Source organism: Actinomadura madurae, assembly GCF_900115095.1.
GTDB classification, from domain to species: Bacteria; Actinomycetota; Actinomycetes; order Streptosporangiales; family Streptosporangiaceae; genus Spirillospora; species Spirillospora madurae.
The window spans coordinates 111,594-223,305 of the sequence record NZ_FOVH01000012.1 but is presented as its reverse complement, the minus strand read 5'-3'; the positions used below and the strand labels follow the sequence as shown (position 1 = coordinate 223,305).

General features: G+C 70.4%; 104 protein-coding genes and 1 pseudogene (1 of these 105 running past the window's edge). 56 read left to right on the top strand and 49 right to left on the bottom strand.

Annotated elements, in window-relative coordinates:
• From BM339_RS50180 to BM339_RS30525, 13 genes are all read right to left on the bottom strand, one after another.
• The coding region (locus BM339_RS50180) for a hypothetical protein (RefSeq protein ID WP_420883413.1) at positions 1-224 on the bottom strand (224 nt) is incomplete at its 3' end.
• 121 nt (positions 225-345) lie between these two features.
• Positions 346-1,296, bottom strand: coding sequence for an LLM class F420-dependent oxidoreductase (locus BM339_RS30580; RefSeq protein ID WP_218163803.1), 951 nt, complete (start codon positions 1,294-1,296; stop codon positions 346-348).
• 61 nt (positions 1,297-1,357) lie between these two features.
• Positions 1,358-1,987: a cysteine hydrolase family protein gene (locus tag BM339_RS30575; protein ID WP_075023091.1), complete on the bottom strand. Its 630-nt coding sequence runs from the start codon at positions 1,985-1,987 to the stop codon at positions 1,358-1,360.
• A gap of 39 nt (positions 1,988-2,026) precedes the next feature.
• Positions 2,027-2,785, bottom strand: coding sequence for an SDR family NAD(P)-dependent oxidoreductase (locus BM339_RS30570; protein WP_075023090.1), 759 nt, complete (start codon positions 2,783-2,785; stop codon positions 2,027-2,029).
• Positions 2,782-3,639 carry a TIGR03619 family F420-dependent LLM class oxidoreductase gene (locus BM339_RS30565; RefSeq protein ID WP_021591943.1) on the bottom strand — a complete coding sequence of 286 codons (858 nt, stop codon included), beginning with the start codon at positions 3,637-3,639 and terminating at the stop codon, positions 2,782-2,784. Before BM339_RS30565 ends, BM339_RS30570 begins: the two co-directional genes overlap by 4 nt.
• 39 nt (positions 3,640-3,678) lie before the next feature.
• On the bottom strand, positions 3,679-4,800 hold the full coding sequence (locus BM339_RS30560) for an LLM class flavin-dependent oxidoreductase (protein ID WP_075023089.1): 1,122 nt from the start codon (positions 4,798-4,800) through the stop codon (positions 3,679-3,681).
• Positions 4,801-5,050: 250 nt separating this feature from the next.
• Positions 5,051-5,887 (bottom strand): hypothetical protein, encoded by an 837-nt coding sequence (locus BM339_RS30555; protein WP_075023088.1) that lies wholly within the window; start codon positions 5,885-5,887, stop codon positions 5,051-5,053.
• A 49-nt stretch (positions 5,888-5,936) separates the two neighbouring features.
• Positions 5,937-6,692 carry an enoyl-CoA hydratase-related protein gene (locus tag BM339_RS30550; RefSeq protein ID WP_075023087.1) on the bottom strand — a complete coding sequence of 252 codons (756 nt, stop codon included), beginning with the start codon at positions 6,690-6,692 and terminating at the stop codon, positions 5,937-5,939.
• A 33-nt stretch (positions 6,693-6,725) separates the two neighbouring features.
• Positions 6,726-7,667, bottom strand: coding sequence for an NAD(P)H-dependent flavin oxidoreductase (locus tag BM339_RS30545; protein ID WP_075023086.1), 942 nt, complete (start codon positions 7,665-7,667; stop codon positions 6,726-6,728).
• Positions 7,668-7,689: 22 nt separating this feature from the next.
• A complete protein-coding gene (locus BM339_RS30540; RefSeq protein WP_075023085.1) occupies positions 7,690-9,183 on the bottom strand; it encodes a class I adenylate-forming enzyme family protein in 1,494 nt (497 codons plus the stop codon).
• A gap of 75 nt (positions 9,184-9,258) precedes the next feature.
• Entirely contained in the window at positions 9,259-9,696 is a 438-nt protein-coding gene (locus BM339_RS30535; protein WP_021591949.1) for a Zn-ribbon domain-containing OB-fold protein, read from the bottom strand.
• A gap of 5 nt (positions 9,697-9,701) precedes the next feature.
• Entirely contained in the window at positions 9,702-10,889 is a 1,188-nt protein-coding gene (locus BM339_RS30530; protein WP_075023084.1) for a thiolase C-terminal domain-containing protein, read from the bottom strand.
• 312 nt (positions 10,890-11,201) lie between these two features.
• Entirely contained in the window at positions 11,202-12,011 is an 810-nt protein-coding gene (locus BM339_RS30525) for a TetR/AcrR family transcriptional regulator (protein WP_075023083.1), read from the bottom strand.
• 336 nt (positions 12,012-12,347) lie between these two features.
• Here BM339_RS30525 and BM339_RS30520 point away from each other — a divergent pair, with 336 nt between their 5' ends.
• From BM339_RS30520 to BM339_RS30510, 3 genes are all read left to right on the top strand, one after another.
• Positions 12,348-13,250: an LLM class F420-dependent oxidoreductase gene (locus tag BM339_RS30520; protein WP_075023082.1), complete on the top strand. Its 903-nt coding sequence runs from the start codon at positions 12,348-12,350 to the stop codon at positions 13,248-13,250.
• 167 nt (positions 13,251-13,417) lie between these two features.
• Positions 13,418-14,008: a TetR/AcrR family transcriptional regulator gene (locus BM339_RS30515; protein WP_033329942.1), complete on the top strand. Its 591-nt coding sequence runs from the start codon at positions 13,418-13,420 to the stop codon at positions 14,006-14,008.
• A 177-nt stretch (positions 14,009-14,185) separates the two neighbouring features.
• A complete protein-coding gene (locus BM339_RS30510) occupies positions 14,186-14,944 on the top strand; it encodes a FadR/GntR family transcriptional regulator (RefSeq protein WP_021591954.1) in 759 nt (252 codons plus the stop codon).
• Positions 14,945-15,011: 67 nt separating this feature from the next.
• Here BM339_RS30510 and BM339_RS30505 read toward each other — a convergent pair whose 3' ends face one another.
• Positions 15,012-17,159 (bottom strand): acyl-CoA dehydrogenase family protein, encoded by a 2,148-nt coding sequence (locus BM339_RS30505; RefSeq protein ID WP_021591955.1) that lies wholly within the window; start codon positions 17,157-17,159, stop codon positions 15,012-15,014.
• 62 nt (positions 17,160-17,221) lie between these two features.
• A complete protein-coding gene (locus BM339_RS30500; RefSeq protein WP_021591956.1) occupies positions 17,222-18,394 on the bottom strand; it encodes a thiolase family protein in 1,173 nt (390 codons plus the stop codon).
• A 158-nt stretch (positions 18,395-18,552) separates the two neighbouring features.
• On the opposite strand from BM339_RS30500, the gene BM339_RS30495 reads away from it, so the two are divergent.
• On the top strand, positions 18,553-19,320 hold the full coding sequence (locus tag BM339_RS30495) for an SDR family NAD(P)-dependent oxidoreductase (RefSeq protein ID WP_075023081.1): 768 nt from the start codon (positions 18,553-18,555) through the stop codon (positions 19,318-19,320).
• Between the two features lie 158 nt (positions 19,321-19,478).
• On the opposite strand, the gene BM339_RS30490 is transcribed toward BM339_RS30495, so the two are convergent.
• Positions 19,479-20,708: an amidohydrolase family protein gene (locus BM339_RS30490; protein ID WP_075023080.1), complete on the bottom strand. Its 1,230-nt coding sequence runs from the start codon at positions 20,706-20,708 to the stop codon at positions 19,479-19,481.
• Positions 20,709-20,880: 172 nt separating this feature from the next.
• Between BM339_RS30490 and BM339_RS30485 the strand changes: the two genes are divergently transcribed.
• The 3 genes from BM339_RS30485 to BM339_RS30475 are packed head-to-tail and all read left to right on the top strand — an operon-like array spanning position 20,881 to position 23,997.
• Positions 20,881-21,966, top strand: coding sequence for an acyl-CoA dehydrogenase family protein (locus tag BM339_RS30485; protein ID WP_075023079.1), 1,086 nt, complete (start codon positions 20,881-20,883; stop codon positions 21,964-21,966).
• On the top strand, positions 21,966-23,126 hold the full coding sequence (locus tag BM339_RS30480; protein WP_021591960.1) for an acyl-CoA dehydrogenase family protein: 1,161 nt from the start codon (positions 21,966-21,968) through the stop codon (positions 23,124-23,126). Before BM339_RS30485 ends, BM339_RS30480 begins: the two co-directional genes overlap by 1 nt.
• Positions 23,127-23,145: 19 nt before the next feature.
• Positions 23,146-23,997 (top strand): acyl-CoA thioesterase, encoded by an 852-nt coding sequence (locus tag BM339_RS30475; protein ID WP_021591961.1) that lies wholly within the window; start codon positions 23,146-23,148, stop codon positions 23,995-23,997.
• A gap of 54 nt (positions 23,998-24,051) precedes the next feature.
• Here the strand turns inward: BM339_RS30475 and BM339_RS30470 are convergent, their stop codons facing one another.
• Both BM339_RS30470 and BM339_RS30465 read right to left on the bottom strand, forming a co-directional pair.
• Positions 24,052-24,945, bottom strand: coding sequence for an enoyl-CoA hydratase (locus tag BM339_RS30470; RefSeq protein ID WP_021591962.1), 894 nt, complete (start codon positions 24,943-24,945; stop codon positions 24,052-24,054).
• 307 nt (positions 24,946-25,252) lie between these two features.
• A complete protein-coding gene (locus BM339_RS30465; RefSeq protein WP_021591963.1) occupies positions 25,253-25,900 on the bottom strand; it encodes a TetR/AcrR family transcriptional regulator in 648 nt (215 codons plus the stop codon).
• Between the two features lie 112 nt (positions 25,901-26,012).
• Here BM339_RS30465 and BM339_RS30460 point away from each other — a divergent pair, with 112 nt between their 5' ends.
• The 6 genes from BM339_RS30460 to BM339_RS30435 all read left to right on the top strand — a co-directional run bounded on the left by BM339_RS30460 (position 26,013) and on the right by BM339_RS30435 (position 31,530).
• Positions 26,013-27,302, top strand: a complete 1,290-nt coding sequence (locus BM339_RS30460) for an acyl-CoA dehydrogenase family protein (RefSeq protein ID WP_075023078.1) — start codon at positions 26,013-26,015, stop codon at positions 27,300-27,302.
• Positions 27,299-28,336, top strand: coding sequence for a phosphotransferase family protein (locus BM339_RS51815; protein ID WP_075023077.1), 1,038 nt, complete (start codon positions 27,299-27,301; stop codon positions 28,334-28,336). The genes BM339_RS30460 and BM339_RS51815 overlap by 4 nt, the downstream gene beginning before the upstream one ends.
• A complete protein-coding gene (locus BM339_RS30450; RefSeq protein WP_021591966.1) occupies positions 28,333-29,103 on the top strand; it encodes an SDR family NAD(P)-dependent oxidoreductase in 771 nt (256 codons plus the stop codon). Before BM339_RS51815 ends, BM339_RS30450 begins: the two co-directional genes overlap by 4 nt.
• Positions 29,104-29,113: 10 nt before the next feature.
• Complete coding sequence (locus tag BM339_RS30445; RefSeq protein ID WP_075023076.1) at positions 29,114-30,097, top strand: NADPH:quinone oxidoreductase family protein; 984 nt, start codon at positions 29,114-29,116, stop codon at positions 30,095-30,097.
• Between the two features lie 96 nt (positions 30,098-30,193).
• Positions 30,194-30,724: a DoxX family protein gene (locus BM339_RS30440; RefSeq protein ID WP_075023075.1), complete on the top strand. Its 531-nt coding sequence runs from the start codon at positions 30,194-30,196 to the stop codon at positions 30,722-30,724.
• Between the two features lie 38 nt (positions 30,725-30,762).
• Positions 30,763-31,530, top strand: a complete 768-nt coding sequence (locus tag BM339_RS30435) for an enoyl-CoA hydratase/isomerase family protein (protein ID WP_021591969.1) — start codon at positions 30,763-30,765, stop codon at positions 31,528-31,530.
• Positions 31,531-31,545: 15 nt separating this feature from the next.
• Here the strand turns inward: BM339_RS30435 and BM339_RS30430 are convergent, their stop codons facing one another.
• Entirely contained in the window at positions 31,546-32,415 is an 870-nt protein-coding gene (locus BM339_RS30430) for an alpha/beta fold hydrolase (RefSeq protein WP_218163801.1), read from the bottom strand.
• Positions 32,416-32,606: 191 nt separating this feature from the next.
• Here BM339_RS30430 and BM339_RS30425 point away from each other — a divergent pair, with 191 nt between their 5' ends.
• The 4 genes from BM339_RS30425 (at position 32,607) to BM339_RS30410 (ending at position 36,786) form a co-directional block, all read left to right on the top strand.
• Positions 32,607-32,906 (top strand): hypothetical protein, encoded by a 300-nt coding sequence (locus tag BM339_RS30425; RefSeq protein WP_024934056.1) that lies wholly within the window; start codon positions 32,607-32,609, stop codon positions 32,904-32,906.
• A gap of 127 nt (positions 32,907-33,033) precedes the next feature.
• Complete coding sequence (locus BM339_RS30420) at positions 33,034-34,569, top strand: class I adenylate-forming enzyme family protein (RefSeq protein ID WP_177287820.1); 1,536 nt, start codon at positions 33,034-33,036, stop codon at positions 34,567-34,569.
• Positions 34,570-34,756: 187 nt separating this feature from the next.
• Positions 34,757-35,554 carry an enoyl-CoA hydratase/isomerase family protein gene (locus tag BM339_RS30415; protein WP_021591973.1) on the top strand — a complete coding sequence of 266 codons (798 nt, stop codon included), beginning with the start codon at positions 34,757-34,759 and terminating at the stop codon, positions 35,552-35,554.
• Between the two features lie 80 nt (positions 35,555-35,634).
• Positions 35,635-36,786 carry an alpha-hydroxy acid oxidase gene (locus tag BM339_RS30410; protein WP_075023074.1) on the top strand — a complete coding sequence of 384 codons (1,152 nt, stop codon included), beginning with the start codon at positions 35,635-35,637 and terminating at the stop codon, positions 36,784-36,786.
• An 87-nt stretch (positions 36,787-36,873) separates the two neighbouring features.
• Here the strand turns inward: BM339_RS30410 and BM339_RS30405 are convergent, their stop codons facing one another.
• The 7 genes from BM339_RS30405 to BM339_RS30375 are packed head-to-tail and all read right to left on the bottom strand — an operon-like array spanning position 36,874 to position 43,490.
• Entirely contained in the window at positions 36,874-37,533 is a 660-nt protein-coding gene (locus tag BM339_RS30405; RefSeq protein ID WP_476920302.1) for an NAD(P)H-binding protein, read from the bottom strand.
• A gap of 17 nt (positions 37,534-37,550) precedes the next feature.
• Positions 37,551-38,456, bottom strand: a complete 906-nt coding sequence (locus tag BM339_RS30400) for a 3-hydroxyacyl-CoA dehydrogenase family protein (protein WP_075023072.1) — start codon at positions 38,454-38,456, stop codon at positions 37,551-37,553.
• A gap of 14 nt (positions 38,457-38,470) precedes the next feature.
• Complete coding sequence (locus BM339_RS30395; RefSeq protein WP_177287818.1) at positions 38,471-39,505, bottom strand: acyl-CoA dehydrogenase family protein; 1,035 nt, start codon at positions 39,503-39,505, stop codon at positions 38,471-38,473.
• A gap of 1 nt (position 39,506) precedes the next feature.
• Entirely contained in the window at positions 39,507-40,628 is a 1,122-nt protein-coding gene (locus BM339_RS30390; RefSeq protein ID WP_033329954.1) for an acyl-CoA dehydrogenase family protein, read from the bottom strand.
• Positions 40,625-41,395: an enoyl-CoA hydratase-related protein gene (locus BM339_RS30385; RefSeq protein ID WP_075023071.1), complete on the bottom strand. Its 771-nt coding sequence runs from the start codon at positions 41,393-41,395 to the stop codon at positions 40,625-40,627. Before BM339_RS30385 ends, BM339_RS30390 begins: the two co-directional genes overlap by 4 nt.
• Entirely contained in the window at positions 41,392-42,360 is a 969-nt protein-coding gene (locus BM339_RS30380; protein ID WP_075023070.1) for an acyl-CoA dehydrogenase family protein, read from the bottom strand. Before BM339_RS30380 ends, BM339_RS30385 begins: the two co-directional genes overlap by 4 nt.
• Positions 42,357-43,490, bottom strand: a complete 1,134-nt coding sequence (locus BM339_RS30375) for an acyl-CoA dehydrogenase family protein (RefSeq protein ID WP_075023069.1) — start codon at positions 43,488-43,490, stop codon at positions 42,357-42,359. Before BM339_RS30375 ends, BM339_RS30380 begins: the two co-directional genes overlap by 4 nt.
• A 459-nt stretch (positions 43,491-43,949) precedes the next feature.
• Between BM339_RS30375 and BM339_RS30370 the strand changes: the two genes are divergently transcribed.
• Genes BM339_RS30370 through BM339_RS30345 form a run of 6 tightly spaced genes read left to right on the top strand, consistent with a single transcriptional unit; the run spans position 43,950 to position 49,701 of the window.
• On the top strand, positions 43,950-44,747 hold the full coding sequence (locus tag BM339_RS30370) for an enoyl-CoA hydratase/isomerase family protein (RefSeq protein WP_021593980.1): 798 nt from the start codon (positions 43,950-43,952) through the stop codon (positions 44,745-44,747).
• Positions 44,744-45,598 (top strand): enoyl-CoA hydratase-related protein, encoded by an 855-nt coding sequence (locus tag BM339_RS30365; RefSeq protein WP_075023068.1) that lies wholly within the window; start codon positions 44,744-44,746, stop codon positions 45,596-45,598. Before BM339_RS30370 ends, BM339_RS30365 begins: the two co-directional genes overlap by 4 nt.
• Positions 45,598-46,728 (top strand): thiolase family protein, encoded by a 1,131-nt coding sequence (locus BM339_RS30360; RefSeq protein ID WP_075023067.1) that lies wholly within the window; start codon positions 45,598-45,600, stop codon positions 46,726-46,728. The genes BM339_RS30365 and BM339_RS30360 overlap by 1 nt, the downstream gene beginning before the upstream one ends.
• On the top strand, positions 46,725-47,525 hold the full coding sequence (locus BM339_RS30355; protein WP_021593983.1) for a crotonase/enoyl-CoA hydratase family protein: 801 nt from the start codon (positions 46,725-46,727) through the stop codon (positions 47,523-47,525). The genes BM339_RS30360 and BM339_RS30355 overlap by 4 nt, the downstream gene beginning before the upstream one ends.
• Before the next feature lie 5 nt (positions 47,526-47,530).
• On the top strand, positions 47,531-48,673 hold the full coding sequence (locus BM339_RS30350; protein ID WP_021593984.1) for an acyl-CoA dehydrogenase family protein: 1,143 nt from the start codon (positions 47,531-47,533) through the stop codon (positions 48,671-48,673).
• Complete coding sequence (locus tag BM339_RS30345) at positions 48,670-49,701, top strand: acyl-CoA dehydrogenase family protein (protein ID WP_075023066.1); 1,032 nt, start codon at positions 48,670-48,672, stop codon at positions 49,699-49,701. Before BM339_RS30350 ends, BM339_RS30345 begins: the two co-directional genes overlap by 4 nt.
• Before the next feature lie 30 nt (positions 49,702-49,731).
• On the opposite strand, the gene BM339_RS30340 is transcribed toward BM339_RS30345, so the two are convergent.
• From BM339_RS30340 to BM339_RS30325, 4 genes are read right to left on the bottom strand one after another with little or no spacing between them, the layout of a single operon-like run.
• The gene (locus tag BM339_RS30340; protein ID WP_052357214.1) at positions 49,732-50,082 is read right to left on the bottom strand and encodes a MaoC/PaaZ C-terminal domain-containing protein; all 351 of its coding nucleotides are present in this window, start codon (positions 50,080-50,082) and stop codon (positions 49,732-49,734) included.
• 59 nt (positions 50,083-50,141) lie between these two features.
• The gene (locus BM339_RS30335; protein ID WP_083598134.1) at positions 50,142-50,579 is read right to left on the bottom strand and encodes an FAS1-like dehydratase domain-containing protein; all 438 of its coding nucleotides are present in this window, start codon (positions 50,577-50,579) and stop codon (positions 50,142-50,144) included.
• A complete protein-coding gene (locus BM339_RS30330; protein ID WP_083598133.1) occupies positions 50,570-51,595 on the bottom strand; it encodes a zinc-dependent alcohol dehydrogenase in 1,026 nt (341 codons plus the stop codon). Before BM339_RS30330 ends, BM339_RS30335 begins: the two co-directional genes overlap by 10 nt.
• Positions 51,595-52,068, bottom strand: coding sequence for a 2,4'-dihydroxyacetophenone dioxygenase family protein (locus tag BM339_RS30325; RefSeq protein WP_075023064.1), 474 nt, complete (start codon positions 52,066-52,068; stop codon positions 51,595-51,597). Before BM339_RS30325 ends, BM339_RS30330 begins: the two co-directional genes overlap by 1 nt.
• 282 nt (positions 52,069-52,350) lie before the next feature.
• Here BM339_RS30325 and BM339_RS30320 point away from each other — a divergent pair, with 282 nt between their 5' ends.
• The gene (locus BM339_RS30320) at positions 52,351-53,919 is read left to right on the top strand and encodes a class I adenylate-forming enzyme family protein (protein WP_075023063.1); all 1,569 of its coding nucleotides are present in this window, start codon (positions 52,351-52,353) and stop codon (positions 53,917-53,919) included.
• 24 nt (positions 53,920-53,943) lie between these two features.
• On the opposite strand, the gene BM339_RS30315 is transcribed toward BM339_RS30320, so the two are convergent.
• Positions 53,944-54,675 carry an SDR family NAD(P)-dependent oxidoreductase gene (locus tag BM339_RS30315; protein WP_218163800.1) on the bottom strand — a complete coding sequence of 244 codons (732 nt, stop codon included), beginning with the start codon at positions 54,673-54,675 and terminating at the stop codon, positions 53,944-53,946.
• Between the two features lie 341 nt (positions 54,676-55,016).
• Entirely contained in the window at positions 55,017-55,820 is an 804-nt protein-coding gene (locus tag BM339_RS30310) for an SDR family NAD(P)-dependent oxidoreductase (protein ID WP_021593992.1), read from the bottom strand.
• Positions 55,821-56,058: 238 nt separating this feature from the next.
• Here BM339_RS30310 and BM339_RS30305 point away from each other — a divergent pair, with 238 nt between their 5' ends.
• The 8 genes from BM339_RS30305 to BM339_RS30270 all read left to right on the top strand — a co-directional run bounded on the left by BM339_RS30305 (position 56,059) and on the right by BM339_RS30270 (position 63,839).
• Complete coding sequence (locus BM339_RS30305) at positions 56,059-56,859, top strand: FadR/GntR family transcriptional regulator (protein WP_083598131.1); 801 nt, start codon at positions 56,059-56,061, stop codon at positions 56,857-56,859.
• Between the two features lie 274 nt (positions 56,860-57,133).
• Positions 57,134-58,672, top strand: a complete 1,539-nt coding sequence (locus BM339_RS30300) for an AMP-binding protein (protein ID WP_075023061.1) — start codon at positions 57,134-57,136, stop codon at positions 58,670-58,672.
• 289 nt (positions 58,673-58,961) lie between these two features.
• Positions 58,962-59,840: a DUF2889 domain-containing protein gene (locus BM339_RS30295; protein WP_083598163.1), complete on the top strand. Its 879-nt coding sequence runs from the start codon at positions 58,962-58,964 to the stop codon at positions 59,838-59,840.
• A gap of 128 nt (positions 59,841-59,968) precedes the next feature.
• Positions 59,969-61,156, top strand: a complete 1,188-nt coding sequence (locus BM339_RS30290) for a thiolase C-terminal domain-containing protein (RefSeq protein WP_075023059.1) — start codon at positions 59,969-59,971, stop codon at positions 61,154-61,156.
• Positions 61,153-61,584 carry a Zn-ribbon domain-containing OB-fold protein gene (locus tag BM339_RS30285; protein WP_021593998.1) on the top strand — a complete coding sequence of 144 codons (432 nt, stop codon included), beginning with the start codon at positions 61,153-61,155 and terminating at the stop codon, positions 61,582-61,584. The genes BM339_RS30290 and BM339_RS30285 overlap by 4 nt, the downstream gene beginning before the upstream one ends.
• 14 nt (positions 61,585-61,598) lie before the next feature.
• Complete coding sequence (locus BM339_RS30280; RefSeq protein ID WP_021593999.1) at positions 61,599-62,507, top strand: acyl-CoA thioesterase; 909 nt, start codon at positions 61,599-61,601, stop codon at positions 62,505-62,507.
• 111 nt (positions 62,508-62,618) lie between these two features.
• A complete protein-coding gene (locus tag BM339_RS30275; protein WP_021594000.1) occupies positions 62,619-63,014 on the top strand; it encodes a nuclear transport factor 2 family protein in 396 nt (131 codons plus the stop codon).
• Positions 63,015-63,107: 93 nt separating this feature from the next.
• Positions 63,108-63,839 (top strand): FadR/GntR family transcriptional regulator, encoded by a 732-nt coding sequence (locus BM339_RS30270; protein ID WP_021594001.1) that lies wholly within the window; start codon positions 63,108-63,110, stop codon positions 63,837-63,839.
• A gap of 10 nt (positions 63,840-63,849) precedes the next feature.
• Here the strand turns inward: BM339_RS30270 and BM339_RS30265 are convergent, their stop codons facing one another.
• The 5 genes from BM339_RS30265 to BM339_RS30245 form a co-directional block, all read right to left on the bottom strand.
• Positions 63,850-64,869: an NADP-dependent oxidoreductase gene (locus tag BM339_RS30265; RefSeq protein ID WP_024934068.1), complete on the bottom strand. Its 1,020-nt coding sequence runs from the start codon at positions 64,867-64,869 to the stop codon at positions 63,850-63,852.
• 23 nt (positions 64,870-64,892) lie between these two features.
• A complete protein-coding gene (locus BM339_RS30260) occupies positions 64,893-66,509 on the bottom strand; it encodes a thiamine pyrophosphate-binding protein (protein ID WP_075023058.1) in 1,617 nt (538 codons plus the stop codon).
• 75 nt (positions 66,510-66,584) lie between these two features.
• Complete coding sequence (locus tag BM339_RS30255; RefSeq protein WP_075023057.1) at positions 66,585-68,807, bottom strand: arylsulfatase; 2,223 nt, start codon at positions 68,805-68,807, stop codon at positions 66,585-66,587.
• Positions 68,808-68,882: 75 nt separating this feature from the next.
• On the bottom strand, positions 68,883-70,343 hold the full coding sequence (locus BM339_RS30250) for an aldehyde dehydrogenase family protein (RefSeq protein WP_021594005.1): 1,461 nt from the start codon (positions 70,341-70,343) through the stop codon (positions 68,883-68,885).
• On the bottom strand, positions 70,340-71,734 hold the full coding sequence (locus BM339_RS30245; protein ID WP_075023056.1) for an NtaA/DmoA family FMN-dependent monooxygenase: 1,395 nt from the start codon (positions 71,732-71,734) through the stop codon (positions 70,340-70,342). The genes BM339_RS30250 and BM339_RS30245 overlap by 4 nt, the downstream gene beginning before the upstream one ends.
• Positions 71,735-72,094: 360 nt before the next feature.
• Here BM339_RS30245 and BM339_RS30240 point away from each other — a divergent pair, with 360 nt between their 5' ends.
• A complete protein-coding gene (locus BM339_RS30240; RefSeq protein ID WP_033329904.1) occupies positions 72,095-72,976 on the top strand; it encodes a formylglycine-generating enzyme family protein in 882 nt (293 codons plus the stop codon).
• A gap of 20 nt (positions 72,977-72,996) precedes the next feature.
• On the opposite strand, the gene BM339_RS30235 is transcribed toward BM339_RS30240, so the two are convergent.
• Complete coding sequence (locus BM339_RS30235) at positions 72,997-74,046, bottom strand: enoyl-CoA hydratase/isomerase family protein (RefSeq protein WP_075023055.1); 1,050 nt, start codon at positions 74,044-74,046, stop codon at positions 72,997-72,999.
• Between the two features lie 99 nt (positions 74,047-74,145).
• Between BM339_RS30235 and BM339_RS30230 the strand changes: the two genes are divergently transcribed.
• Together BM339_RS30230 and BM339_RS30225 are read left to right on the top strand one after the other, a co-directional pair.
• Positions 74,146-75,384 carry a CoA transferase gene (locus BM339_RS30230; protein WP_075023054.1) on the top strand — a complete coding sequence of 413 codons (1,239 nt, stop codon included), beginning with the start codon at positions 74,146-74,148 and terminating at the stop codon, positions 75,382-75,384.
• Positions 75,381-76,790, top strand: a complete 1,410-nt coding sequence (locus tag BM339_RS30225; RefSeq protein ID WP_083598127.1) for an amidohydrolase family protein — start codon at positions 75,381-75,383, stop codon at positions 76,788-76,790. The genes BM339_RS30230 and BM339_RS30225 overlap by 4 nt, the downstream gene beginning before the upstream one ends.
• 185 nt (positions 76,791-76,975) lie before the next feature.
• Here BM339_RS30225 and BM339_RS30220 read toward each other — a convergent pair whose 3' ends face one another.
• Complete coding sequence (locus BM339_RS30220) at positions 76,976-78,334, bottom strand: LVIVD repeat-containing protein (protein ID WP_021591896.1); 1,359 nt, start codon at positions 78,332-78,334, stop codon at positions 76,976-76,978.
• A gap of 240 nt (positions 78,335-78,574) precedes the next feature.
• Between BM339_RS30220 and BM339_RS30215 the strand changes: the two genes are divergently transcribed.
• On the top strand, positions 78,575-79,210 hold the full coding sequence (locus BM339_RS30215; protein WP_075023052.1) for a DUF305 domain-containing protein: 636 nt from the start codon (positions 78,575-78,577) through the stop codon (positions 79,208-79,210).
• Positions 79,211-79,356: 146 nt separating this feature from the next.
• On the opposite strand, the pseudogene BM339_RS30210 reads toward BM339_RS30215, so the two are convergent.
• Positions 79,357-79,689 (bottom strand): annotated as a pseudogene (locus BM339_RS30210) (zinc-binding dehydrogenase); the annotation flags it as partial.
• A gap of 221 nt (positions 79,690-79,910) precedes the next feature.
• On the opposite strand from BM339_RS30210, the gene BM339_RS30205 reads away from it, so the two are divergent.
• Both BM339_RS30205 and BM339_RS30200 read left to right on the top strand, forming a co-directional pair.
• Positions 79,911-81,281 (top strand): erythromycin esterase family protein, encoded by a 1,371-nt coding sequence (locus tag BM339_RS30205; protein ID WP_177287817.1) that lies wholly within the window; start codon positions 79,911-79,913, stop codon positions 81,279-81,281.
• A gap of 136 nt (positions 81,282-81,417) precedes the next feature.
• Entirely contained in the window at positions 81,418-82,986 is a 1,569-nt protein-coding gene (locus BM339_RS30200) for an OmpA family protein (protein ID WP_143118662.1), read from the top strand.
• 7 nt (positions 82,987-82,993) lie between these two features.
• On the opposite strand, the gene BM339_RS30195 is transcribed toward BM339_RS30200, so the two are convergent.
• The 3 genes from BM339_RS30195 to BM339_RS30185 all read right to left on the bottom strand — a co-directional run bounded on the left by BM339_RS30195 (position 82,994) and on the right by BM339_RS30185 (position 89,549).
• Positions 82,994-86,452 (bottom strand): nSTAND1 domain-containing NTPase, encoded by a 3,459-nt coding sequence (locus tag BM339_RS30195; protein WP_075023048.1) that lies wholly within the window; start codon positions 86,450-86,452, stop codon positions 82,994-82,996.
• Positions 86,453-86,634: 182 nt separating this feature from the next.
• On the bottom strand, positions 86,635-88,737 hold the full coding sequence (locus BM339_RS30190) for an MMPL family transporter (RefSeq protein WP_075023047.1): 2,103 nt from the start codon (positions 88,735-88,737) through the stop codon (positions 86,635-86,637).
• A gap of 158 nt (positions 88,738-88,895) precedes the next feature.
• Positions 88,896-89,549, bottom strand: a complete 654-nt coding sequence (locus tag BM339_RS30185; protein ID WP_075023046.1) for a PadR family transcriptional regulator — start codon at positions 89,547-89,549, stop codon at positions 88,896-88,898.
• 161 nt (positions 89,550-89,710) lie between these two features.
• Here BM339_RS30185 and BM339_RS30180 point away from each other — a divergent pair, with 161 nt between their 5' ends.
• From BM339_RS30180 to BM339_RS30105, 16 genes are all read left to right on the top strand, one after another.
• Entirely contained in the window at positions 89,711-90,298 is a 588-nt protein-coding gene (locus tag BM339_RS30180; RefSeq protein ID WP_021591882.1) for a flavin reductase family protein, read from the top strand.
• Entirely contained in the window at positions 90,291-90,725 is a 435-nt protein-coding gene (locus BM339_RS30175; RefSeq protein WP_177287816.1) for a cupin domain-containing protein, read from the top strand. The genes BM339_RS30180 and BM339_RS30175 overlap by 8 nt, the downstream gene beginning before the upstream one ends.
• Positions 90,722-92,716, top strand: coding sequence for an acetoacetate--CoA ligase (locus BM339_RS30170; protein ID WP_075023044.1), 1,995 nt, complete (start codon positions 90,722-90,724; stop codon positions 92,714-92,716). Before BM339_RS30175 ends, BM339_RS30170 begins: the two co-directional genes overlap by 4 nt.
• Positions 92,717-92,781: 65 nt before the next feature.
• The gene (locus BM339_RS30165; RefSeq protein WP_075023043.1) at positions 92,782-93,537 is read left to right on the top strand and encodes an alpha/beta fold hydrolase; all 756 of its coding nucleotides are present in this window, start codon (positions 92,782-92,784) and stop codon (positions 93,535-93,537) included.
• Complete coding sequence (locus tag BM339_RS30160; RefSeq protein WP_021591878.1) at positions 93,534-94,970, top strand: amidohydrolase family protein; 1,437 nt, start codon at positions 93,534-93,536, stop codon at positions 94,968-94,970. Before BM339_RS30165 ends, BM339_RS30160 begins: the two co-directional genes overlap by 4 nt.
• On the top strand, positions 94,895-96,379 hold the full coding sequence (locus BM339_RS30155) for an amidohydrolase family protein (protein WP_143118661.1): 1,485 nt from the start codon (positions 94,895-94,897) through the stop codon (positions 96,377-96,379). The genes BM339_RS30160 and BM339_RS30155 overlap by 76 nt, the downstream gene beginning before the upstream one ends.
• A gap of 159 nt (positions 96,380-96,538) precedes the next feature.
• Positions 96,539-97,642 (top strand): LLM class flavin-dependent oxidoreductase, encoded by a 1,104-nt coding sequence (locus BM339_RS30150; RefSeq protein WP_021591876.1) that lies wholly within the window; start codon positions 96,539-96,541, stop codon positions 97,640-97,642.
• On the top strand, positions 97,639-98,478 hold the full coding sequence (locus tag BM339_RS30145) for a carboxymuconolactone decarboxylase family protein (protein ID WP_021591875.1): 840 nt from the start codon (positions 97,639-97,641) through the stop codon (positions 98,476-98,478). Before BM339_RS30150 ends, BM339_RS30145 begins: the two co-directional genes overlap by 4 nt.
• Positions 98,479-98,501: 23 nt before the next feature.
• Complete coding sequence (locus BM339_RS30140) at positions 98,502-99,734, top strand: PucR family transcriptional regulator (RefSeq protein WP_111830034.1); 1,233 nt, start codon at positions 98,502-98,504, stop codon at positions 99,732-99,734.
• Between the two features lie 250 nt (positions 99,735-99,984).
• Positions 99,985-100,785, top strand: a complete 801-nt coding sequence (locus tag BM339_RS30135) for an ABC transporter permease (RefSeq protein ID WP_083598120.1) — start codon at positions 99,985-99,987, stop codon at positions 100,783-100,785.
• 32 nt (positions 100,786-100,817) lie between these two features.
• On the top strand, positions 100,818-101,597 hold the full coding sequence (locus BM339_RS30130; protein ID WP_235206261.1) for an ABC transporter ATP-binding protein: 780 nt from the start codon (positions 100,818-100,820) through the stop codon (positions 101,595-101,597).
• A gap of 43 nt (positions 101,598-101,640) precedes the next feature.
• Positions 101,641-102,621 carry an ABC transporter substrate-binding protein gene (locus BM339_RS30125; RefSeq protein ID WP_021591871.1) on the top strand — a complete coding sequence of 327 codons (981 nt, stop codon included), beginning with the start codon at positions 101,641-101,643 and terminating at the stop codon, positions 102,619-102,621.
• On the top strand, positions 102,618-103,445 hold the full coding sequence (locus tag BM339_RS30120) for an ABC transporter permease (RefSeq protein WP_075023040.1): 828 nt from the start codon (positions 102,618-102,620) through the stop codon (positions 103,443-103,445). The genes BM339_RS30125 and BM339_RS30120 overlap by 4 nt, the downstream gene beginning before the upstream one ends.
• Before the next feature lie 63 nt (positions 103,446-103,508).
• Positions 103,509-104,159 carry a TetR/AcrR family transcriptional regulator gene (locus BM339_RS30115; protein WP_024934076.1) on the top strand — a complete coding sequence of 217 codons (651 nt, stop codon included), beginning with the start codon at positions 103,509-103,511 and terminating at the stop codon, positions 104,157-104,159.
• Between the two features lie 61 nt (positions 104,160-104,220).
• The gene (locus BM339_RS30110; protein WP_075023039.1) at positions 104,221-104,931 is read left to right on the top strand and encodes an ABC transporter ATP-binding protein; all 711 of its coding nucleotides are present in this window, start codon (positions 104,221-104,223) and stop codon (positions 104,929-104,931) included.
• Positions 104,931-106,910 carry an FtsX-like permease family protein gene (locus BM339_RS30105; protein ID WP_021591867.1) on the top strand — a complete coding sequence of 660 codons (1,980 nt, stop codon included), beginning with the start codon at positions 104,931-104,933 and terminating at the stop codon, positions 106,908-106,910. The genes BM339_RS30110 and BM339_RS30105 overlap by 1 nt, the downstream gene beginning before the upstream one ends.
• 12 nt (positions 106,911-106,922) lie before the next feature.
• Here the strand turns inward: BM339_RS30105 and BM339_RS50175 are convergent, their stop codons facing one another.
• The 3 genes from BM339_RS50175 to BM339_RS50165 form a co-directional block, all read right to left on the bottom strand.
• Entirely contained in the window at positions 106,923-107,162 is a 240-nt protein-coding gene (locus tag BM339_RS50175) for an EF-hand domain-containing protein (RefSeq protein WP_021591866.1), read from the bottom strand.
• Positions 107,163-107,230: 68 nt separating this feature from the next.
• Positions 107,231-108,679 carry a hypothetical protein gene (locus BM339_RS50170; RefSeq protein WP_075023038.1) on the bottom strand — a complete coding sequence of 483 codons (1,449 nt, stop codon included), beginning with the start codon at positions 108,677-108,679 and terminating at the stop codon, positions 107,231-107,233.
• 44 nt (positions 108,680-108,723) lie between these two features.
• Positions 108,724-108,918, bottom strand: coding sequence for a hypothetical protein (locus BM339_RS50165; RefSeq protein WP_177287814.1), 195 nt, complete (start codon positions 108,916-108,918; stop codon positions 108,724-108,726).
• Positions 108,919-109,064: 146 nt separating this feature from the next.
• Here BM339_RS50165 and BM339_RS30090 point away from each other — a divergent pair, with 146 nt between their 5' ends.
• Positions 109,065-109,916, top strand: a complete 852-nt coding sequence (locus BM339_RS30090; protein WP_177287813.1) for an alpha/beta fold hydrolase — start codon at positions 109,065-109,067, stop codon at positions 109,914-109,916.
• Between the two features lie 666 nt (positions 109,917-110,582).
• Positions 110,583-110,852 (top strand): MerR family transcriptional regulator, encoded by a 270-nt coding sequence (locus tag BM339_RS30085; protein ID WP_081842208.1) that lies wholly within the window; start codon positions 110,583-110,585, stop codon positions 110,850-110,852.
• A 14-nt stretch (positions 110,853-110,866) separates the two neighbouring features.
• On the opposite strand, the gene BM339_RS30080 is transcribed toward BM339_RS30085, so the two are convergent.
• The 3 genes from BM339_RS30080 to BM339_RS30070 form a co-directional block, all read right to left on the bottom strand.
• Positions 110,867-111,208, bottom strand: a complete 342-nt coding sequence (locus tag BM339_RS30080; protein ID WP_083598116.1) for an STAS domain-containing protein — start codon at positions 111,206-111,208, stop codon at positions 110,867-110,869.
• Positions 111,209-111,225: 17 nt separating this feature from the next.
• Positions 111,226-111,579, bottom strand: a complete 354-nt coding sequence (locus BM339_RS30075; protein ID WP_021591861.1) for a MerR family transcriptional regulator — start codon at positions 111,577-111,579, stop codon at positions 111,226-111,228.
• A 106-nt stretch (positions 111,580-111,685) separates the two neighbouring features.
• A protein-coding gene (locus BM339_RS30070; protein ID WP_021591860.1) for an Hsp20/alpha crystallin family protein crosses the window boundary here: on the bottom strand, positions 111,686-111,712 show its 3' end. Its footprint extends 411 nt past the window's final position; the window shows 27 of its 438 coding nt (coding positions 412-438); its start codon lies off the right edge, out of view; its stop codon occupies positions 111,686-111,688.

Below are 111,712 nucleotides of genomic sequence, written 5' to 3'. Positions count from 1 at the left end.
TAAGGACACAGGTCAGGATTCACCGGGTCATCATCGAACGAGGCCTTGTCCGAAATGAAGATCGCATCGAACTTCGCCTCCTCCGCCCGCCGCGCCGAGTACGCCGCCATCTCCAAACCCAGCAGGTCCTCGACCCCACTACCCACCCGCCGCCAGCTGTGCGTGAAACGACCGACCGGATTGAAGAACAACACCAAACTCAGCCGACCCTCGCGGTGGTCCATCGCCCTCCTTGCTCCCTGGACCGGACGGCACGCGCCCAGACCACGCTCCATAGGTCCATCAGAACCGGAGCGCAGCCTTTTGTCCAATGCATCTCGACGGCGTTCCTATGCGTCGAACGCATCAGCTTTTGCCTGCTCCCGCCTGGCCCGGGGGGAGGGCGAATTCCTCCCCGAACCGGCGGACGGTGTCCTCGGCGGCGCCGGGATCGTCGCCGCATATGACCATGACCACCCGGTCCACGCCACGGGCCTCCAGCGCGGCCACGTCGTCCTGGATACGCGCCGTGTCCCAGCCACGGCGGATATCCAGCATTCCCCAGCGCCCGCTGATCGACACCTCCACGCCGTCCGCGGGACGGCCTTCCTTCTGGGTCAGCTCGCGTAGCTTTTCGATACGTCGCGCGAGCTCGTCGATGCCGTCGATCGGTGCGGTTCGCATCGTCTCGGCAAGCCGGCCGGTGGCGAGCACGCCCATCCACCCGTCCGCGTACCGGGCGGCGCGTTCCAGGCCGAACCGGCTGTTGCCGTGGATCCACAGCGGGGGCCCGGGCCCCTGCGCCGGGCTGGGTTGCACCCGGTTCGCCTTGGCCTCGAAGCCCTTGCCCTGGTAGGTGACATCCCCGTCCGACCAAGCGGCGCGCACGACCTCGACCGCCTCGTCGAACGCTTCGTGCCGGGTGGTGAAATCGACGCCCAGCGCGCGGAACTCGCCGCGCAGGTACCCGGTACCCACGCCGACGATCAGCCGCCCGCCGCTGAGCGCGTCCAGGCTCGCGGTCTGGTGCGCGGTGAGCATCGGATTACGGTAGGGCAGCACGAGAACCCAGGTGAGCAGCCTGATCCTCGACGTGACCGCGGCACAGAACCCGAGCGCCGAGAACGGATCCACACTGCCCTCGCCACCGGAGCGCACCCACTTGCCGGACGGCGCCGGGTGATCGGTGAACCCGAGTGCCCCGTACCCGGACTCCTCGGCTGCGCGCGCGAACCTGGTCATCGCCGCCGGCGAGAGAACCGCGGGCGTCCATCGCGGATCAGCCACCGCATGTTGAACGTCGAACTTCACGTCCACGCCTCCCACTCCGCAGAAGAAAACACATCGGCGCCGCGGACGACGGGCTTCCCCAGCAGGCTCACCCGGCGGTCTTCGCCCAGGCGGAGGCCAGGTCGTCGACCGTCACCACCTTGGCGAGCATCGCGATGGTGTGCCGCAGCATTTGTTCGCCGTACTCGGCGGGTGTGCCGGCGACGGCGTCGCGCGGCACCACCACGCGGAATCCGCCGTGCATCGCTTCGCCGGCGGTCAGGGGCAGCGCCACGTTGAGCGACACCCCGGCCAGCACCAGGGTGCGGATCTGCCGTCCGCGCAGCACCGGCAGCAGTTCGGTCCCCCACGCCGGGTTGAACCCGTGGTGCCGTGCCAGCACGAGATCTTCGGGGTCGAACAGCTCCGGCAGGACCTGGGTGGCCCGATGTCCCGGCCCCCAGGCCGCGGAATGCGGCCGGGTCACCCGCGACAGCGGCGCCGTCCCGTGATCGGTGGCGCCCAGGGTCCCCTCGAACGTCGCGTGCACGACGAGCACGCCCGCCTCGCGGGCCACTTTCAGCAGCCTGCCGAGGCCCGCGACCAGGTCCTGCGCATCACCGGCCAGCGCAGGCAGTATCGAGTCCGGGCCGATCACCCCGTTCTGGCATTCGACGCAGACCACGGCTGTGGTCTGCGGCTCGACCAGCTCTGGCAACGGAACCTTGGTTGACGCCATTTCGTGCATCCCTTCTGAGACGTTCCTGATGTGTCGGGATCACTTGCCGCCGCTGACCGCCCAGACCTGGCCGGTGACGAACGAGGCGGCGTCGGACAGCAGGAAGCCGACGGTGGCGGCGATGTCCTCGGGCTCGCCTATCCTGCCGATCGGAATGCCGCGGAGCAGCTGCTGCACGGTGGCCTCGTCCACGGTGTCCATGCGCGGGGTGCGGATGAACCCCGGGGACACGGCGTTGACCCTGATCTTCTCCCTGGCGAAGGCCAGTGCGGCACTCGCGGTGAGCGAGTTCAGGGCGGCCTTCGACGCGCCGTAGGCGATCATTTCGGGCTCGGCATGGGCCCCGGCCTGGGAGGAGATGTTGACGATCGCTCCCCCACCCGCCGCGACCATGTCCTCGCGGACCAGCCACATCAGCTGGAAGACCGCGTCCACGTTGGTCGTGAAGATCGCCCGCCAGCTGCGCGGCGTGATGTCGGCCGGGCGCTGGCGCTTGGTGTAGGCCGCGTTGTTGACCAGCAGGGTGATCGGACCGAGCTCGGCCCGGATCCGCTCGACGGTGGCGACGTTGGCGGACTCGTCGCCGACGTCCGTCTGCACCAGCAGTGCCCGCCTGCCCATCTTCCGCACGAGCGCCGCGGTCTCCTCGGCGGCGGGGGTGTCGCTGCGGTAGCTGATGGCGACGTCCGCCCCACGCCGGCCGAGCTCGAGCGAGATGGCACGCCCGATCCCCTTGCCGCCGCCGGTGACCAGCGCCGTGCGCCCCGCGAACTCTTCGCCTGTTTCGTTCTCGCTCACCGTGCCTCCAGTCCCGCGTCGGCGGCGAACCGCTCGATCGCCTCCATCGCCTGCCTGCTGCGGGTCCATGGCGTCACCACGAGCCGGTCGACGCCGGCGGCGGCATACGACTCCACGAGCTCATGGTCGTAGCCCTTGCCCCACCCCATGATCGCGGTGACCTCGAACGGCAGGTCGGCACGACCGTGCTCGGCTCGCATCGCGTGCACGGCGGCGAGGATCCGCCGGATCTCGTCGGGGGACTCGAGGCTGCCGTACCAGCCGTCACCATCGCGGGCGGCACGGCGCAGTGCCGCCGGGGCCCGACCGCCGATCAGCAGCGGCGGCCGGGGCTTCTGGACCGGTTTGGGCTCGAAGCCGACTTCGGGCATCGAGTAGAACTCGCCCGCGAAGCTCAGGGTCTCCTCGCTGAACAGCCTGTCGAGGAGCATGATCATCTCATCGGTCCGCCTGCCGCGGTTGCCGAATTCCCGCCCGGTCGCGTCGAACTCCTCGCGCATCCAGCCCACGCCGATGCCCAGCGACAACCTGCCGCCGGAGAGCACGTCAACGGTGGTGATCGCGCGGGCCAGGGTGGCCGGGTCGTGCAGCGGCATGACCAGCACCCCGGTACCCAGCCGCACCCGGCTGGTGATCCCGGCGAGGAAGGTCAGCGTGGCCAGCGGATCCAGGAACCGGGAGTTCCAGGCGAACGGCGGCTTGCTCGTCCGGCCCGGATAGCTGTGCTGCAGCACGGTCGGCGTGACGACGTGCTCGCCGCTCCACAGCGACTCGAAGCCGAGCTCTTCGGCGCGGATCGCGACCTTGCTCAACTCTCCAGGATGGACAGGGACGGTGTTCAGGCCGAACTGCACGAGCGGCTCCTCCGTGACGTGGGCTCTGGCACGAGCGGCTCAGCCTGTGAACGACGCCCGGCCGGCGGCCGCGGCGACGGCGCGGAACGCGTCGAGGTTCTCCACATGCCGGTCATGGGTCAGCTGGTCGCCGTAGCGGAACACGACGCCGGTGAGCCCGCAGTCCAGCCAGGGCGCCACCCGGTTCCGGATGCGCCGCACCGGCCCGACCAGCCAGCCGTCGTCGATGTACTCGTCGGGCACGGCGTCGAGTGCACGCTGCCAGTACGGCTCGTCCAGCATCGGGCGGCCCTCCAGGTGGCGAGCCCTGGGATCGTCGGCCGCGCCGGCCTCGGTCGCCTCGGCGATGATCGCGCCCAGGGTGGCGGAGAGATCGGGGTAGCCGCGGGCCGCCATGAACTGGTGCTGCATCTGCGACCAGGTCACGACGTATTCCTTGAACGGCCGCATCGCCTCGCGGACATCGTCGTGCACGTTCATGTCGACGTGGCCCCAGATCTCGAAATCCTTCAGGCTCCGCCCATCACCCGCCCGCTCGAACCCCTTCTGCAGCAACGGTTCCATCAGCGGCATGATCCCCGGCGCCCAGGAGGCCGGCATCCAGCCGTCGCCGATCTCGGCGGCGAGGGTCGTCATCTGCGGGCCGGCGGCGCCGACCATCACCGGGATCTCGCCGAGGGGTACGAGCCCGATCGCGGAGGGCTCCGCGCCCCGCGCGCCGGGCCCCTGGTAGGGAGCCGACCATTCCTTACCCTGGTGGTCGGCCTTCTCACCGGCGAGGAGCTGCCGCATGATCGTCACGAAGTCGCGCATCCGGGACACCGGCCGCCCCCATGGCCTGCCCTGCATCCCTTCCGCGGTGGGCACCGAACCGGTGCCGAGTCCGGCGATGACCCGGCCGCCGCCGGTCAGGTGGTTGAGCGTCTGAAAGGCCATGGCGGCCATCGCCGGTGCACGCCCGGTGACCTCCGTGATCCGGGTCCCGATCTTCAGGCGGCTCGTCTGTGCCGCGATGTAGCCCAGTTCGACAAGCTCCTCGCAGCCGTAGCCGCCCGCGGTGAACACCGCATCGAACCCCAGCTCCTCGGACAGCCGGATCCGCTCCATCGGGATTTCCAGACGGTGGTCCTGCCAGCGGACCTCCGTGGCGATCTCGACCATGACACCTCCAGGATTTGCCGGTCATATCCGGCGCGGGGGAGCCCGTGCGGCCGCGCCTGTGCGCAAACGCCGTTTTCCTCGTGTGGAGTCTCACGTCGGGATTGCGGCGTGTCAAGGATTCAGGACACCCAATTTTGGAGACGCCTCATGGTAACTCCCTGCAGGAACTCGTGAGCCGAGCCCGCCTGGCCAGCGGATCAGCGGCCTATACGGGAGCATGAATAGCACTCAAGGACGAGCTCGTTCGTTGTCAGACGCGCCGGAAGACAGCGCTGGCCACGCTGATCACCCGATCGTCCTTGCCCTCGTCGCGCAGTGTGAGCTGGGTGGCCATGCGCTCTGTACCGCCGTCGACGATCTCGGCCTCCGCCCGGAACGGGCCCACCACGCCGGGCCGGATCATCATCACCGTCCAGCTCTCCACCTGCACAGACTCCGTGCCCGCATGATCGGCCACCCGTTCCATCGCGGCCGCCTCGAGCACCACATTGATCGGCCCCAGATGAAGAGCGGCATGCGGCGAGGCCAGCTCCCGCTTCATCACCGGAAGCCGCCACACCCCGTCCTCGCCACGTTCAGCGCCGAACGCGACCGGCAACGGAGGAAGCACCCGATCCGAGACGTCGATCGGCGGGTTGGTCACCTTCTCGTACCCGTCGGGCACGTCACCGAGACTGACACCCGTCCCACACGACACCGCGATGACCCGCCCGTGGTCAGCGGCATCGACGATCTTCGACCTGCTGAAGCCCATCGTGCGGCCGAGATGCACCACCTCACGCATCACGTCGACCTGCGTGACGTCACGGGCGCTGTCGAGGATCTCGTAGCTCATCACCACAGGAGCCGGAATGACCTGGTCATCCCGCCAATAGGGCTCCGGCGCGGCGATGCACAACGGCGCGGCCATGATCCCGCCCGACGAGGTACGCATATCGGGACGCAACGGCATCGTCTCCCGCTCGACGCCCGCGTCGAGACCCGGGCTCCGCTTCCCCAGATACCGATACGTCAGCAGCGCCGTCCACGCCTTCTCGAACTGGTCCCAATGCTCCTCGGGCGAAACCCTACGGATGTCCTCGACCACGTCGTCACTCCTCTCCGCGGGCGCCAATGCCCCTCACTCTTCGCGCCGGTCAGCTGCCAGGCCAGGCGGGCGGTCGCTTCTCGAAGAAGGCGGTCACACCTTCCTTCATGTCGTCGGAGGCAAGGACGACCTCCACCGCGGCCGCGGTGGCCTCCCAGCCCCGCGCCTCGTCGTCGGCGATCAGGTCTTGCTGTCGCGTCAGGATCTGCGCCACGGAGGTCGGCGCGGACCGGCAGATCCGCTCGGCCAGTTCGACCGCCCTGCCGACCGCCTGGCCCGGCTCGACCAGTTCGTTGACCAGTCCCAGCTCGAAAGCCCGCAGCGGCAAGAGGCTCTCGCCGGTGAGCATCAGCTGGTTCGCGATCATTCGCGGCAGTGCCCGAGGCGCCCGGAAAAGACCGCCCGAGGTCGGCATGACCCCGCGAAGGCCTTCCGGCAGCCCGAACCGCGCCGTGCTCGACGCCACGACGAGGTCGCAGGCGAGGACGATCTCGAATCCGCCACCGAGCGCGGCGCCCTCCACGGCGGCGATGAGCGGTTTGCTCCGTCGTCGGCGGATCACCCCGTACTCGCCGCCCCGCTCCGTGCGGGCGTCGCGCCCGTCCTTCAGGTCGGTGCCCGCGGAGAAGATGCTGTCCGTGCCGGTGATGACACCGACCCGGAGCCCGGGATCGTCTTCGAGCGCGGTCAGCGCGGCGTCGATGGCCAGCGCGGTCTCCCGGTCAATCGCGTTGCGCTTCTTCTCCCGCTGAATGCGCAGAATGACGACGCGGCCGCGCCGTTCGGTGACGAGTGCGGGCTCCACCGCGCTGTCCTTTCTGTCATGGCCCGTGGGCGCTCAGGATGTGGCCAGGTATTCGCGCCGCAGCCGGTCGACGAGCTCCGCCACGGAAGGGATGTCGTCGATGAGCCCGACGCCGTGGCCGCCGCTCCACACGTCACGCCACCCCTTGACGTCTTCGGGAATGGCCGGCTGGAACAGCCCCTTCGGCACCGGCAGCGCCGCGGGATCAAGGCCCGCGCCCACGATCGAGCCGCGGAGGAAGTTGGCCTGCAGACCGGTGATCGCATCGGTGGCGATGACGTCCTCGGTGCCCTGTGACACGAGTAGCTCCTTGTACGCCGTCGGCACACCGCACTCCTGGGTGGCGATGAACCGGGTCCCCATGTAGGCGTAGTCGGCCCCCAGGGCCTGCGCGGCCCTGATGCCCCGGCCGTCGCTGACGGCGCCGGCCAGCGCCAGGGGGCCGTCGAAGAACCGGCGGATCTGCGGCACAAGAGCGAAAGGGCTGGCCGTGCCGGTGTGCCCGCCCGCTCCCCCGCAAAGGGCGATGAGGCCGTCGGCTCCGGCGTCGACCGCCTTGCGGGCCAGTTCCACGGACGGGACGTCGTGGATCAGCACCCCGCCGTAGCCGTGCACGGTCTCCGCGATCCGGCGGGGACTGCCGTTCATGGAGATCACGAGCGGCACCTCGTGCTCGCGGATGACCTCCATGTCGTGGTCGTAGCGTTCTTCCAGGGGCGCCCGGCGGACCGCGACGTTGACGGCGAAGGGCGCGACCGTGCGCCGTGGATCGGCCCGGCGCGCTTCGTCCAGCCGCGCGGTGATCTCGTCCATCCACCTCTCGAAGTCCCCGGCCGTCCGCGCGTTCAGATGGTTGAACGTCCCTACGACGCCCGCGGTGCAGGCGGCGACGACGAGATGGGGGTCCGAGACGAGGAACATCGGAGCGCAGAAGACAGGCACCCGGAGATGGTTCAACAGGGGCAACGCGGCCATCTGTGGGTCCGTTCTCGCCCTCTCAGGCGTGCTGGGTGTCCTTCTCGCTCACCATCGAGATGAGGTCGCGGCGCAGGATCTTCCCGGTGGCGGTGGTGGGCAGCTCCCCCAGGAACACGACCTCGCCGGGGGTCTTCGACCCGCGCAACCGCGCCCGGGCGAACTCGCGCAGCTCGTCCGCACTCGTCTCGTGGCCGTCGCGCAGCACCACGAACGCGGCGATGCGCTGCCCCCACTCGAGGTCCGGGACTCCCGCGACGGCGCACTCGAGCACCGCTTCGTGGCGGCTGAGCACCTCCTCGATCTCAGCGGGCGCGATGTTCTCCCCGCCCCGGATGATCGTGTCGTCGGCGCGGCCCCGCACGAAGAGGAAGCCCGCCTCGTCGAGGTAGCCGCGATCGCGCGTGGCGAACCAGCCGTCGGCGTCGACGAGGCTGCCCGCCTCCAGGTACTCCCCCGCGACCTGCGGACCGCGCACGACGATGTCCCCGACCTCACCGGGCGCCGCGGGGCGGCCGTCCAGGTCGCGCACCTCGATTTCCACCGACGGCAGCGCACGGCCCACCGAACCGAGCCGGGAGCGCACCGCGGGGTCGTCACTGGCCCAGGCCTCGCGGTGGTCCTCGGGGCTGAGCACCGCGATCGAGGACGCGGTCTCGGTGAGGCCGTAGGCGTTGACGAACCCGGTGGCGGGGAAGAACGTCAGGGCCTCCGAAAGCACCTCACCGGCGATCTTCGCACCACCGTAGGACAGCGACCGAAGGCTCGTGGGCGCGGCCCGCCCACGGTCGCGGAGCTCGGCGACGATGCGCACGAGCATGGTCGGCACGACCATCGCGTGCGTGATCCGCTGCTCCTCCACCGTGTCGAGCCACCCGGCGGCCGTGAATTCGTCGAGGTAGACCACCCGGCGCCCGGAGTAGAGGTTGGACAGCGCGTTCGCCACCGCGGCGACGTGGTACGGCGGCACGCAGACGAGCGTCGCGTCGGTCTCGGGCACCGACGCGTACTCGACCGTCCCGAAGATGTAGGAGGCGAGGTGCCGGTGTCGCAGCACGGCACTCTTGGGAGCGGCCGTTGTACCGCTGGTCATCAGCAGCACCGCGACGGCATCGGGGTCGAGGTCGTCGGTGGCCGGCGCCTCGGCGGCGGGCAGTGCCAGGAACTCGCTCGTGCTGATCGTGTTCAGCCCCGGCGCCCGCTCCGGGCTGTCCGTGACGACCAGCGGGGCGTCCTGCCGGGCGAGAATGTCGCCGAGCGCTTCGGCGCTCAGCCGGTAGTTCACCGGCAGGAACGGGACACCGGCCAGCGTCGCGGCGAACATCGCCACGGGGAAGGCGGGCCCGTTGCCGCCGAGGAAGACCAGGCGGTCGACGCCCTCCGTCGCGAGGCGGCCGGCACCCGCGATCGCCCTCTCCCGTATCGCGGCTCCGGTCAGGCCCTCGGTCCGGTCTCCGAGGAGGACCCGGTCCGCCATCCCTTCCGCGACCATGTCGAGGATCATCGCCAGGTTCATCGGCATCTCCCGAGCAGCGTTTTACCACATTAATCAGTAATATATATGTACTGTATCTTGATCGGGTCGTACCGCTCAGCCGGCGGCGGGCCGGAAGCGGGGCACGGTGACCTCGTCGTCGATGTCGTCCCAGGCGAGCTGGACGCGTGAGCCGACGCGCACGGCGTCCACATCGGACTCGACGATGTTCGCGATCATGCGGACACCCGGCGCGTCGTCGAACTCCAGCACCGCGATCACGTAGGGCACGCTGCCGGCCAGGGCCGGTACGACGGCGTGCCGCACGACCGTGTACGTGTACACGGTGCCGACGCCGGAGATCTCGACCTGCTCGACCTCCTGACGGCGGCAGACGTGGCAGAACGGGCCGGGCGGGAAGCGGAACGTGTCGCAGTTGGTGCACTTGGGGATGGTGAGCCGGTGCTCACGGGTGGCGAGCCAGAACGGCTCGGTCCACGCGTCGGGGTGGATGTCGGCGAAGTCGGCGGGCAGAGCGTCCGCGGGTCGGGGCATGGTCGTCACTTTCTGAGGATGAGCGCGCTGACCGGGGTGGGCGCGGGGCCGCCGGTGACGAGGGCGAACTCGGCGTCCTCGACTTGGTTCACCGCTTCACCGCGCAGTTGTTCGACCGCTTCCTTCACGTGCGTCATGCCGATGATGTACGCCTCGGAGAGGTTGCCGCCGTGGGTGTTGACCGGGATCGACCCCGTCTTCCACCGGATCGCGCCGCTCTCCACGAACGGCCCGCCCTCTCCGATTCCACAGAACCCGTAGTCCTCTAGCTGCATCACCACCATCGGGGTGAAGTGGTCGTAGAGCAACGCCACGTCGATGTCGGCCGCGGTGACCCCCGCGCGCGCGTAGACGTCCCTGGCCACCGTCCGGTGCCCGGACGAGGCGAAGTACTCATCCGGCATGCCCATCCACGTGATGGCCTGCCCCCATCGGCCCGCGGAACCGTTCGCGGCGCCGGCCACATAGACCGGCGGCTTGCGCAGGTCCCGCGCGCGGTCGGCCGCGGTGGTGATGACCGCGACCGCGCCGTCGTTCTCCTGTGTGTAGTCGTACAGGCACAACGGATCCGAGATCATCCGCGCGCTCATATAGTCGTCCAGCGTGATCCGATCGCGGAACCGCGCGGTCGGCCGGTTGATCGCGTTCTCGCGGGTGCTGATCGCGACCTCGGCGAACGCCTCGCGACGCGTGCCGTAGCGGTGCATGTGCCGCCGGGCCAGCAGCGAGAACATCTGCCCGGGCGCGAACAGGCCATGGGGCGCGACGAAGTCCATCTCGGGGCTGACCGGGCGGGAGTAGGTCCCGCCCCCCTTGCCCGCGAACGCGGCGCCGAACCGCGCCCCGGTCACCTGCTGCAACGTCATCAGCGACACGACCACATTCGCGTGGCCCGAGGTGATGGCCGCCGCCGCGAGCCCGACGCTGCCCGCCGCGCCGCCGCCACCACCGGTGAGCGTCCCGGTGAACCTGACCTCCGGGATCCCCAGCGTCTGCGCGATCAACGCGGTATCGGAACCGCCCGAGTAGTAGGCGAACCCGTCGACGTCCTCGACCGACAGCCCGGCATCCTCACACGCGGCGAGGATGGCCTTGCACGCCATCTCGATCTTCGTCTGGGGCAGGGACGCCCCGCGCTTGTAGTACGGCGTCGACCCGATGCCGACCACCGCCGTCTCATCCTTCGGGAACATACCCCAACGAACTCCCGTCACCATCCAGCGTCGGCGCGGCCGCCTCCGACAGTGGTATCAGGCGTATCCTGCGATGTAAAGTATTAATCTAACTATATAGCCCGCCGCAGGCCGCGGCCGTTGACACCATCAAGCTCACGCCGGGCAGGTCATCGAGGACTTCCTGCTCCTGAGCCACACCCACATGCCGATGGCGGAACGACACCACGGCACCCCTCGTCGTGAACCCCGGCTCGATCGGCGAGACTCGGGAGCACGGATCGGCGATGGTCTCCTACGCCGTCCTCGACACGGCCCGCGAAAAGGTGGGAGTCAGCCCGCGGCCCGGCGCGCCGAGGACTTGCGCGTGGTCGCCGCCTTGGCCCGCCCCGCCGTCCCGCTCCGGGCGGCGGAGGGGCGGCGAGCCGAAGCGGCCCGGCCGCCCTTCCTCTCGGCGAGGAGCACCTCGAACCCCGCGATCAGCCCGGCGATGCCGAACTCGAAATCCTCGTCGCTCGTCCCGGAGATCGCGTGCTGGTCGATCAGCTGGTTGAGTACCGGCATGTCAGACCAGTCGGTCATTTTCCGCTGCCGCGCCGGGTCGACGGTGGGCGCGTTGGCCAGTCGCAGCACGCGGTCGTGGATGATCGAGCCCCGCGTGTACACCCCGATCGCGCTGTGCACCTTGAGCGCGTCGGCCGGGGTGAACCCGTCCGCGACGAGCTTCGCCACCACGGACTCGATGATCTGCATGGTCTTCTTCGCGGCGTCGCGGCTGTAGGTCGACGTGCGCATGAACATCAGGTCCGAGAGGACCTCGTCCTCCCGGTGGATGTCCCGCAGCGCCGTGAAGTGCTCGATCAGCACGTGCTGCCACGTGTCGTCCGCGCGGACCTCGGGCGTCAGCCGGGCGTACTTGTCCACCGCGATGTCGGTCATCGCGTTGAGCAGTTCTTCCTTCTTGCGGAAGTACCAGTAGATGCTCGTGACACCGACATCGAGGTGCTTGGCGAGGATGGGCATGCTCAGCTCGTCGACCGAAGTGCTCCGCGCGATCTCGAACGCGCCCGCGAGGATATCCTCGGCGTTGATCGAGCCACGCTGACGCCGCTTCCGCGGTCCAGCACTGTCAGCCTTCGGCACACCGTCTCCCTGTCACCTGTGCACTCGCCCGAAACCTCCGGGCAGCATACCAGTCTGACCTCCGCGCCCGGCCGCACCGCACGCGATCCAGTACTCATTGCCGAGCCCGATACCGGAGCACCCAACGGGACAGCTTGCACGGGAACGCAACCTTGCATACCACTATACAGTAAGGCATACCGAAACGTCGCACAGCGCGGTTCTCCGGACGCACCCGTCCACTGACCATCGAGGTCACGTCAACAGGCTTACAGTTATGGTTACCGTAGTATTGTCAACGATTCGGTTCGCCCGGGACGATCAGGCCGGGGCACGGCGACAGGAGCGGCGACGACGATGCGGTTCGTATTCCAGTACCCCGAGACACGCGGCGTCGACGCGGACATGCTGGACGCCGGCCCCATTCCGGAGGTGGCCGCGGCCGCGGAACGGTTCGGGTTCGACGGATTCTCCACGACCGAGCACCCCATCCCGGGGAACCGGTGGCTCAACACGGGCGGGCACCAGAGCCTCGACCCGTTCGTCGCGCTGAGCTTCGCCGCCGCCGCCACCGAGCGGATTCGGCTGCTGACCTACCTCGCGGTGGCGCCGTACCGGAACCCGTTCCTGCTCGCCAAGTCCGCCGCAACGCTGGACAAGCTCTCGGGCGGCCGGATGATCCTCGGCCTCGGCACCGGTTACCAGAAGAGCGAGTTCTACGCGCTCGGGGTCGACATGGACGAGCGCAACGCGCTGTTCGACGAGGCGCTGGAAGCGCTTCCCCTGCACTGGGCCGGCGAGCCGTTCAGCTATCAAGGGCGGCACTTCAACGCCCGGGAGGTGATCGCACGGCCGCGGCCGGTCCAGAACCCGATCCCGATCTGGGTGGGCGGCAACTCGAAACTGAGCCGCCGTCGCGTCGCGCTGCACGCGCAGGGGTGGATGCCCATGGGTGGCAGCGCCCAGCTGGCCGCCACCACCCGGACAGCCGTTCTCGAGGGAGTGCCCGAACTCGCGAGGGCCATCCGTGATCTCCGTGAAGCGGCGGTGGCGGCCGGCCGTACCGAGGAGATCGACGTCCTCCACCCCTATCACGCACCAGGACTGAAGAGTCCGGACGCCGACGCCGACCGCCATCGCGAATCTCTCGCCGAGATCGAGAAGGCCGGCGTGACCTGGGTGACCGTCAGCTGCCCCACCGCGGAGCGCTCCGCAACGCTCGAGTTCATCGAGGCCTTCGGCTCCACCTACCTGTCGTGACGGAGGAGGATGGCGGGACCTCCGCGCCCTCGGGCCGGCTCGCCGGACGACGGCTCCGACCGCCGGATACCGCGCTGCGCTGACCGCCCAGATCGCGGCGGCGAGAATGCTATTCTCGGTCGACCACCGGACAGCGGACACGAGAACAGACAGATAGGGTGACGGCCGTGGAGGCGGAGGCCTCGGAACGCGCGAGGATCGTCGACGCGGCCTACCGGTGCCTGGCCGCACGCCCCGGCGGCATCTCGGTCACGGACATCCTGACGGCCGCGGGCCTGTCCACACGTGCCTTCTACCGCCACTTCGAGTCCAAGGACAGCCTGCTCCTGGCGCTGTACCGCCAGGACGGCGAACGCGTGGACGCCGAGCTGCGCGCCGCGACGGCCGCGGCAGGCTCGCCGCGCGAGGCCATGCAGACCTGGATCCGCGGCTTCCTCGAACTCACCGCGCACTCCGGGCGTCGCCGGCGCGTCACGCTGCTGAACTCCCCCGAAGTCGTGCGCGCCGAAGGCTACCCGGCCGAACACGCGCGGGTGATGGCGGAGCACAAGGCGACCATCGCCCAGATCCTGCGTGAGGGCCACGCGGACGGATCCTTCCCCGCGGCCGAACCCGAGACCGACGCCAGGCTGATCCTGGCCGTCGTCAGCGGAGCCTTCACCGACCGGATGTCCCGTCCGACCACGATGAGCGCCACGAAGGCCGCCGAACTGGTGACGGACTTCGTCTTCCGCGCACTCGGCGCCGAGCCGCGCTGAAATCAGGGCACGCTCGCCGTACAGCATGGTGTGGCGGTGCGGGAAGCGGGCTGACCACCCACGAGCCGCCCAGGCGAATGCGGTGAATGAGTGATCTGAACAACAGGATTCGACCGCGCCCCTACGGTCGCACGCGGCAAGTAGGATAATCGCGTTCATCATCCGGAAGGGGAAGTCGTGGCCGGGATCAGGCCCACCACCGTACGGGTGCCGAAGGCCGGCGAGATGGTGGCCGCGCAGTTGCGGCGGCAGATCGTCACCGGCGAGCTCAAAGAGGGCGACGGGCTCCCCTCGGAGAACACCCTGATGCAGCAGTTCGGCGTTTCCCGGCCCACCCTGCGCGAAGCCTTCCGCATCCTGGAGTCCGAGCAGATCATCCAGATCCGCCGTGGTGCCCGCGGCGGAGCACACGTGCTGGTCCCCGACCCCAGGACAGCGGGCCGTTACGCCGGGACCCTGCTGCAGTACCGCGGCACCACGCTGGCCGACGTGTACGCCGCGCGTACCGCGCTGGAGGCCAGCGGCGTCGAGTTCCTTGCCCGCAGGCGCTCCGCGGCGGACCTGAAGACCCTCGGCAAGGCACTCGCCCAGGGAGAGCAGCTGCTGGAAGATCCCATCGCGTTCTCCGAGCAGGCCGACCTGCAGTTCCACCGGCTGCTGATGGAGCTGTCCGGCAACCAGACCATGATCGTGCTGCTCGACATGCTCTACGCCATCATCGAACAGCACAACCAGTCGGTCATCAACGCCAACCGCGACAGCGCGAACGCCGGGCCCTCGGTCCAGCTGGTGCAGAAGGCGCACGCCAAGGTCGTCGACCTGATCAGGCAGAAGGACGTCGACAAGGCCGTCGCCCACTGGCGCCGGCACCTCACCCAGGTCAGCGAGTTCGTGCTGGCGGGGCCCGCGGAGACCGTGCTCGACGTGCTGTCCTGAGTCACGCGCTCTCCGGTTCCGCGCTGCTCAGCGCGTTGAACGGCTGGGTTCCCGCCGGAAAGCCGGTTCAGCGCGCGAGCGGATCCCGCGGCAGGCCGAGGATCCGCTCCGCGATCACGTTGCGGGTGATCTCGGACGTGCCGCCCGCGATCGACAGGCAGCGACCGAAGAGGTACTCGAACATGATCGCCTCCTCGTCCCCGGTCACCGCGGCCGTGCCGGACAGCTCGACCGCCAGCTCGGTGACGCGCTGGGCGTGCTCGGCCGACAGCAGCTTCGTCACGTTGCCCTCCGGTCCCGCCCCGGCACCGGCCACGGCGCGCGTCGCCTGACGCAGGTTCAGCGCGCGCATCGCCTGTTCCTCGGTGACAAGCCGCGCGATGGCGCGGGTGTGCTCGGTGTCGGTGACGCCGTACCGGCTCGCGATGCCCGGCAGATCCCAGGCCGAGAGGCCCTCCCGGGAACCGCCGCCGATGGACACCCGCTCGTTGCCGAGCGTGGCCCGGGCGACCCGCCAGCCGTCGTTCGGCTCCCCCACCACGTCCTCATCGGGAACGAAGACGTCGTCGAAGAAGACCTCGTTGAACAACGCCTGGCCGGTGATCTCGCGCAGCGGCCGGATCGTGACACCGGGCGCGGTGAGGTCGACGGCCATCGCCGTGATGCCCTTGTGCTTGGGGGCTTCCGGGTCGGTGCGCACGGTCGCCAGGCCCCGGTTGCAGTTCTGCGCGTCACTGGTCCAGACCTTCTGGCCGTTCACGCGCCAGCCACCGTCGACCCGCGTGCCACGCGTTTGCACGGCGGCCGCGTCCGAGCCGGCGTTCGGCTCGCTGAACAACTGGCACCACCGCTGCTCGCCGAGCAGCCCCGGCGCGATCCACCGCCGGATCTGCTCCTCGTTCGCGGTCTGCGCGAGGGTCAGCAGCACCCATCCGCCGATGCCGAGCGAAGGCGCCTCGACCTCGGACAGCTCCTCCTCCAGGACGAGCTGCTCGACGGCGGTGGCGCCCCGCCCGAACGGTTCGGGCCAGTGCGGAACCTGGTAGCCGGACGACGCGAGTAGCGCCCGGCGCTCGCCGTCGGGCGTGGCGCGGTACCGCTCGAGGAACTTCCGGGCCTCGGCCCGGTGGATCTGCGCCTCCTCGGGCAGGTCGATCGTGAACTGCCGCCGCACGCCGGCCTTCGTGGCCGCGAAGACCTCGTCCTCGGGCGAGCCCAGTGCCGCCACCACGGCCTGGAGCGCACCGGCACGCCGCAGGTACAGGTGCGCGTCGTGTTCCCAGGTGAAGCCGATGCCGCCGAAGATCTGGATGGCCCTGCGCGCGCAGTCCTGGTAGTTGCGCAGCGCGAACCCGGCCGCGGCCGCCGCCGTCAGCCCGGCCTCGTCGGCCGTGGCCGCGCCCCTCGCCGCGTCCCAGGCGAGCGCGGTCGCGAGCTCGACGCCGACGAGCATGGTGGCCAGGTGGTGCTTGACGGCCTGGAAACTGCCGATCGGCCGGCCGAACTGCTCCCGGACCCTGGCGTACTCCAACGCGAAGTCCAGACAGCCCCGCGCCCCGCCGGCGGCCTCGGCGGCGGCCAGCGTCCGCAGCAGCGAGACCGCGGCGCCCGCCGCTCCGGCCAGCACGTGACCGTCGGCCGCGGCCAGGCCGGTGACGGTGACCTTCGCCAGCCCCAGCGACGGATCCAACCCGGTCACGGGGGCCACGGCGAGCGCGCCGGCACCGGCGGGGACGACGAGCAGATCGTCGCCGGCCGCGAGCACGAACACGTCGGCCCACTGCCCCGCCAGCACCGTCAGCTCCCCGGTGAAGCCACCGTCGGCCTCGCGGGTCAGGCCGGGCGCCAGCCCCAGCCCGGCGACGGCCGAGCCGTCGGCCAGCCGCGTGACGAGCTCGCGCAGCGCTTCGCCGCCCGAGCCGGCCAGCACGGCGGACGCGGTGACGGTCGGCAGCAGCCGACCGGGACCGACCGCGCGCCCCAGCTCGTCGACGACGACCGCCAGCTCCGGCAGGCCGAACCCGGACCCGCCGGCCGACTCCGGCAGGTGCAGCCCGAGCCAGCCCAGGTCGGCGATCCGCTTCCACACGTCCGGCACGGAGGGCGCGTCCGGGTCCAGTACGGCGCGCGCGGCGGCCCGGACCCGCTGCTCGGTGGCGAACTCCCGGACAACGGTCGCGAGTTCCTGGTGCTCCTCGGTGATGGCAAGCCCCATCGGGCGGCTCCTCAGCTCGGTCGGGCGTCGTGCTGTAGTGGTTCCGGCTCGTTTTTTCGGAGTCAGACCTCGATCAGGACCGCACCGCCCTGACCGCCGCCCGCGCACATCGTCGCCATCCCGAGACCACCGCCGCGGCGGCGCAGCTCGTGCACGAGCGTCACGATCATGCGCGCGCCCGAAGCGGCCACCGGATGGCCGAGGCTGCACCCGCTGCCGCTGAAGTTCACCCGCTCCTCGTCGAGGCCGAACTCCCCGCAGACGGCGATCGGGACGGAGGCGAACGCCTCGTTGATCTCCCACAGGGTCACGTCGGCGGGCGTCCGGCCCGCCCGCCGCAGCACCTTCTCGGCGGCGACGAGCCCGCCGAAACCCATGCGCGCGGGAGCAACCCCGGCCGAGGCCCAGGCGACGATCTTCGCCATCGGCGTCAGCCCTTCCGCGGTGGCCAGTTCCGCGGCGGCCACCGCCACCGCGGCGGCCGCGTCGTTGACCCCGCTGGCATTGCCCGCGGTGATGGAGAAACCGGGGATCTCCGGGTGCAGGACCTTGAGCGAGGCCAGCTTCTCGAGTGAGGTCGTACGCCGCGGGTGCTCGTCCACGGCGAACTCGACCACCGCGCCGCCAGGCCCGGTCAGTTTGAGGGGGACGATCTCGTCGGTGAACTTGCCGGCATCGATCGCCGCGATCGCGCGGACGTGGGACCGGTACGCCCAGGCGTCCTGCTCCTCGCGGGTGATCCCCGCCTCTTTGGCGGTGTTCCAGCCTACGGAGATGGACATGTCCCGGTTCGGCGCGTCGGGCGAGTCCGGGTGGGTCGGCGGGTACCAGTCGACGTACTCGCCGGCGGTGCCCGGGACACGCTGACGCAGGCGCGGCCCCATCGAGGTCGCCTGCACACCGCCCGCCACGATCGCCGACTCCATCCCCGACGCGATCGACGCGGCCGCCATGCCGATCGAGGTGAGACTGCCCGCGCAGTGCCGGTTCACGGCCGCTCCGGGCACATCAGGCATCCCGGTGACCACGGCGGCATAGCGGGCCAGGGCACCGCCTCCGTAGAGGCTTTCGGCAATGATCACGTCGTCGAATTTCGCGGGCTCGAGCCCGGAGCGGCGCACGGTCTCCTCCACGATCGCCGCGGCGAGCGTCTCTCCGCTGGTGTCGGCGAGAGTGCCCTTCCCTGCCGTCCCGATGGCCGTACGAGCCGCGCTGACGATGACCGGAGCGGACATGTGCACCTCTCTGGGGGTGTGTACCGTACCCGACTCTGCAACACGCAATAGTAGTCATTACGATAACTACAACAGTACAGTAGTCATGAGGGGCCCGGAACCGGTCCCTGCGGCCGGGCACACCAGTGACGCACGCAGCGCCTTCCCAAGGAGAGAACATGGACCTTTCCGGATCGTCCGCACTCGTGACCGGCGGCGCCGGCGGCTTCGGCGCGGCGACCACCCGCAGGCTCGTCGCCGCGGGGGCGAAGGTGGTCATCGCGGACCTCGCGGAGGAGAAGGGCAAGGCGCTCGCGGACGAGCTCGGCGACACGGCGGCCTTCGTGCCCACCGACGTCACCAGCGACGAGTCCGTGGACGAGGCGATCGCGGCCGCGGCCGGGCTGGCCCCACTGCGCACGACCGTCATCGTCCACGGTGGACCGGTCGCCGCCCGGCGGATGGTGAACCGCAAGGGCGAGGCCTACTCCGCCGACATCTTCGCCACTACCGTCGACGTCTACCTCACCGGCACCTACCGCGTGATGAGCAAGGCCGCCGCGGCCATGGCCCAGAACGATCCGCTCGAGGACGACCAGCGCGGCGTCGTGATCTCCACCGCCAGCATCGCCGGCTTCGAGGGTCAGGTGGGCCAGAGCGACTACTCCGCCGCCAAGGGCGGGGTGATCGGCCTGACCCTGACCGCGGCGCGCGACCTCGCGCCGACCGGGGTCCGGGTCATGTGCATCGCCCCCGGCACGTTCTTCACGCCCGCGTACCGGATGAGCGAGGAGGAGGCGCAGGCGAAGTGGGGCCCGGGCGTGCCGAACCCCAAGCGCATGGGCCACGCCGACGAGTACGCCCGGCTGGCACGGCACATCGCCGAGAACGACTACCTCAACGGCACGGTCATCCGCATCGACGGCGCGCTGCGCTTCAACATCTGAACGGCCATGCCCGCAGGCGCCCCTCGCGTGCGGCCGGCGGCCTGACCCAGTCGGCGTCGAGCGCCGGATCCGACACCTTGTTCAGCTCGTTCCGCTGAGTACAAGCATTCGGGGGGTTCGCGCACGCGCGAACCCCCCGAGGTCGACCGTCCTGCCCATCAGACCGGCACAGGCGCTTCCTCCTCGGCCTTGTAGACGACCGGCAGGCCCATGAAACGGCGCGTGTTGTCACCCATGAAGTCGTAGGTGCGCTTCTCGGACATGCCCTCGGCGTACTTGAAGTAGCCCTTCGGCTCCGCCAGGCCCTCGGGGTGCGGGTAGTCCGACCCGAACAGGACCTTGTCCCAGCCGACGGTGTTGACGACGTCCTCGACCGACCCCTCCCAGAACGGGCTGACCCAGATGTTGCGGCGGAACGCCTCAATCGGGTGCTCGGGGAACGAGGTCGGCTCCTTGGAGTACGAGACCTCGAGTTCGGTGAACAGCGACTGGATCCAGTGGCTGCCGTTCTCGATGCTCGCGATGCGCAGCTTCGGGAACCGGGTGAGCGTGCCATGGCAGATCAGGCTCGCCAGCATGTCCGCGATCTCGCGATGCCCCAGCACCACCCGGCGGAACGCGCTGCCGGCGAACGCGCTGTTCGTCGACGGCGGCTCCCACCTGTTGACGTAGTCGGTCAACGGCGGCTGGCTCGCGTGCAGCACGACCGGGATGTTCGCGTCCTGGACGTCGGCCCAGAACGGGTCGAACTCCGGCAGCGCCGGCGAACGCCAGCCCCGCAGGCCCTTCACCGGCGCCGGCTTCATGAGCACCACCTTGGCGCCGTTCTCGATGACGTACTCCAGCTCCCGCCGGGCGTCGTCGACGAGAGCGCAGCTGATGACCGGGGTCATGAACAACCGGTTCTGGTAGACGTACTGCCACTGGTCGAGCATCCAGCGGTTCAGCGCGTGCATGACCGCCACGACGAGCTCGGGGTCCTCCGCGGCCGAGTGCTCGACCAGGTTGGCCAGTGTGGGGTACACGAGCGTGCTGTCGACCCCCTGCTCGTCCAGGACCTTCATCCGGGCCTCGGGCTCCCGCCAGGCGGGAATCGAGTCGACGCCCCGGCCGCCGAGCTCCTTCAGCGACTTACTCTCCGGGTTGTTGCCGGAATAGAACGGCTCGTACGCACCCGGTGCGGCGACGCGGTCGAAGGTCGGGTTGGGGATGTAGTCCGTGATCTTGTTGAGGATCGCGATCCTCGTTCGCCTGCCGACCTGGACGAACTGCACGGCGGAGCGGTACTTCTCCGGCAGGTACCGGGTCAGCGCGTCCGGGGTCTCGTACATGTGCTGGTCGGCATCGAAGATCGGCGCATCGGTGAACTGAGGTGACGCCTCGGTCATGTGCTGGATCCTTCCCGGTCCGAACCTCTACTAAAGCCCATACTGTAGGGTACACTATTAAGCATTCTATAAGTTCCCGTCGTCAACCACCGCGGCCACGTCCAGTCCGGTGCGCAGAGACGTCCGCGACCGCTTGACCACGAGACCGGTCCGCACTCACCGGAAGAGGAACATGACCATCGAACTGCGCCGGAACGACTATTCCTTCGACGAGCAGCAGACCGAGGTCTGCGCGATGCTCGCCGGCTTCTTCGGCCGGCATTCACCCGCCGACGTGGTCCGCGCGGCCGAGCCACTCGGCTTCGACCCGGCGCTCTGGCAGAACGCCGAGCACGCCGGCATCGTCGGGCTGGCGTTGCCCGAGGCGCGCGGCGGCCAGGGAGCCGGGCTCGTCGAGCTGGCGTTCGCCGCGGAGGCCGCCGGCCGCACCCTCGCCCCCGTGCCACTGGCCGACCACGCGGTGGCGGCCCGCGCCCTCTGCCGCCTCGACGGCGGCGGCATCGACGTGGACGCGGCCGTTTCCGGTGAGACGATCTACTCCCTGGCACCGCTGTCCCACGGTGGTTCGGGGCGGCACCTGGTCCCCAGCGGCGCCCTGGCGCACGGGGTGCTCGCCCGCCGCGGCACCGAGCTGGTGCTGCTGCGCCGGGACACCCCGCCACCTCAGACGGCCAACGACGCCGCAGCGCCGGTCGCCTTGTGGGACCCGGCGGATCCGGAGGTCTCACAGACCGTTCTGGCTACCGGCGACGTCGCCGAGGAAGCGTGGCGGAAAGCGCTTTCCGAGTGGCGGGTCGTCACCGCCGCGGCGCTGGTGGGCCTCGGCGACGGGGCGGTCGCGCTGGCCCGCGACTACGCGCTGGAACGGCACCAGTTCGGCGTCCCGATCGCGACGTTCCAGGCGGTCGGCCACCGTCTGGTCGATGCGCACGAGGCCGTCGAAGCGGCGCGAAACCTCACGCTGAAGGCGGCCTGGTTCCAGTCCGAGGAACCCTTGACACGCCCGGAGTTGCCGGTGATGGCTCTCGCCAACGCGGCCCGGGTCGCGCCCCGGATCACCGGCGACTGCGTGCACGTCCACGGCGGCTTCGGCCTCATGCTCGAGTCGGACATCAGTCTGTACCATCGCCGATCCGCGCTCTGGGGCCGGCTCGGCGGCGGCAGCCGCATCCACCTCGCCGAGATCGCCACCGCACTGGACCGCGTCGAGCGGCGCCCGGTGCCCGGCCGTTCCCTCGTCGCCACCGGGGGTGCGTGATGGACTTCAGCCGGATCGAGCTCGACGACGAGCAGCGGGCCTTCGAAGCGGAAGTGCGCGAGGTCTTCGAGAACCACTGGACACCCGACCCGCACGCGCTGAATCTGGACCACGAGCGCCCGAGCAAGGAGCTCATCGAGCAACTGGCCGAGCGCGGGTGGGTGCACCCCCGCAGCCCGCGGTCGCGGGGCGGCGCGGAGCTCGACGCGGTCCGGGCCCGGATCCTCGACCTGCTGCAGGTCGAGTACCGCGTGCCAAGGTTCGGCAACGGCCTGATACTGCCCACGGTGCGCAAGTACGGCTCGGACCAGCTGCGAGCGACGGCGCTGCCGGCGCTGGAGAGCGGCCGGGCGTCGTTCTGCCTCGGCTACAGCGAACCCGACAGCGGCTCGGACATGGCCGCCGCGCGCACCCGGGCCGTGCGGGACGGCGACGAGTGGGTGATCAACGGCGCGAAGATGTTCACCACCTACGCCGAGATCGCCGACTACGTGTTCCTGCTGGCGCGGACCGGCCCGGTGGAGGAGAAGCACCGGTCGCTCACGATGTTCCTGGTCCCGATGGACACTCCCGGCATCGAGGTGAAACCCATCAGCGCCATGGGGCACGTGGGCACCAATATGACCTTCTATCGGGACGTCCGGGTGCCCGACAGCTACAGGCTCGGTCCGGTCGGCGAGGGATGGCGGGTCGTCTCCGAACCGCTCGCCACCGAGCACGGTGCCGGCGAGGGAAGCGAGCTGGCCGAGCTGAACGGCTCGATGGGCTCGGCGTTCGTCCGCACCCTGGAGGAGATGCTCGACCTGGCGGTCGAATGGGCGCGGACCACCGAGCTGGAGCCCGGCGTCCTCGCCATCGACGATCCGCTCGTGCGGCACGCTCTCGCCGGTGTCCTGCTCGACATCGAGGTGGAGTGGAACACGCCTTCGGAGTTCGGGAAGGTCACGGCATCGGAGACGTTGCTGCGCGACGCGGAGCTGCTGGTCGACCTGATGGCACCCGCCGGGGTGCTGGCCGAGGGGGCCGACGGAGCGGCCGCCCAGGGCAGCGCGGCGTGGGCCCGGGCCATGGCCCCGGCCACGCAGATCTACGGCGGCACCACGGACATCTGGCGGAACAACGTGGGCCGGAGTTCGCTCGGCCTGCCCCGCAGCCGATGAGCGAGACGAGGAAAACAGGATGCTGACGGCGATTCAGGCGCTGGAGCTGACCAGTCCGGCCGCGGACGAGTTCCGCGGCGAAAGTGTGCTGGTCGGGGACGGTCGGCCGGTCTTCGGCGGACAGCTGATGGGCCAGGTGCTGATGGCGGCGGCCGCCTCGCACGGCGACAAGGTCGTGCGGTCGCTGCAGATCATGTTCCCGCGCGCCGGCGATGTGGCTCAGCCGCTCGAATTCTCGGTCGACACGCTGCACTCGGGACGCACGATGGCCACCGTCGGGGTGGCCGTGCGGCAGGGGCAGCGGCACATCAGCCGGGCCACGGTCCTGCTCGACACCGAGGAAGAGGACGTCATCCGGCATGCGCCGCCGCTGCCGGCGGTCGGCGACCCGGAGCAGGCCAAGCCCGCCGAGAACCTGAGCCACCACGGGGCCGAGGTGCGGATCGTCGGCGACGTGGACCTCGGCGACCCGGAGCAGGTCGGACCGCCCGAGGTCGCGGTGTGGGTCCGGTGGCCGGACGCGCCGCGCGGGGACCGTGCCCGCAACCACGCGATCTCGGCCTGGTACACCGACAACATGCTGATCGGGGCGGCGATGCGCCCGCACGCGGGCGTCGGCGGCAGCATGGCACACGCCTCGCTGTCCACGGGCGTTGTCACGCACACGCTCACGTTCCACGAAGCGTCCGACGCCGCGGACTGGCACCTGCTGGCCAACGATGCCGCGTACGCCGGCAGGGGCCGCGTCTACGGAACCGGCCGGCTCTTCACGCAGGACGGGACACTCGTGTCGTCCTTCAGCCAGGACTCGATGATCCGGCGCTTCCCCGGGCACGTCAGTGCGCGCGGGCCGCAGTCCGGCGCCATGTAGCCACGCGAGAACGGCCGGCACACGATGCGCGTGCCGGCCGTTCTCGTTACCGGGCTACGGCTCGCTGACGACGGCGGGCCGGACCGGCGGCGCCTCGTTCCATGCCGGCACCCCCAGCTCGGGCGTTCCGGCGGGGTATCCCCCGGTCCGCTCGGCCCACCCGCTGTGATTGATCTGGTGCATGCTGAAGCAGGCGTTGAGCGCGTTGGTGAATCCCATGTTGTCGACCGTCTGGTTCACCGACTCCTTGATGAGCAGCGCCGCCATCGTGTCGATCCGCGCGATCCGCCGGGCGAAGTCGACCGTGCGGTCGGACAGGGTGTCCGCCGGGAAGATCTTGCCCACCATGCCCAGGCGGTGCGCCTCCTCGGCGTCGATCGAGTCGCCGGTGAGCATCAGCTCCTTGGCCTTGCGGGGCCCGAACTCCCACGGGTGGCCGAAGTACTCGACACCGCACATCCCGAGCCGCGTCCCGACCACGTCCGCGAACTCGGTGCCCTCGGCCGCGACGATCAGGTCGCAGGCCCACATCAGCATCAGGCCGGCCGCGTACACCTTGCCGTGCACCTCGGCGATCGTGATCTTGCGCAGGTCCCGCCACCGCAGCGTGTTCCGGAAGAAGTAGTGCCACTCCTGGGTCATCCGCGCCTCGGGCCTCGGGCGGGTGCCGCCGTTCATCGCGTACGTCGGGTGCTGGTCCGGGCCGGGCTCGCGCTCGGCGACCGACAGGGCCGAACCCATGTCGTGGCCGGCGGTGAACATCTTTCCCGCACCGCGCAGGATCACGACCCGGACGGTGTCATCGGCCTCGGCGGCCAAGAACGCGTCGTTCAGCTCCACGAGCATCCCGCGGTTCTGCGCGTTGCGCGCCTCCGGGCGATTGAGGGTGATGCGGGCGATCGTGCCCTCGTCCAGTGTCTCGTAGGTGATGAAGGTGTACTCACTCATGAGGCGTCTCCTGACGGCGTTGTCGTTGTTCGTCGCCGCGCTCCCCGGCCGCGAGCCGACCCTCGAGTTGCTCCGGCGCACGTGGCCCGATGATCGAGGACGTCGGACCGCTCCGGCCGGGACCACCTGGACACCGGTGTCGCCCAGCCTGCGCGGTTCGGTGTCCGAACTCCTCGGGCCGGTCTCGCGAATACTACCGTATGGGATACGGTTGGTGCGTTGACCATCCCCTGGCCGGGCGCGGCGGAACCTCGCGATCACCTCGGCGCCGAAGCGCCGAAGCGCCGAGGTCGCCGCAGGAGGCACCTCAGCCGGTGGCGGCGACACCTATCGCGGCCAGGCAGAACCGTACGAGATGGCCGCACTCCGCGGGAGTCGGCGCCGTGCCGTCCTGGGAGTGCCGCCTGAGCACGGCGAAGGTGAGATCGAAGACGGCGCCGGTGTCCAGGTCGACCTGCCTGCTTCCCGCCGCCCGCACGGCCTCGCGCAGGAGGTCGCGCACCTTGCCGAGACCTCCCGCACCGGCTTCGGCGACGGCCCGTTCCCCCAGATTGCTGACGATGGCCCGGCTCTGCCGAGCCGCGGTATCGTCGATGACCTGGGCCAGCACGCCGCGAACCCAGGCCTCGATCTGTTCGGCCGGACCGGACGCTTTCGCGACCTTGTGCGCGAGGAAGCCGTACACCCGGTCGGTGCCGCGCTCGAGCGCCGCCCGCAGCACCTCGTCCTTGCCGCTGAAATAGCGGTAGAACGCCTGGTTGGACGTGCCCGCCTCGGCGACGATGTCGGCCACCCGCGGCGCGTTGGGTGCGGCGCGCGCGGCCACCCGCAGGGTGGCGTCGAGAATGTCCTCCACCTCCCGCTCGGCATCCCCGCGCCGCTTGGACAGCGCGCGTTCGACCGCGACGCGGACGGCCGGATCGGGGCTCTCGGCGGGCTCTGCGGGCAGCGACATGGAAGTCCTCCAAGGAGTGCGGAGTCGGCATCCTCGCCGTGCAGAATGTTGATTCTCGATCGAGAGTATGCCTATTCTGCCGATCTTATCACCGTGCCGCACAGGAGCCGTCATGACCTGGGACTTCACCGTCGAACCCGACTTCGCAGAGCTGTTGACCTGGGCCGAGGCGTTCGTCACCGGCAAGGTGTACCGGCTGGACGCGTTGTGGCCGCACGACACCTACCGGCCACTGACCGACGAGCAGCGCCGGGTGATCGACCCGCTGAAGCAAGCGGTGCGGGACAAGAAACTGTGGGCCTGCCACCTCGGGCCCGAACTTGGCGGCCAGGGCTACGGTCAGCTGAAGCTGGCCATGCTCAACGAGATCCTCGGCAGGTCGATCTGGGCCCCGCGCATCTTCGGCACACAGGCGCCCGACACCGGTAACGCGGAGATCATCGCCCACTACGGCACGCCGGAGCAGAAGGCGCGCTTCCTCGAACCGTTGCTCGAAGGCGACATCGTGTCGTGCTTCTCGATGACCGAGCCCCAGGGCGGCGCCGACCCCGGTGTCTTCGTGACCCGCGCGGAGCAGGACGGGGACGACTGGGTCATCAACGGCACCAAGTTCTTCTCGTCCAACGCGCGCTGGGCGAGCTTCTTCATCGTCATGGCGGTCACCAGCCCGGACGCGCCGGTGAACAAGCGCATGTCGATGTTCCTCGTCCCGGCGGAGACTCCGGGAATCGACATCGAGCGCAACCTGGCGCATGCGGGGGAGCAACCGGACGACGGCGCCGAAGCGCTCGTCCATTACCGCGACGTCCGTGTTCCGTCGTCGGCCCTGCTCGGCGCCGAGGGTGACGCGTTCGGCGTCGCCCAGACGCGCCTCGGCGGAGGGCGCGTCCACCACGCGATGCGTTCGGTCGGCGGGGCGCAGCGATGCCTCGACATGATGGCCGAGCGCGCCCTGTCCCGCACCACCAAGGGCGAACCGCTGGGCCGCAAGGGCGCCGTGGAGGCGATGCTCGCCGACTCCTACCTGGAGATCCAGCAGTTCCGGCTGCTCGTCATGTACACCGCCTGGCAGATCGACAAGTACAACGACTACAACCGGGTTCGCAAGGACATCGCGGCGATCAAGGTGCAGACCCCGAGGGTGCTCGAAGCGGTCGCCCGCCGCGCCATCCAGGTCCACGGCGCGCTCGGCACGACCTACGACCTGCCCCTGCTCCGGTTCTACCTCGCGGGTATGTCGCTGGCGCTGGCCGACGGGCCCACCGAGGTGCACCAGGGCACTGTCGCCAGGCAACTGCTGCGCGGCTACTCCCCCGCCCCCGGTCTCTGGCCGACCGAACACATTCCGACGCTCCGCGCCCAGGCCGAGGCCGACCTGCTCGGAAAGGGAACCACCCGATGACCGCCACCGGAACCGGGCTCGACACGAATGCACTCGTGTCCTGGATGGACAGTGCCGGGCTGCCCGGAAAGGGCGCTCCGCTGGAATGGGGCTTCATCTCGGGCGGCAGCCAGAACCAGATCTTCGAGATCCGCCGCGGGGACCTGCACGCGGCGCTGCGCATCCCGCCCGCCACCGCGCCGGCTTCGCGCGACGAAGGCATCCTGCGCGAGTGGCGGATCATCGAAGCGCTCGACGGCACCGACGTGCCCCACACCGCGGCGATCGGAATGTGTTCCGACCCCGCCGTGCTGGATCGGCCGTTCTACCTCATGGGATTCGTCGACGGCTGGTCACCGGTCGGCGGGGACGACTGGCCGGCGCCGTTCGACAAGGATCTCACCACCCGCCCCGGCCTGGCCGAGCAACTGGTGGACGGCGTCGTGCTGATGGGCGCCGTCGACTGGCGGGCGCGCGGCCTCGGCGATCTGGGTCGCCCCGACGGATTCCACGACCGCCAGGTGCCGCGCTGGACCAGGTTCTACGACCGAGTCCGGGCCCGCGAGGTGCCGGGCTACGACGAGGCGACCCGCTGGCTCGCCGAACACCGTCCCCTCGACTTCGTGCCCGGCATCATGCACGGCGACTACCAGTTCGCGAACGTCATGTACCACCACGGAGCGCCGGCCCGGCTCGCCGCGGTCATCGACTGGGAAATGGGCACCGTCGGCGATCCGAAGCTCGACCTCGGCTGGCTCATGCACTCCTGGCCCGAGGACACCGCGGCCCATGGCGCGGACGGCTACGTCGCCCTCACCGGGATGCCCGGCCGCACCGCGCTCATCGAGTACTACGCCGAGCGCTCCGGCCGCCAGGTCGACGACATGGACTACTACCAGGTGCTCGCGAAATGGAAGCTCGCGATCGTTCTGGAGCAGGGCTACCAGCGCGCCGGCGACGACACGAAGCTGCTGTCCTTCGGCAAGACGGTGCTGGACCTGATGGCCGGTGCCGCCGAACTCGCGGCCACGAGCGACTACCGGGGTGCCCGGTGAGCGGTCCCGCGGAGTGGCTGGACCTGTCGGGCAGGGTCGCGGTCGTCACCGGCGGCAGCCGGGGCATCGGCCGGGCCGTCGCCGGCGGCCTCGCCGCCGCGGGTGCCGACGTCGTCGTCGCGAGCCGCAAGCTCACCGCGTGCCAGGCCGCGGCCGACGAGATCAGGCGGGCCACCGGGCGCCGGGCGGTGGGGCTGGAGGTCAACGTCAGCCGCTGGGACGAGTGCGACCGCCTCGTCGATGCCGTCTACGACGCCTTCGGTGCCTGCCACGTGCTCGTGAACAACGCCGGAATGTCCCCGCTCTACCCCGATCTGGTGTCGGTCACCGAGGCGCTCTATGACAAGACGCACGCCGTCAACGCCAAGGGGCCGTTCCGGCTGGCGACGCTGTTCGGGTCGCGGATGCACGCCGGTGCCGGCGGGTCGATCATCAACATCTCGACGGCCGGCTCGTTGCGGCCGCATGTGATCGACCTGCCGTACGCGATGGCGAAGGCCGGGCTCAACGCCATGACGCTCGGGCTGGCCGGGGCATGGGCGCCGAAGGTGCGGGCGAACCTCGTGCTCCCGGGCGCGTTCGACACCGACGTCACCAGGGCGTGGCCGCCCGAGCAGAAGCGGCGGAGCGGGGAGTCCAACCCGATGGGGCGCATCGGCCGGCCCGAGGATCTCGTCGGGCTGTGCGTGTTCCTCGCGTCCGACGCCTCGGGTTACCTCAATGGCGCGCAGGTCCTCGCCGACGGTGGGGCATTCCGGACTCTGTGAGGAGATGCCGATGAAAGCAGCCCGAGTCACCGCCTACGGGCCGGTCGAGAACCTGCGGGTGGAGGAGGTCGACGATCCGGTGGCCGGGCCCGGCGAGGTGGTGGTCGACATCGCCGCCGCGGCGGTGAACTACCCGGACCTGCTCATCATGAACGGCGGCTACCAGGTGCGCTGGCCGCTCCCGCTGACGCCGGGCTCGGAGTTCGCCGGGACGGTCCGCACGGTCGGTCCCGGCGTCACCGGCCTGGTGGCGGGCGACCGGGTCGCGGGCACCGCGGCGATCGGCGCGTTCGCCGAGCGGATCGCCGTGCGCGCCGACGCGCTGTGGCCGGTGCCCGCGGATGCCGGTTTCGCCGAGGCGGCCGCCTTCCGGGTCACCTACCTCACCGCCTATCACGCGGTCCGCAGCGTCGCCGCGGTGCGCACCGGCACCCAGGTCGTGGTGCTCGGCGCGGCCGGCGGTGTCGGCCTGGCCGCCGTCGAGGTCGCGGCCGCACTGGGCGCCCGCGTGGTCGCCGCCGTCTCCACCCCGGCGAAGGCCGGTATCTGCCGGGAACGAGGCGCGCACGAGACGATCGACTACAGCCGGGAGAACCTCAAGGAGCGGATCAAGGAGCTCACCGGGGGCGGCGCCGACGTGGTGATCGACCCGGTCGGCGGGCAGTACAGCGAACCGGCGCTGCGCGCCCTGGCGTGGGGTGGCCGCTTCGTCTGCCTCGGGTTCGCCAGTTCCGCAATCCCCGCCATCCCGCTCAATCTCGTACTGCTCAAGGGGCTCGTCGTGTGCGGCATGGAGATCCGCACCTTCGCCGAACACCGCCCCGAGGACGCCCGGCGCGACGAGGACGAACTGTTCGAGCATTTCCGCACCGGGCGGCTCCGGCCGCACGTCGGCGGGCGCTACGCACTGGACGACGTCGCGGACGCGCTCGCCGCGGTGCGCGACCGGCAGGCGATCGGCAAGCTGGTCGTCACCATGGGCGGCGCGAACTGACGCCGTTGTCTCGATCGAACTCCGGTGATAAATTACCGAAATTATTGTCGTAAGCCTTACCGCAGATCAGACAGCCGGCCGCATGGGGAGAACGAAGTGAAGAACCGCAGGCAATCCCGCCGCAAGTCGTCCGACGGGGACCTCGCCAGACTGATCCTCCGGGGCGCCATCGCCGGCACGATGATCGCGCACGGCGTGCGACACGGTCGCACCCTCGACGGCACGGCGGGCTGGTTCTCCTCGATCGGGTTCCGGCAACCACGGCTGCAGGCCCAGCTGAGCTCGGTCGTCGAGATCGGCTCCGGCGCGGCCGTCGCCGTGGGCGCACTGACGCCCCTGAGCACCGCCGCGATCGTGGGCACGATGGGCGTGGCCTACCAGACGGTGCACCGCCCGAACGGCTACTTCATCGTTTCCGAGGGCTGGGAGTACGTCGCTTTCATCAGTGCGGCCGCGACCGCCCTGTCGGCCCTGGGCAGCGGCCGGTTCAGCCTTGACCGCGCCCTGGGCGCCGACAAGGTCGGCACGCCGTTGACCCGCGCACTCGTCACGGTGCTGGTCGGCGCCGGCGGTGCGGCCGGACAGCTGGCCGGGTTCTGGCGCCGTCCCGAACCCGCGGAAGCCTGACCCTCCGCCGAAATCATTACCGGAAGGTACCAACCGCCATGGATCTGCTACGCCGTCGTGAAGGCCCTGTCGAGGTCCTCACGCTCAACCGGCCGGACCAGCGCAACGCACTGAGCCCGGAGCTGATGGCCGACATCTCGACCGCGTTCCGCGAGTGCCTCGAGGACACCGGGGTGCGCGCGATCGTGCTGACCGGCGCGGGCGACCGGGCGTTCTGCGCCGGCATGGACCTCAAGGCCTTCGCGGAGCGCTCCCAGGCGTCCGGGCCGGCCGCCGACACCACACATTTCATGATGTTCAGCCAGGGCCGGTACCCCAAGCCGATCATCGGCGCCGCCAACGCGACCGCGGTCGCGGGCGGGTGGGAACTCCTCCTCAACTGCGACATCGTGGTCACGTCAGACAAGGCGAAGTTCGGGCTCCCCGAGGTCAAGCGCGGCCTGTTCGCCGCCGGCGGCGGGACCACGCTGCCCGGCCGGATCCCGCTCGGGATCGCACTCGAACTGGGCCTGACCGGCGATCTCATCGACGCCGCGCGGGCGTACGAGCTGGGCCTGGTCAACCGTGTCGTCCCGGCCGAGGACGTGCTCGACACCGCGCTGGACGTCGCCAGGCGCATCGGCGAGAACGGCCCGCTGGGCGTCCTCGCGACGAAGAAGCTGATGCGTGTGGCGTTCACCGACGGCGTCGCCGCGGCGCGCGCGGCGCAGGAGGGCGAGCGTGCGAAGGTGTTCGAGAGCGAGGACGCGCTCGAAGGCGCTCGCGCTTTCGCGGAGAAGCGCGAACCGCGATGGAAGGGCCGGTGACCCGGCCCTTCCGGGTCACACGGTATCGAGGAACCGCCTGACCTGATCAGTGAACGCGTCGTTGTCGTCACCGGCGACCATATGACCGGTGCCGGTGACGTCGACGGCCCTAGCGTGGGGTGCCAGGGACAGGAAGTCACGCACCCCGTCCTCGCTGAGCACATCGGACTGCACGCCACGGACGACGAGCGTCGGGACCCGGATCCGGCGGGCCGCCTCGCGCATGCGCTCCTCATCGCCGACCGGCCGGCCGTCACGTTCGGCCGGCGGCCGCATGAAGGCGGGATCCCAGTGCCAGTACCAGCGGCCGTTCTCGGCCTGGCGCACGTTCTTGCGCAGGCCGTCGAAACTGGCGGGGCGCGCCCGGTGCGGGTTGTAGTCGGACACGGCCGCGGCCACGTCCTCCAGCGTCTCGAAACCGTCGGCGGAATGGCGGCGCATGAACGCGCCGATCCGCTCGGCGCCGGCGGGTTCGATCCGCGGCGCCACGTCGACGAGCACGAGTGCGCGTGCGGACACCCGCTCCTCGGCCACGGCCACCAGCGAGGTCAGGCCGCCCAGGGACGCACCGACGAACACCGGCGGAGGCCCGCCGTCCTCGCCGAGTTGGGCGACCACCGCCGCGAGATCGGCCACGAGAGCGTCCATCGAGTAGTCGCCGTCAGGTGCCCAGCCGCTGTCGCCGTGCCCGCGCGTGTCGAGCGCGAGGGTGCGCCACCCGGCCCGCGCCAGTCTCCCGGCCGAACCCCGCCACGAATGGCGGGTCTGACCTCCGCCGTGGAGGAACAGCACAGTGCCCCTGGCGTCGTCGACCTGGCAGTCCTCGCCGGCCACCTCGACGCCCGCCGCGGGAATCCGCGTCACCACAGGCTCGATCAGGGTCATGCCGGGCCAACCTTGCCGGCCGATTTCGTCCGTATACTCACGAAGCCCCCTCTGGTTCGACGGTGGCAGGCACGCGGTCACGAGCGGATCGGCGCTCTTGACGGCTGTAGCCCATCTCTCGGATACTAGTACTGTATTCATTACAGTATGGCTCATCGCCAGCAACAGTACTCGTTGTCGAGGAGGACGATGTGAGCTTGGGGCCCGGTACCCGGTTGCGCGGCAGGAATTCGACGTGCGAGGTCATCGTCATCAAGGGAATCGACGGCCCGGCGGTGCTGATGTGCGCCGGCGCGGAGATGCGCGCGCCCGGTGCGGAGCCGGCCGCGCCGGAGCCTGTCGACGGTCCCCCGATCCTGCTGGGCAAGCGCTACAGCGACGACGAAAGTGGCGTCGAGGTCCTGTGCACGAAGGCCGGGCCCGGCCCGTTGACCGTCAACGACCGGGAACTCACCCAGAAGGCGGCGAAGGCCCTGCCGGCATCGGACTGAACGGTTGCGGCACGACGCCGATGCGCAGACCCGTTCAGACTCCTCTTCGTTAGAGGACCCTGTCATGGGCGGCCCCGGCGGACGTGCATCGTTCCAGGCGCCTGTTCCGCAGCAGAGGAGAAGAACGTTGATCCCCCGGCCATCTCTGTACTATCCGCGCCGCAATCTCGCGGACCACCTCGTGGCCACCGCCGACCGGCATCCCGAGAGCACCGCCGTCGTCAGCGGTGACCAGTCGATCTCGTTCCGCGAGCTCGACGCCATGGCGAATGCGCTCGCGCGGGCGTTCCTTGCGGCCGGGTTCCGCCCCGGCGACCGCGTCATGATGGCGGCGGCGAACGGGATCGAGTGGCCGATCACGCTCTTCGGCATCCTCCGCGCGGGCGGTGCGATCGTCGTGGTGAACCCCCGCTGGAATGCGGAAGAGCTGGCCAAGAGCGTCGCGCTCACGAACCCGAAGCTGATCATCACCGATGAGGTGTCACGCGTCGCGGCCGAGGCGACGGGCCGCCCACTGTGGACCATCGACCGCGAGACGAGCGGGACCTTCTGGAGCGCGATCCACGGCCAGAGCGCCGAGCCCGTCGAATCCGCGGAGCTGCGGTGGGAGCAGGACGAGGCCATGCTCTTCTTCAGCTCCGGCACCACGGGGGCGCCCAAGGCCGTCCGGCACAGCCATTACTCGCTCGGCGCCTCGGTCATCAACTGGAAGTCGGCGATCAGGCTGCGGTTCGCAGACCGCCAGCAGTTCCCGTTGCCCCTGTTCACCGGGTTCGGTGCCTCGACCATCATCGGGTCGGCGATGGCCGGGGCGACGCTGCACCTCACGACGGGCAACGATGCCGAGTCGATCGCGGCGGAGATGGAGCGGGAACGGATCACCCATTCCATGCTCGTGGCGCCTGTCGCCCAGAAGATCGCGGCACTGCCCGGCCTGGAATCGTTCGACGTGTCGTCGGTCCGCGTCCTCGTCTGGTGCGCGACGGCGGTGAACGAGTCGATCGCGAAGACGGTGACCGAGCGGACGGGCCTGCACTGGGTGATCGGCTACGGCATGACGGAGCTGCTCGGCCTGCACTGCAACCCGGCGGAGAGCCCGGAGCTGTGCCGGGTCGACTCCGTCGGCGTCCCGCGCTCGGACTGCGAGGTCCGGATCGTCGATCCGGCCACCTTGCAGGACGTCCCGCCGGGCACGGAGGGCGAGATCATCGCGCGGAGTCCCGCGCGCATGATCGGCTACCTGCCCGAGGACGCCGATGCCGACGTTCTCCTCGACGGCGGCTGGCTGCGGACCGGCGACATCGGACGGGTCGAACCCGGCGGGTGGCTGATCCTGACCGACCGGCTGAAGGATCTCATCAAGGTGTCGGGACTTCAGGTCGCGCCCGTCGAAGTGGAGTCGGCGATCCTGGCGCATCCGGCCGTCTCGGACTGTGCGGTCGTCGGGGCGCCGGACGAGCGGCGCGGCGAGACGCCGGTCGCCTTCGTCGTGCTGCGGGAGCCGGCGTCCGAGGAGGAGATCCGCACTTGGCTGGCCGGCAAGCTGAGCACCTACAAGGTGCCCTCCCGGCTGATCATGGTCACCGACATTCCGCGCACCGCGTCGGGGAAGATCCTGCGCCGCGAGTTGAGGAAGGAAGTCGCGGTCTCCCAAGCCCGCTAGCCGCCTCGTCGATCCGGCCGCCCTCGTGGCCCCCACCTCGGCGTCCAGCACCCGGCCGAGGTGGGTGACGACCTGCGGGCAATTGGGATCCTCATTAGGGGCAGATCCGCATTGACGCCCCGAGGTGACAGGAAGATAATGTCTCTATATATGATCCTGTTCTCTCTGTTCCGCTCGGGCGACCGGCATGACTGACGCCGTCATGCCGAACGGCGCAACGCACCCCGGACGAGTCACGGCGCGCCGCGCGCTGGAGCATGTTCAGCACATCGAGATGCACGGTGACGGTCGCAATTCGCTCGACCTGCGGTTGGTGTGCGAGCTGGCCGAGAGTCTGGAGACCGCCGCCGAGGACACCGATTGCCGGGCCGTGGTGCTCTCGTCCGCGGACCGCCACTTCTGTGCCGGCGCCACGTCGAAGTTCACCCCGGGTGGTTCCGCGTGGACCACATCCGACCTCTACCGCGAAGTACCACGGCTCTTCGCGTTCCCGAAACCGCTCGTCGCGGCGCTCAACGGCGCGACGGTCGGCGGCGGAGTGGGCCTCGCCCTGGTCGCCGACTGGCGGCAGATGGCCACGGACGCCAGGGCTCAGGTGAACTTCTCCCGGCTGGGATACACACCCGGCTTCGCGCTGACCCGCACGCTGCCCGATGTCGTCGGCCGCCACCGGGCGGCCGAGCTGATGATGTCGGGCCGCGCCGTGCCCGCGCAGGAGGCGCTCGCGATCGGGCTCTGCGACGGCGTCTCCGCCCCCCAGCGCCTCCTCGATGACGCCCTGGCCCAGGCGCGGACATTCGCCGAGGCGGCACCACAGCCCGCTCGGCTGCTGAAGCTCGCGACGCGGCGCCCGCTCCTGGCCGACCTCGAGCGGATACTCGCGGCGGAACTCGCGCAGCAGACCGCGCTGAAAACGACCGAGGACTACGCCGAAGGTATGGCGGCAGTCCAAGAACGCCGCACGGCTCGCTTCTTGGATCGATGACTGGCGAAGCGGCGACGGTGCTGGACTGAGCACACGGCACCGGACACGCCCGGCTCGCGATCGCGAAAGGGACACAGCAGATGGGTTTGGAGCGGCTGATCAATCTGGCCGACATCGAGCGAGCGGCACGACGGCGACTCCCCCGGCCGATCTTCGACATCATCGCCGGCGGTGCCGGCGACGAGGTCTCGTTGCGCGCCAACCAGGTCGCCTACGAGCGAATCCGGCTGCGCCCACGCGCGCTGGTGGACGTGAGCCGGCGCGACGTCGCCACAACGGTCCTCGGCAAGCCGGTGTCGATGCCGGTGCTGCTCGACCCGGCGGGCTACCAGCGCATGGCCAGCAGCGAAGCGGAGCTCGCCGTGGCCCGCGCGGCCGGTGCGATGGGGACCGGGTTCGCGTTGAGCACCGTCTCCAGCTATCCACTTGAGACGGTCGCCCAGCTGGCCACCGGCCCGAAATGGTTCCAGCTCTACCTGCCGCCCGGGGACGCCTCCGAGACCGCCGAACTGGTCGACCGCGCGGCGGCCGCCGGGTACGACGCCCTGTGCCTCACCGTCGACACCACGATGCGCGCGCTGCGCGAGCGGGACGTGCGCAACCGCTTCTCACTGCCGCTCAAGATGACCCCCCGGCTGCTCGCGGCCGGCGCCGTCCGGCCACGCTGGTCGCTGGACTTCCTGCGCGGCAGCGTGGGGCGCGGCACGGCGGCCGGATTCTCGCAGAAGATGTTGTCGATCAAAGCCGCCGGCAGCGCCCTCTCCAGCACGATGCGGCCGGTGACCGAGGCCGACTTCAAGCTGGTCCGCGAACGCTGGAGCGGCCCGCTGGTCATCAAGGGCATCCTCCGCGGTGACGAGGCGGCCAGGATGATCGAGATGGGCGCGGACGGTGTCGTCGTCTCCAATCATGGTGGGCGGCAGCTGGACGGAGTACCCGCGACCATCGAAGCGCTTCCCGAAATCGTCGACGCCGTCGGAGACCGCGGAGAGGTGTTCATCGACGGTGGTGTCCGGCGCGGGACCGACGTGGTCAAGGCGCTCGCGATCGGTGCGCGCGCGGTGCTCGTCGGACGCCCCTACGTCTACGGGCTGGCGATCGGCGGCGAGGCCGGCGTACGCCGGGTGCTGCAGATCCTTCATGACGAGACCGAGAACGCGATGGGCCTGCTCGGCTGCCGCTCGATCGACGAACTCAGCCGCGACTGCGTCCGGGTTCCCCGCGAGTGGTAGCGCCGCTCAGGCGTACCACTCACAAGGCTCGGCCCCCGCGTCGCCGAGCACGAGGCTGACCTTGCCGCGCATACCGGTGGCGGCCTCCTACGGCCGTTCCGGCGTGATCCGCACCACCGGGCCGCTGTTGCCGGCCGCCTCGGGATCCTCGACGATCCCCACGACGCGCTCGCCGATCTGTTCGGCCGTCAGCCACTCGGCGGACGCCTCGTGCCGGTTGCTGCGACCGTTCACCTTCGAAACGATCATCAGCTCGCGGATCACCGCTTCCCGGTTCTCCGCCTGGAGCCCCCGGTAGAGGTTGCGCTGCGCCGCCTGCACCATCGAGACCGGTGCCAGGCCTCGGGGCACGAAATCGGCCATCCCCCCGCCCACACCCAGATACACCGCGCGGTCCGCGAGCCTGGGAAGGAGCGCACGGGCCGCCGACAGGTGGGCGCCGACATAGCCGGCGAAATACGTCACCAACTCGTCGTAGGAGGTCGACAGCAGCCGTTGGGGCGACCACGGCACGCTGATCGTGTTCACCACGGACGTGCCGGGCCCGAGGTCGAGTGCGCCGGCCAGCGCGACGGCGGCCTCGTCTCCGTTGATGCTACCGGCCACCAGCTCGACCATCGGGCCGAACTCGGCTGCCAGCTCGTCGAGCGCCTGCTCGCGGCGGGCCACCGCGGTCACGGCCCACCCTCGGGCAAGGGCCGCCTCGACGACCCCCCGGCCGACGTCACCGGTGGCGCCGAGCACCACGAGACGGGAGGTCCGGGTCACCGCGGGTCGAGCGGGAGCGGGGCAGGCGGGTCGACCGAGTAGTCGTAGAACCCGGCGCCGGACTTGCGCCCGAGCCGACCGGCCTCGACCAGGGGTTTGATGACCTCGATGGTCTTGCGGTCACCCTCGTCGCCGTGGGCCGCGAAGCGGGACGACCGGGAGTCGAGCAGGACGTCGAGGCCGGAGAAGTCGGCGAGCTTGAACGGGCCGATCGGCCACCGCAGGCCGCGCTCGACGGCCAGGTCGATCTGGTCGAACGTGCTGACGCCGTCGGCGAGCAGCGAGAACGCCTCCCGTGAGGCCTCCCCCAGTATCCGGTTGACGAGGAACCCGTCGACGTCCTTGCGCAGCACGACGGCGGTACGGCCGATCCGCTCCGCCCAGGCCGCCGCCTCCCGCAGGATCGCCTCGTCGGTGTGCGGCGAGGCGACGATCTCGACGAGGTCCATGACCACCACGGGGTGGAAGAAGTGCATGTTGAGTGCCCGTGGCCGGTAGTCGGCGTCGCCGACGATCGTGGCCACCCGGATGTGGCTGGAGTTCGTGGCGATGCCGGCGTGCGCGGGAAGCAGCTTCGCGAGCCGGTTGAACACCGCCTGCTTGACGTCCAACCGCTCGACGACCGCCTCGACAGCCCAGTCGCAGCGCGGTGCCGCCGTGTCCACATCGGACGAGAAGGTCAGCCGGCCGAGCGTCGCCGCGGCCTCCTCACCGGTCTGGCGTCCCTTGCCGACGTTGCGTTGCACCAGACCCTCGATCTGGCTCCGCCCCCTGTCCAGCGCATCGGGCGAGATGTCGACGAGGTCGACGCCGACGCCGTGCAGCGCCGCCTGCAACGCGATCTGCGCGCCCATCGTGCCGGCTCCGACGACCAGGAGGCGGTGGGGTGTGCCGTTACTCATCAGTGCCGTCCTCGCTATCCGACGATGGTTTCCCACAGCTTGGCGCCGCCGCCGGCCAGCGCGCGCCGGCCGGCCAGTTCGGTCCACACCACCGCGGATCTGCCCTCGTCGCGCCACGCCCAGATCCGTCGCGTGTAGTGGTGCAGCGGGTACTCCCGCGTGAAGCCGATCGCCCCGTGCAGCTGGTGGGCGTAGCGGGCGGCGTCCGTTCCCGCCCCGGCCGTGCGTGCGCGGGCGGCGGCGACGGCGAACGCGGCATCCGGACGCCCACGGGCGGCGGTGGCCTCGATCGCCGCCGCCCGCGCGATCGCGACCGCGCCGGCGATCTGCGCCGCGAGCTGCTTCACGGCCTGGAACTTGGCGATGGGCCGGCCGAACTGCTCGCGGGCGGTGACGTGGCCGACGGTCAGCTCTTCGATCTTCTCCAGCGCGCCGACCATGCCCCAGACGAGTGCCAGTGCCTCCGCGTCACGCGCGAGGTCGAGAACCCCCGTCAAGTCGAGGTCCGTCGTCGCCACGGGAACGACGACGTCGATCGCGGCCGTCCCGCGGGGTTCACCGGCCAGGTCGGTCCGCAGAGCCCACTCCAGCGACGCGTCGACCTCGGCGAGCACGATGCGCCCGGCGTCGCCGACGCCGAGCAGCAGCACGCTGGAGGCGGCCGGTGCGTACGACACGTCCGAAACGGTGCCGGTCAACCGCCATCGCCCGCCCTGCGCGGCCGCCCGGACCGGGGTCCACGCGACAGCCGTGGGGCCCGCCCGGTGCGGCAGTCCGAACATGTCGCGCAACATCGGCGCGACGAGCAACGTCTGCATCAGGGGCACGGGCGCCGCGAACCGCGCCGCCGCGCGCACCACGGCGACGGCGTCGTCGAAGCCCCCGCCGCTGCCGCCCTGCTCCTCGGGAATGCCGACGGCGGTGAGGCCGACACTCTCCAGGACTTTCCAGAGGTCCTCGGACCAGCCGCCCTCGCTCGCCTCCACGAGTGCCGGCGGGCAGCGGTCCGTCAGGACCTCGGTGAGCATCCCGTTCAGCTCGTCGTTCACGTCACAACCCCAGCCTTTTCGCGATGACCGAGCGGAGCACCTGCGTCGTGCCGCCGCGCAGCGTGAACCCGGGCGAATGCCTGATGCCCTGGCCCAGCAGCACATCGAGGCGCGATCCCGGCTCCGGTGGCCGCGCCAGTCCGCGGCGGACGATGTCGATCGAGTCCTGCTCGAAAGTGGTACCGACGTCCTTCGACGTCGCTGCCTGCACCGACGGGGTCTCCCCGCGCGCCACGCGCTCCACGACCTGGAGCGAGAGCGCCCGCACGCTCCACAACTGGCTGACCAGTGAGCCGATCGTCTCCTCTCGGTTCCGGGTGTGCTCGACCGGTTCTTCGGCATAGGCCCGAATCAGCATCATCGTGCTCATGTACCGTTCTGGCCCGCTGCGCTCGTCGGCCAGTTCGGTCGACACCTGCGCCCAGGCACCGTTCTCGGTGCCGAGCAGCATGCCGGCCGGCACCCGCACCTCGTCGAGGAACACCTCGTTGAAGTGGTGTTCGCCCGACAGCAGCAGCACCGGGCGGACGACGACGCCCGGCGCGCGCAGGTCGATGATGAGCTGGGAAAGTCCGTCGTGGCGGCTGGAACCCGGAAGGCTCCGGCACAACGTCAGCATGTAGTCCTTGTGGTGGGCGCCGCTGGTCCACAGCTTCGTACCGGAGACCACCCAGCTCCCGTCCGCCTGCTTGGTCGCGGTCGTCCGCACCGAGGCCAGGTCCGAGCCGCTGTCCGGCTCGGACAGACCCAGGCAGAACAGCGTCTCCCCCGCGGCCATCGCGGGCAGGAACCGGCGTTTCTGCTCCTCGCTACCGTGGCGCAGCAGGGACGGGCCGACCTGCCGGTCCCCGGCCCAGTACGCCGAGACCGGGGCACCCGCCGCGAGCAGTTCCTCCATCACGGTGAAGCGTTCCCTGGCGGTGCGTCCGTGCCCGCCGTACTCGGTGGGCCAGACCATGCCGATCCAGCCGCGGCGGCCGAGCTCGCGGGTGAACTCCCGGGAGAAGCCCGCCAGCCAGCTGTCCACGCCGGGCTCGAACGTGCCCGCGGCGAGCTGCTCGGCGAGGAAGGCACGCACCTCGCCGCGCAACCGCGCGAGTGCTCCGGCGTCCACCCCGCTCACCGCCCGCTCCACTGGGGAGGACGCTTCTCGCCGAAAGCCGCCGCACCTTCCTTGGCGTCCTCCGTGGCCCGGATCCCCCGCACCTGCGCGTCGTTGACGTCCCAGGCGGTTGCCTCCAGACCACGCTCGATGGTCCGGCTGATCGCCAGCGTGCCGGCGATCGCGAGCGGGGCACCGGAACAGACGGCGTCCGCCAGCTCGCGAACGGTGCCGGCGAGCTCCTCCGGCGGCACCACCCGGTTCAGCAACCCCCATCGTTCAGCCTGCTCGGCGGTCAGCCTGCCGTCCGCCAGCAGAATCTCGCGGGCGACCGCCCCGGGCAGCAGCTGGGGCAGCCGGATCGCGCCACCGCCCCCGGCGATGATCCCGCGCTGCGGCTCGGGCAGCGCGAACCACGCGGTGGGCACCGCGACGACGAGATCGCAGGCCAGCACCAGCTCGAAACCGCCGCCCAGCGCCGGCCCGTTGACCCCCGCGACCACCGGCTTGGTGCGCGGGTAGCGGACGAAGCCGGCGAAGCCGCCGTCGGCGCCGCCGAGCCGGTTCTGGATCCCGGCACGCGACTCGGACAGGTCCATTCCGGCGCAGAAGACCGGCCCGACGCCGGTGAGGACGCCGACCCGCAGGTCGTCGTTGGTCTCCAGCTCCACGATCGCGTCATGGAACAGGGCTTTGGCCGCCTGGTCGATCGCATTGCGCTTGTCCGGGCGGTTGAGGGTGATGGTCAGCACCCCGCCGTCGACGGAGACCAGCACAGGCTCGTTCACAGATGAAGCCCCTCCTCGAAGCGGTCGCGCCACGTGCCGACCGGTGGGGTGACCGCGGTGGACCGCGCCGCGGCTCCGACGCGACCGTCGATGTCGTGGCTGCCCAGCAGGTCCAGCAGCACAAGGCCGCGGTACAGGTAACGGTGGAATTCGTGCTCCCGGGTGTAGCCGATCGCGCCGAGGACCTGCTGTGCGCCACGAGCCGCGGTGTCGAAGGCGCGAGTACCGAGGCCGACGGCGACCAGCGGCGCCAGCGGCGCGGACTCGGGATCGTCGATCAGGTGCAGCGCGTTCCGGTTGGCCGCGTCCGCGGCCGCGACGGAGACGGCGACCTCGGCGAGCAGGTGTTGAACGGCCTGGAACCGGCCGATCGGCCGGCCGAACTGCTCCCGCGTGCGCACGTGGTCACGTCCGAGTTCGAGCAGGTGCGCGCACATGCCGGCGAGCTGGAGCGAGAGCGCGACCTGGACGCGCGCCGTGGCCAGGCCGGGTGCCGCGCCAGGGACCGGTGTGGCGTCCGCGGTGGCCTCCGCCGCCACCGACAACAGGCTGACTCCAGGATCCACGGTCTGCACCCGGGTGGCCCGATCAGCGGGCAATGACCTGACCGATGCCGCGTCGACGAGCAGGAGCCGGGCCGGCTCCGCCCCGCCGCCGGGGAGGCCGAGGTAGCCGCCGTCCGGGCCGGGCAGCATGGCCACCGCGCCGTCGAGTTCGTACCCCGGCACCGTGGCGGCAAGAAATGTCTCCGACGTCCCGGCGAGTGCGAGCGCGCCCCCCTGCCCCTCGAACATCGCCCGCGCCGCCGCGCTCCGCATGCCGGGATCGTCGAGCATCTCGGTCCAGCCGAAGTCCGCGAGGTCCGCAACGCCGACACCCTCTGGCCGCTCCTGGAACAACCGGTCTACGGTGGCACGAATCTCGGCGTATCCGTCGTCGGGGATGCTGTGTTCGAGCCGGATCATCGCGCCTTCTCACGGAGCTGGAGGATCTGGTCGGCGATGATCGTCCGCTGGATCTCCGCGGATCCCCCGTAGATCGGCGCCGACCTGCTGTGCAAGTACTCGTGCAGCCGGCCGCGCCAGCCGGGGGTTCCGTCGTCGACACCGACGGGCCGCATCCGGTGCGCCAGCTCGTGGACGGATCGCTCGGCCCTGGACAGCAGCAGCTTGTCGATCGACACCTGCGGGCCGTCGCTGCGGCCTGCCGCCAGGGCCCGCAGGGTGCCCAGCGAACGCAGCCGGAGCGCGATGACGTCCTGATAAGCCGCGCCACGGCCGGGGTCGTCCCCCGGCGGCAACTGGCGGAGCAGGCCCAGCAACGCGGCCTGGCGCAGCCAGGAGAACATGCCGCGCTCCCACTGCAGCAGGTACTGCGCCACCGCCCAGCCGCCGTCGACGTCGCCGATGCGCCGCTCGTCGGGAACCTGGACGTCATCGAAGAAGATCTCGCCGAAGTGCTGGGTGAAGGACATGTCGTCGATCGGCCGGCACTCCACCCCTGGCGAGTCCATGTCGACCAGGAACAGCGACAGGCCACGGTGCCGCGATTCCGGCGAGCCGGTTCGCGCCAGCACCGCACACCGGTCGGCACCGGGTGCGCGCGTCGACCAGGTCTTCTGGCCCGAGAGGGACCACCCCTGCCCGGTGCGGGTGGCGCGTGTCCGCAGCGATGCAAGGTCGCTGCCCGCCTCCGGCTCGGAGAACCCCTGGCACCACGCCTCGGCGCCGGCCACCAGGGGCGGCAGCATCCGTTCGGCAAGCCCGGGGGCGAACCGCTGCAGTGTCGGCGCGAGGATCTCGACGACGTTGACGGTGCTCGGCACGGCGATGTCCGCTGCGCCGAGCAGGTCGTAGACCGCCGCGCGCAGCCCGATGTCGTCGCCGGTGCCGCCGTACTCCTTGGGCCAGCCCCGGGCCAGCCAGCCCTCGTCGTACAACCAGGACTGGAGTGTCTTCTGGGCGCCCAGGTACTCCTGCGCGGAAGCGGGCCGGAGTGCGGCCTCGCTCAGCTCGGTGGCCTGGGTGCGGTGGGCGGCGAGCCAGCGCGCGAACTCCGCCGACAACTCGGCGGAGGCGAGTACGTCAGCCGACATGGAAGACCACCGTGGTGACCCGCTCGGCATCACCGTCGTCGGCCGGGCGGCGCACGATTTCGGACATGACGCTCCTTCGTGCAAGAGTGAGAACAGTATCCCATATTGAAACAGAGACCGCAATCATCGATCCGTTTGGCGTCGTCAAGCGGACGATGCGGCAAATACCAGGGTCCTCAACCGCCGAGCCACCGGTCGCCCCATGATGCTCGCGGGGACCATCGACGCCGGGGCGCCAGGGCAGCGGCCGGGATGCCGGGCGCGGCGGCCCGCACGGCATCGCGAGCCACACGGCTGAGCGCGGCGTGGCCGTCGGCGCGCACTGCGCCACCGACTATGCAGGATTCTGAATTATCCGCCACTGTCACCCTATGCACGGAGCAAGCCGGACTCGTTGCGCGCCCCCCACAACATTCGGTATCCTTTTTATCGAGATCACTGCTGATATGGAGAGCCGCGATGTCGCACCCAACGACCGATGCGATCCTCGTCGAAAGCGACGGGCCGGTGCGCATCGTGACCCTGAACCGGCCGGACTCCCGGAACGCGATCGTGCAGGACGTCAAGGACGCGTTGCTGAGGATCTGGGACGACCTCGCCGACGACCTCGACGTCCGGGCGGTCGTGCTGACCGGCGCCGGGTCGGCGTTCTCGGCCGGCGGGGACATCGCCAACTTCCCGAACGTCGCCGCCGACGGCGACTACCGCCGCCGGGTGCGGCTGCGGAACGGTCGCAAGATCATCGACTCGCTGACCAGCTTCCCGCTGCCGCTGGTGGTCGCCGTCAACGGCCCGGCCGTGGGCCTCGGCTGCAGCATCGCCTCCCTCGGTGACGTCATCTACGCCTCGACCGACGCCTTCTTCGCCGACCCGCACGTGTCCATCGGGCTGGTGGCCGGTGACGGGGGCGCGGCGACGTGGCCCCTGATGATGAGCCTGGCGCGGGCGAAGGAGTACATCCTGACGGGAGACCGCATCCCGGCGGACGAGGCGTACCGCCTCGGCCTGGTCAACCACGTGGTACCGCCCGAAGAACTGTTGCCCAGCGCGCTCGCCATGGCCCACCGTCTCGCCGCGCAGCCTCCCCAGGCGGTCCAGGAGACCAAGCGTGCGCTCAACCTGCACATCCAGCGTGCCGCGTACGCGGTACTGGACGTCGCCATGACGGCCGAGAGCGAATCGTTCCTGACCGACGAGCACCAGAGTCGGGTCCAGGCCTTCCTCGACCGCTCGAACAAGGGGTCCGCGAAAGCATGACCAGCCACGCCACGGCAGACGAAACCACCGGCGAGCCGCTCGTCAAGTACGAGGTGAACGACGGCGTCGCCCTGATCACGTGGAACCGTCCACATCGGCGGAACGCCTGGACGCCCGCGATGGAGGCCGAGTACTTCGGCCTGCTCCGCGCCGCCGCGGCCGACGGCGACGTCCGGGCCATCGTGGTCACCGGAGCCGGAGGCGACTTCTGTCCGGGCATGGACGTGGCGGTCCTGCTCGACGCGGCGAACGGCTCCAATGCCGGCAACCCCGAGCACCGGGAACCGCAAACCCTGCCGATGACGATTCCAAAGCCGATCATCGCGGCGATCGAAGGCGCCTGTGCCGGCACCGGTTTCATCCAGGCCTGCGTCTCCGACGTCCGCTTCGCGGCGCCCGACGCCAAGATCACCGCCGCGTTCGTCCGGCGGGGCATCATGGCCGAACACGGCCTGTCCGTCCTGCTGCCGGCGCTGGTGGGCACCGCCCACGCCATGGACACCCTCCTGTCCGGCCGCATCATCCGGGGCAGCGAGGCCGCGCAGATGGGTCTGGTCCGGCTTTCGGAGAACGTGCTCGACGACGCGCTGGCCTATGCGCGCGATCTGGCCGCCAACACCTCGCCACAGGCCGTCGCGGTCACCAAGATGCAGATGTACCGCGAACTGCGGGCGCCGGTCGAGCAGGCCCGGCTCACAGCGTTGAAGCTGTGGCGAACCTTGCGTGAGCACAACGATTTCAAGGAAGGCGTGCGAAGCTTCAAGGAGCGTCGCCCGCCCCGTTTCGCACCTGTCGGTGAGGCGGAGCTCGACCGTCTCGAGAAGCTCTGGACCGGGACCGGTGATCTGTAGTGGGTAACGTCTATCTCCTCGGTGGCCTGCGGACGCCGTTCGCGCGCCGTAAGGGCGCCCTGGCCGACACGCACCCCGCCGAACTGCTCGGCACCCTGACCAAGAACGCGCTGACCTCGGTCGGCGTCGCACCCGAAGACGTCGATCAGGTCATCACCGGCTGCGTGACCAAGACCGGCGACCAGGCCAACAGCATCGGACGCACGGCGTGGCTCACCGCGGGCCTCCCGTCCGAGGTTCCCGGTACGACGGTCGACGCGCGCTGTGGCTCCAGCCAGCAGGCGGCGCACTACGGAGCCGGGCTCATCGCGTCCGGCGCGGTCGACGTGGTGGTCGCCAACGGCGTCGAGCACATGACGCGCCATCCACTCGGGCAGGACGTCGGCGAAGGCATGGGAGATCCGCTCTCCCCGCAGTACCGCGACCTGTACGAGGTCACCTCGCAGGGCGAGTCGGCGGAGCGGATCGCCGACCACTGGAAGCAGGACCGGGTCCGGTGCGACGAACTCGCGCTCGCTTCGCAGGAACGAGCCCGCGACGCCATCGCGAGCGGCCGCCTCGCGATCGAGATCGACCCGGTCGGCGCGTTCGCGACCGACTCGGGTCCACGCGAGAGCACCATGGAGGGCTTGGGCGCCCTGCGCACCGTCTTCCGGCCCGATGGCGTGCTGACGGCAGGCAACTCGTCCCAGATCACCGACGGCGCGTCCTGCGTCGTGCTCGTCTCCGAGTCGTTCGCCGTCGAACACGGTCTCACCCCGCTCGCCCAGGTCGAGCACCAGACCCTGGTCGGCGTCGACCCGGTGTGGAAGCTGACGGGACCGATGCCGGCCACCAAGAAGATCCTGGAGCGCAACGGGCTGCGCCCGTCCGACATCGGGACCGCCGAGGTCAACGAGGCGTTCGCCAGTGTCCTCGGCGCCTGGCTGGAGGAGATCGGCTTCCCGCACGAGCGGACGAACGTCAACGGCGGCGCCATCGCACTCGGGCACCCGGTCGGCGCGACCGGCACCCGGCTGCTGCTCACCGCCGCACACGAACTCCGCCGAGGCGGTCACGAGCGCGCCCTGGTCACGATGTGCTGCGGCGGCGGTCTGGGCACCGCGACGATCCTGAAAGCGGTCGCGTGAAGGCCCCGCTGACGCGGGAGCGGGACGGTCACACCGAAATCTGGACACTGGACCTTCCCGACCAGCGCAATCCGATCACCGGCGACCACACGGTCTCGTGCCTCACCTCGGCCGTCGCCGACGTCAACGCCGACACCGACGTGCGGTGCGTCATCCTCACCGGCGCGGGCAAAGCCTTCTCCTCCGGGGGAAACATCAAGGACATTCGCGAAGGGCGCGGCTACTTCGGTGCGGAACCGTTCCACTCCGCCGAGGGGTACCGCGCGGGGATCCAGCGCGTGCCCCGGGCGCTGCACGCCTGCGAGGTACCGGTGATCGCGGCCGTCAACGGCCCCGCGGTCGGCGCCGGGTGCGATCTCGCGCTGATGTGCGATCTGCGGATCGCCTCCACACGCGCCACCTTCGCGGAGAGCTTCGTCAAACTCGGCCTCATCCCGGGTGATGGTGGCGCCTGGCTGCTTCCCCGGGTCGTCGGCAACGCCCGTGCGATGGAGATGACCTTCACCGGCGACCCGGTCGACGCGGCCACCGCGCTCGCGTGGGGACTTGTCTCCCAGGTCGTGGAACCGGAGGACCTGCTCGACGCGGCACGTGCGCTGGCGGCCCGGATCACGGTGAACCCGCCGCTCGCTCTGCGCATGGCCAAGCGCCTGATCCGCGAGGGACAGCACCATCGCCTGGACGACGTCCTGGAGCTCTCGGCCGCCCTGCAGGCGATCGCCCATCACACACGCGACCACAAAGAGGCCATCGCGGCGACCGCCGAGGGACGCCCCGCGGTCTTCACGGCGGAGTGACGCGGATGGCCGTCAATCTGTTTCCACCGCCGATGTTCGAGGACGCGGTGCTGACCGGCCTGCGCCGGGAAGTGCGTGAGTTCGTCACGCGGGAGATCGAATCCGGTGCGTTCCGCCCGGCGGTCGACAGCTGGATGACCGGGTGGGACCGGGAGTTCACCCTCCGGCTCGCGGCACGCGGCTGGCTCGGGATGACCATCCCCGTGGAGTACGGCGGGCATGGCCGGTCGTACCTGGAGCGCTTCGTCGTCACCGAGGAACTCCTCGCGGCCGGTGCCCCGGTCACCGCCCACTGGTTCGCCGACCGTCAGGTGGCGCCGGCACTGGTGCGCTTCGGGACCGAGGAGCAGCGGCGCGAGCTGCTCCCCCGCATCGCCGCGGGCACCGCCCTGTTCGCGATCGGCATGAGTGAGCCGGACTCCGGCTCCGACCTCGCCGCCGTGCGCACCCGGGCGACCCGCACCGACGGTGGGTGGCGGGTCGAGGGGACCAAGCTCTGGACGTCGAACGCTCACCGGTCCGACTACGCGATCTGCCTGGTTCGGACCACGCCCCTGGACCCCGAGCACCGGCACTCCGGGCTCAGCCAGCTCATCGTCGACCTGCGCGCGGAGGGCGTCGAGATCCGCCCGATCGTCTCGCTCAACGGTGAGCACCACTTCAACGAGGTGCATTTCGGCGGGGTCCACGTGCCGGACTCGATGGTGCTGGGCGAGGTCGGGAACGGCTGGCGGCAGGTCACGGCCGAGCTCGCCTTCGAGCGCAGCGGTCCGGAGCGTTTCCTGTCGGTCCAGCCCCTTCTGGAGGAACTGGTGGCCGCCACGCGCGCCGGTGAACTGCCCGCGGGCGCCGACCTGGGCCGGTTCTTCGCCCGGATGATCGGGCTGCACCAGATGTCGATCTCCGTGGCCGGCGCGCTTCAACGGGGCGAGGCCGCCGACGTGGCAGCCGGTGTGGTCAAGCACCTGGGCACGGTCACCGAGGGCGACCTCACCGAGCATGCCGCGGGTCTGCTGGGGAACCCGGCCTCCCCCGGGCTTCGCGCGGCCGCCGAACGTTCCCTGCTCGCCCGCCCCGGTTACACGTTGCGCGGTGGCACCAACGAGATCTTGCGCGGGGTCATCGCGCGCGGATTGGGACTGCGATGACCCCGTCGACCACTGTGGACACCGATTTCGTCCGGCTCCTGGCCGACATCTTCGGCGACTGGCGGCGTGGCCGGAAGGAGCCGACGGCGTCGCTGAGCCTGGACCGCGCACTGTGGGCCACGCTGAGCGGGAGCGACCTGACGCGGTTGACCGCCACGAACGGTACGGGGGCGACCTGGGCGGAAGCCGCGGAGCTGCTCCGCGCCGCGGCACGGGCGGCGGCGCCGGTGCCGCTCGCCGAGAACGACCTTCTCGCCCTGTGGCTCTTGGCACGCTCCGGTCTCGGCGATGCCGGCGACGCCGGCGGGATACGGACGGTCGCGACCCTCGACCCGGCCGGCCGGGCTCGCGGGGTGCCGTGGGCCGGCTGCGCCGACAGCGTGGTCGCCCTCTGGCAGGACGAAGGCCGCTGGTTCGTGGCCGATGTCCCGGCCGCCGCGGTCACCGTCGTTTCCGGTCACGATCTGGCCGGGCAGCCCCGCGACGACGTCCAGGTCGATCTCGCCGCACTGAGCGGGGTGCCGGTCGCGGAGCCGGTCCGTCGCGAGTACCTGCTGCGTGGTGCCCTGGCCAGGGCGGTTCAGTCGACCGGCGCGCTGGAGCAGGCGGTCGGGCTGTCGATCTCCCACACCTCACAGCGCCACCAGTTCGGCCGGCCCATCGCGAAGTTCCAGGCGGTCCAGCAGCTCGTCGCCGATGCGGCGTGCGAGTCGGCCCTCGCCCGGGCCGCGACGGACGCCGCGGTGGCGGCGCTGATGCGCGGCACCGACACGCTCGACGAGCTCGAACTGCGCGTCGCGATCGCCCGCTCGGTGACCGGGCACGCGACCTCGGTCGTCGTGCGCAACGCGCACCAGGTACACGGCGCGATCGGCACGACGCTCGAACACCCGCTGCACGAGGTCACGTTGCCCGCGCTCGCCTGGCGGTCGGAGTTCGGCTCGCTGGACCACTGGGACCGGCGCCTCACCGACCTGCTGATCGGCGCGGGGGGCAGCGCCTGGCAGCTGGGGGTCCCCCTGCGTTAGCTCGGCTCGTCCAGCACGGCGTGAGATCGGTCAGCGCCGGATCACGAATTCGGCCATGCCCTCGACGACTGTGGCGCCGTCGGTGTCCGTGAGGGTCAACCGGACCTCGACTCGCGATTCGCCCTCCACGTCGAAGACGCGGGTGATCACGCCGCGTGCGGTGACGACGGCGCCCCGGAAAACGACTCTCCGGAACCGGGTACGGAACCGCCGGACGGAATCCGTGCCGAAATGCTCGGTGCAGTAGGTGGCCAGGTAGCCCGCGTTGAGCATGCCCACCCCGAAGGACGCCGGATACCCGGCGCCGCGGGCGAGTTCGTCGTCATGATGCATGGGGTTCAGGTCACCGCTCGCGCCCTGATAACGGACTATGTCGGTCATCGTGAGGGGTCCGAAGTCCCTTGGCGGCAACCGCGTGCCGGCCCGCGGATCGGTACCGGTCATGACGCCTTCCCGGGCGTGTTCAGGTAGGCCGACGTGTAGCGGCACTCCGCGCGCAGAACGTCATCGTCGCCGCGGAACTCGACCGCGAATCGAACCAGCAGCATCCGGCCGCTTCTCCCGTGTTTTTCCTCCACCCCGTCGAAGCGCAGCGACGTCGTGAGCACATCGCCCGCCCTGGGCAGCTCGCCGTGGAACACGTACTCCTGTTCCAGGGAAAGCAGATTACGGACATCGCGTTCGACGCCGGCGTCCGCCCACGCCGCCACCGCCTCGGGCAGGTCGAACACGTCGCCCAAGGTTTCCCAGAAGACGACGGTGGCCAGGAACGTCGGCGGGATCGGCGCCTTCGGATCGTCCAGGTATTCGGCGCGCTCGTTGGCCGTGGCGACCGCGTACTCGCGGATCTTTCCCCGTTCGACCGGCATCACGGCCATGGCGATCGCCCTTCGGTGCCGTTGGGCGCGACGAGGATCTTCAAGGCGTCCCCGGTGCCGTGCAGCCGCAAAGCGGCCGCCACGTCCTCCAGCGGCACGATCGTCGTGATGAGCGAGTCCAGATCCAGGCGGCCCAGCACGTTCAGGGCGCGGCGGGCCGTGTGGGACGTCGTGTAGGAGCCGGTCAGGGTGAGTTCCCGGTTGTACAGGTCGAACGGCCGAACCGGGATCGTGGCGTCCTCACGGGGCACGCCTGCGACGACGAGGCGGCCACGCGGGGCCAGCGCGCCCACGGCATCGCCTATCGCCGCAGCCGAGCCGGAGAAGTCGACGATCACGTCGAACGGCGCAGCGCCGCCAGAGGTCATCGCCTCGCGCAGCGTCGCGCCGCTGACGTCCAGCACCTGGTCGGCGAAGCGGGCGGCCGTGACCTGCTTGCTGGAGACCGGTTCGCTGACCGCCACGAACCCGGCTCCCAGCAGCCGCGCGACCTGTACGGCCAGCAATCCGAGCGGCCCGGCTCCCAGCACCAGGACCGCTTCGCCGGCCCGGATGGCCGACTGTTCGACGGCGTGCAGCACGGTCGCCACGGGCTCGAGCAGGGCACCGTGGCGCAGGCTCACCGTTTCGGGCAGCCGGAACAGCTGCCCGGGCCGGTAGCTCGCACGGCGTGCGAACCCGGCCGCGCCGACATGGCGGCGAAGGCAGAACTGCGGCTGGCCGAGCTTGCAGTGGTCGCACGATCCGCACTCGGCGAACAAGTTGGCCGCGACCCGATCCCCCACGGCGAGATCCGAGACCCGCGCCCCGACCGCGGCGACCACCCCGGAGACCTCGTGACCCAGAACACGGGGCGGGGCGCCGGCGGTCAGCCTGCCGCTGACGATATGCGCGTCAGATCCGCAGAACCCGCAGTAGGCCACGTCGACCAGGACGGAGTCCTCGCCGATCACCGGCTCCGGCCAGTCAGGTTCCGCGGCGAGCACTCCCCCGCCTCGCCACACTCCGGCGAGCATCAGTTCTTCACGACGGAGGCGGGCAACTCAAGGCCCTGCTTGGCCAGCGCCGCCTTGACGTCCTCCAGCATGGTCTGGGCGTCGGAGTACCCGGTCATCACATCGTTGTCGTCGAAGTAGATGAACGCGCCCTGGGTGATGAACAAGGCCCGCATGTCCTCGTCGACGTGCAAGGTGTGGTTGGTGCCCGGTGGTTCGTACACATAGGAGTTGGCCTCGGCGAACCAGTCGTACTCGAGGTAGTGCCACTTCCCCTTCATCGTGTACGCGTGCACCGGGCCGGTGTGGTGGTGTTTCTGCAGCTGGGTGCCCGCCTGGTAGTCGATGATGTTGACGAACGTGTTGGTGGCCAGCGAAACCGCGATCAGCTGCATGCGGACGACGCCCCACGGGCGGTCGAGGACGGCCCACGGAATGTCTTCGAGCGACGTGTGCTCGGTCGCCCCAAGGTCCGGCGGCAACATCATCGGCATGACACGGACTCCCCACCAGGCGTGACTATAAGGGATACTCTTATCTGTTTCACTGGTGGTGTCAATAGATGCGCCCGGCACATCGCCCGGTCGTCAGCCAGGGCTGACCGCGTTCTCAAATGCTGAGACGCAAGGGGTGGGTCACAGGATGACGGCGATGGGTGTGTCGTGACCCTGACGTGCGACAAGGCCGACGTTCGCCACGCGAGGGTATAGTTCGTCGCGAGCCGATGGATAATTCAGCGTACCTATTATGGCCACGCGTCGTGAACCGGTGGTGCGATGACGATCGAAGCGACCGATCAAGGGGACATCTTCGCGGCCGGCCTCCTGCAGGCTGACACCCTCAGCGAGCTCCTCCTGCTGAGGGCGGAGCGATCCGCCGACGAGGTCGGCCTGATCGATGAGCAGGGCCGCCCGGTGACGTTCGGGCAACTGCGGGAACGGACGGCGGCCATGGCCGCCGCGCTCGCCGCGCGCGGTGTCGGCAGAGGCAGCCGGGTGGCGTGGCAGTTGCCCACCCGGCTCGACGCCGTCCTGGTGTGTCTCGCGCTGTCGCGGCTGGGCGCGATCCAGGCGCCGATCATCGCGCAGTACCGCCAGCGCGAGTTGGACGCCGCCATCGCCGACTCGCAGGCGACTTTCCTGCTGGTGCCAGGCGTGTGGCGCGGTGTCGACCATGTCGCGATGGGTCGCGCAGTCCCTACCGCGCCCGAGGTCATCACGATCGATGACGCCTTCACCGAAAGCGCGTCCGCCCTCGCCGAGCCGCCCCTAGTCGGCGGGGACGGCACCGAGGTGGCCTGGGTGTTCTTCACTTCCGGCTCCAGCGGCACACCGAAGGGGGTCCTGCACAGCGACCGGACGCTGCTGATGTCGGCGCGCGCCATGGTGATTCGCGGCCGGGCCGGGGAGGAGGCCGACGAGGTGGTCGCGATGCCCTTTCCCGTCGCGCACATCGGTGGGCCGCTGCAGCTGATGTCGGTGCTGATGCACGGTCGCAAGATCGTGCTGTTCGAGGCCTTCGCACTCCCCGGGAGCATCGACGCGCTGCGGGCCCACGCCGTCACGATGTTCGGGGGCGGCCCCGCGTTCTACCAGGCACTGCTCGCCGAACAGCGCAGGAGGCCGGGGGAGACCCTGCTGCCTGCGCTGCGCAAGCTCACGGGCGGCGGCGCTCCTTGCCCGCCGAACCTCTACGGCGAGGTCCGCGACGAGCTGGGGGCGAAACTCATGCACAGCTACGGGATGACCGAATGCCCCATGGTGTGCGTGGCGTCGCCCTCGGACTCCGACGAGCAGCTGACGAACACCGAAGGGCGGCCGGTTCCGGGGCTCGAGGTCCGCATCTGGGCCGATGGCGCGGTCGCACCGGCCGGGGTGAACGGCGAAGTGCAGGTACGCGGGGCCCAGACGTGTCTCGGCTACGCGAATGGCGAGCACGACGCGACCGCGTTCACCGCCGACGGCTGGTTCCGCACCGGCGACCGTGCGCGGATGCATTCCGACGGGTACGTCGAGGTGACCGGGCGGATCAAGGACCTGATCATCCGCAAGGGCGAAAAGATCGCGCCACAGGAGCTCGAGCAACTGATCGCGACCCATCCGGCGGTCGCGGAGGTGGCCGTCGTGGGACTACCCGATCGCGAACGCGGCGAACGCGTGTGCGCCGTGATCGTGCCACGCCACGACGCCGCCCCGTTGGAGCTGCCGGACCTGACGGACCATCTGCTTCGCGCCGACGTGATGCGGCAGAAGCTGCCCGAGCAGCTCGAGATCGTCGCCGAACTCCCTCGACGCGGTCTCAGCAAGGTGGACAAGGCGCGCCTTCGCCAGCAGTTCACACGGTGAAAGGCGGTTTCATCTGAAACCGGATCAGAGCGCGAGATAGCCGCCGTCAACCGCCAGCACGGTCCCGTTGACGAAGTTCGCCGCGGCGGAGGCGAGGAACGTCGCCGCATCGGCGATTTCGTCCGGCCTGCCCCACCGCCCGGCGGGGGTGCGCTCGATTATCCGGTTGTTGCGGGCGGCATCGCCACGGATGTTCGCGGTCATGGGCGTGTCGATGAATCCTGGTGCGATGGCGTTGACCCGCACCTCGGGAGCCCAGGCGGCGGCAAGGCTCTTGGTCAGCTGGACGACGCCGCCCTTCGACGCGGCGTACGCCGGCCCCGTGGCGCTACCACGGAAACTCATCACCGAAGCAAGGTTGATCACCGAGCCGCGCGCAGCCCTGAGCAACGGATAGGCGGCATAACTGGCCCGGGCGGTCCCGACGAGATTCACCTCGATCGTGCGCACGAACCCGTCGATCTCAAAGTCCTTCGGTCCGGCTGGGACGCCGGCGGCGTTCACCAGAACGTCGAGCCTGCCGATGCCGGCCATCAGATCGCCGACGCCGTCGTCGCTGCGTACGTCGAGATGCCGGAGATCGACGTTCGTCAGCCGTGGATCGACCCGGGCCTGCTCGAGTTCCGCCTCGGTCGCGGCCGTGGCGATCACAGTCGTGTCCGGTTCCCCGGCGAACGCCTGCGCGATCGCGCCGCCTATGCCACCGGACCCGCCGACCACGACGACCGTCCGCACATCCTGACGTAGCTCGGTCACCACATCGGCCCTCTCGACACATACAGGATACTATTTTCCAGGTTGAGTCTAGCGCGCGAGACGACCGCCCGTTGGCCCGAACCCGGCCGGGCGAAGCAGTCGCGATGTCCGGCGAATCGTCGCGAAAAACCTGTCTGCCAGCGACACCTCACCTGGCGGCGGCCGACGGCCCGTGCGCACCGTGATCTCCGCGTTCCTCGGGGTCGCCATCGAGTTCCACGACTTCCCGCTTACGCACAGACGGCCGTGCTCGTATTCGGGCTGGTCTTTTCCTTCTCGACGGCGGGCCGGCCGTGGCCGGCCCGCGGCTTGTCAGCCCACCGGACGCATGAGGACCACGGTCAGCGTACGTTGCCGGCCGTGTTGCCGCCGTCGACGGGAACCACGGCCCCGGTCAGGTAGGACGACCACGGCGAGAGCAGGAATGCCGCGGTCGAGGCGATCTCACGAGGCGTGCCGAACCGGCCGAGTGGACAGATCTTCCTGGCGACATCGGGCTGGTAGATCTCGGTCTCCGCCGTGCGATGCGCCGCTCGCTCCGGCGTCAGGATCGCGCCCGTCGCGATCATGTTCACCCGGATGTCCTGCTCGGCGTAGGTGACCGCCGCGGTCCGCGTCAACGCGGGGATGGCACCCTGCGACGACGCGGGCGCCGGATAGTGCGGAAGCGGCCGCTCGCTGACAACGGAGCCGTGGTTGACGATCGCGCCGCCGCTGCCGAACATCGCCTGCACCTCGTGCTTGACGCAGAGGAACACGCCGTCGATCTTGACGGCGTGAATGTCGCGCCACTGATCCAGCGTCACCTCGTGCATCGGCCCTGGCGGGGTCTGCTCGATGCCGGCGTTGTTGAATGCACCGTCCAACCGCCCGAATTCACTGACGGCCAGCGCCACCATGGCTTCGACATCGGCTTCTCGAGTCACGTCGACAGCAACGCCGATCGCCTTCCCGCCGGCATTCCTGATCTTTGCGGCGTGCTTCTCGACCACCTCGCCACGGCGGGCCGCCAGCACCACGGAAGCGCCGGCGCGGGCGAAGCCGTAGGCGGCGGCCTCGCCGATCCCCTGGCTCGCACCGGTCACGATCAGAACCTGGTCGGCCAGCATCCCATCCGGGCAGACGGCGTCGAACTCTTCCAGCATCGACTGGTACTCCTTTGCGCGCGATGCATCGCCCACAGCGAAGGCCGGATCGATCGCGGCACATCGAGCCGGGTGCTCCGACGAATGAAATTATCATATAGATAATACAACGGATAGCTTCGGGATACCGATGGTCCCTTGACATCGAGCTCGGTGGTTCCGTCCGCGCGCGCCGAGAGGAGGCTTTGAGGTGTATCATTTAACTTTCAAGCGCGCCGAGCCGAGGGGAGCCGCGGGTATGGAGCCCGCCGTCGAGCCGCAGGACCTGCCGCAGACGCCGAAGGGCCCGCGTTCCGTGGACGTCGATCGCGTCCGCGTCCCCAAGACGGCCGAGGTGATCGCGCGGACCATCCGCTCGCAGATCGTCCATCGCGAGATACCCGAGGGCGCCGCCCTGCCCAGCGAGGCCGAGCTGATGGCGCGGTTCGGAGTCTCGCGGCCTTCACTGCGCGAAGCCTTCCGGATCCTGGAGTCCGAGCAGCTGATCGCCGTCCGGCGCGGTCCCCGGGGCGGCGCCCGGGTGACGCGGCCGAACGTCACCGTGGCCTCCCGCTACCTCGGGCTCCTCATGCAGGTCGACGGCGTCCTGCTGAGCGACGTGTTCCAGGCGCGGGCGCTGATCGAGCCTGTCGCCCTGCGTCTCATCGCCCAGCGTGAGGACCGGGCCGCCGCGGCGGACCGGCTCCTGGCGGCTTTCGACCAGGTGGCCCTCGCCAAGGCTCCCCGGCGGCGCGCCGAGGCGTGGCTCGACTTCTTCCGGCTGCTGTTCGAGCTCGCGGGCAACAAGACGCTTCAGCTGCTCCACAGCACGCTCACGGAGGTCATCCGGCACGAGCTGCTGGATGCGATGACCGGCACCACCACCGAGAACGACCTGGCGACGCGGAAGGCCGTGACGAAGGCCATGCGCCTCGTCGCGGCGGGCAGGGCCGACGACGCGGCGACCTTCTGGCGCGATCAGATGTTCCTGCTGGAGGAGCGCGTGGCCCGGATGCACCAGGACAAGACGATCGTCGACGCGATGACGGATGGCGCCTGACTCATCCAGGCGAGCCGGGTGGGCGGCTGGGATTCGGCGCGGGACGATGTCTTCGGTGAGCAGTACCTGCTCACCTGACCGCTGGTCGATGCGATCCGCGCCGACGAGGACGTTGTCCTGCTGATCGACGAGGTCGACCGGCCCGATGTCGTGCACGGCGCATTCGACGACCGTGCCCACTTCGTCACCCCGGACCTGGTCGGCTCGACGGTTGTTCAATAAGGCTAAATCTGTAAACTAGTTAGATGTTTGTCCGGATCGAGGTGAGCTTCACATGACCGGCACCGACCATGCGGCCGCGACGCTCGGTGCGGCCGCACCCGTCGGCAAACCCGCGCTCGTCATGGGGGGCGGCGGCGCCCTCTCGTACGGGCGGCTGCGCGCGCAGACGGACCGGGCCGCCGCGCTCCTGGCCGCGCAGGGCCTCCGCTTCGGCGACCACATCGCGCTGCTGTTCGGCAACGAGCCCCAGCTGTTCCCTTTCGCGTGGGCGGCACAGCGCACCGGCCTGTACTACACGCCGGTCAACTGGCACCTGACGCCTGAAGAGGCCGCGTACATCGTCGCGGACTGCGACGCGGCCGTGCTGGTCGCGTCGCGGGCCCACGCCGGCCTCGCCCGGCGCATCGCCCGGGACGTGCCTTCGGTGACGCTGCTGGAGATCGACGCCGAGCCACCTCCCGTCACCGGTGCACCGGAGGGCCTTCCCCAAGCCTGGGAAGGGTTCTCGATGTTCTATTCGTCGGGGACGACCGGACATCCCAAAGGAATCGCCCGCGAGGCCGTCCGCGTTCCGGTCGGCACCCCGGGCACGTTCGACGGCCTGATGCGCGAGGGGTTCGGCTTCGGTGCCGACATGGTCTACCTCTGCCCCGGGCCGCTCTACCACGCCGCGCCGCTCGCCTGGTCCATGGCGACGCAGCGCGCCGGTGGCACCGCGGTCGCCATGGAGCGCTTCGACGCGCTCGAGACCCTTGAGCTGATCGAGCGCCACCGCGTCACGCACGTGCAGTTCGTCCCGACGATGATGCGGCGGCTGCTCCGGCTGCCCGCGGCCGACCGGCGGCGGTTCGACCTCGGCAGCCTGCGGGTCGTCGTGCACGCGGCCGCGCCGTGCCCGCCGGAGGTCAAGCGCGGCATGATCGACTGGCTCGGCCCGATCGTGCACGAGTTCTACGCGGGCAGCGAGGGCAACGGTTTCTTCACCATCGGCAGCGAGGAGTGGCTCGCCCACCCCGGCTCCGTGGGGCGGGCGAGCTATGGGACCGCGCACGTGCTGGACGACGACGGGAACGAGCTCCCACCCGGCGAGATCGGCACCATCTGGTTCGAGGGCACCGCCCGGTTCCGCTACCACAACGATCCCGAGAAGACGGCGGGCGCGTTCAACGACCGCGGCTGGAGCACCCTCGGCGACGTCGGCCATCTCGACGCGAACGGCTATCTCTACCTGTCCGACCGCCGGGTCGACCTCATCCTCTCCGGCGGCGTGAACATCTACCCGCAGGAGATCGAGGACACGTTGTGCCGCAACAAGAACGTCTTCGACGCAGCGGTGATCGGCGCTCCGGACGAGGAGATGGGACAGCGTGTGCTGGCCGTGGTGCAGCCGGATCCCACCGCGCACGCCGGCCGCGCGCTCGCCGACGAACTGTTCGCCCACTGCCGGGAGCAGCTGGCGGGGTTCAAATGCCCGCGCGAGATCACCTTCACCCGCGAGCTGCCCCGCCTTCCGACGGGGAAGCTCCTGCGGCGCCGGGTCCGCGAGGACGTCGCAGGACGCCCGTCCCGTGAGTTCTTCGCCCGGCGGTGACGGTCAGCCGGCGGCTTTGCGCCGGCACGGCGCCACACCGGCGGCCCAGGCTGACGCGACCGCGACAGGCCGCCACGCCGGCACGCCTGTTGTGATCAGCACATTGACAACCGGACCACCCGGGCGATCTACTGAAAATGACATTTTCATCGGCACGCCCGGGAGATGAAGCACTGTGGGGACAACGGCTTTCCTTGGCCCGCTTCACCCACGCCACGGCATCCACGAACCGACCAGCGGCACGCCGGAGCGCGCACCGCGCTCCGTGCGCCGTACGGTCACCACGGACATGCTGCGGCCGGACGGAGTCGAGGGACCGCTCCTGCTCGTCGGCTCCGGGCGTGACCTTCGCACCGGCGCCGACGGCACTCCGGTGGAGCTCGCCCGCGCGGCGTACACCGCACAGGTCGACTTCACCGGCGGCTGGATCTTGCAGGAGCTGACCACCGCCCCACCCCGCCCGTCGTTGCGGTCCCTGACCGGCGAGGGTGTCGGTTCGGGATTCCGCGCACGGGTGCTCGCGGCCGATCCGGACCTGCCAAGCCTGCTGCACCAGCTCATGGACGACGTCCCGGTCACGACGCTGGTGTCCGGCCACGCCTACATGGCGGGGCGGTCAAGCGACCCGGACGGACCGCAGGAGCTCATCGGCCGCCCGGACTTCGGGCGCGACATGTGCGCGGGATTCGCCGACGGGGGAACCATCATGAACAGCTTCGACGCCACCGGACGGGGCCCCCTCGTCACGGGACCGGAAGCCCTTCCCCTGGCCACCTCGGACCCCTGGGCGTGGCACGAGCTGCCGCCGCTGCCCGCACACGGGATGCGCAGGCACCGCCGCATGGACGTGACGGAGTCCGGAGTGGACGTTCTGTTCCGCGACTCCTACATGGGTGCGGACGGGCGGGAGACCGTGATCCACGAGTACACGGTGGACGTCGAGTTCGACGGCGACAGGATCCGTTCCTGCGAGGCGACCCCGCGGGCACTGCCCTGGGTCGAGTGCCCGGCCGCCGTGGCGAGCGCCGGCCGTCTCGCGGGATTGCCGCTGGCGGGTTTGCGCGGCCACGTCCGGCGCACCTTCACGGGAACCTCGACCTGCACCCACCTCAACGACACCCTGCGTGCCCTCGAGGACGCCCCTTTCCTGCGCGACGCGATCGCGTGACGGTCGCCGGCGGCAGCGCCGGACCGTCCTGACCGGACAGCCGGTCCGGGAGCACCCGGATCCGGCAGAACACTGTGGAGGCGACGAATGACGCTACAGCACACCGCCCACCACCCCGGCGGCCGATCATGACGGCCGGGGACGTCGCGATCGTCGGCGTGGGCGCCACCGAGTACTACCGCCGCGGTCAGTCGCAGCCCCGCACGATCACCGAGCTCGCCGGCAGCGCCATCCTCGCCGCGTGCGAGGACGCCGGGCTGCCGGTCACCGACATCGACGGGTTCGCCTACTACTCCGGCGCCGGCGGGGGCTACGGCCAGGCGATGGACACCGCCGAGTTCATGGAGACCCTCGGCATCCCCGAGGTGACGTTCACCGCGAGCCTCACCGCCGGCGGTGGCGGCGCCGCGGGCTCGATCGGACTGGCCCGCGCGGCGATCGTCGCCGGGGATGCCGACGTCGTCGTGACGGTGATGGCCCTGCAGCAGGCCAAGGCCCGGCTCGGCCAGGTCATGGCGATCAAGCCGCCGAACCCGCTCGGCTCCTTCGTGCAGCCGTCGGGCCTGTCCGGTCCCGGGCACATGATGTCGGTCCTCACGCGGCGGCACATGCACGACTACGGCACCCGCCGCGAAGCGTTCGCCGAGATCGCGATCTCCCAGCGGCTCAACGCGGCGACGCGGCCGAAGGCGATCATGAAGGACCCGCTCACCAAGGACGACTACTTCGCCGCCCGGATGATCGCGGACCCATTGTGCCTGCTGGACTTCTGCCTCGAAACCGAGGGCGCCGTCGCGGTGATCACCACGTCGGCGCAGCGCGCCAAGGATCTCAGGCAGAAGCCGGTGCCGGTCGTCGCCGCCGCGCACGGCGGGCACCGCGACTGGGGCCGCGCCTTCGGCTGGTACGGGATGCCGCGGGAGGATTTCGCCTCCTCCGGGCACGCGCCGGTGGCCAGGCACCTGTTCGGCCGCGCGGGCGTGACCCCGGACGACATCGACGTGGCCCTGATCTACGACCACTTCTCCCCGATGGTCCTCATGCAGTTGGAGGACTACGGCTTCTGCAAGAAGGGCGAAGGCGGCCCGTTCGTCGAGTCCGGCGCGCTGCGGTACAAGGGCGGTTCCCTCCCGGTCAACACGCACGGCGGGCAGCTGTCGGAGGCCTACATCATCGGCATGACCCACATCAAGGAAGGTGTCGAGCAGATGCGCGGCACCGCGATCAACCAGGTCGCCGGCGCCGAGCTCGCGCTCGTCACCGGCGGCCCCGCCCACCTGCCCGTCTCGGGCCTGATCCTCGGGAAGGCCACATGAGCGCGCCCGTGACCTCCGCCGCCCTCCCCGCCGACAAGGTCAGCATCACCACCGACGGCTACACCGAACCGTTCTGGCAGGCCGCGAAAGAGGACCGGCTCGTCGCTCCGAAATGCGGTGAGTGCGGCCACTTCCGCCTGCCGCCCACACCGTTCTGCCCGCAGTGCCAGTCCCGCGAGGTCGAGTGGACGGAGCTCTCCGGCGTCGCCGAGGTGTTCAGCTTCTCGGTGCTGCACGGGTTTCCCGGCATCCCCGACATCACGATGATCGCCGCCGTGCTCGACCTGCCGGACGCCCCCGGCGCCCGGCTCGTCTCGAACATCGTCGGGGCCGATCCCGGGGAGGTGGCCATCGGCGACCGGGTCGAGGTGTTCTTCTCCCCCATCTCCGACGGCTGGAAGATCCCGCTCTTTCGCCCACTGGGCTGAGGAACCTCGCGGAAATGAACCACCCTGCGGTTCCGCCCGCGGCGGACCGGGTGCGGCCGGAGGGCGCGGCACCCGACGTCACCACGCTGCTGACCTTGCAGGCTGCCGGCCCGGACGTGTTCCGGGCCGGCGCCCGTGGTGCGGGCGCACGACGCGTCTTCGGCGGGCAACTGCTCGGGCAGGCGCTCGTCGCGGCGGGCCGCACCGTCGGCGAACGCCGGCCGCCCCACTCCTTGCACGCCCACTTCCTGCTCGGCGGGGACGCCACGCTGCCACTCGACTACCACGTCGACCGCATCCGGGACGGCAGCGCCTTCTCGGCCAGGCGAGTCACGGCGCGGCAGGCGGGCAAGGAGATCTTCGTCCTCACCGCCTCGTTCCACGACCGTGAGGACGGCTGGTCGCATCAGACACCACGCGCGCACGGCCGCGACCCGGACACGCTCCCGCCTGGACACGAGACGATGGCCGCTGCGGGAGAGGACGACCTCGCGTGGTTCCGGGGGTTGACGAAGGCCGTGCCGCTCGACCTTCGTTTCGACGGCCCCCTGCGCCGGGTGGCCGCCGTCCGCGGCGAATCCTCCGAGCCACGGCAGCGCTTCTGGTTCCGCACCCCGGAAGAGCTTCCGGCGGATCCGCTCGTGCACCTCGGCGCCACCGCGTTCGCCTCGGATGTCCTGCTGCTCAGCGTCGCGCTGGCTCCGCACGCCCGTTTCGTCGGCGGCCCCGGGCTGGTGTTCGCCAGCCTGGATCATGCCGTCTGGTTCCACCGCGCCTTCCGCGCCGACGAATGGCTGCTCTACGAGCAGGAAAGCCCCTGGGCGGGCAACGGTCGCGCCCTCTGCCGCGGCCTCGTCTTCGACCACGACGGCGAGCTCGTCGCGTCGGTCACGCAGGAAGCACTGATCCGCCCGTCGTCCTGAGTACGCCGGCCCGGAGCGCCTCCAGCCTCCTTTGCGACCGCCGTGACACATAGAGAGTACTGATATAGTTCCGTCAGTCGCGCCACTCGCACGCAACAGGGAGCCCCCACGATGCCCTCGGACGACGACGCCGAGATCCGCGCGGTGCTCCTGCTCGCCGCCTTTCTCGCCGATGAGGGAGAGCTCACCGATTACGACCGCGTCTACACCCGGGACGCCACCTGGTCGGCCGGGGGCACGACGCAAACCGGGCTCGAGGCGATCATCGCCGCGTCGCAGGGCCGCCGGGACTCGGGACTGACCGGCGCCGGATCGCACAACCGGCACGTCACGATGCCGGTCTCGGTGACCATCGACCACGACCAGGCCGAAGCCGTCTCCTACTTCATGTTCGTCACGTCGACCAACGCCACGCCACAGATCAAAATGTTCTCCACATACCGCGACAAGCTCCGTCGCACCGAGAACGGCTGGCGAATCACCGAGCGCGTGAACCGGCCCGGGTGACCCGTTCCTCTTACAATGAACTAATGCTTTAGCACAGAGGATCCCCTAATCGAGAGGGGCTCACGACTCAGTGCTGCGACAGGACGGAATCGCATGGCCGGGGACAACGGAGACGGGGTCAAGCTCGCCGAGCAGATCGCGGAGCAGATCGAACAGCGCATCGTCGACGCGGGCTGGCCGATCGGCGAGATCATCGGCTCCGAAGCCTCCCTCATCGAGCAGTTCGGCGTGAGCCGAGGGGTCCTGCGGGAGGCGGTGCGGCTGCTGGAGCACCACGGGACCGCGCGGATGAGGCGAGGCCCCGGCGGTGGCCTGGTCGTGGAGGCTCCGCCTGCGCGCGCCGTCCGCCGTGCCGCGGCCCTGTACCTCCGTTATCGCCGTGCGGACGTCCAGACCGTCGTAGAAGCCCGCCGGGCGCTCGAGTTGAGCTGCGTCCGAATGGTCGCGCAGCAGGCACGCGACCCGCAGGTCGCCGACAGGCTGCGCCGGATCCTCGACGCGGAGGTCGAGGTCACCAAGGCGTCGGGGTCGACCCGCTTCCTGCGCAGCTTCCACCTCGAACTGGCCGACCTGAGCGGGAACTCCGCCATCGGATTGTTCGCCGAGATCCTCATGGAACTCCAGTCCGAGTTCGTGAACGAGGCCAGGCGCCAGCCGGCGAGCGAAGAGGTGGTCACGGCGGACGCTCACGCGAGCCATCGCGCGCACCTGGCGATCTACAACGCCCTCATCTCCGGCGACGTGGAGCGAGCCACCTCGGTCATGGCCCGGCATCTCGACGCCATCTCGAAATGGACGCTCGAATACGCGGACCGGCAACACTGACGTAGGAACCTCACGAGAGCCTGACCACGACTTTCCCCGTATAGCGGCCCGCGAGCATCGCGCTGAACGCGGCGGGGCACGACTCGAGACCGTCCACGAAATCCTCGAGGGCGACGACGTCGCCGCTCCTCACCCAGCCGCCGACCTCGCGGCGGAAATCCGCCATCCGGTCGAGGTGGGTACGCCAGAACAACCCCTGGACGAGCAGTCGCCTGAGCATGATCTCGTACCAGCCCGGTCCCGGCTCGGGCTCGGTGAGGCTGTACTGCGACACCTGGCCGCAGACCACGACCCGTCCGAACTCGTTCATGTGCTGCCACACGGCGTCCCGGACCCTGCCGCCGACGTTGTCGAAGTAGACGTCCACCCCATCGGGACAAGCGGCCGCCAATTGCTCGGCGAAGGAGGCGGACCGGTGGTCGGCACACACGTCGGCGCCGAGCCTGCGCTCCACGAGACGACACTTTTCCGGCCCACCGGCGACACCCACGACGCGCGCGCCGCGCAGCCTCGCCATCTGGACGACGAACGAGCCGACCGCGCCGGCCGCCGCGGAGACCACGAGCGTCTCCCCCGGCCGGAGACGCCCGATCTCCTCCAGCCCCACATAGCCGGTGAACCCGCTGACACCCAGCAGCCCCATCCAGACGCTCGCCGGCGCGAGATCGATGTCGATGGCCGTGAGATCGGCTCCGTCGGAGACCGCGTGCGTCTGCCAGCCACCATCGACCGAGGCGACGTGGGTCCCGACCGGGAACGCGGGGTTCTTCGAGGCGACGACCCTGCCCGACGCCGCCCCGTAGACGGTCTCGCCGATGCGCAGCTTCACCGCCTCGCCCGGGAGCGCCGGCGTCATCCGCACCCGGGCGGCCGGAGCGAGCCCGAGGTGCGTGTGCTCCACGACCACCTGGCCCTCATCCGGCTCGGGCACCGGCCCGTGCTCCAGGCGGAAGTCTTCGGCCACCGGAAGGCCGACGGGATGACGGGCGAGCACGTACCTCGTGTACGGCTTCGTCGCACCTTCGCTCACCGGACCACGAACCCCTTCCCTGATCACCAGTGCCCGACGTCCAGCCTCGGGTCGAGCCGGACGTCGACGAGCAAGGGCCCGCGGAGGTCCTGCGCCAGCTTCCCGACCCGGTCGAGCTCGTCGACCCGGGTGACCTTGAGCACCTGGGCCCCCATCGCCGAACCGACCTCGGCTATGTCGGGCCACTCGACGAGAGAGAAGTCAGGGTCGTCGCCGTGGTTCTTGAGCTTGGTGTACTCCGCACCGTACGCACCGTCGTTGAGCACTATCACCAGGAGCGGGACCTTGTGCCGGACCGCGGTGCTGAGCTCCCCCGCGGTCATCATGAAGCCACCGTCGCCCATGATCGCGACCGTCAGCCGCTCCGGCGACGCAACGGCCGCGCCGATCGCGGTCCCGAGCCCCAGCCCGATCGAGCCGAAGGTGCTGGTGTGGGTGAAGCGCAGCGGGTCGGTGACGGTCATGAACCGCCAGGCGGCCATGATGAACCGGCCCACGTCGGTGACGACGTTGCGGTCCGCCGGGAGGACCTTGTCGAGCCGGACCACGGCCGAGCGCACGTCGACGCAGCCGTCGGCGGACCTGTCCTCGAACTCGTCGGTGGGCCGGTACGCCGTCAACCGCTCGCTGAACTTCCGCCCCCACCCGGAGCCCTCGAACTCGGCTTCGGTCAGCACCTCGGTGAGACGCCGGGCCACGGTCGCCGCGTCCCCGTGGACCACATGGTCGACCGGGGTGTAGAGACCGACGTTGGTCAGGTCGGTGTCGACCTGGAGGATCCGTTTGCCCTGCGTCAGTTCTCCGACGAACGTGGTGTAGCGGTTGAGCCCGGCGCCGAAGGCGAGAAGGCAATCGGCCTGCATGAGGATCTCGGTGCCGACGCTGGACGCCAGGCTGCCGCAGATCCCGACATTGAGGGGGTGCCCGGCGAACAGGTCGCGGCCGAGGAGTGTCGTGGCGACCGGGCAGCCGAGGAGCTCCGCCAGCGCCAGCAGGTCCTCGCGCGCTCCCGAGGCCGCTGCCCCACGGCCGGCGAGAATGACAGGGCGCTTCGCCCCGGCGATCAGGTCGAGCGCGCCCTCGAGCGTCTCCTCCTCGAGCGTGCCGTCCACCACGCGGGTCGCGGTCGGCACCCGGTTCCGCGGCGCGTCGGCCTCGCCCTGCATCAGCGCGTACGGCAGATTGAGGACCACCGGACGGCGCTCGGTCCGCGCCCGGTGGAGCGCCCGCCGGAGGTCGAACACGACCGACTCGGCGGAATAGACCCGCTCGTAGCCGGCGCCGGTCGGCGCCACCACCGCCCCGATGTCGATCATCTGGGTCCAGGTGCGCACCGGCGGGGTGTCGCCGGTCAGCACCACGATCTCGCTGCGGTTGCGGGCCGCCTCCGTCAGCGCGGTCACGGTGTTGGTGATGCCCGGACCGTGCGTCACGCTGGCGAAGGCGACCTCGCCGGTCATGCGGAAGTAGCCGTCCGCGGCCGCGACCCCGCCCGCCTCGTGAGTGGCACCGACGAACCGCCGGCCCAGCGCTCCGGAGTAATGGGCGACGAACTGCATGTTCGCATCACCCATCAGACCGAACGCGGTGTGGACACCTTGCTCGACCAGCTCGGCGGCCAGTGCCTGGTATGCCTTCATCTGATGTCGCTCATCTGATGTCGCTCTCCTCGTCGGGGGAACCTGCGCCTCAAGGGGTCCTCGCGGCTCACCCGCTCACAGAAGGGCGAAATCGACCGTGTGGATCACTCCGGTGTATTCGAACGGTGCGGCGTAGTCGTCGGAGACCGGCGCGAGCCTGTCGCCGCCGATCTCGAGTCCGGTCCAGGAAATCATGACCGGCATCGTGCTCTCCAGCGTTCCCTGTCCCAGGGGGACACCGTCCGCGAGCAAGGTGACGGTGCCGCCGGTTCCTTCGGCCTCCTTGCGGAATTGGACGGTCAGCTTGGTGGCCGACTCGGGGATCGGCTCGGCGGTGGACACGACCGTGTGCCGGGAGAAGTAGTTGTAGTCGAGAACGAGCTTTCCGTCGCGCACGTAAACCACGTAGCCCGAAGCGACGTTGCCGTGCGCCACGAGCACGCCTTCGTGCCCACGCGAGAATTCATCGATGGTCACGTCGATGTCCCAGGACCGTCGGACGAGCCTCGGCGCTCCACGGTGATGCACGTGGCTGATTCCGTTGTGGAACCGGAAGGACGTCTTGCCGGCGGAGGCGCCCGGCTTACGGTTCCGCTGGGTGGCCAGCAGCTTGGTCCACCGGTCGTCGAGTGGCAGCACTCCGTATTTCTCGGCCTCGGACCACCACAGCTCTACCATTTCTTTCAGCTTGTCCGGGTGCTCCCGCGCGAGATCGACGGCCTCGGAAAGGTCCTCGTCGACGTGGTAGAGCTCCCATTCGTCCTGGTCGAAGTCAGCGCCCTGCGGGTGATGAGCGACCGCCTTCCAGCCGTCCTGCCAGATCCCGCGGTGCCCGATCATCTCGAAGTACTGCGTCCGGTGATTCGTCGGAGCCGCGGCGTCGGCGAAGCTGTACAGCATCGAATGGCCGTGCACGGGCATCTGCTCGACGCCCCGATAGGTCTCCGGAGCTTCCAGGCCCAAGGCTTCCAGTGTCGTCGGCATGACGTCGATCGCATGATGGAACTGGGTGCGGATTCCACCGGACTCCGCGATCTGGCCGGGCCACGAAACGATGAACGGAACACGGACCCCGCCGGCGTGGGCATTCTGCTTGTAGCGCTTCAGCGGAGTGTTGCTGGCCTGCGCCCAGCCCCACGGATACAGGCTGCGGGAGCGGCGGGTGCCGATCTCGTCGATCCTCGCCAGTGACTCCTCCAGCGTCGGTGTGATGCCGTTGACGAAGTGGGTGTTGTCAACGACGCCGCCCGGCCCGCCCTCCTGACTGGCACCATTGTCGGAAATGAACAGGAAGAGCGTGTTCTCGAACCGCCCGAGCCGTTTCAGCTCCGCGATGATCCTGCCGATCTGGTCGTCGGTATAACTCAGCATCGCGGCATAGGCCTCTTGGAACCGGGCCATCAGGCGTTTCTCGTCCGGACTGAGGTCCGCCCACGCCGCGACCCCGTCATTCCGGTCGACCAGTTGGGTACCCTCCGCGACGATGCCCAGCTCACGTTGACGCTCGAAGCGCGCGCGCCGGATCTCGTCCCAACCTGCGTCGTAGAGCCCCCGGAACCGCTGGAGGTACTCGTCGGGAGCCTGGTGCGGGGCGTGTGCGGCGCCAAGCGCCAAGTAGAGGAAGTACGGCTTCTCCGGTGCGAGGGACACCTGACTGCGGATCATCCCGATCGACCGGTCGATGAGGTCGGCCGTGAGGTGGTAACCCTCGTCGCGCGGAGGTTCGACCGAGTGGTTGTCGGCTACCAGCGTCGGCGCGAACTGATCGGTCTCGGCATCCTGAAAGCCGTAGAATCGGTCGAATCCGCGACCCAGTGGCCACTGGTCGTAGGGACCGATCACGGTGGCCTCGTCGGCGGGCGTCAGATGCCATTTGCCGACGCAGAACGTGTTGTACCCGTAGTCACGCAGCAACTCCGGCGCGAGCGTGGCGGCCCGGCTGATGCCACCACGGTAGCCGGGGAATCCCGTGTCATATGCCGTGAGGCTGCCCATCCCCACCGAGTGGTGGTTGCGGCCGCTCAGCAAGCACGCGCGCGTCGGTGAGCACAACGGCGTCACGTGGAAGTTGGTGTAGCGCAGGCCTCCACTCGCGAGTGCGTCGATGTTGGGTGTCGGGATCTCCGATCCATAGCACCCGAGGTCGGAGAATCCCACGTCGTCGAGAACGAGGTACACGATGTCCGGACTCCCGTCCGGCGGTAGCTGGGGCGTCGGCCACCACGGTTGCGAGTCGGCCACATAGCGGCCGATCTTGCCCTGAAAGCCACGCCGGTGATCAGTTGCCTCTTTCGCCATATCTCTCACTCCCCACCAGGAATAATCCTGCACGCAAGCGCTAGAAAGTATTCTTTTTATGCCGGTTGTTTCGGCTCAGACCTGACCGACCTGAATCTGCTTGATCTCCAGGAGTGCCAGGACGGACTCCAGGCCGCCCTCCCGCCCGAGGCCGGACTTCTTGTAGCCCCCGAAGGGCACCAGCAGGCACGCCCCGCCCATGTTGAGGGTGATGGTGCCCGCCTCGATGCGGCCCGCGATCGACAGCCCACGTTCCTCATCGCGGGTGAAGATGCCCGCGGCGAGGCCGTACTCGGTGTCGTTGGCCATCACGATCGCCTCATCGATGGTGTCGTAGGCCTGCAGGGTGATGACCGGCCCGAACACCTCCTCCCGGACGATCCGCATGTCCGGGTGGACGTCGGCGACGAGTGTCGGCTCGACGAAGTAGCCGTGCGGCATCGACTCCGGCCGGCCCCCACCGGTGAGGATGGTGGCGCCTTCGTCGCGCGCGATGCGGATGTAATTCTCGACCTTGCTCCGATGGCCTGCCGAGACGAGCGGTCCGACCTGGGTGGCACGGTCGCTCGGGTCGCCGATGACAAGGGATGAGTAGAACTCGGTGAGCGCGGTGCGCCACTCCTGCTCCATCGCCCTGGGCACGAAAAGCCGGGAGTACGTCGTGCAGACCTGCCCGGCCTGACTCATCGTCCCGGCGAACACGACGTGCGCGTCCTTTGCGGGGTCCAGGTCGTCGAGGACGATTCCCGGGGACTTGCCCCCGAGTTCGAGGGTCACGTCGGTGACGTTCTCGGCCGCGTCCTTCATGATCCCGATTCCGGCGGCCGTACTGCCGGTGAAGGAGATGTGCCGGAACTCCGGCCGGGAGGTGATGCCCTCCAGGGGTGGGCGGTCGGCCGGCAGGAAACTCACCAGCCCCTTCGGGATACCGGCCGCCTCGATCGCGTCCGCGATGAGGAAACTGTTCATCGGGCTTTCGAACGCGATCTTGATGACGACCGGGCAGCCGGCGAGCAGTGCCGGCGCGAGCTTGACCAGGGTGATCGCGAAGGTCGTGTTCCACGGGACGATCCCGAGCACCGGCCCCACCGGCTCGTGCACGACGAGCGCCTCGACGTCCCCGACCCGGCGGCGCTCGACACCCGGGGGAAGCTGCTGAGCGAACTGCACGTAGCTCCGCACAATGGCCGCCCCGCGGGCCGCCAGCATTCTGCCCGGACCGACGAGACCACCAAAATCGTTGATGTGGACGGTCGCGATATCCTCAGCGCGCTTTTCGAGCTCCTGGGCGAGCCGCTCCAGGTATTCCGCCCGCTCCACATAGGTGAGGCCGCGCCAGGGGCTGGCCGCGAACGCGTCGGTCGCGGCCGCGATCGCACGATCGGCGTCGGCCATGCCCGCCTCGGGAACGGACCCGATGATCTCCTCGGTGCAGGGATTGACGATGTCGATGCGCGCCTCTGTCGAAGGTTCGACCCACTCACCGCCGATGAAGAGCTTGTCCCGAGTGAACAGGGTCCTGTCGATCCCGGTCATGACTGCTGAGCCAGTACGCCCGCGGCTTGCGGGACGGCCAATGCGGGCGACGGCTCGACCTCTCGAAGCGGGGCGGGGCGTTCGAGGCCAAGCGTGTCGCGGAGTGTCGATCCTTGGTATTCGGTGCGGAAGCAGCCGCGGTCCTGGAGTTCGGGCACCAGCAGGTCGCAGATCCGGTCCAGCCCTTCGGGCATGTACGGCGGTGTGATGGTGAATCCATCGCATGCCCGCTGGTCGTACCATTTCTGCATCTGGTCGGCGATACCGCTCGCGGTGCCCCGCAGCAGCTGATGGCTGGCCGACTTGGTCCGGGTCCGGATCAGCTGACGCAGCGTCGGCTTGTCCTGGGTGATGATCTGGTACATGTTCCGATACCGGCTGGCGTTGAGCATCGTGCTGCGCGCCGCGTCCTCGACAGTGGGCAGCCGCTCCACGGGGATCGGTTCGTCGAGGTCCAGACCGGTCAGGTCGGCACCGATGAGCTGGAAGCTGAGATCGGCCAGGCCGACCTCGACGGTGATGAGATCGGCGAGCATCTCGGCGATCTCATCGGCCTCCGCCTGGGTCTCACCGACCACCGGGATGAGCCCGGGCAGGACCGTGACCGCGCCGGGCGGACGCCCGAACTCGGCGACACGGCCCTTGAGCTTGGCGTAGAAGGAGACCGCGCCCTCGATATCGCTCTGCGAGGCGAAGACCACCTCGGCATTACGGGCGGCGAAAGCGATGCCCTCTTGCGACTGCCCCGCCTGGACGATGACGGGATGGCCCTGCGGCGAGCGCGGCATCGTCAGCGCGTCCTGGACCGTGAAGTGGGCGCCCTCGAACCGCGGGTGGTGGATCTTGCTGTGATCGGCCCACACCCCCCGCTCCCGGTCCATGACGACCGCGTCGTCCTCCCACGCATCCCACAGCAGCCGGGTGACATCAAGGAATTCCTGCGCCCGCGCGTACCGCTCCGCTTTCGCCGGCATCGTCGCATTGAAATTCTGCGCGCCGCTGTAGGACGTCACCACGTTCCACCCGACTCGCCCCTTCGACAGAAAGTCGAGCTGGGCCATCATCCGCGCGGTGTTATACGGCTCGGTGAAAGTGGTCGACACGGTCGCGATGAGACCCACATTCCGGGTCACCGCACTCAACGCACCCAGCGTCGTCAAAGGCTCATAAGGACACAGGTCAGGATTCACCGGGTCATCATCGAACGAGGCCTTGTCCGAAATGAAGATCGCATCGAACTTCGCCTCCTCCGCCCGCCGCGCGGAATACGTCGCCATCTCCAAACCCAGCAGGTCCTCGACCCCACTGCCCGGCCGCCGCCAGCTGTGCGTGAAACGACCGACCGGATTGAAGAACAACACCAAGCTCAACTGACCCTCGCGGTGTTCCATGGGTCATCTCCTCATGCGCTGGAAGGCGGCGTGGGCACGATTCAGGCCGGTGGTCCCGAAGGTCCGCTCACCGTCACTCATAAGAGTGTCCTCATCCTGGTCACTCCATGACACCGCCGAATGCTCGCGGTGTCCAATGCACTTCACGGCTGGTTTCATGCATTGAGTGCATGCGTGATCGCTGTCCAGTGGCGGCAAGGCGGGAGCGCAGCCGACCGCCGGCGAGGCTCGCCGCTTCCGCAGCCAAAAATAGGTATCCTCTTAATCAGGGGCTAGCGCGGTCGCCGGCCCTTGGCCCCGGCGGACGACGACCGCACTCGTCACCGCGCAGCCAATGCTCAGCCAGGAGGTTCCACCGCCGTGCGCCACTGCTGCCCACCGTCCCGATCACCCCGTGAGCCCCGTGCGGCCCTCGACGCTCCCACCACGGGCGCCACCAACACCAACGGGCTTATCACCTTGCCGGGCGGCACGTTCCGGATGGGAACCGACGCTGCGGACGGGTTCCCCGACGACGGCGAAGGCCCGGTGCGCGAGGTGACCGTGGAGCCGTTCGCCATCGACGCCTACGCCGTGACCAACGCTCGCTTCGCCGAGTTCGTCGATGCGACCGGGTACCGCACGGAGGCCGAGGCGTTCGGCTGGACCTACGTGTTCGCGAAGTTCGTGCCCGCCCCCCTGCGCCGAGGTGCGCCGCGGCCGGAGCAGGCACCATGGTGGCTGGCCGTCAGGGGCGCGTCTTGGCGCGCACCGGAGGGCCCGGGCAGCGATGTCGAGACGCGTCAGGACCACCCGGTCGTGCACGTGTCCTGGAACGACGCGGTCGCCTACAGCCGCTGGGCCGGGCGCCGCCTGCCCACCGAAGCCGAATGGGAGTACAGCGCCCGCGGCGGGCTCGACCAGGCGCGCTACCCGTGGGGTGACGAGCTCACGCCCGGCGGTGAACACCGGTGCAACATCTGGCAGGGCCGCTTTCCCGTGCACAACACCGAAGAAGACGGCTACGCCGGCACCGCACCCGTCGATGCGTTCGCGCCGAACGGTTTCGGCCTGTACAACGTGTCCGGCAACGTCTGGGAGTGGTGCGCCGACTGGTTCAACCCCACCCACCGCTCGATGCGCGGCGGGTCGTACCTGTGCCACGAGTCCTACTGCAACCGCTACCGCGTCGCCGCCCGCACCGGCAACACCCCCGACAGCTCCAGCGGCAACACGGGCTTCCGCACCGCCGCCGACGTCTGACAGCCCGAACGGTCTCGTCCCTAGTTATGGTCGACCAGGCCCCAGGAGTGGGCGGTGTCGACGTCGATCGGCGCTCCGGTGAGCGCTAGGTGCAGGGTGCGCCAGCGGCCGATGCGGCGCGGGATGCTGACCGTTCCGCCCGCCCCCGGGATCAGCCCCATGGACACCTCCGGCAGGCGGAACGTGGTGCCGGGCCTGGCGGTCACTGTCCCGGCGAACGCGGGGATCTCGATGCCGGCGCCGACGCAGGCGCCGTGCAGCCGCGCCGACGTCCGCCCGGCGAGGCGGTGGACCAGCCGCCCGGCGCCCGCGCGGGTCCGGACGAGATGGGCGGTGGCCAGGTCGGGTGCGGTGCCGAACTCATCGAGATCGCCGCCGGAGCAGAACGCGGGCCCTTCCGCGTCCAGGACGACGTGCCCGATATCGCTGTCGAGGAGCGCGACCTGAAGGGCGTCCACCAGGGCGTCACGCAGTTGCCGTCCGTAGGCGTTGCGGCGCTCGGGCCGGTTGAGGGTGACGCGCAGGGTTCCGGGCTCCGGGTCGTCCCGGACCACCAGCACCGGATCCTCCACCACGGGCGGCAGGGGACGCGGGCCGCGCTGCTTGAGCCAGCGCACGAACTCCGGGCCGCCGAGCAGGGTGGAGTAGGCGTAGGACTCGACGTCCAGGGCGGCGGGGACGGGCATCGACTCGGTGGTGCGCAGCACATCGCGCAGTACCAGTGACGCCAGCGGATTGCCCGTTACCGCCCGGTGCAGTTCGCCGAGCGCCGCTTCGGGGTCGTCGACGACGACGATTTCCCGGCCCGTCGCGGCACCTGGAGGGGCGAGGGTGAGGTCGAGCGCCCGCGACAGTCCGGTGGACGCCCCGCCGCCGGGCAGCAGGCCGATCAGCACGCGGTCGCCGTCGCGTGCCCGCCGCGTCGCGGCCCGCAGGGTCGCGGGGTCGGCGGCGCCGCCCAGATCGACGGCCATGAGCGGGGCGAGCACGGATCCGTGGCCGTCCATCAGCGGGCCGTCGGCGGCGCCGTCGGCGAACTCGGCCAGGGACAGGCGCGGTGGTCCGCCCATCGCTCACCTCGCAATACAGACTCCGGGGAGTGAATGCCGGAAAGTGTATCTTCGGCTCATGCCGATCGATCCGTGCCGGGTGACCGGAGATCACCGCAGGTGAACGCGGTGGGGGCGGAGGCGTGGGCGTCCTCCGGGGTGGTGGCGCTGACCGGACGCCCGGACGGGCCGCCGCTCGTGCCGCCGGGGAACGGCGCCGCCACCGCGCGGGCGCTGGCCGAGCGGTTCTCCGACCACACCAGCCGGACGGGACGTGCGGTGTGCGTGGACGGACCCCGGCTGCTGTCCGAGCGCGCAGCCCTCCTCGGCCTGCGGCGACGCGGCGGCGTGTCGGCGGGCGGTGCGTGCAGGCTGCTGCCCACGGCCGACGGGTGGGCGGCGGTCTCCTGCGCGCGTCCCGACGATCCGGCGCTGCTGGGCGCGCTGGCCGGCACCGAGGTCGGGGACGACCCATGGCCCGCGCTCGGCGCGTGGCTCCGCGAGCACACCGGAGCCGACCTGACCGAACGTGCCCGCCTGCTGGGGGTGGCGGCCGGCGCGGTGGCGCGGCGGCGTTCCCCGGCGCCGCTTCCCGAACCGCTGGAGCCGTGCACCCTGGAGGGGGCGCTGGTGGTCGATTTCAGCGCGCTGTGGGCCGGGCCGCTGTGCGCGCACCTGCTGGGACTGGCCGGGGCGCGGGTGGTGAAGGTGGAGACCCCGGCCCGCCCGGACGGCGCGCGGTACGGCCATCCCGGCTTCTACCGGTTGCTGCACGCCGGCCACCGCTCGGTCGTCCTCGACCCGGGCGCCCCCGCCGGAAGGCGCGCGCTGTCCGCCCTGGTGGACGCGGCCGACATCGTCATCGAGGCGTCCCGCCCGCGTGCCCTGGCCCGGTTCGGCTTGGACGCCGGGGCGGCCGTGGCCGCCGGCACCACCTGGGTGTCGATCACCGCCCACGGACGCGACGACGACGGGATCGGCTTCGGCGACGATGTCGCGGCCACCGCCGGCCTGGTCTGCCACGAGCGGGACGGGGCCCCGCTGTTCTGCGGGGACGCTCTGGCCGACCCGCTGACCGGGCTCACCGCCGCCGTGCTCGCCTCCACGGCCCCGCCCGGCGGTGGCGGCATGCTGTGGGACGTGGCGATGTCCGACGTCGTGGCCGCCACCCTTGGCACCGGTGATCCGGACATCCCCTCGCCCGCCGCCACCCGGGACGGGGACGGCTGGGCCGTCGACACCGCGGACGGGCCGGTGCCCGTCGCCCTCCCGGCCGTCCGCCGAGCCGCCGGACCCGCCGCAGCGATGGGCGAACACACCCGCGAGGTGCTGCGCGAGCTGGGGATCGCTGCCCCGTGAAGGAGACGGGGTTGCTGCTGCGGGACGCCGAGCTCGACGGCGGTCCGCGGCGCGCCGACGTCCGCATCGCCGGAGACAGGATCGCCGAGATCGGCCACAGCCTGCCGCGCCGTCCCGGCGAGCGCGTCGTGGAGTGCCGAGGCGGCGCCCTGATCCCCGGGCTGTGCGACCATCACCTGCACCTGCACGCACTCGCGGCCCGCCGCCACTCCGTCCCTTGCGGGCCTCCCCAGGTCAGCGACCACGCCGGGCTGGCCGCCGCCCTCTGGGACGCGGCCCCCGACGAGCACGGCTGGATCCGCGGCACCGGCTACATCGAGACCGTCGCCGGTGACCTGGACGCCGCGGCCCTGGACCGGCTCCAACCGCACCGTCCCCTCCGCGTCCAGCACCGCAGCGGCGCCCTGTGGATGCTCAACACCGCCGCCCTGACGGCCACCGGGCTCGCCGCCGCGGGCCACCCCGGCATCGAACGCGACCCGCACGGCACACCCACCGGGCGGCTATGGCGGGCCGACGCCTGGCTGCGCACCCGCCTGCCGCCCTCACCTCCGCTGCCGCTCGACGACGTGGCGAGGGAGCTGGCCGGGTTCGGCATCACAGCGGTCACCGACGCCACCCCCGACCTCGGTCCCGCCGCGCTGGCCGCCTTCGACCGCGCCGTGGCCGGCGGGACGCTCCCCCAGCGCCTCCACCTCCTGGGCGCCCCCCTGGACGCCCTCACCACCGACCCCCGCATCAGCGCCGGCCCCTACAAGATCGTGATCGCCGACTCCGCCCTGCCCGGTCTCGACGACCTCAGCGACCGCATCCGCGCCGCGCACGACCGGGGCCGTCCCATCGCCGCGCACTGCGTCACCCGCGAGGCGCTGGTGCTCCTGCTGGCCGCACTCGACCAGGCAGGACCGGCCTTCGGCGGCGACCGCGTCGAGCATGCCGCCCTCGTCCCGGCCGAGCTGATCGACGACATCGCCCGGCGCGGCGTGCGCGTGGTCACCCAGCCCGGCTTCATCGCCGATCGGGGTGACGACTACCTGCGCGACGTCGCAGCCGAAGACCACCGCGACCTCTACCGGTACGCGTCGCTACGAGTGGCCGGGGTGCCGGTCGGCCTCTCCAGCGACGCCCCGTACGGGCCACTGGACCCCTGGCAGGTGATGACCGCGGCCGTCCACCGCCGCGCCCGATCGGGAACGACCGTCGGGCCGGCCGAACGCATCGCCCCGCTCACCGCCCTGCACGCCTACCTCACCCCACCCGAAGAACCGGGCGGACGGATCAGGACGGTCCAGGCCGGTGCCCCCGCCGACCTGCTTCTGCTGCACGTCCCGCTCACCGAAGCACTCCACCGCCCCAGCGCGGCGCTCGTGCGAACGGTGGCGATCGAAGGCCGCCCGGTCCTCTAGACCCTGGAAGGCGGAGCCTGGAGCCCGCCCCGTGGTGGGCCTTCAGCGGCGTCCAGAGCATCTCGATACGCGATCACCGTCCCGCTCGACCGGGCCCCGTCCGGTACGGCGAGAAAGCGCGACAGGGGGGTCCTCGGCCCCGCCGGGCTCACGGCTCGGCGGGGGCGAGGACCCGTCCGGTCAGGTCAGTCGTAGTAGTTGGGCTGGGACTGGGCGTTGAGCACGTCCAGCCTGACGCGCTTGGCCCGGTCGGTGCGCGGGTCACGGAGGTCGATGACGTCCAGGCCCCGCTGGATCTCGTTGGAGTAGATGTAGCCGTTGTAGTAGTACGTGGACCACGTGCCGGCCAGGTACTGCAGGTTGTCCGCCCACGGACCGCGGTCGAGCCAGGCGATCTCCTTGGGGTTCCGGGAGTCGGTGAAGTCCATGACCGAGATGCCGCCCTGGTACCAGGACTGCACCATGATGTCCTTGCCCTTCACCGGGATCAGCGAGCCGTTGTGGGCCACGCAGTTCTCGTTGTCGGTGTTGTGCCGCGGGATCTTGTAGTAGCTGCGGAACTTCAGCTTGCGGTGCTTGCCCTTGCCGACGATGTCGTAGATGGCGTTGGCGCCCTTCTCCTGACCGATCGTCGGGTTGCAGGTGGCCGCGGAGCCGCCGCCCAGCTCGTCGGTGAAGACGATCTTGTTGGCGCGGTTGTTGAACGTCGCCGAGTGCCAGAACGCGAAGTTCTCGTCGTCGCGCACGCTGGTGATGGTGCGCGGCTTGAGCGGGTCGGAGATGTCGAACAGCACGCCGTCGCCCATGCACGCCCCGGCCATCAGGTCCTTGTCGGGGTAGGCGGTGAGGTCGTGGCAGCCCGAGGTGGCCCTGGTCTGGCCGGGCCACGGCGTGTCCGGGGGGTCACCCGGGTTGCCGCCGTCCGGGAACAGCACCGGCTCGGCCGCCACGCTCGCCGCGGTCGGGTTCCGCAACGGGACCTTCACGATCGAGATGAGGTCGTGCGGAGGCCGGCAGTCCGGGTAGGTGTCGCTCGGGTTGTACGACGACACGTAGATGTAGGCCGTGCGCTTGCCCGGGACGAGGGTGTTGGTGTGGGAGCCGCACTTGGTCTCGACGGCCTTGACGTAGCGCGGGTTGCGCACGTCGCTGATGTCGAAGATCTTGATGCCCTCCCACGCCGTCTTGTCGGTCGCGGGCTTGGCCACGGACTGGCACGAGTCGTCGCTCCGCGAGCTGTCCGTCGACAGGAACAGCAGGTTCCCGGCGATGGACACGTCGTTCTGGGATCCGGGGCAGTGCACGACCGTGACGACCCGCGGCTTCTGGGGTCGGCTGATGTCGTAGACCGTGAAGCCCTCGTAGTTCCCGCCGAAGGCGTACCGTCCCTTGAAGGCCCAGTCCGAGCCGTACGCGGCGGGTGCGGCGAGCGGCCCCTGCTTGGGGATGTTCGCCAGATGATGCATGTTGGGCGTCTTGCTGATCTCGTCCCCGGCCGGGCCGGCCGAGGCCGCCGGGACGAACGCGGCCGAGATCACCAGCACAAGGCCCGAGAGGGTCCCCAAGAGGCTTCTGCGTCTGGTACGTCGCTTGATAACTGGCGGCACCCTGACTCCTTTGTCTCCATGACCCCCGAGAACAGGCTCGATTCTGGAGTATCGAGGGTTTCGAGATGTCTGTACAGGTTTGAGCTTGTATATCGGCATTTTTTGATCAAAGGACCCTTTTGCTCTGGTCCGTTCTGCGGGTACGGTCCGGGTGGCCGGCTGGACGTGGGAGGTTCGATGCGGCACCGGATCGCGGTGGTGGGCGTGGCGGTCGCGATGGCCGCCGGCACCCTGACGGCTTGCAGCGGCGACGCCGAACCCGAGGCGGCCCCGTCGAGGTCCGTGCTGGTGCCGGGCCGGCCGGGCGAGCCCAACAAGACGCAGGTCGCGGGTCCGCGCAAGGCCGCGCCGCCCACCGCGGCCGAGGTCGGGTTCGTGCAGATGATGATCCCCCACCACGCGCAGGCGCTGGAGATGTCCGCGCTGGCTCCGTCCCGGGCCTCTGACCAGCGGGTTCGGTCGCTGGCCTCCCGCATCGACGCGGCGCAGAAGGTCGAGATCGAGACGATGCGGTCGTGGCTGAAGCAGAACGCCGAGGCCGTCCTGAAGGCGCACGGCCGCAATCACGGCGCGCACACCGGCATGGCGGGAATGGCCACGCCGGAGCAGTTGAAGCAGCTGCGGGACGCGCGTGGCGGGACGTTCGACGAGCTCTACCTCAAGCTGATGATCACCCATCACCAGGGCGCGCTCACCATGGCCAAGGACGTCCTGGACAAAGGCACCGACGTCACCGTCCAGCAGATGGCACGCGACGTCCAGTCCACCCAGCTGGCCGAGATCGACCGCATGAACGACCTGCTGGCGAGCTGACCGCGATCAACCCACTATCGGTCAGACGTTGATCACGATGCGGCCGCGGATTTCGCCTTTGAGGAGTTTTGCGGCGAGTGCGGGGACGTCCTTGAGGGCGGCGTCGTTGACCACGGTGCGCAGTTCGTCGGCCGTGAAAAGGTCGTTCAGCGTGACCAGGCTTCGTGGCGCAAGGCGATCGGGGCGTTCACCGAACCGACGCCCAGCAGCGAGACGTTGCGCAGGATGAAGGGCATCACCGTCGCCGGCAGCCCCGGGCCGCCGGCCAGGCCGCAGGCCGCGACCGCCCCGCCGTAGCGGACCTGGGAGAGCACGTTGGCCAGGGTGGGCCCGCCGACGCTGTCGATTCCGGCGGCCCACCGCTGCTTGGCCAGGGGTTTCGGCTCGCCGGTGAGCGACTCGCGCTCCACGACCGCGGCGGCCCCGACCTCCTTCAGGTAGGCGTGCTCCTTCTGCTTGCCGGTCGCGGCGTGGACCTCGTATCTGCACCCTCATCCACCTCCACGACCCCGGCCACCTGTGGCTGTGAAACACGATCAGCGCCGCCACGAACACCCTCGTCCACCCCGGCCGACGCCCGGCGGGCGGTGTGTACGGCGTTGGGGGTATTTGCGGAGTCTCCCGTGGGCGGATGTGGTGGGACGGACCTTGCGGCCAACGTGTGCGGCATCGCAGCACAGCCAGCTGGAAGGAATCCGCCATGAAACAGCGCACAGCGTTGCGGTTCGTCGCATCCGCCGCCGGGACGGTCGTTCTGTTCTCGGGTGTCGGCCTCACCGCGCAGGCGTCCGCCGAGACGGCCGCGCGTCCCGCAGCCGCGTCCACCGTCCTGGAGACGCGGGCGGTGACCGCTTGGATCGAGAGGAACGCGCATCGGCTCGGGACGGTCGATCCGGCTGCGCCGCTGGACGACCTGGAGCCCCTGCGGCGTTCGGTGGGGAACGCCTCGATCGTCGGCCTGGGCGAGCCGCAGCACGGGCTGCGGGAGGTGACCGCTCTCAAGCACCGCACCTTGCGCTACCTGGTGGAGCGGATGGGGTTCCGGTCCATCGCCTGGGAGGACGACTGGACGCTCGGCCTGGAGATCGACCGGTACGTCCGCACCGGCGAGGGGGACATCGACGCGCTCCTGCGGCGGACGAGCGGCGCCTGGGCCAACCGCGACACGGCGGACGCGCTCACCTGGCTGCGCGACTTCAACAAGGGACGCAAGAAGAGCGACCAGGTCAGGTTCGTGGGCGTGGAGTACTACACGACCTGGCTCCCGGCCTACGACATCGTCGACGCGCACGTCGCGAAGGCCGCGCCGTCGCTCGTCCCCGAACTGCGAAGGCACATGGAGTGGCTCCGGCCGACGAAGCCGGACGCCTGGGCCCACGCCCGCTGGTACATGAACGAGGTGAAGGACAAGAAGCCGTACGTCGAGCACGCCCGCGACCTGTACGACATGGTCGAGCGACTGCCGCACCGGCCCGGCGACCGGGCGTACTCGCTGGCGGTGCACGCCGCCAAGCAGATCCGCTCCTTCTATCTCAACTACTACATTCCGCGTCAGACGTCCTATGCCTTCCGGGACGCCCGCGCGGCGGAGAACCTGCGCTGGTGGCGCGGCCGTCACCACGGCAAGGTCGTGTACTGGGCGGCCACCCCGCACACCGCCGTCGCTCCGGGCATGCGCCTGTTCAGCCCGGAGCAGGGCGAGATGGCCTTCGCGAGCGTCGGGTCGTACCTGCGCCGTTGGTTCGGGGACGGCTACCGGTCGATCGGGTTCACCTTCGACCACGGGACGATCGCCGGGGAAAGCGGGACGGTCGAGATGCCGCCGCCGCGCGAGGGGTGGGTCGAGCGCCCGTTCGGTCAGGCCACCCGCTTCGACCAGCTGCTCATGGACCTGCGCGTGGACGCGCCCGCGCCGGTGCGCGAGTGGCTGCGGTCTCCGATCGCCACGCGCGGTATCGCCACCGAGACCCCTGAACTTCCCTACGACTCCTACGCCACCGGCGGCACCGTGCGGCAGTGGTTCGACCTGGTCGTCCACCGCCAGGCGGTCACCCCCGCACGACCGCTCTAAAAGTCGGGGCGCGGGGCGGGGGTTGTGCAGGCAAGAGGCCCCTTGGTGCACAACATCCTCGGAGGTAGCTTCCCTGCGGTCACTAGCAGGCCCCCACCATTCGAGGACTCCCGTGCGCGTCATCAGCACCACGTCCATGAAGTCAATGCGTCTCGCGACCCTGTCCGTGGGGCTCGGGTTGGCGCTCACCGCCTGTCCCGGAGGAGACGGAGAAAAGGAGAAAGGGGGCGGCGGGTCAGGCGCCTCGTCCGAGGCGACCCTCGGCCGGAGAGATGCCGTCATCGCCCGCGAAGGGCTCTTCGGCGGGCTGTCCATCACCGACACCCGGGCCAGCAAGTACCGCTTGGAGGTGCTCGGCCTTGAGCGGCGGGGCGAGTTCACGAAGCTGCGGGTGGCGGTCAACTACCTGGACGAAGGCGGCAGGGGAAGCAACCTCGGCTTCGGCGGCTATGAGCTGCTCGATCCGGTGGGCCGCAAGCTGTACAAGGCGATGGCCCACTACGAGCTGAGCCCCCGCGAGCTGTTCTTCACCAGGGGCGTCCGGTACGAGTCGGACATCTGGTTCCCCGCCCTTCCGTCCACGGTCAAGCAGGTCTCGGTGTTGACGCCGGGCAGCACCTCGGAGCTGCCCGGCGTCACGGTGACCGACGGCCCGGCCGCGCCGCCGCCGGGAGCGACGCCGCCGGGCCCCACCGTCTCCGGGACCGCCGGTCCGGAGCCGGGCCAGACCAAGGTGTACGCCGTCGAGCCGCCGGCCCCGGGCACCGAGCCCGTCGTCAAGGACCTCTACGACCAGATCGACGGGGAGAGCGGAACGTCGACGACCGGTGCCGGGACGCAGATCGAGGGCCTGCGCAGCGACGTCCTGTTCGCCTTCGACTCGGACAGGCTCTCCGGTAAGGCCCAGGGCATCCTCGACAAGATCGCGCAGGAGATGGCCCAGCGTGCCGACCCCTCCAAGCCGGTGACGATCGAGGGCCACACCGACGGCAAGGGCACCCGGAGCTACAACCAGAGCCTCTCGGAGCGCCGCGCGAGGGCGGTGCAGGCGGCGATCGCGCCCAAGCTCGGGCAGGTGCGGTTCGCGGTCTCGGGCAAGGGGGCGGACGAGCCGCTGGTCGAGGAGGAGAAGAACGGCGCCGACGATCCCCAGGCCCGAGCCCGCAACCGGCGGGTCGAGATCTCCTACGGCCTCAAGGCCGGGGACCCCGGAGCCGCCGGAGGGACGGGCGGCGGCGCGGCGGGCGCGGGACGTCCCGCGGAGTTCCGGGCGGCCCCGGGCGGGGTCGTCGCCGAGCGCCGGGCCGACGGCCGCAACAGCATCGGCGAGCCGGTGCCGTTCCGGCTGCGCGTCCACCCCTTCTACCGGGACGGCGCCTTCCTGGTCGGGGTGGTGGAGGCGACCAGCGAGGCCGAGGGGGTCGAGCCGGCCGCCTTCGGCGGCGAAGGGATCTTCGGCGGTCAGGGGGTGAACGGGTTCAGCGTCACCGACGGCTCGGGGAAGACCTACCTGCCGGTGCGCACCGCTCCCCAGGGAAGCGAGGAGGAAGGGACGTACGTCGGCTCGGCCATCATGTACTGGCGGCCGAAGACGCCGTACCGCTCGTACGTCTACCTGACGGCGCCGCCCGCCGGGACCAAGACCGTCACGCTCGACGCCGTGAGCTTCGGCAAGATCCCGAACATCCCCGTCTTCGGCGGATAGGGGCGGTTCAGCGGAGTGCGGAGACGGTGGCGGCGGCGCGGCGGAGGTCGAGGTCCCACGTGGTGATCGTCTGGTCTCCGCCGGAGGACAGCAGGGTCCGGTCGTCCCGGCTGAAGTCCAGGCCGAGGACCACGTCGGAATGGCCCGTGAGGACGGCCCATTTCGAGCGCCGGGAAACGTCCCAGACGACCACCGTGCGGTCGAGCCCGGCGGTGGCGAGCCGGCGGCCGGACGGGCTGAACGCGATCGCCCGTATCTCGGCCGCGTGGCCGCGCAGCCGGCCTGCCCGGCGGCGGTGGCGCAGGTCCCACAGCAGGACCTCGCCGCCGCCCCCGCCCGCGGCGAGGAGCCGCCCGTCCGGGCTGATCGCGATGCTCGCCACCCTGCCGGGGTGTCCGGGCAGGACGGCCGTCCGCTGCCGGCGTTGCACGTCCCAGAGCGTCACCGCGCGGTCGTCGTCGCCGGTGGCGAGCATCCGCCCGTGCGGGCCGAACGCGAGGCCCTTCACCAGCGGCCGGCCCCGTTTCAGCACGGCGGTCCGCCGGCGGGTGGGCACGTCCCAGAGGATGAGGGCGCCGCTCTGGTCCGCCGCGGCGAGCGTCCTCCCGTCCGGGGCGAGGTCGAGGGCGTAGATCTTGTCGGTGTGGCCGCGCAGCGTGCCGACGCGTCGGCGGTCCCGCCAGATGTGGATCAGGGCGTCGTCGCCGCCCGTGACGACCAGCCCGGAACCGTGGTCCACCACGGCGGCACCGCGAGGATGCGCGGAGACGGTGGCGGCCGGGCGCCGCGACGCCGTGTCCCACCAGCGCAGGCCGCCGTCCTGGCCCACGGAGACGAACCCCTTCCCGCCGGGATCGAGGGCGATGTCGTTGACCCAGTCGGTGTGGCCGATGTACGGCGTGCGCCGCAGGTCCCAGACGAGGGTGGTCTGGTCGAGCGCGGCCGAGGCGATCCGGTTCCCGTCGGGGCTCACGGCGATGTCGTAGATCCCGCCGCTGTGCCCGGTGAGCGTGGTGATGTTCGTTCGGGAGGCGGTCTCCCAGAGCTTGACGGTCCGGTCGTATCCACTGGAGACGAGCGTCCGCCCGCCGTCGGTGAAGGCCAGCGCCGAGATCGTGTCGGTATGCTGCATCCGCCGTGCCGGGCCTCGCTCCTCACCGCTCTCCAGGTCCAGCAGGTGGACCTCGTCGTCGTCGCCCGCGGCGGCCAGCGACCGGCCGTCCGGGCTGAAGGCGACGGCGGTGAGCAGGGCGTCGCCGACCTTCACCGTCCGGACCCGGTCGTCGTCCGGACGCCAGAGCGCGACGCGGCCGTCGTCGCCCGCGATCGCCACCGTGCGGCCGTCGGGGGCGTAGGCCACCTCCGTCGTCAGGCCGCCGTGGCCGTCGATCGCGTCGACCTCGCGGCCGGTGGCGACGTCCCAGACGGCGGCCGTGCGGGCCGCGCCCGCCGCGGCGAGCCGGCGGCCGTCGGGGCTGAAGGCCAGGCCGTCCAGAACGCCCGCCATCCTCATCCGGCGCACCGGGACGTGGTCCGACGTCCGCCACAGCGTGATCACGCCGCCGAGGTCCGCGGTCGCGAGCAGGCGCCCGTCCGGGCTGTACTCCAGGATGCGGACCGCGCCCCCGGACGACGCGAACCGGGCGCGCGGGACGCGCCGCTCCGGATCCCATGTGATCACGGCGCCGTCCTGGCCGCCGGTCGCGAGCTCCCGGCCGTCCGGGCTGAACGCCACCGACTTGACCATGCCCGCGTGCCCGGCCAACCGGTACTGGTACGGCTGCCGTCCCGCGATGCTCAGCAGGGCGCCGCGGGCGTCCAGCGTGGGCGCCGTCCGGTGGGCTCGCACCGCGCGGTCGGCGGCGCCGGGGACGTCCGCGGGCAGCCGCGCCATGGCCTCGGCGGCCAGCTGGCGGGACCGGGCGCGCCGGCGCTGGTCGTCGGCCTCGACCCGTTCGGTGACCGCCACCGTCCCGGCTCCCGTCGCGACGAGCAGCAGCACCGACAGCGCCGCCACCAAGCCCTGGAGGGTGCGCGTGCGGTGTTCGGCGGCGGCCCTCCTGGCCTGCTCCGCGGCGATGGACGCGTCCAGGAAGGCGCGCTCGCGCACGGTGAGGTCGTCCGGGTGGGCGTCCGCCCACTCGGTCGTCGCGTCCAGCCGCGCGCCCTGGTGGAGGTCCCCCTCGTCGCGTCCCATCGCCTCCCACTCGACGGCGGCGACGCCGAGCCTGCGGTGCAGGCGCAGTCCCTCCTGGTCCGCGGAGATCCAGTCCCGCAGCCGCGGCCAGGTCCGGATCAGCGCCTCGTGCGCGATCTCAACGGTGTCCCCGTCGATGGCGACCAGCCGCGCGCCGGCCAGCCGCTCGATGAGGGCGCCGTCCCCCTCTGACCGGTGGGCGGGCCGCCGCGTGCCGTGGCCGGGTCCCGTCTCGGTGACGTTGACCATCCGGAGCAGTAATCGCCGGGCGGCCTGCCGTTCCGCCTCCGGGAGCGTCCGGTAGACGCTCTCGGCGGTGTCCGCGATCGCGCCGTGGACGCCGCCCGCGGCGTCGTAGCCCGCGAGCGTGAGGTTCTTGCCCTTGCGCCGCTTCCACGTCTCCAGGAGGGCATGGGAGATCAGCGGCAGCGCGCCCGGCTCGGTGCCGGCGTCCTGGATCACCCGCGCCACCAGCGCGGGCTCGACCATCAGCCCGGCGTTCGCGGCGGGTTTGACGATCGCCTCGCGCAGGTCCTCGCCGCGCATCGAGCCGACCAGCACGCTCGCGTTCCGCAGGGCCGCGGTCAGCCCCGGATGCTCGGCGCAGTGCCCGTAGAAGTCGGCCCGCACCGCGATGACCACCCGTCCCGGACGGTCGAGCAGGGCGTCGACGAGCGCGTGGCGCTCGGACACGTCCGGGTGGAGCGTGAAGACCTCCTCGAACTGGTCGACGATCAGCGCCTCGGCCTCCGGAAGCGGCTCGGGCGCCCCGGGCGTGACGACCGCCGCCCCCGGGCCGAGGCGCGGGACGACCCCCGCCCGCAGCAGCGACGACTTCCCGCTCCCCGACGGCCCGAACACGGCGACGAACCGGTTCCGGTCGAGGCGGGCCAGGATCTCGTCCACCAGCTCCGCACGGCCGAAGAACCTCCCGGCGTCCTCCGCCTCGTACCGGGACAGCCCCAGGTACGGCGGCTCGGCCGCGTGCTCCTCCGTCTCCCCAGCGAGCTCGCGGCGCACGTCGTGCCAGGCGCGCCGCCATCGCTCCCGGTCGCCGTCGCAGGCCTCGACGTAGGCGAGGGCGACCTGGAGGCTGGGGAGCCGCTCCCCCCGTGCCGCCGCGGCCAGCGCCGACGCGGAGAACCGGGTCGCCTCGGCCAGTTGCCGGTAGCCGGGCTCACCCGCCTGCCGCCGCAGCTCGCGCAGCTCGTGGGCGAACCGCTGGAGGGGGCCGGCGTCCGGGTCGAGCGCGCGCTCGGGACGGGGCACGGCCGGGATTCCTTTCCACCGGAGCGTCGCGCGGGCCGTGCCCCCGTTGCCACGCGGCCACGGTCCACACAGGGGCCAATGGTCACCAGATGTCACCGACGCCATACTTTACGGCGTCCGCCCTCATATGGAAGGACCCACTTGAACGCATCCGGCTGTCCCGACCCGGCCCGGCCGCGAGGTCAGGTTCGCCTGCGGGCCGGCCGCGAGGGCCACCAGATGACCCGGCCCAGGTCGTAGGAGGCGGCGGGGACGAGCAGCGCCCGGACGACGAACGTGTCGATCAGGATGCCGACGACGATGATGAACCCGATCTGCGCCAGCGGGACGAACGGCAGCACCCCGAACAGCGAGAACACCACGCCGAGGACCACGCCCGCCGAGGTGATCACACCGCCGGTCGTGGTCAGCCCCCGGACGAGGGCCTGCCGGGTGTCACCGAGGCGCACGGCCTCCTCCCTCACCCGGGCCATCAGGAAGATGGTGTAGTCCACCCCCACGGCGATGAGGAACACGACGCAGAACAGCGGCAGCGACGCGTCCGTGGCGGGGAAGTCGAAGACCCGGTTGAAGAAGATCGCCGAGAGCCCGAGGGCGGCGGCGGCGCTCAGCACGACCGTGGCCATGAGCAGCAGCGGGGCCACCAGCGCCCGCAGCAGCGCCATGATCAGCAGCAGCACCGTCACCAGCACGAGCGGGATGACCGTTCGCAGGTCCGCCCAGCCCGCGTCGACGGTGTCGATGGCGATCGCGGTGCTGCCGCCCACGCGGGCGTCGGCGTCGACCGCGTGGGCGGCCGTCCGCAGGCGTTCGACGGTGTCCCCCGCCGCGGAGCTGTCGGGGGCGTCCACCAGGGTCGCCTGCAGCAGCACCCGGCCGTCGACGACCTTCGGCGGCCCGCCGGGCCGGTCGGACAGGGCCGTGACGCTCTGCACCCCGGGCACCGCCCGCGACACCCGGGCCAGCTCGCCCTGAGCCGCGGCCGGTCCCACGATGAGCGCCGGGACGCCCGAACCGGCCGGATAGTGCCGGGCCAGGACGTCCAGGCCGACGACCGAGTCCGGCTTGTCGCCGAGGAACTGCTCGCTCATCGGGGAGCCGGACGCCTTGAAGCCCGGCATGAAAAGGGCCGGCACGACCAGGACCGCCGCCGTGCCCGCCCAGATCGTCCGGGGACGCCGGGAGATGGCGCCCGCCGCCCGGCCCCAGATGCCGCGCTCCAGCCTGTGTTCGGAGCCGTACCGGGGACGCAGCGGCCAGAAGGCGACCCGGCCGAGCAGGGCGAGCACCGCCGGAAGGAAGGTGAACGTCGCGACCAGCGAGGCGAGGATGCCCAGCGCGAGGACGGGCCCGTATCCGCGGTTGGAGCTCAGCTCGGACAGCAGCAGGCACATCATCGCGATGATCACCGTGATGCCGGAGGCGATGATCGCCGGAGCCGAGCGGCGCACCGACACCATGATCGCCTCGTACGCGGACTCCCGGTCGCGCAGCTCCTCCCGGTACCGGCCGACGATCAGCAGCGCGTAGTCGGTCGCCGCGCCGATGCAGATCAGCAGCAGCGCCCCCTGGCTCTGCCCGTTGAGGTCGATGAGGTCCTCGCGGGCGAGGAAGTACACCACCACCGACGCCAGGGTCTGCGCCAGCTGCGCCGAGGTCAGCACCACGACCGGGAGGATGACGCTGCGGTAGACCAGCACCAGGATGACGAACACGACGACGGTGGCGATGACCAGCAGCCGCACGTCGGCGCCCTCGAAGATGCCGGCCAAGTCGCCTTCCATGCCGCCCGGCCCGGTGACATGGGCGGTGAGGCCGGGATGGCTCCGCGCCCGCTCCCGGATCTCCTGCACGGCACCGGGCAGCTGGGACGCGTCCCCCGTCGTCGACAGGGGCACCACGATCTGCAGCGCGCGCCCGTCGGCCGACGGGATCGGCCCGGATATCCGGCCGGCGACGCCCTCCACGGACGCCAGGGCGCGCTGGTCCCCGGCCACCGCCGCCCGGTCGCCGGCGGTGATGCCGGAGTCGCGGACGTACACCACCACGGCCGGCGTCTGCTCCTCGCCGAAGAAGTCCGGCTCGATCTGCGCGACCTGGGTCGCCTCCGCGCCCGCGGGCAGGAACGAGGCGTTGTCGTTCTTGACGACGTCACCCAGCATGCCCGCGTAGCTTCCGCCCGCGCCCAGGAACACCAGCCATCCGGCGATGAGCAGTACGGGCACCGGCCACCGGCGGTAACGCCGGCCGCCTCCCTTCGCCGGGTTCTCTCTGCGATTACGCATGTCTCCTCGCAATTCGGATCGCACAGGTCGCGAACCGAACCGGAGGGACCGCGGACTATCCTGGAAGACGCCACCTTGCAGCCGGAATCCGTTTCACGGTTCGGTTCGAGGTACTCCCCGGCGCGGTGTTGCCGCACCGCGCCGGGGATCTTTCGGGGTTACGTCGTTTCGGGGCCGGCCCCCCTCTCCGCCAGCTCGGCCAGGTCGGGCGGCACGTCACCGGTCCGGTGGAACTCCCGCCAGATCTCCAGGCCCGGAAACGAGCCCTCGGCGATCTCGTCCGCCAGCCCGCGCGCCCAGCGCAGTTCGGCCGTGCGCACGGCCAGCTCGTACTCGGTCTCGATGAGGAACAGCCGGGGAATCTGCCCCGCCTGCTCCGCCAGCTCCGCCTCGGTCGTGGCGATCCGCTCCTCCAGCGTGCCGGCGCGCGCCCGCAGCAGGCCGACGGCCTCGTCGGGCGACAGCACCGAGAGCACGGACAGCCCGGCCTTGAACCTGCTCTCCTCCCGCTGGGTCTCGCCGACCAGCTCGCGGACCCAGTCCACGAGCTCCGCCCGTCCCGCCTCGGTGATGCGGTAGACGGTCCGTTCGGGGCGGGCGCCCTGCCGCTCGCTGTGGACGGCCTCCACGAAGCCGTACTTCTCCAGGTTCTGGACGACCCGGTACAGCGATCCCCACTTGATCGCCATGTCGTCGTCCTTGCCCCGGGCGCGCAGCAACGACGCGACCTCGTAGGGGTACATGGGCCTGGTCATGAGGGTCGACAGGACGGCCAGCCCGAGCAGGTTGGACACCTTGCGACGCTTGACCATGACCCACCACCAATACTCCGATGCGAGTATACGCATCGGAGTTAGGCGCCACAACGCCCTTCACGGACTGCGGCAGTTCCGTCGGCAGACCTCACGGTCGACGACATCGAGTCGAGGTGAGCGCCGTCGCAGGATGAGTGGAGCGACGTAAGGAGGTTGGTTTGGGCACCGAACTCGGATCCGCGATCCCACCCGGGGACACCCGCCAGGCGACCCGTGCACCGGTGACGCCGGCGGCCCCGCCGGCAGATCACCACGGGCTGCGCGACGTCCTCGCACGCTTCGCGAGCGGCGTGACCATCACGACCACGCGTCGCGTCGGCGGCGAGCCCATCGGCATCACGGCCAGTTCGTTCTCGGCCCTGTCCCTCGAACCAGCGCTCGTGCTCGTCTGCGTCGCGCGTTCGGCACTCAGCTTCCCGTTCTTCAACGACTGCGCCACCTTCGGCATCTCGATCCTTGCCGAGGGCCAGGCCGACGTCGCTCTGCGGTACGCGACGGCCGGGGCGCTGAAGTTCACCGACGAGGACCATTTCGTCGGCGCCGCTTCGGGTGTGCCCCTGATCCATGGCGCGCTCGCGCACATCGAGTGCGAGCGTCACCAGTCGCTACCGGGCGGCGACCACATCATCCTGATCGGCCGGGTGGTGCACTCCGCCCGCACATCGGGACGGCCGCTCCTCAACTTCAACCGCACGTTCGGAGAGTTCACCCAAGCAAGCCGCGACGAGCGAGATGCAGATGACTGAGAACCCAGATGCCGCCGGTGTGGTGGTCGTTCGATCGGCCGACGTGGCCAGGGAGACAGACTACGAGGCGACGATGCCTCACGAGTTCGGCATCGGACCGCACACCGGTTCCGCACGGCTGAACGTGCACGCTGCTTATCTCCCGCCGGGAGCGCGTACCCGCGCCCACTACCACCTCCACTCGGACGCCGCCGGCTACGTGCTCGAAGGCCGCCTACGGCTCGTCACGTGGAATGAGGATTACGAACGGCTGGAGCAGGAGGTGTCCGCTGGCGATTACCTCTATGTCCCTCGCGGCGTGATCCACCAGTTCGTCAACGCCAGCGACACCGAGCGATTCGGGGTGCTCGGCATCTACAACGACGGGCTCTACGACGGGAACGGCCGTCCCGCCGGCAAGTTCTACACCGAACCGCCGCTGTCATGAGCACGACCTCGATCGGGACGAGCGCCGAGCCCCGCGTTCTGTGGACGCCGCCGCAAGAGCGAGTGGCCAAGAGCCGCATGGTGGACTTCGCCGCGTGGTGGTCCGAGCGACTGGGCCGTCCGTTGGAGACCTATCAAGAGCTGTGGAACGCCTCAGTCGCGGACATCGGGCGGTTCTGGGCTGATCTCGCTCTCTACTTCGATGTGACGACAAGCCTCGCCCCGGGCGCCGCCCTCGTCTCCGGTCAGATGCCCGGTGCCCGCTGGTTTCCCGATGCCGAGCTGAACTTCGCCGAGCTCGCGCTACGCGGCTTCGAGGACCGCGACATCGCCGTCGTGACACTGGTCGAGGGCGGTGAGCCTGTCGAGGTCACGGCCGGGGAACTCAGGCGCCAGGCCGGTGCGCTGGCACGGACTCTCGTGGACCTCGGGGTGCGGCCCGGGGACCGGGTGGCGGCCTACCTGCCCAACACCCTGCCGGCCCTAATCGGCCTGCTCGCCAGCGCTTCCATCGGGGCAGTCTGGGCGGTATGCGCTCCCGACTTCGGACCGGAGAGCGTGCTGGATCGCCTGGGCCAGCTCGAACCGGCAGTGCTGATCGCCGCGGACGGATATGTGTACGGAGGCCGGGTCCACGACCGCACCGATGAGGCACTGGCCGTCCACGGCGGGCTTCCCGCGCGCACGCAGTTGATCTGGGTCGATGCTCATCGTCCAGGCTCCGTCCCGGACGATGCCGTCAGGTGGTGGGAGGCTGTCGCCAAGGAGCCGCTGAGCCCTCGGCCTCTACCGTTCGATCATCCGCTGTGGGTTCTTTTCTCCTCCGGGACGACCGGCATACCGAAAGGCATCGTCCACGGGCACGGCGGCGTCGCGCTGGAGCAACTGAAGACCGCGGCCCTGCACATGGATCTCGGGAAAGGCGACCGGTTCTTCTGGTACACCTCCACCGCATGGATGGTCTGGAACGTCGTGGCGTCCTCCCTCCTTTCCGGCGCGACCGCCGTTCTCTACGACGGAAGCCCCCACCACCCAGAACTCGACGCGCAGTGGGCGCTTGCGGAGAAGCTGTCGTTGACCTACCTGGGCACCGGTGCGGGGTACTTGACGGCCTGCACCCAGAAAGATCTACGCCCCGGCTCGAAGTTCGACCTTTCGCGCCTCCGTTCAGTGGGGTCGACCGGGTCGCCGTTGCCCGCCGACGCGGCACGGTGGGTCTATCGATCCGTTTCGAGCGACGTGTACCTCAGCTCGACCACCGGTGGCACCGATGTGGCCACCGGGTTCATCGGGGGCGCGCCGCTCCTGCCCGTCTACGCCGGCGCGCTGTCCGGGCCGATGCTGGGTGCGGCGATCGACTGCTGGGACGCTCAAGGACGCCCGCTCATCGGCGCGGAAGGCGAACTCGTCATCACCGAGCCGATGCCATCAATGCCTCTCTACTTCTGGAACGACCCGGACGGGCAGAGGTACCGCGCCGCATACTTCGACCAGTTTCCCAATGTCTGGAGACACGGGGATCGGGTTCTCTTGACGTCCGAGAGGGCGGCGATCGTGTCGGGAAGGTCCGACGCCACGCTCAACCGCGGCGGCGTAAGGACGGGCACCGCCGAAATATACGCGGCGATCGGTCACATCGCCGCGATCCGGGAATCCCTCGTGCTCGGCGTTGAGGAGGGCGACGGCGACTACTGGATGCCGCTGTTCGTCGTCCTGGAGGAAGGACGGCAGCTCGATGACGGCCTGCGGGCAGAGGTGTCCGCGGCCGTCGCCGAGAAGGTCAGCCGGCGGCACGTTCCCGACGACATCATCGTCGTGCGCGCGCTGCCGCATACGCGCACGGGAAAGAAGATCGAGGTTCCGCTCAAACGCATGTTCCAGGGAGTCGCGATGGAGGACGCCGTGAACATCGGCAGCATCGACGACGCCACCGCCCTGCGCGAGTTCGCGGAGATGGCGAAGCGGCGACTCACGAGGCGGTCTGTGAAGTGAGCGAACAGTCCTTGTTCGTCCCTCGGCCGGCCGGCCAGGTCCGATCGGTGGCGACATCGGCCGGGATGGTCCGCGTGCGACGTGCGGGAGCCGGTCCTTCGGTGGTCCTGCTGCACAGCAACGGTCATTCGATGCACGAGTTCGAGGACGTCTTCGACGACCTCAGCGCGGATCACGACGTCGTGGCCTGGGACATGCCCGGACACGGCGATTCGGATCCGGTTCACCCGCGCACGTCGATCGCGGGGTTCGCGGACGTGCTGATCGAGGTGCTGGACGCGCTGGGCATCGATGCCGCGGTCGTGGCCGGAGTCTCGGTCGGAGGCCTCATCGCGGCCGACGTGGGCGCGCGGTACCCGGACCGCGTCCTCGCGATCGGGATCGTGGAGGCGCAGCTCGCGGGTCCGTCGTGGTGGGACTCGGTGTGGCCGGGGCCGGAGGCGCTGTTCACTGTTCCGCAGCAGACCGTCGACGACCTGAACGAGCGTCTCCAGCGGCCGGCGGACGAAGCGATGGCGGCGCGCTGGACCACCGACCGGCTCAAGGCCGGCACCCGTGCCATGCTCGGCGTGATGTGGGCCATTCGCGGCTACGACGTCCAATCGGCCCTCGCCGCTCAACGACGACCGACCCTGATCGCCTTCGGCGACGCCGGCCCGGTCCTCTCCGGGCGACCGGTCGCGGAGGCCACGGAGCTGCCCGCCGGTTCCAGGGTGGTCACCGTGCCGGATTGCGGGCACTTCATGACGATCGACCGTCCCGACGCGTTCACCGCCGAGATACAGGCACTCTCGGCGCGCGCCTGTCAGGTGGCTCCATGACCGCCCGGATGCTCCTCAGCGGCGGGCACGTTCTCATCGGCCCCGGGCAGGGACAGGTGCCGCCCTACCGGGCCGATCACCTGGACATCATGATCGAGGACGGCCTCATCGTCGAGGTGGCCGCAGGTATACAGGCGGACGGATGCGAGGTCCTGGACGCGACGGGGACGTTGGTCATCCCCGGCTTCGTCGACACGCATCGGCACAACTGGCAGGCCGCGTTCCGCTCGATCGCCTCCGATTGGACCCTGGGCCAGTACGCCCATGCGCTTCACGGCATCGTCAAGCACCACATGACCCCCGATGACATGTACATCGCGGTGTTGGCAGGCCGCCTGGAGGCGTTGGCGAGCGGCGTCACCACCATGGTGGACTGGGCACACGGCATCTCGTCACCTGCGCACGCGGATGCGGTGCTCCGGGCGCTCCAGGATTCCAAGGCGCGTTCGGTCTTCGCCTACGCGGGCGGATGGGGACTTTCGAGTGACGTTCCCATCACCGAGGAGGTCACGCGCATGGCGGCCGCCGTCCACGACCTCGACGACGACCTGCTGACCATGGCCCTCGGACTCCGAGGCCCCCAGTACAGCTCGATGGAGACGACCACGACCGACGTGCGAACGGCCCGGTCCCTCGGGATCCCTGTGACGGTGCACGCCGGCTCGGCCGCATGGGGCACGAACCGTCCCATCGGGCAGATGCACGAGGCGGGTCTGCTCGACGGCACAACGACGGTCGTTCACGGCAACACGCTCACCGAGGACGAGATCGCCATGATCGCCGACGTGGGCGCCTCGGCCTCCGTGAGCGCCGGCGCGGAGATCCAGATGGGGTTCGGGTGGCCCGCCACCGGCAGGTTCCTCGCGGCCGGGGTCCGGCCGAGCCTCTCGATCGACGACTGCGCCGCGATCGGCGGGGACATGTTCCGCGCGATGAGCGCCACGCTCCTGGCCGAGCGCGGCGTGACCGGAGCCCGCGATCCGAACACCGCCGATCGCCGGTCGCTTCCACTCGACTCGGCCGACGTCTTCGAGTTCGCCACCGCGCGCGGCGCCGAGGCCTGCGTCCTGAAGCACCCCGCCGGATCGATCCGTCCCGGCCACCACGCCGATCTCGTGATCTTGGACGTCCGCGACCTGGCCGTCGCGCCGCTGAACCACCCCGTCGGCGCCGTGGTCGGTAGCGGGCATCCCGGCCTCGTGCGGGACGTCCTGGTCGGCGGGCAGGTCGTGAAGTCGAACGGCCGGCTGGTGGGAGTCGACGCGGAGCGGATGGTGGACGACCTGGTCGCCTCCCGCGACGCCATCTGCAAGCGGATCGAGGCGAGCACCGGCCAGAAGGTGGCTCTCGACGGCTCGTGGACGCCGCCCGTCACCGGCTTCGCCTCGACCGACGGTCCCGCCGCGGCGCAGAACACCCCGTCAAGCGACTGATGGCCCTCAGAATTCGCGGCACCCACGCGTTGACCATGGACCCGGCACTCGGCGAGATCCACGACTGCGAGATCGTCGTCGCCGACGACGGGACCATCGAATCCGTGGGAGCCCGGGATCCGTGCAGCCCTCATCCCGGCCCCGTCATCGACGGCCACGGGACGATCGCGGTTCCCGGATTCGTCGACACCCACCGCCACTCCTGGCTCTCCGTCTGCCGCGGCACGACGGCTGACCTCTGGGTAGACGAATATCGTCGATTCACGAAGTCCGTTCTCGCGGCCGACGTGACTCCGGAAGCCGTCCGTACCGCCGTTCTCGTCAGCGACCTTGAGGCGATCGCATCCGGCTTCACCACCGTGACGGACCTGGCCCACATCGGCAGGACGCCAGAGCACACTGACGCGGTGGTCGAGGGACACCAGGCCTCACTTCTCCGGGCCGTCCTCGCCCACACACCGCCGAACGGCGACGGCGGCAACTGGTACAGCGGTTCCGCGTCGACACATCCACCGGAGATCCGCAGACTGAAGTCCTCGGACCAATTCGGCCCGGGAACACTCCTGTCGCTTGCGATGGGGGCCCGCCCGAGACACTGCCTCAGCGATGGCGTCCTGGAAAAGGATGTCGCTCTGGCCAGGGAACTCGATGTTCCACTGATCTACGACGGTATCGGAGCAGCACTCGGTAACGCGGCCCCCAGACGGTGGTCGGGAGAGCAACACAGAACCATCTCTCAATTAGCAGCACGCGGCCTCCTCGGACCCGACATGTGCTTCGTCCACTGCAACGAGATTCCAGACGATGAACTCGCCCTGCTCGCAGAACACGGGGCCGGCCTGAGTGTCGCAGCGGAGGCCGAGATGCTCTGCGGCTACGGACTACCGGCCTTCAGCCGCGCGCTCGGCTTCGGGACGACCATCGGACTGTCCACCGATGTCGCCACGTACTCGGCACCGAATCCGTTCTCGCTGATGCGAGCAGCGACAAGCGCCACTCGCGGCGCGGTGGCGTCGCAGGCGTACCGCGAACGAGCCACAGCAGGTGTTCCACCACTGGGAGTCGCTGACGTGCTAAGAGCCGCGACCATCGGCGGGGCGAAGGCCATCGGCTTGGGAGACCGGATCGGGAGTCTGACCCCGGGAAAGCAAGCTGACGTCGTCCTGATCGACCGCACCGCGATCAACATGGCGGCGGTGAACGACGCGACCGCGGCGGTCGTCCTCTTCGCTCACCCCGGGAATGTTCGCGACGTATTGATCGCAGGAAAGATCCGCAAGCGAGAGTATGCGTTGACCGGCTCCAACGTGCACAGCCACCTGGCCCGACTCGAGACGCTGGCAGCGGCTCTCGCCACCTCGGCTCACCCCCGAGCCGAGGCTCGACGAGGCGGCGACTGGAAGTTCTGACGCCCGGCCGGCTCCCGGGCCGCCGCGGGACGCCTCGGGGGTCCTCATTACGGAAATGTCGAAGTCTGGGCCAGAACATGGCGGAACGCGCCACTGTTCCGGCTCGTGTCGGTCGGTTCACTGAACATCAGAACCGACTCACGAGAGAGACCTCAGCCGATGCGACTCGGATACTTCGCGATGCCTATGCACCCGGCCGGCCGCGGCTGGACCGCGACCCTCGAAGAGGACCGACAGGCGATCATGCTCGCCGATGAACTCGGTTTCCACGACGCCTTCATGGGCGAGCATCTCACCGATCTCTATGAGAACGTCACGAACAGCATGCTGTTCATGGCGACGCTCATCCAATCCACGAAGCGGATCCTCCTCGGGACCGGCACGACGAATCTCTCCCACGTGCATCCCAGCCTGGTGGCCGCCAACGCGGCCATGTTCGACCACCTGAGCGACGGACGTTTCATTCTGGGGGTGAGCCCGGGAGCGCTGCCCTCGGACGCGGAGATTCTCGGCATCCTCGATGAGGACCGGAACGCGATGTTCGCGAAGTCCATTGACGCGATCCTGCGCATCTGGTCCGGAACGCCGCCGTACAACATCGGAGAGCCCGGGGATCGGTGGTACGTGACCACCGAGCGGACCATGAATCCCGAGCTGGGCCTGGGCGCGGTCCGCGGCCCACTGCAGGATCCGCGGCCCGAGATCGTCGGCACGGTCGTCGCGCCCTTCTCCAAGGGCGTGATCGCGATGGGCCGGCGCGACTTCCATCCGCTTTCGGCGAACTTCCTACTTTCCCAATGGCTGCGGAGCCACTGGGACAACTACGTCACGGGCAAGCAGGCCGCCGGCGCCGAGCCGAAGCCGTCGGACTGGCGGGTGGCCCGCACGATCTTCGTCGCGGACGACGCCGCGACCGCCCGCGCCTACGGACGGGACTCCGCCGGCAGCCCGTACAGGTTCTATTACTCTCAGATGCTCAAGAAGATGGCGCTGGGCGGCCGCCTGAACCTCTTCAAGAGCGACCAGAACCAGCCGGACAGCGCCGTCACGCTGGAGGGGATTCTCGACAGCCTCGTCATATGCGGCACCCCGGAAGACGTGGCCGAGCAGATCGTGGCACTGCGTGACGAGGCGGGCCCCATGGGTGAGATCGTGTACGCGGGTATGGACTGGGTCGATCCCGACCTGGGGCGGAGGTCGATGCAGTTGATGGCGGAAGAGGTCATGCCCAAAGTGAACGCGGCCATCGGTGAGACCTCATGACCGGCTCCAGCGAGGCGAGCGGTGCCACCGGCCGGGAGGGCGCCCTGGAAGAGGACGCCCTGGAACAGGTGCTGCGGGAACGCGGCGACTCCTTCTCCGAGGTCGGCATCATCGCCGAGGTGGCACCTGAGACGCTGCGGCGCATCCATCGGTGCGCCGGCTACGTCCACGGCTATGCGGGTCAGACGACCCACGACCAGGTGCTCTCGGAACAGATGCGGGAACTGATCGCGCTCACGCACCTGTGCGCGATGCGGGACGACCGGTTCGCTCCGAACCATGTCCGCCGCCTGTACCGGCTGGGAGTCGCCGATGAGGTGATCATCGAGGCCGCCGAGGCCATCGCGCCCGCCGTGGGCCACTCCACCGTTCTCGGGGTCGCGCACGCGATCGAGCAGGCGAACTCCGACTCCTATCCGTTCGGCGCGATGCCGGAAGGCGGCCGGCCGAAACGATCGACGCCGTTCCCCGAGATGAACCGGTGGCCGGTACCCGCGCCGGCATCACCGCAGGCGACGCTCTGGCCGCGGCTGGCCGGCATCGACCCCGAGCTGGTGCTGCGCTACCGGGAGTTCCTCGATCATTGCCTCGGCTCCCCGGAATGGCGGGAGCCGGTGCTGGGCCCGGTTCCCCGCGGCCTCATCCTGGTGCCGGCGCTGGCCGCGCGCGGGAGCCGCACGCTCGTGGCGGTCCAGGTGGAACGTCTGATCGGTTATGGTGTCGGGACTCGTGAGCTGGTCGAGGCCGTGGCCTGCGCACTTCCCATGACGGGCGCGGCCACGATGGACGAGTTCCTGGAGGCGATCGAGCACGTGGACCTCGGCGGTGAGGGCTGAACGCGTGAGGAGGCTTGGTGCTCATGGCCGTGCTGTCCCAGTCCTTCGATCCTGACCTTCGTCCGGAATGGGTGGGGCGGGCGGCGCGCGCGTGGGACATCGGCCCGGTCATCCAGGCGATCGTCGACGCCGACGTGGAGGCCGCGTTCCCCGACCGGCGGGAGGACGCGTCCTTCGTCGCCATGCTCGAGAAGAGCATCACCGCGAACCTCGGCCAGTTCCGGCGGTTCCTCATCGGCGAGATCACGCTCGACGACATGAAGCTCGAATCGCCGATCGAGTTCGCCAGCATGCAGGCCCAGCTCGGCATCTCCCACTCCGCGTTGCAGCACTCCTACCGGACGGGAGCGCGGGTCACGTGGGCGATGTGGGCGGAGCATCTCGCCGAGGCGGCGGACGACGAGCCGGTGCCGAGCAGCGAGTCCGCCGCCGGCCTCCGCTGGAGCACCGCGATGTTCCTGGCCTGGTACGACCATGTCGTCACGAGCGTCGACGCGGGCTACACCGAGCGCGAGTACATGCTCCGGCGCTCGGGCTTCCAGTTCCGCGTCGACACCGTCCGGCAGATCCTCGCCGGCGACCTGCCGGCTCCGCCCCGGGATCTCTATCCGGCGCTGAGGTACGACCTCTCCGCCGAGCACCTCACCATCCAGCTGACGGAAGCGTCGGACATCTCGACCCAGGAGATCACCAAGCGGCTGCGGATCGCGTCCGGGGCGGCCGACTCGCTCGAAGTCCGGTTGACGCCGTCCGACGTCGTGGTGTGGCTGTCGCGTCCCCACCCGTGGCGTCCGGAGCACGGAGATCGTGTCGTCGAAGCGCTCATCGCGGCGGGGACGACCGCGTCCGTGGGAACTCCCGCGGTGGGCGTGGAGGGGTTCCGGTCCGGATATGACGACGTCACGCGCGTGGCCGCCGTCCGCCAGCTCTGGACGGACGCGCCCCCGGTCCTCAGATACGAGGACGTCCGGCTGGAGGCGATGCTGACCTCGAACATCGTCGAGGTCGCCAGGTTCGTGCGCGAGGAGCTGGGCCCCCTCGCCGCGGGCACCGCCAGCGCCCGGACGCTGTGCGAGACGATGCTGGCGTCGTTCACCTTCGGCACGCATGTCGCGACCGCCGAACACCTCGGCCTGCATGAGCACACGGTGCGCAACCGGCTGCAGCGGGCCGAGGCGCTGCTCGGCCGCCCCCTCGCGTCCCGCCGGGTGGAGCTCCAGGCGGCGCTGAGACTCCGCCGCCTCGTCCGGACCTGAAGGTGTGACGCGGTAGTCGCGCCCGACGTGTGCCGTTTCACGTGAACGCGCTGCTCAGCTTCGAGGAATGCGTCACTTTTGCGAGCGAAAGTGTACGGATCCGACAGATGCGGGCCAATTCGTTCGTGCTTGGATGAGATCGGCGTTGATGCGACACACGATGGAGTAACCGCAGGTGAGCACACACGCTCAAGCCGAAAAGCCGGTTCCGGGCACGGGCCCGCCGGACACCCAGGGCACACCTCCGCAGATGATCATGCTATCACGCCGCCGCAGGATCGTGACTCGGTGCCTGCGCGGCGCGACGGCACTGTGGCTGCCGGTGGCCGTCGTGGGGCTGTGGTTCATCACGTCGCGCGGCAGCTCGTCGCTCTACTATCCGCCGCTCACCGACAGCCTCGACGCCCTCGTCTCGGACTTCCTCACGTCGCGGGTCACCGACACCATGCTGCCGAGCCTGCGCGCTCTCGTGCTCGGCATCGTCCTGGCCCTGGTCGTCGGCCTCGTCGTCGGGTACGCCTGCGGCCTGTCGCGGATCACGGCGGGCATCTGCGGTCCGGTCATGGACATGTTCCGGGCCACGCCGGTGATCGCGCTCGTCCCGCTCTTCATCGCGGTCCTCGGCATCGGGTCGGTCAGCGAGGTCCTGCTCATCGCCTGGGCGGCCGTCTGGCCGATCCTCCTGTCGACCATGGACGGCGTCAGGTCCGTCGACCAGGGCTACCGCGACACCGCCCGGGCGCTGCGGATGTCGGTCCGGCGGGAGACGATGCTGGTCAGGCTGCCCGCGGCGGCGCCGCGCATCATGGCCGGCGTCGACACCGCGATGTCCGTCGCCATCACGGCGATGGTCGCCATCGAGCTCTACTCGTCCACCCAGGGGGTGGGACGTTATCTGGCCGACGCCCAGACCCGGTTCGAGATCGCGGGCCTGTACGCGGGCGCGATCGCCGCGGGCATCGTCGGCTACGCCGTCGCGTTCGCCGTCCGGCGGTTCGAACGACGCGTCGCGCTGAAGTGGCACTACGACATGCGGAATCGAGGTTCGTGATGACGACGGTGCAGGTCGGAGGGGAAGCCGCAGTGTCGGCCGACAGCGTGCTGGCCGTGGAAGGGCTCGCGAAGTCCTTCGCGACCGCCCAGGGCGAACGGCGGATCTTCGCCGACATCGGCTTCGAGGTCAACGCGAACGAGGTCGCCTGCCTGGTGGGCCCGTCCGGCGTCGGGAAGACGACGCTGCTGCGCTGCCTCGGTGGACTGGAGAAGCCGACGGCCGGAGCCATCCGGATGTCCGGGGCCGTCATCACCGGGCCGCCCGTCGGGATGTCCGTCGTCTTCCAGGACTACAGCCGCTCCCTCATGCCGTGGATGCGCGTCGTCGAGAACGTCGCCCTGCCGCTCCGCGTGGCGGGCAAGCGCCGGTCGGCGCGCCGGGCCGTGGCCGAGCAGCGGCTTGCGGAGGTCGGGCTGGCCGGGTTCGGCGACCATTACCCATGGCAGCTGTCCGGGGGGATGCAGCAGCGCGTCGCGATCGCCCGCGCCCTGGTGGACGAACCGCGGATCCTGCTCATGGACGAGCCGTTCGCGTCCGTCGACGCCCAGACCAGGTTCGACCTCGAAGACCTCACGCTCCGCATCAGCCGGGAGACCGGGGTCTCGGTCCTGCTCGTCACCCACGACATCGACGAGTCGGTGTACCTGGGCGACCGGGTGCTGGTGCTTCGCGGGGAGCCGGCGTCCATCACCGATGACATCGCCATCGACCTCGGCACCCGCGACCAGATCACGACACGGGCGATGCCGGAGTTCGCGGAACTCCGCAGCACCGTTCTTCGCACCATCAGGTCGACTCATCACGAATGACCGAACACAGGCAAGTGACTCGGGGCGATTCCAAGGAGAAGCCATGAACAAGCTGTCGCGTCGAGCCCGGCGGTCGGCATGCGTCCTCGCCTCGGCGGTGGCCCTGACCGCCTGCGGATCGGGGGAAGGATCGGGGAAGGACACCACGGTCACCGTCGCGGTGTCGCCCTTCGCCGTGTTCGCCCTGCCGTGGGTGGCGAAGGACGCGCACTACTTCGAGGACGAGGGGCTGAAGGTCGAGTTCAAGAGCGTGAGCGGCGGCACGACGGCGATGGTCCCCCTGGTGTCGAGCAACCGGATGGACATCGGTGCCGCCGCGGGAGCCGACATCCTGCCGGCCATCATGAAGGGCGCCAAGTTCAGCGTCGTCGCCGGCGTCGGATCGGTCTACACGGAGAACGCCGAGAGATCGTCCAACGCCCTCGTCGTCAAGGATCCGGCCATCCGGTCGGCGAAGGACCTCTCGGGCAAAAAGGTCGCGCTGCTCACGCTGGGCGGCGCGCAGGAGTCGATGACCCGGCTCGCCGTCAAGCAGGACGGAGGCGAGCCGGATGACATCACGTTCGTCAAACTCCCGCTGCAGAACATCCCGAACGCCATCGCGAGCGGCGAGGTGGACGCCGGGCAGGCCTTGGAGCCGGTCCTGAGCCAGGCCCGCGACCTGGGCCAGCGTCCGCTGTTCTCGCTGGGCAACGTGGCGGTCGGAAATCCGGAGCTGACCTACTTCTCCAGGACCCAGTGGGCCAAGGACAACCCGGACGAGCTCGCGGCGTTCGTCCGGGCGATGAACAAGGCGGCCGTTGCCGCGAACAAGGACACCGAGCTGATCAGGGCCGCCCTGGTCAAGTACGCGGCGATCGACAAGGCTCTCGCGTCGAAGATCCAGGGGGTGGGGGTCTTCGCCGAGAAGGGCGAGCTCGCTCCGGACCGCTTCGCGGAGCTCGCGCGCCTCCTGAACGGAGCCGGTCTGGCGGCGAAGCCCCGCCCGGTCGCCGAGTGGGTCGTCGAGCCGGACGCGAAATGACCTCCACGACGACCACGGCCACGCCGGAGAGCGCACGGCTCCGGTCCCCGCGAGGCGGCGCTCGCGCCGTGATCTGGGCGGGACGTGCCGCGCTGGTGGCGGTCCTGCTCGCCGCGCTCAGTCTCGCGTCGGCGTTCGATCTGGGCGGCCACGGGACCGTGCCCGGTCCCATGGAGATCGGATCGCGGCTGTGGTCCTCCCCCGCCGACGAGGACCTCATGCGCTCCGTCGGTGTGACCCTGCAATCCTGGGCCGCGGGCCTGCTCCTGTCGGTCGCCGCGGGGGTGCTGCTGGGCGGCCTGCTCGGAAGCAGCGACTTCGTCCATAGGAGCGCCCGGGGATTCTTCGACTTCTGCCGGTCGGTACCACCGGTCGCGCTGATCCCCTTGGCGGTCCTTACCCTGGGCACCGGGTTCTCCATGAAGATCCTGCTCATCGTCTGGGTGTGCGTGTGGCCGGTCCTCCTGCAGACCATGGCCGGCGTCCACGACGTGGAGCCGCAGGCGAAGGAGGTCGGCCGCACCCTGCGGATGTCGCGGACGCAGGCGATGCGCTGGATCGTGCTGCCGAGCACGCTGCCGTACATCGGCACCGGGATCCGCATCGCGGCCGTCATGGCCCTGCTGGTGTCGATCGGCGCGGAGCTCCTCGCCGGAGCCGACGGTCTCGGCCTTGAGCTCTACCGCGCGCAGACGTCCAGCGACCACGCGGGAGTGTGGACATGCGTCGCCATGGCCGGGCTGCTGGGCGTCGTGGTCACCGGAGTCTTCACCCTCGCCGAGCGGCGGCTCACCCGCTGGCAACCCGACCGGCGCGGCTCCTGACACCCGGCTTCCGCGGCAGTGGCATAGTCGTCCTTCTGGACGAATGAGGGAGCATGGACTGCCATGGCGTCGACACCGCGCACCGAGGGTGGGCGCGCAAAGTCGCGGCGAAGCCCCGCGCCGGGTGAGCGTCACCGCGACGCTGAGCGTTCCCGCGCCCAGTTGCTGGCGGCGGCACTCGACGAGTTCTCCGCGAAGGGCTACGCGGGGGCCAGGGTCGGTGACATCGCGAAGCGAGCCGGGCTGAACAAGCAGCTCATCACCTACTACTTCGGCGGCAAGGAGGGTCTGTACCGGGCTGTAGAGGAGCAATGGCTGGCCGACGAGGCTGAGCTCGTCCCACCGGAAGGCTCCCTTGACGAGCTCGTCGCTTCGCACCTCCACGCGGTCCTCGCCGATCCGAGGCACAGCCGGTTGCTCCTGTGGGACGGCCTGACCGGAAGCAGCCGACCCGATCAGGGCTCCGCCAGGTCTCCCGAAGATCCGGCGGTCACGGACCTGCGGCGCCGGCAGCGCGAGGGGGAACTGGCCGGTGACCTGGAGCCGGCCATGGTGCTGGTCGCCTTGATGGGCGCGGCACTGGCACCCGTCGCGATCCCGCAGGTCGTCCGGCGTTCCACGGGCCTGGACCCGTCCGACCCCGAGTTCGCGCGCCGATACGCCGAGGTGCTCCGTCAGATCGCGCGACGGCTCGCGGCCGCTCCGCCCGAGTGAGCCGGCCACCTTTCATCCACTTGGATGCTACTGTCACCCAAACGGATGAAAGGATGAGCCGGTGACTGACGCCGCCCACGGCACCGCTGCCGCCGAGCCGGTTCTGACCGCGGACAGGGTGGTCAAGAGCTACGGGTCCAACACCGTGCTGCACGAGGCCTCGCTTGAGGTCGCCCACGGTGAGTCGGTCGCCGTGATGGGCCCCAGCGGCTCGGGCAAGTCCACGCTCCTTTACTGCCTGTCCGGTGTCGTGACTCCCGACCATGGCGAGGTCGTCTTCGCGGGCACCTCCGTGAGCGGGCTGTCGGATACGCGGCGCGCCAGGTTGCGGCGTACCGAGTTCGGGTTCGTCTTCCAGTTTCCGGGTCTGCTGCCGGAACTGGCCGCGGTGGAGAACGTGGCCCTGCCGCTGATGCTGGTCGGCGTCGAGCGGCGCGCCGCGATGGCCAGAGCGACCGCGCTGTTTCCGGTGCTCGGGCTGGAGGGGCTCCAGGACCGGCGGCCGGGTCAGCTCTCGGGCGGGCAGGCCCAGCGGGTCGGGATCGCTCGCGCTCTGGCTCTTGAGCCGGCCGTGGTGTTCGCGGACGAGCCGACCGGCGCGCTGGACACCAGAACCGGTGATGAGGTGATGTCGCTGCTGGTCTCGACGGTCCGCGATCGGCAGGCATCGCTCGTCGTGGTCACGCACGACGAGCGGATCGCGCGGCGGTGCGACCGGACCGTCCACGTCATCGACGGGCGCACCCGGCACGCAGCCGAGGGCGTCGGCTGATGCGCGGCCTGTGGCTGCGGTTGCTGCGCGGCAGCGGCCGCTCGGCTCGTCTCGAAGCCGGGCTCCCGTTCGCCGCCGGTGCCGTCATCACCCTCGTGCTGCTGTTGCTGCTCGGGCTGCAACAGGGCCTCGACGAGCGGGCGGAGCGGACCGCGTGGCGGACGCCGGAGGCGGCGGCCGGTCGGCCCACGGTGATCCAGGCCGGCGTCATCGACTACGCGGGCGAGCGCCCGATCGCGGTGGTCGAGCTCGCCGGCCTGGTCGAGGACCCGCCGGATGTTCCGGGGATGGGCAGGTTCCCGAGGCCGGGCGAGCTGTGGGCCTCGCCTGCCCTCGCCGAGCTGATGACCGATCTCCCCGACGACCAGCTCAGCGACCGCTTCGGCGGCCCGGTCTCGGCCGTGCTGGGTCCCGGCCTGCTGGAGAGCCCCGACGAGCTGGTCGCGGTGGTCGGCCGGAGCCCGGACGACCCGTCGATGACGGATGAGCGGCCCGAGCATCAGTGGAACGCCGCCGCGTCCCTGTCGCCGACCAAGATCGACCACTGGTCCACGGAGGCGGACCTCTACCAGACCACCTACCGCGACATCGCCCTGCTGGTCGCCGTGCTGATCGTCCTGCCGCTCGCGAGCCTCGGCGGTCTGGCCTCCCGGCTGATGGCCGGACGCCGACGGCGCCGCATCGCCGTCCTTCGGCTGCTCGGCGCCGGCACGTCCCAGGTGGTCCGGCTCGCCATCACCGAGCTGATCTGCTTCGCCGGCATCGGCGCGCTCGCCGGGGTCGTGGCGCATCGGCTCCTGCTGCCCCTGGCCGCCCAGGTCCCCATCAAGGGCGGAGGCTGGTTCCGCGCCGATGTCCAACCCAGCCTCGCTCTCACGTTCCTGACCGCGGTGGCGGTGGTCCTTGTGCTGACGCTGGGAGCACTGTCCGGGCTTGTGTCCGCCGTCCGCGATCCCCTGAGCACCTATCGCGGTGCCCAGCGCGGCGACGCCCGCATGCGGTGGTGGAGCGTGCTCTTCATCGGCGCCGCCGTCGCACTTTTCTGGACGCGCAGCAGCAACCCCTTCGTGACCGTGGCCTTCACCGTCCTGCTGATCCTCGGCTGGGGCCTGCTCTCCACCGGGCCATGGATCGTCAGCGGCCTCGGCCGGCTGCTCGCCAGGACCTCCAGGGGTGTCCCCACCTTCATCGCCGGCCGCCGTCTGGCCGACGATCCGCGCGGCGCGTGGCGCGCGGTCGGCGGCATGGCCATGGCGTCCTTCATCGCCGGGTTCGTCGCGGTCTGCCTCCCCGTCGGCCTCGGCAACGAAGGCGACTACGCCGCGCGCGCCGATCGGTTGGAGTTCGTGCTCCCCGCCCGCGATCTCGACCACGCCGTTTCCGGGGCAGCGGACGCCCTGCGGGCCGCCGGCGTCCCTGCCGAAGTCTCCGCGACCGCGCCCCCGTCCTGGCTGGCCGAGCGCGACTGGGGCACGCTCACCGTGGCCACCTCCGGCGACGCGAACAGGAACCGCGTCCGCACCACGCTCGCCGATGGCGGTCTGCGGGGTCCGGAACTGCGACTGTCCGACGACATCCCGGTCGTGTGGCTCCTCCGGGACGGCGTGGTCGTGAGTCTCCTGGTCCTTCCCGTCGCCGCGCTGGTCGCTCTCACGTCGATGGTGATCGGGGCGATCGCACGCATCTACGACCAGCGGGAAAGCCTGATAGCCCTCACCCTCGCCGGAACACCGCGAGCGGTGCTCCACGCCGCCCGGCGACGCGAGATGACGCTGCCGACCGTCATCCTCGGCGGCATCGCCGCCGCCGCGGGACTTCTCGGCGGCTCGACCCTGGGCGTGACGAGCCTGGTCAACCCCTACAGCTCGGGCATCTTCCTCGCCCTACTGGCGCTCGGCGGGCTCGCGCTCCTGCTCGCAGACCGGACGACTCGCCCCGTCCTCGACCGGACCAGCACCGACCTCTCGGAGCGAGAGTAGGTCTCCCCGGCGTTAGGGCTGGGAGCCCAGTTCTGGAAGGTTTTCGGCCAGGGGCACGAACTCGGTCACCGACAGCTTGCCGTCGTCATCGGTGTCGTACTCGGCGAACAGAGCCCCGACGATCCCCGACAGGTCGTCCACCTCGGCCGCCGGGAACAGGCTGGCGATCGCCGCGGTGACCTCGTCCTCGGTGAGCTGCCCATCCCCGTCGGTGTCGTACCGGGCGAACACCGCCTCGTACTGATCGGACATGATTCCCTTCCCCTGAGCGATCGTGGCCCTTGATCGTAGCCACTCCCGTGACCGCGATGGCCACCGCGTTACGGGCGGGCACGGGGGTGGGTCGGGGTCGGGCGCGCGGGTGGTCCTGAGAGGTAAAGGCGGGGTCCCGTGCCGGGGACGGGGACGGCGTGCCATGGGCCGGGGACGGTGGGGCGGCTTGTGGTGACCAGGGCTATTCGGAGTCCCCGGGTTCGCAGCCTCTCGATGTTCGCGGGGGTGAGTCGCGCGGACGCGTCGCGGGCGCCCAGGCCGTCCCGCATGTCCGCCGCCCGGCATCGGCGCAGGTAGGCGATCTGGGGCGCGAACCGTCCGAGGACGGCGCAGTGACCGTCCACGCCGCGGGCGGCCAGGGCGCCGGAGGCCTCCACGGGCCAGGACAGGGCCACGTCGGCCCGGCGTGAGACGCGGCTCGCCTCCGCGATCTGCAGGCCGGCGTGGACGAGCGCCGCCGCGATGACGGCGCCGGCGAGGACCAGGTTCGCGCCGTGCCGTCGCGCGGCGCGCACGATCGCGGTGAGGCCCGCGCCGGCCGGCAGGGACAGCAGGGCGAGCGCCGGGAGCAGGTAGCGGGGGACGGCGAGTTCCGACAGCACCAGGTAGGCGCCTCCGACGGCGGTGGCGGTCGCGGTGGCGACGAGGAGGGCGCGGCGGGCCGCTCCGCGGGCCGTCCACAGCCCGGCGACGGCCAGGGCCAGGCCTCCGGCGCACCAGAGGGCGGTGGCGACGCCGATCGGGCCGCAGTCCACCGTGGCGGGAGGGCATGACTCCCGTCCGTCCAAGGTCGCCAGGTAGCGCGGCAGGACGAAGTGCAGCCCGCCCTCGCCGCTCACCCACTGGATCGCCCGCAGCCGCGCGGCCGGGCCGTCGAACCGGACGAACGACTCCACCAGCCAGGCGCCCCATCCCCCGGCCAGCCCGCCCGCGATGCCCGCCGCCCGCCACCGCCATCCGGGCACCACGAGCGCCGCCGCGAGCAGGGGCGCCGCGATCCACACGGCGTCCGTCGGGCGCAGGAGCCCGATCCCGGTGACGATCAGCAGCAGCGCCGCCCAGGCGCGGCGGCTTCCCGCGGTGAGGGCGCCCGCCGCGGCGACCGCCCCCAGCGCGACCGGCATGTTCGGCAGGACGGTGGCGCCGAACCGCAGGGACACCCACGGCACGGCGAACAGGGCCGCCGCGACGGGGACGGCCGCCCCGTCCAGGACCCGCAGCCAGGGCCGGAAGGCGAGGTAGAGCAGGACGGCCGAGAGCACGACGAAGTACACGCGGATCAGCGCCGGGTCCGAGGTCCAGGGGGTGACCGGTGCGGCGAGCAGCCCTTCGCCGAGCGACCGGTGCGCCGCGAACGGGATCCGCGGGGTGTCCCCGGAGAACTGGCTCGCGTACACGGCCTCGTCCAGATCCAGCGGAACCCGCAGCCCGCCCGTCGCCGCCTGGAGCACCGCGTACCCCAGCGCGACGCAGGCGAGCGCGCCCCTGGCCGACATGTGCCCCCCCGGCAGCCGTCCCCGTCTTCCCAGGTCAGGCTAGATCATCGGCTGCTCAGGGCCGGTGATGGCGAAGGGCGTGTCCACGCGCGCTCGACCAGCCGGAACCGGGAGACGAATGCCCAGATAACGGTGCTGGCCGCGACCTGGTCGCCCGGTTGCCCGGCGACCGGAGCGAACGCCGCGAACCGTCTGTTCCCGCGGGCAATCTTGCTGGTAAAGAAGCCGCCGTTGCTCATGGCCGAGGCGTAGAGGCGCCGCGGGTCGGCGTTGCACCGGCGTGGCGGCGTGGTCACCCGGATCGGCGTGCCGGTGCCGCGGGTGGCGGGGCGGTTGGCCGGGTATGTCCTGCTTCGGCGGCGTCCGGCGGACCGAGGTGATGGCGATGTCCGAACGCGGTGGCCAGGTCGGAGGCGCGGCGCGCAGGCCGCACGGCGGCGGGCGAGAGGAGCCGGTCGACCTCGGCCAGACCAGGAAACGCCCGCGACGCCGGGAGCGGGGCACCGAGCCCCTCCCCCGTTCCGCGCCCATCGTGGTGCTGGTCCACGGCGGCTTCCTCGGCCCGTGGATCTGGACGGAGACCATCGGGGAGTTGGAGAAGCAGGGCGTGCGGGCGCTGTCGGTCGACCTGCCGAGCATGCGCGGCCCGGACGCCGACCTGCGCGACGACGCCCGCGCCGTCCGGGACTTCCTGGACGGTCTGGACGAGGTCGTGCTGTGCGGCCATTCGTACGCGGGAATGGTGATCAGCGAGGCCGCCGCCGGTCCGCACCGCGCCGTCCGGCACCTGGTCTATCTGGCCGCCGCGATCCCCGACGGCGGTGACAGCCTCGCCGGGCTGGCCAAGCGGCACGGCGACGGCGGTCCGGGCGGCGAGGAGGCCGAGGCGCTCGCGGACGGCCGCGTCGTCCTCACGCGGGAGAGCGCGCTGGAGGCGCTCTTCCACGACTGCCCCGCCGAGCGGGCGGCGGAGGCGGTCGCGCTGCTGCGTCCGGAGAACCCGCTGGTGAACACGCAGCCGGTGCGGGGCGCGGCGTGGCGGAGCCTGCCGTTCACCCGGGTCCGGGTGGCGGACGACCGGCTGCCGGAGCTGCTCTGCGACGCCGCGGCCGGGCGCCCGCACGAGGTCGTCACCCTGCCGACCGGCCACTGCCCGCAATGGAGCCGCCCCGACCTGGTCGCCGGCGTGCTGGCGCGGATCGCCCGCTCCCTCGGCGGAGATAACGAAAACCTGTGATCTACGAAACTCTGTAGTGAGTGAGGTAGATATTCGCGGCGGAGTCGGGTAGCGTTCCTTGCATCGAAGCGAGAAGAGTCCACGAGATGGGGCGGCGGACGAGCCGCCCGAGCAGATGGATGACGCGGGCCGGGCGTGCCGGGGCCAACGCAACGGAAGGGGTTCCGGCAGCCGGTCCGCGGTTCGGCGGTCAACGGACCGCCGGAAGTGCAGGAACGCAAGGAACACGCAGTACAGGTAGTGATGAGGAAGGGAGGCACCGGCGCCATCAGGATCGCCCGTCAACGGCTCCAGTCACGCCGTGCGGGTACCGCGGCCCCGACGATCGAACGGCGGGCGGCGGTCACGCATCCGCGATCCCCGCGCCTCCGCCTTTCCGGGCGGACGGCACGGAACACCGGCCGGAGGGCCGGTTAGGTGGTGTTGCACCTCTGGGCCCCGGCGCCGCGGTTGGCGCCGGGGCCCCTGTTGTGCTTTCCGGCCGGAGGCTCCGGCGGGCCGGAGGCGGCACTACCGAACGGCAGTACGGAAGGTTTCGTGAAAGCACCCCAGTCGGCTCGGGCCGGCGACTCATCAGCCCAGAACGGCGACCGGATCACCGCGCAGGACGACTCCGGCGACCGGCTCGACGACAAGTTCGACGACGAGGACTACCCCGCCTACAGCATGGGGCGTGCCGCGGAGATGCTGGGCGTGACCCCGGCGTTCCTCCGCAGCCTGGACGCCGCCAGGCTGATCGTCCCGCAGCGCTCGTCCGGCGGGCACCGGCGCTACTCGCGGTACCAGCTCCGGCTGGCCCAGCGCGCCCGGGACCTGGTCGACGAGGGCACCGCCCTTGAGGCGGCCTGCCGCATCATCATCCTGGAGGACCAGCTCGCCGAGGCCCAGCGCATCAACGCGCGGCTTCGCGAGGAGCGTCCGCCCGGGTCCTCCTAGCGGGCCGCGCGGTCTCAGCCGCCCGCGGCGGGCGGCCCGGCCATATTGCGGGTCAGGCCACCGAAATCGAGGACCCGCGCGACCATCGGCCGCGCGTTGCGGATCCGCAGGGTCGCGCCGTCGCGGTCCAGCCGGTTCCGGGCCCAGATCATGATCGACAGGCCGGTGCAGTCGATGAACTCCAGCCCGGACAGCTCCAGCACCAGGGTCCGGGGACGGTCGGCCAGCGCCGCGGCGACGCGGGCGCGGAGCCGGGCATCGCCGGCCATGTCCAGCTCGCCCGCCAGCATCATCACGGTCGTGTCGCCCCGCCGGCTGGTGGTGATGCCCAGCGGGTGCCGCGCCGACGATCCCACGTCACCGCCCCGTCACATCAGGCGGCGCCCGGATCGCCGCCGGGCGCCCGGTCGCCGCGCCGCTCGCCGAGGGCGGCCAGCCGCGCGGCCAGCTCGTCGCGCTCGGCGGTGATCTCCGCCAGCGCGGCCCGCAGCTCGATGATGCGGCGGATGGCCGGGAGCGTCATGCCCTCGTCCATCATCGCCGCGACCTCCTGGACGCGGCCGATCTCGTGGCGGCTGTAGCGGCGCTGCCCGCCGGCCGAGCGCTGCGGCGAGACGACCTGGTGCTCGTCGATGCGGCGCAGGAACGCCTGCCGCACGTGCAGCATGTCCGCGACCTGCCCGACGGTGAACAGCGCCGCGTGCTCGTCATCGGCCGGAAGTCTCATCGCCGCTCCTTTCCCATGCCGTCCTTCCGCACAGAGCGGCCTCGGGGCGGCGGGCGCCGTGGCGGCCCGCCGGCCCGAGGCACTGATCCATCTGCCGCGCCGCCGGTCAGCTCTTGATCGCCTGCGGCCCGTC

Excerpts from the sequence above, each read along its gene's own strand:
- BM339_RS30575 (WP_075023091.1), bottom strand. The coding sequence starts at position 1,987 with ATGGCGTCAACCAAGGTTCCGTTGCCAGAGCTGGTCGAGCCGCAGACC.
- BM339_RS30560 (WP_075023089.1), bottom strand. The coding sequence starts at position 4,800 with ATGGTCGAGATCGCCACGGAGGTCCGCTGGCAGGACCACCGTCTGGAA.
- BM339_RS30545 (WP_075023086.1), bottom strand. The coding sequence starts at position 7,667 with ATGGCCGCGTTGCCCCTGTTGAACCATCTCCGGGTGCCTGTCTTCTGC.
- BM339_RS30540 (WP_075023085.1), bottom strand. The coding sequence starts at position 9,183 with ATGAACCTGGCGATGATCCTCGACATGGTCGCGGAAGGGATGGCGGAC.
- BM339_RS30535 (WP_021591949.1), bottom strand. The coding sequence starts at position 9,696 with ATGCCCCGACCCGCGGACGCTCTGCCCGCCGACTTCGCCGACATCCAC.
- BM339_RS30530 (WP_075023084.1), bottom strand. The coding sequence starts at position 10,889 with ATGTTCCCGAAGGATGAGACGGCGGTGGTCGGCATCGGGTCGACGCCG.
- BM339_RS30520 (WP_075023082.1), top strand. The coding sequence starts at position 12,348 with ATGCGGTTCGTATTCCAGTACCCCGAGACACGCGGCGTCGACGCGGAC.
- BM339_RS30505 (WP_021591955.1), bottom strand. The coding sequence starts at position 17,159 with ATGGGGCTTGCCATCACCGAGGAGCACCAGGAACTCGCGACCGTTGTC.
- BM339_RS30500 (WP_021591956.1), bottom strand. The coding sequence starts at position 18,394 with ATGTCCGCTCCGGTCATCGTCAGCGCGGCTCGTACGGCCATCGGGACG.
- BM339_RS30495 (WP_075023081.1), top strand. The coding sequence starts at position 18,553 with ATGGACCTTTCCGGATCGTCCGCACTCGTGACCGGCGGCGCCGGCGGC.
- BM339_RS30490 (WP_075023080.1), bottom strand. The coding sequence starts at position 20,708 with ATGACCGAGGCGTCACCTCAGTTCACCGATGCGCCGATCTTCGATGCC.
- BM339_RS30485 (WP_075023079.1), top strand. The coding sequence starts at position 20,881 with ATGACCATCGAACTGCGCCGGAACGACTATTCCTTCGACGAGCAGCAG.
- BM339_RS30480 (WP_021591960.1), top strand. The coding sequence starts at position 21,966 with ATGGACTTCAGCCGGATCGAGCTCGACGACGAGCAGCGGGCCTTCGAA.
- BM339_RS30475 (WP_021591961.1), top strand. The coding sequence starts at position 23,146 with ATGCTGACGGCGATTCAGGCGCTGGAGCTGACCAGTCCGGCCGCGGAC.
- BM339_RS30470 (WP_021591962.1), bottom strand. The coding sequence starts at position 24,945 with ATGAGTGAGTACACCTTCATCACCTACGAGACACTGGACGAGGGCACG.
- BM339_RS30465 (WP_021591963.1), bottom strand. The coding sequence starts at position 25,900 with ATGTCGCTGCCCGCAGAGCCCGCCGAGAGCCCCGATCCGGCCGTCCGC.
- BM339_RS30460 (WP_075023078.1), top strand. The coding sequence starts at position 26,013 with ATGACCTGGGACTTCACCGTCGAACCCGACTTCGCAGAGCTGTTGACC.
- BM339_RS51815 (WP_075023077.1), top strand. The coding sequence starts at position 27,299 with ATGACCGCCACCGGAACCGGGCTCGACACGAATGCACTCGTGTCCTGG.
- BM339_RS30445 (WP_075023076.1), top strand. The coding sequence starts at position 29,114 with ATGAAAGCAGCCCGAGTCACCGCCTACGGGCCGGTCGAGAACCTGCGG.
- BM339_RS30435 (WP_021591969.1), top strand. The coding sequence starts at position 30,763 with ATGGATCTGCTACGCCGTCGTGAAGGCCCTGTCGAGGTCCTCACGCTC.
- BM339_RS30430 (WP_218163801.1), bottom strand. The coding sequence starts at position 32,415 with ATGACCCTGATCGAGCCTGTGGTGACGCGGATTCCCGCGGCGGGCGTC.
- BM339_RS30415 (WP_021591973.1), top strand. The coding sequence starts at position 34,757 with ATGACTGACGCCGTCATGCCGAACGGCGCAACGCACCCCGGACGAGTC.
- BM339_RS30410 (WP_075023074.1), top strand. The coding sequence starts at position 35,635 with ATGGGTTTGGAGCGGCTGATCAATCTGGCCGACATCGAGCGAGCGGCA.
- BM339_RS30400 (WP_075023072.1), bottom strand. The coding sequence starts at position 38,456 with ATGAGTAACGGCACACCCCACCGCCTCCTGGTCGTCGGAGCCGGCACG.
- BM339_RS30380 (WP_075023070.1), bottom strand. The coding sequence starts at position 42,360 with ATGATCCGGCTCGAACACAGCATCCCCGACGACGGATACGCCGAGATT.
- BM339_RS30375 (WP_075023069.1), bottom strand. The coding sequence starts at position 43,490 with ATGTCGGCTGACGTACTCGCCTCCGCCGAGTTGTCGGCGGAGTTCGCG.
- BM339_RS30370 (WP_021593980.1), top strand. The coding sequence starts at position 43,950 with ATGTCGCACCCAACGACCGATGCGATCCTCGTCGAAAGCGACGGGCCG.
- BM339_RS30365 (WP_075023068.1), top strand. The coding sequence starts at position 44,744 with ATGACCAGCCACGCCACGGCAGACGAAACCACCGGCGAGCCGCTCGTC.
- BM339_RS30350 (WP_021593984.1), top strand. The coding sequence starts at position 47,531 with ATGGCCGTCAATCTGTTTCCACCGCCGATGTTCGAGGACGCGGTGCTG.
- BM339_RS30345 (WP_075023066.1), top strand. The coding sequence starts at position 48,670 with ATGACCCCGTCGACCACTGTGGACACCGATTTCGTCCGGCTCCTGGCC.
- BM339_RS30340 (WP_052357214.1), bottom strand. The coding sequence starts at position 50,082 with ATGACCGACATAGTCCGTTATCAGGGCGCGAGCGGTGACCTGAACCCC.
- BM339_RS30335 (WP_083598134.1), bottom strand. The coding sequence starts at position 50,579 with ATGGCCGTGATGCCGGTCGAACGGGGAAAGATCCGCGAGTACGCGGTC.
- BM339_RS30330 (WP_083598133.1), bottom strand. The coding sequence starts at position 51,595 with ATGCTCGCCGGAGTGTGGCGAGGCGGGGGAGTGCTCGCCGCGGAACCT.
- BM339_RS30325 (WP_075023064.1), bottom strand. The coding sequence starts at position 52,068 with ATGCCGATGATGTTGCCGCCGGACCTTGGGGCGACCGAGCACACGTCG.
- BM339_RS30320 (WP_075023063.1), top strand. The coding sequence starts at position 52,351 with ATGACGATCGAAGCGACCGATCAAGGGGACATCTTCGCGGCCGGCCTC.
- BM339_RS30310 (WP_021593992.1), bottom strand. The coding sequence starts at position 55,820 with ATGCTGGAAGAGTTCGACGCCGTCTGCCCGGATGGGATGCTGGCCGAC.
- BM339_RS30305 (WP_083598131.1), top strand. The coding sequence starts at position 56,059 with ATGGAGCCCGCCGTCGAGCCGCAGGACCTGCCGCAGACGCCGAAGGGC.
- BM339_RS30300 (WP_075023061.1), top strand. The coding sequence starts at position 57,134 with ATGACCGGCACCGACCATGCGGCCGCGACGCTCGGTGCGGCCGCACCC.
- BM339_RS30295 (WP_083598163.1), top strand. The coding sequence starts at position 58,962 with ATGCTGCGGCCGGACGGAGTCGAGGGACCGCTCCTGCTCGTCGGCTCC.
- BM339_RS30290 (WP_075023059.1), top strand. The coding sequence starts at position 59,969 with ATGACGGCCGGGGACGTCGCGATCGTCGGCGTGGGCGCCACCGAGTAC.
- BM339_RS30285 (WP_021593998.1), top strand. The coding sequence starts at position 61,153 with ATGAGCGCGCCCGTGACCTCCGCCGCCCTCCCCGCCGACAAGGTCAGC.
- BM339_RS30280 (WP_021593999.1), top strand. The coding sequence starts at position 61,599 with ATGAACCACCCTGCGGTTCCGCCCGCGGCGGACCGGGTGCGGCCGGAG.
- BM339_RS30275 (WP_021594000.1), top strand. The coding sequence starts at position 62,619 with ATGCCCTCGGACGACGACGCCGAGATCCGCGCGGTGCTCCTGCTCGCC.
- BM339_RS30270 (WP_021594001.1), top strand. The coding sequence starts at position 63,108 with ATGGCCGGGGACAACGGAGACGGGGTCAAGCTCGCCGAGCAGATCGCG.
- BM339_RS30260 (WP_075023058.1), bottom strand. The coding sequence starts at position 66,509 with ATGAAGGCATACCAGGCACTGGCCGCCGAGCTGGTCGAGCAAGGTGTC.
- BM339_RS30255 (WP_075023057.1), bottom strand. The coding sequence starts at position 68,807 with ATGGCGAAAGAGGCAACTGATCACCGGCGTGGCTTTCAGGGCAAGATC.
- BM339_RS30250 (WP_021594005.1), bottom strand. The coding sequence starts at position 70,343 with ATGACCGGGATCGACAGGACCCTGTTCACTCGGGACAAGCTCTTCATC.
- BM339_RS30245 (WP_075023056.1), bottom strand. The coding sequence starts at position 71,734 with ATGGAACACCGCGAGGGTCAGTTGAGCTTGGTGTTGTTCTTCAATCCG.
- BM339_RS30235 (WP_075023055.1), bottom strand. The coding sequence starts at position 74,046 with ATGGGCGGACCACCGCGCCTGTCCCTGGCCGAGTTCGCCGACGGCGCC.
- BM339_RS30215 (WP_075023052.1), top strand. The coding sequence starts at position 78,575 with ATGCGGCACCGGATCGCGGTGGTGGGCGTGGCGGTCGCGATGGCCGCC.
- BM339_RS30205 (WP_177287817.1), top strand. The coding sequence starts at position 79,911 with ATGAAACAGCGCACAGCGTTGCGGTTCGTCGCATCCGCCGCCGGGACG.
- BM339_RS30200 (WP_143118662.1), top strand. The coding sequence starts at position 81,418 with ATGAAGTCAATGCGTCTCGCGACCCTGTCCGTGGGGCTCGGGTTGGCG.
- BM339_RS30190 (WP_075023047.1), bottom strand. The coding sequence starts at position 88,737 with ATGCGTAATCGCAGAGAGAACCCGGCGAAGGGAGGCGGCCGGCGTTAC.
- BM339_RS30185 (WP_075023046.1), bottom strand. The coding sequence starts at position 89,549 with ATGGTCAAGCGTCGCAAGGTGTCCAACCTGCTCGGGCTGGCCGTCCTG.
- BM339_RS30175 (WP_177287816.1), top strand. The coding sequence starts at position 90,291 with ATGACTGAGAACCCAGATGCCGCCGGTGTGGTGGTCGTTCGATCGGCC.
- BM339_RS30170 (WP_075023044.1), top strand. The coding sequence starts at position 90,722 with ATGAGCACGACCTCGATCGGGACGAGCGCCGAGCCCCGCGTTCTGTGG.
- BM339_RS30165 (WP_075023043.1), top strand. The coding sequence starts at position 92,782 with ATGGTCCGCGTGCGACGTGCGGGAGCCGGTCCTTCGGTGGTCCTGCTG.
- BM339_RS30160 (WP_021591878.1), top strand. The coding sequence starts at position 93,534 with ATGACCGCCCGGATGCTCCTCAGCGGCGGGCACGTTCTCATCGGCCCC.
- BM339_RS30150 (WP_021591876.1), top strand. The coding sequence starts at position 96,539 with ATGCGACTCGGATACTTCGCGATGCCTATGCACCCGGCCGGCCGCGGC.
- BM339_RS30145 (WP_021591875.1), top strand. The coding sequence starts at position 97,639 with ATGACCGGCTCCAGCGAGGCGAGCGGTGCCACCGGCCGGGAGGGCGCC.
- BM339_RS30140 (WP_111830034.1), top strand. The coding sequence starts at position 98,502 with ATGGCCGTGCTGTCCCAGTCCTTCGATCCTGACCTTCGTCCGGAATGG.
- BM339_RS30135 (WP_083598120.1), top strand. The coding sequence starts at position 99,985 with ATGATCATGCTATCACGCCGCCGCAGGATCGTGACTCGGTGCCTGCGC.
- BM339_RS30125 (WP_021591871.1), top strand. The coding sequence starts at position 101,641 with ATGAACAAGCTGTCGCGTCGAGCCCGGCGGTCGGCATGCGTCCTCGCC.
- BM339_RS30120 (WP_075023040.1), top strand. The coding sequence starts at position 102,618 with ATGACCTCCACGACGACCACGGCCACGCCGGAGAGCGCACGGCTCCGG.
- BM339_RS30115 (WP_024934076.1), top strand. The coding sequence starts at position 103,509 with ATGGCGTCGACACCGCGCACCGAGGGTGGGCGCGCAAAGTCGCGGCGA.
- BM339_RS30105 (WP_021591867.1), top strand. The coding sequence starts at position 104,931 with ATGCGCGGCCTGTGGCTGCGGTTGCTGCGCGGCAGCGGCCGCTCGGCT.
- BM339_RS50175 (WP_021591866.1), bottom strand. The coding sequence starts at position 107,162 with ATGTCCGATCAGTACGAGGCGGTGTTCGCCCGGTACGACACCGACGGG.
- BM339_RS50170 (WP_075023038.1), bottom strand. The coding sequence starts at position 108,679 with ATGTCGGCCAGGGGCGCGCTCGCCTGCGTCGCGCTGGGGTACGCGGTG.
- BM339_RS50165 (WP_177287814.1), bottom strand. The coding sequence starts at position 108,918 with ATGAGCAACGGCGGCTTCTTTACCAGCAAGATTGCCCGCGGGAACAGA.
- BM339_RS30090 (WP_177287813.1), top strand. The coding sequence starts at position 109,065 with ATGTCCGAACGCGGTGGCCAGGTCGGAGGCGCGGCGCGCAGGCCGCAC.
- BM339_RS30085 (WP_081842208.1), top strand. The coding sequence starts at position 110,583 with ATGGGGCGTGCCGCGGAGATGCTGGGCGTGACCCCGGCGTTCCTCCGC.
- BM339_RS30075 (WP_021591861.1), bottom strand. The coding sequence starts at position 111,579 with ATGAGACTTCCGGCCGATGACGAGCACGCGGCGCTGTTCACCGTCGGG.